Genomic DNA, 115,343 nt, shown 5'->3' on the forward strand with positions numbered 1-115,343 from the left:
TCTTTTTGCAAAAGCTGTTTAACCCAAAAACTTATATCTAAGGGATCTCCCATTCTACCCAACGGAATATTTTGCGTTAGTTCTTCTCTTTCACTTACTGTTAATTGTTGATTCATTTTGGTTTCAATAGCTCCTGGCAGAACCGCATTTACTGTTATTCCTAAACTCGCAACTTCCTTACTATATGCTTTAACAAAGGATACTTGAGCCCCTTTAGTTGTACTATAAAATACTTCCATTGCACTTCCATATTCCGCATAGACTGAGCTGATAAAAACAATTCTACCTTGTGAGGACTTAGAAAGTTTTTCCTGTAAGAGCTGTATTAATCTAACCGGGGTCTTCACATGGACTTTCCACATATCATCCATAGCTTGAGACGAAAGTTGATCTAAGAGATTGTAGTCTGTGTATCCATTTGCAAAAACTACTCCATCCAACGAGAATATCCCCTCTACGAAAAAACCGATTTTATCCTCTTCAGTCATATCCAACTGGTAACCAAAAAACTCCTGATCTGTATACGCCTCACTAAATTCTCTGACGAGTCGATCGACCCTGTTCATTTGGGTGTTAGCGTGGAGATATAATGACCAACCATCCTCAGCTAATAATTTGGCAATAGAAGCCCCGATATCTCCACTTGCTCCCATAATCAATACATGTTTCATTTGATCTCCTCTTTCAATAGTACAAAAATCAGTACAAAAACTGCTACTCTTTTCCGGTTAATTTCATTGAATACAGGAATGCCTGATCGTCTTTTTATTACCATAAATCCTATTTGATTTTCCAATTAGATAATGGAGACTAGCTTGTTCTTATCTGTAAATACTTCATTATAAAGATAGAATTCTCAAACATTCAATTAGATAAACAAATGTTTAACTTCTGAAAAACGACTTCCTGCTTACTCTATAATTGAAAGAAATACACGGAAACTACATTGATTTAGCATAACAGTAAAAAACCTTGACATTAAAAGCATACTATTGGTTCTCTTGTACTCTTGATCTTTATAACCGATTTTACTTCTTACTTATTTTGAGTATGCTTCAGTCAAATCTTTTTACATGAAGTCAATATTGGTGAAAAGATCATCTAATGGACCTCCATCCTTAAAAAGACACCCTGAAGCTCACTCTGCTATTCAATTCACTTAATTTTAAGATAGTACTACAGCCTGACCATCTTTTTCTTCGGAACTAAGCATCTTTTTTTCAATTTCATACTTACGAATTCCTATAGATTTTAAACACTGATCTATATTACTACATGATAACCACAAACAAAGAATTATTCCACAAAAAAAGCTGGGAAAGCCCAGCTTTTTTTTAAATAGTTATTTTGATTTAATATATGTTTTACCATTTGCTGCAGGTCCTCTTGATTTACCAATTACAAATACTAAAGCTAAGATTGTAATGATATAAGGAGCAACTTGCAACCATACTGAAGGAATATCTTGGATCACTGGAATATAATTACCTGTTACAGCTAAACTTTGTGCAAATCCAAAGAATATCGCTGCTCCCATAGCTCCTAAAGGATTCCATTTACCAAAGATCATAGCTGCCATTGAAATAAACCCTTGACCAGCTATAGTAGAAGCGGAGAAGTTACTTGCGATCGCTTGAGCTTGAATTGCTCCACCCATACCTCCCAAGAAACCTGAAAGTAAAACACCAGCATATTTCATTAAGTAAACATTAATTCCTAATGTATCAGCTGCTTGCGGATGTTCTCCAACGGAACGTAAACGTAATCCGAATTTAGTTTTGAATAATAGGAACCAACATAAAATAGCAATTCCGATACCTACGAAAGCAGGCAGGGATGTATTTGTAAATAAAATTGGCCCAATGAAAGGAATATCTGAAAGTACAGGGAATGTGAAGAAACCAAACCGTGCTTTTATAAAATCTGTTTGTCTAGCACCATAAATAATATTTGTCAAAAATACGGCTAAAGCTGGTGCCATTAAATTAATAACCGTTCCCGATATGATATGATCTGCACGCCAGTGCACTGTTGCTACAGCATGGAAAAAAGAAAATACAAATCCAATTGCTCCACCGACCAACATTCCTATCCAAGGGGTTAGAGATCCGAAAGTATCCGCCATTGCAAGGTTAAATACGACTGAAGAAAAAGCACCCATCACCATAATTCCTTCTAACCCCACATTGACAATCCCACTTCGCTCAGAGAAAGTACCTCCCAAGGCTGTTAGTATCAAAGGAGCAGAATAGATTAAAGCTGATGCGATAACATTTTGTAAAACAGCAGTTACATTCATTCTTTATCCTCCTTCTTATCTGCTTTTTCCGTTCCGGATAAAGACTCTGGTGTTCCACTCGCTTTATCAGAATCATGTTTTTCTATAGGTCCAGCAGTTTTCTTTTTATTTCTTTCAAGGAAAAAGCGAATGACATAATTTGCTCCTACAAAGAAAATTATAAAGGCAATTACTATATCAACTACTTCACTTGGTACACCTACTGCTAAAGGCATACTTGAACCACCAATTTTTAAAGCACCAAATAATAAAGCAGCAAATATGATCCCAATAGGATTACTCAAGCCGAGTAATGCAACAGCCAATCCATCAAAACCTAGGGTAGGGACGGCACCTTGAACAAATACATTTTGGAAATTACCCAAACCTTCCATTGCTCCACCAAGTCCTGCCAACGCTCCACTTAATAACATGGAAACAATGATTGTTCGTTTTGTGCTCATTCCTGCATATTTGGAAGCCATCGGGTTTAATCCAACAGCCCGAATTTCATAGCCCGTTGTTGTTTTCTTAATTAATACCCAAACAAGAAATGCCATTATTAAAGAAATAAATATTCCCGCGTGCAATGTTGAATTATTAGTTAAATCAGTCAGCCATTCCATCCTTAAGCTAGCAGCCTCAGGAATTCTTGGAGTTGAATCATTTGAATCTGTCATTACATTTCTAATTAAATAATTAACAGTATATAGCGATGTATGATTAAGCATGATTGTAACAATAACTTCACTTACTCCAAAAAACGCACGTAAGAAACCTGCAATACCTGCCCATAAAGCACCCGCTAGAACACCTGCTAAAATACTGAGCGGCAATAAAATTGGACTAGGCAGACTAGGAAAAGATATAGCAAACCAAACTGATCCCGTCCAACCAAGTAACGCTTGTCCAGCAACTCCGATATTAAAGAACCCCGCAATGTTCGCTAAAGCAAAGCCTAAAGCTGTCATTATTAACGGAGCAGTTTGTCTCAATGTTTCCCCGATATAGAATGGAGTCCCAAAAGCCCCTTTGAACATTGCACTATACCCTTCAATCGGATTGAAGTTAAATACGAGCATAATAATTGCGCCTATGAGAAATCCCATTAAAACAGACAGAATCGGGACGAGTAAATTATTTAAAGTTTGTCTTTTATCATTCATGAATTGTTTCCTCCTCTGCTGTTGGATTTTCGACAGAAGCTCTCGCTTTTTCTAAGGAAGATCCTGCCATTAGCAAACCTAATTCTTCTTCTGATGTTTCTTCAGGTTTAACGATAGCAGCAATTTTTCCTTCATACATAACAGCAATTCTATCTGAAACATTCATAACTTCGTCCAATTCAAAACTTACTAATAATACCGCACGATCATTATCCCTTTGTTCAATCAAACGTGAATGAATATACTCGATTGCTCCTACATCTAATCCTCTAGTAGGTTGTGCAGCAATCAGTAAAGAAGGATTTCTATCCACTTCTCTTGCGATAATCGCTTTTTGCTGATTACCTCCGGAAAGTGAAGCGATTGGTTCAGAAACAGATTGTAGCCGGACATCAAACTCTTCAGCCAATTTTTCAGCATAACTACGCATTTTACCCTGATTCAGAAAACCATTCTTACTTAATGGCTCTTTGTAATAGGTCTGCAAAGCCATGTTTTCTTCCACAGACATAGGTAAGACTAATCCTACTCTATGACGATCTTCAGGTATATGTCCCAATCCAGATTCTGTAATTTTTCGCGGTACATTATTTTGAATTTCCTTACCTTGTAATGTTATCTTTCCACTTTCCACTTTTGTCATTCCTGAAATAGCCTGAATTAATTCCGATTGCCCATTGCCATCAATTCCCGCAATTCCCAAAACTTCTCCAGCATGAACTTCTAGTGAAAGTCCTTTTACTTTTTCAATCCCTCGAGAGTCTTTAACTGTGATATTATCTACCGAAAGAATTGTTTCTTTTGGTTCGGAGGGTACTTTATCTACTTTAAATGAAACAGAACGGCCGACCATCATATTTGCAAGCTCTTGTTGACTTGTTTCCTTGACGTTTACTGTATCTATACTTTTCCCTCTCCGTATAACCGTACATCTATCTGCAACTCGCTTAATTTCATCCAGTTTGTGGGTAATAATAATAATAGATTTTCCTTCTTTTGTTAATGAGCGCATAATTTTAATTAGTTCGTCAATTTCTTGAGGAGTCAAAACTGCTGTTGGTTCATCTAAAATTAAAATTTCTGCTCCACGATAGATTACTTTTAAAATTTCCGCACGTTGTTGCATTCCTACTGTAATATCCTCAACTCGAGCAGAAGGATCAACTATCAATCCATAGCGATCTGAGAGTTCTTTAATTTCTTTCCGCGCTGATTTTTGATCTAAAAAACCTGATTTTGTTTTTTCACTACCTAAAATAATGTTTTCCGTAACAGTGAAATCATCTACCAGCATAAAGTGCTGATGCACCATGCCTATTCCTAAAAGATTAGCAGCGTTAGGTGAGTCAATCGTCGCTTTCTCACCGTTGACCAGTATATCACCAGATGTTGGTTCGAGTAATCCAGATAAGATATTCATCAAAGTCGATTTCCCTGCTCCATTTTCGCCTAGAAGAGCGTGGATTTCTCCTTTTTTAACACTTAAATTAATATTGTCATTCGCTTTAAAATTACCGAATTGTTTAGTAATTCCACGCATCTCAATAACATTTTCAATTTGTGACACTGTCCCTTCACTCCCTTACTTCTTCTATAAAATAATACTTTCTCATTATACACAATAAATAGGCTTTCATACAGTTAAATAAAACAATTGTTTATATTTTTTAACCGCTTTCTTAATTTTATAGATATCACGCAAAAAAATCAACCATAAAAAAAAAAAGATCGGAGATATGATCTCCGATCTTGGAAACTTCTCAAAAAACTTAAAGTAGTTTTATTGAGGTGCTTCAGGTACTTCAATTTCTCCGTCTATAATTTGTTGTCTATATTCTTCAACGCTAGCCCAAGCTTCATCAGACAAGTTTCCTTGAACTAAGTCAACTCCGTCATCAGCTAAACCAAAGTTACTTATTTCGCCACCAGGGAAGTTACCTTCCATTGATTGGTTAGCAAGGTCTTGAACAGCTTGACCTACGCCTTTGATTGTTGAAGTCAAAGTTAGGTTTCCATCACTATAGTTACCTTCTTCTGATTGGTCACGGTCAACACCGATAACCCATAGGTCATTGTCAGATCCAGCATTCATGCGGTCAATTGCTTCAGAGAATACACCGTTTCCTGTGTCTCCAGATGCGTGATAAATTATGTCAGCCCCATTACTGAACATACCTGCTGCAATTTGTTTACCTGTAGCAGCATCTCCAAACGATCCTGCGTATTGAACATCGACTGTAATATCTTCATTTACTGCTTCAACACCAGCAACGAATCCTGCTTCAAAGCGGTCAATAACAGCACTTTCTTGTCCTCCAACAAAACCTACATAATCAGTTTGAGTTGTTTCAGCAGCTGCTACACCAGCCAAGAATGCTGCTTCATGATCTTTAAACAAAACAGATGCTACATTATCTTCTTCGATAACTTCATCGATGATAACAAAATGTTGATCAGGATTTTGAGTAGCTACGTCAGCCATTGCTGGTTGAAGTTTGTATCCAATTCCATAAATCAAGTCAAAATCAGATTGTAAAGCTGTGTTTAAGTTTGTAACAAATTGAGAATCATCATCTGATTGAATATATGTATATCCATCAGAACCTTCTTCAAGTCCGTGTTCTTCTCCCCATGCTTCCATACCTTCCCAAGCTGATTGGTTAAATGATTTGTCATCGACTCCGCCGATATCAGTAACCATAACTACTGAGAATTCACCATTTGCAGAACTTTCTTCAGTAGTATCTTCTGTTGTTTCAGAAGTATCTGTTGTGTCCACTGTTTCTTCTGCGTCTTCTCCACCACATGCTGCAAGAACAAATGTTGAAGCAAATCCTAAAGCAATTAAACTTCTAAGATTTCTTTTCTTCACTATAAAAACCCCCGTATTATGTTGTAGTATGAAATAGAAGTCATTTCCTACTCCATCCTCATGGAATATGTTACCATTTTTTCCGAACAAAGGAAAGTCTATTTACGATAATTGAAACCGTTTTTCATAAAAATTGTTTGGAAGTTAATCGTTTTCTAATCATTTTCACCATCTGGCTTAGAAATATTTACTACTCTAGGCTTGCTTCCCTCAGAAGGACCTACTATACCACGCATTTCCATTTCATCGATCATACGAGCTGCTCGATTGTATCCAATTCGAAAACGACGCTGAAGCAAAGAAATACTCGCTGTCTGCATATCTACGATTAATTCAACTGCATCATCAAACAATTCATCTTCTGCTTCACCCTGTGCAGTTTTAGGCTCTTCTTTTGGAATCATTTCTTCCACATAATTAGCTTCTTGTTGGTTCTTGACAAAGTTGACGACAGCTTCAACTTCATTATCTGAAATAAATGCTCCCTGGACCCGAGTCGGTTTGTTTTGACCCATAGGTTGAAAAAGCATATCCCCTTTCCCTAGTAATTTTTCAGCCCCATTTGCATCTAAAATCGTCCTTGAATCAGTACCACTTGAAACAGCAAAAGCTATTCTTGATGGAACGTTTGCCTTTATGATTCCAGTAATAACATCCACACTTGGTCTTTGAGTAGCTAAAATCATATGTATTCCAGCTGCTCTTGCCATTTGGGCTAAGCGAATAATAGCATCTTCTACCTCATTACTTGCAACCATCATCAAATCAGCCAGCTCATCAACAATCACAACGATAAATGGGAGTTCAGGCAGAATTTCCTCAGCCTCCTCATTCTTATGTTTGATAAATTTATTGTATCCCTCCATGTTTCTTGTTCCACTAGCTGCAAACAGTTCATACCGTCTTTCCATTTCTTGAACAACCTTTTGCAAGGCTTGAGCTGCTTTTTTAGGATTGGTTACAACTGGGGTCAACAAATGAGGAATCCCATTATAGACATTCAGTTCTACCATTTTGGGATCGATCATCATCAATTTAACTTCATTCGGTTTTGCCTTCATAAGCAAACTAGTAATTACCCCATTGATACAAACTGATTTACCACTACCTGTTGCACCAGCGACAAGTAGATGGGGCATTTTGGATAGATCTGCCATAGAAATTTGCCCTGATATATCTCTCCCAAGCGGTACTTCTAACATTTTTTCTTTATTTTTCGTTTGACTTTCAATCACATCTTTAAAAGAAACTAAACTGACTTCACTATTAGGAACTTCGATACCAATCATCGCTTTCCCAGGAATAGGTGCCTCCATTCGGATATCCTTGGCTGCTAAGGCCAATGCGATATCGTCTGTTAGTCCTACGATCTTGCTCACCTTTACGCCCGTAGCAGGCTGAATTTCATACTTTGTAACAGCCGGACCAAGATTAGCTTTGGTGACAGTAGCATCGACTCCGAAACTTTGAAATGTTTCTTCTAATTTCTCTACATTTTTTTGAATAAGGGAATATTCTTGGGACTGATCCGTCGGTTCTATTCTATCCAATAGCGTAACTGGCGGTAATGCATAGTCCTCATTTTCAACTTCTCCATTAATCTCAAAATCAACATTAGAATCCTCTGCTTCATTATTTTTCACTTCTGAAGATTCTTGATAGCTATTAATTTTTAGTTGGCTGGGTTCGATTGTTGCTTGCTTCACGGATTCTTTTTCAACAAACTGTTTTTTGTCAGATATGCCCTCATTATTTGACTGTTGTTTGTTCTTATCATCTTGCACTACTTTTACTTTTTTGCGACTTTTTCTTTCAGAAAATGATAGAGCTGCTCTCATTTTCTCTGCAAAAATCTTTCCTGTTTTTTTCGAAAAATCAAAAAAATGTTTAGATGTTTGTTTGTATGGTAATTCGAACAATAAAATAATACCACTAGAAAACAATAGAAGTGTAATGAGAAAAGTTCCTATGTGAGAAAACAAAAAATAGCTCACACCATACATAAGAGCACCAATCATTCCTCCACCTAAAGATTGTGTTAACGTATTTCCTAAAAAGTCTGCTAAAAAAAATCTCCAAGTAGCTACGATTACATTTAGCTGCGGATTAATTACAGGTCCAAAAAGTCGTGCATGTAGAAAAACAAGTAAGCTGATAAATAGTAAGCTAACTGCAAAAACTTTGTTTTTTGATAGTGTAGGGCTCTTCCCTTTGAACAAAAAAGCAATTCCAAAAACAATTCCCAGTATACTTAATACCATATATGCTTCACCTGCAACTAAACGATACATATTAGCAGCTAGTCGACCAACAAATCCCCATCTAGTTAAAGAAAAGAAACTAATAACTGTCAGAAGCAAACCGAGTACTTCGAAGGGAATCATCCTATTCTTTTTTCTAGGTCTTCCTCGTTTCTTTTTCTGGGCCATACTTTCTCCTCATTTCTAATTTATATTCTTGTTTATTATACACAAAATCACTTTGGATAGTAACAGGGTTGGTATTTTTGATTTATATAAAAGACGTGATAAACTATAAGTATAACTTTACAATTCGAAAGGGAGTTTTTTTGATGGCCTCATTATTTGATAAATTTATGAAGAAACAAAACACCAAAAACTCTGATCATTCATCAACTTCTACTATAGAATATCTAAACGAACCACCCTCTGATTCACAAGAGGTCAGTATAGAAGTTCGAATATTCGGTCGTGTTCAAGGGGTCGGATTTCGTTACACAACAAAACAACTTGCTGATGAGTTGGGAGTCGTTGGACGAGTGAGAAATGAAAATGACGGTTCTGTGTATGTCCAAGGATCAGCAAAAAAAAATATTATAGACAAATTCATTACAGAACTAAGCAATTCTCCCTCTCCGAGTGGCAGAGTAGAACATCTGGAAGTGAAGTACATCAAAGAACAAGACATTAAAGATAAAGATGATTTTAGGATAACTAATTGAAAAAAAATATTTTATACTGTATAGTTTACAATAGTATTTTAATTTCACTATTACAAACTAACATAAAGGACAGTGTAGAATGAAAAAACGTACAAAAAAATTACTGTTATCCACCTCTTTACTTAGTCTCATGCTCTTTTTATCAGGATGTATGCGTTTTGACGATTCAGGAGATCCAACAGGATTTGTTTATGATAATTTAGTAGTTCCCACCCAAGAAGTTATTATTTGGTTGGCAGATTCACTCGGTGGAAGTTTCGGTCTAGCGATCATTGTAATTACCATCGTTGTCCGACTAACTATTTTACCTCTAGGTCTAAGTCAGCAAAAGAAAACAACAACTCAACAAGTTAAAATGGGTTCTGTAAAACATATCACCGATGAAATACAGGCTGAGATGAAGGCCGCACAGACCCCAGAAGAAAAGCAAGAATTACAAAAGGAACTTATGCAAGTTTATTCAGAAAATAATATTAATCCAATGGGCGGGATAGGTTGTTTACCATTGCTCATTCAATTACCAATTTTTACTGCTATGTTTCAAGCAATCAACTTATCGCAAGAAATAGCTCAATCTACCTTTTTTGGAATTTCACTGGGTGAGAGGAGTATTCTACTAGCTGTATTAGCAGGTGCTGTTTATTATCTCCAATCGCGTGTTATGATGGCAGGAATGTCTGAAGAACAGAAACAACAATCAAAAACAATGATGTTATTAAGTCCTGTTATGATTTTGTTTTTCTCTTTGACTGGACCAGCCGGATTATCTCTTTACTGGTTAGCAGGCGGAATCGTTGCAATAATTCAGTCTTATATAACTAATAATTACTACAAACCCAAAATTGAAGCTGATATCAGAGAAAAACAAGGGGATACCACCCAAGTAACCCGAAAGAAATCTGAAAGTTTACCAAAAAGAAAAGATGTTACGCCCCCAAGAAATAAAAGAAATGCAAAATCGACTTTTGAAACTAAAGATAACTCAAAAGGTAGAAATGCAGGTAAACAACAAAAAAATAAATAACCAAAAAAGCAGCTAAGGGAATCCCTTAGCTGCTTTTTCATTCGGCTTTGTTGGTGGTCTTTTTATCGCTATCCCCTTCGGTTATAGGAAGTATAATACGAAAAACTGAGCCATAATTTAATACGCTTTCTGCCCAAATCTTCCCACCGTAACCTTGTATAAGTTCTTTTGCAATAGATAAACCTAGCCCATTTCCACCTTTATGTCGACTTCTTGCTTTATCAATTCTATAAAAACGATTAAAGATTTTTTCAGTATCTTCTTCAGACATTCCTTCACCAAAATCTTGAATCGCAATTTGAGCCGTCGTTCCTTCGGTTGCAATAGATACATGAACTTCTTTTCGATCTCTAGAGTATTTCACAGCATTATCCAACAGAATTATCAATATTTGCTCTAAATGATTTCTATAAATCGATACATTTATTTCTTTTTCGGTTGCGTCGTCTAAATTAAAAATAAAATCTTCATGAATCATTCTAAAATTATTTACAGTTTGCATGATCACTTCTCTAAGTGGGGTGCTCTCATTTTTATAATGAATTTCAACCTGTTCTGCTCGAGAGAGATCTAACATTTCCTGTACTAATTTTTTCATTCTGCCAATTTCTTGTAAGGATGCTTCTAAAGATTCTTCCAGCACTTCCGGATCATCTTTTCCCCATCTATTCAATAATTTTAAATGACCTTCTACAACAGCAACAGGTGTGCGTAATTCGTGAGAGACGTCCTCAACGAATAATTTTTGGTTTTCAATATTTCTTTGCATTCGATCTAGCATATCATTATAAGCGTTTGCCAGCTCTGTCAACTCGTCATTGCCGCCACCCACATCGATTCGTTCTTCTGATTGAGGATCTTTACGAATAACGTTAATAGCTGCAGTCATCTTTCTAATCGGATTTAAAAAATTTAGTGCAAGCAAAAAACCGAAAATCCCACTGAAGACTAAAGCAATAATACCCGTAACAACAATGGCAAATAAAACACGATCGGTTAATTCGTGAAAAGCAACCAATTCATCAATGATCTGTACATTCCCAATTTTTTCATTATTCATAGAGGAATAAACTGGTGTTGAGGCAGACAAAATAGTCCTTCGATTTAACTGTAAGGTTTCAATTTCAAATTGTTCTGTGATGATCCTTGTTCTATCACTTGGAACAGACTCATAGACCAAACGATTTTGATCATTGTAAACCCGTATCACAATTCCCTCACTATTGATTCTTGAAAAAAGAGACTCTTGATACGGTACATTTTCTCCTATCGGTAGGTTCCCTTGTCCTAATGATGGATTTACTGAATCCTCCTCATTATCCGGAGTAGGATTAATAGCAGATAAAATATCCTCTTCTGTGAGTGGTCCAGAAAAAATAATTAGCCTTTCAGATACAGTCGCAGTCATCTCTTGAAGATTTTCTCTTTCATTTTCTAACATCATTCGTTCAAATCCGAAATATAAAATAGAAGAAAACAAAGTGTACGCTAAAAAAATTGCTACCGCTGTCCCGATCGTCCATTTCCATTTTAAAGAAATTCTTCTAGTAGACTTTTTTTTATCATCTATTTTAGAAAAAAATGTGTTCACTGTCTCATCACGTATCCTGTTCCTCTAACTGTTTGAATATAACTTTCTTCACCTGGAACATCAATTTTATTTCTCAAATAGCGTATATAAACATCTACCACATTTGTCTCGACTTCCGTTTCGTAGCCCCATACTTTATTCAAGAGGACTTCTCTTGAAAGAACGATATTCACATTTTCCATTAGTTCAACTAGCAATTCATATTCGCGTTTTGTTAATTCAATCACTGTTTCATCTCTTCTAACAATACGATTTTCCTTTTCCACAATTAAGTTCTTAAAGGTAACAGTCGTTTGTTTACGCGAACTTTCTTCATTTTCAATTGTGATACGTCTTAGCAATGCTCGCATACGTGCTAGTAATTCTTCGATTGCAAATGGCTTAACAATGTAATCATCTGCTCCATGATCTAATCCTGAAACTCTATCGATAACAGAATCTCTTGCAGTCATCATGATGATCGGAACTGTACTCACTTGTCTAACCCTACGACAAACATCAATCCCATTTAATTCTGGCAACATTAGGTCAAGTAGGATCACATCCCACTCTTCAGATTCATCTAAAGCCGCTTCCAACCCTGTTCGTCCATTGAATCGAACAGCCGTTTCAAATCCTTCATGTTTCAACTCTAATTCAACAAACCGAGCTAAATTTTTTTCGTCTTCAATAATTAAGACTTTTCCCATTGATGACACCTACCTTATACATTTTAGAATACGAATACTTTCTCATATAGTTAGCATTAGTTTACCATAGTTTTTTAAATATAAGAATGGACTCTTCTTTTTTTTGATTAATTGTTTAAGCACAAAGACAAACTAGCGTAAATAAATAGAAATGGCAGTCTAGACTGCCATTTCTAAAAAAATATATTCAACGTAAAGAATTAATCAGTTTTTATTTGACCATCATTTCCGTACCAATCAAAGTGATAAGATCCTTCTTTATCTGTTCTTTCATAGGTATGTGCTCCGAAATAATCTCTTTGTGCTTGGATTATATTTGCTGGTAAACGTGCGGTTCTGTATGAATCATAATATGCGATAGCAGAAGAAAATGCTGGAACTGGAACACCAGATTTTACAGCTATACCTACTAAATCTCTTATCGAATCTTGATAATTCTTAGTAATGTCTATAAAGTAATCATCCAGTAAAAGATTCTTTATTTCTGGAGAACGATCATATGCATCGGTGATTTTTTGTAGGAAACGTGCACGTATTATACAACCCGCTCTAAATATTTTGGCAATTTCACCATACTTTAGATCCCAATTGTATTCTTCACTTGCTGTTCTCATTTGAGCAAATCCTTGAGCGTAACTCGTTATTTTACTAAAATATAAAGCCTGGCGAATTTGTTCGATCAAGACTTTTTTATCCCCATCAATTTTATATTCAGCAGGTTTTGGAAGAACTTTACTTGCTTCAACTCGTTCTTCTTTCATTGCTGAAATATAACGTGCGAATACAGATTCTGTGATTATTGGTAACGGTATTCCCAAATCTAATGCACTTTGAGATGTCCACTTACCAGTGCCTTTATTCCCTGCTCGGTCCAAAATAATTTCAACCATTGGCTTTCCTGTTTCGGAATCAACCTTGGTCAATGCATCTGCGGTTATTTCGATAAGGAAACTATCAAGTTCTCCGGTATTCCATTCTTTGAATACTTCAGCAGTTTCATCAATAGATAAACCGACCACTTCACGAAGCAAATGATAGGCTTCAGCAATTAATTGCATGTCTCCGTATTCTATTCCATTATGCACCATTTTCACATAATGTCCTGCTCCATTTGGTCCAATATAGGCGACACACGACTCTCCATCACTAGGAGCTTTTGCTGCAATTTTTTCTAAAATAGGAGCCACTAAGTCATAAGCTTCTTTTTGTCCACCAGGCATGATTGCTGGTCCTTTTAATGCACCTTCTTCTCCACCCGAAACACCTGTGCCGATGAAGTTGATTCCTGACTCAGCTAGTTCTTCACTTCTTCTCATAGTATCTTTAAAGAAAGTATTTCCTCCATCAATCAATAAATCACCTTTTTCTAAAAAAGGTAGTAATTGTTGAATTACTGCATCAGTACCTTTACCTGCCTGCACCATCAACATAATTTTTCTTGGTTTTTCTAACGATTCAACAAGTTCTTCTAAACTGTAAGTAGGGACTAAATTTTTGTCTGGATTTTCATTCATTACATCTTCTGTTTTCGATGTCGTACGATTGTAAATTGAAACAGAATATCCTCTGCTTTCAATATTCAAAGCTAAGTTACGCCCCATAACAGCCATTCCGACTACACCTATCTGTTGTTTGCTCATTAAAGAATTTCCTCCTCTATTTTTTATTGCTTATTCAGACTTCCTTATCATTTTACCAAAAAAACCTTGTTTTAGGAAACGCATCCTTTTATTCATCAGTTGTTCCAAAGTGTAAAAATATCCCGTTTTATTGAAAGCTAGCTAAAACATTTGATAGTCAACGGAATATAGTGTAAACTACTTAAAGGAAATCAAATGGGCAGGTGAAAAAAATGGAAAACAAACACAATCAAAAAAAGAAAAAAAAGACTATGTCTAAAGTTTTTGTCTGGATAATGGTTATAATGATGACAAGCTCTATTTTTGCCTCATTACTCAGTATACTTCCTGCTTTATAAACAAAATAATAAAAAAATTTTTGTGAACCCTGGATCCGTAATTATTTACGTATCCAGGGTTCTTTATTTTTTTATTTTATTCTTTTTGCTTCATTTTTCAATTCTCGGGCTGTTTCCATAGTTAACTTAGTTATTTTCGTTCCTGCTAGCATTCTTGCTATTTCTTCTATAGCTTCTTTTTCTATTAATTCATTTACATGCGTAATAGTTCTGTTTTTGCTTTCTTCTTTTTCAATCAAAAGATGCTGATCGGCCATAGCAGCAACCTGTGGAAGATGAGTAATACAAAGAACTTGTGAATGGGAAGCAACAGAATATATTTTATTCGCAATTGCTTGAGCAACTCTTCCACTCACCCCAGTATCCACTTCATCAAAAATAATACTCGTAACTCCTTGCGATTTTGAAAATATTGTTTTCAGTGCCAAAATCATTCGAGAAAGCTCTCCGCCTGATGCGGTTTTATTTAAAGGTTTTAACGGCTCTCCAGGATTGGTAGAAACATAAAATTCCACAAAGTCCAACCCTTTTATGGTAGCATTTTTCTCGTTTAATTCGTTTACATCCTGTTTGAATTTCACTTCAAAGACAACTTTTTCCATATATAATTCTTTTAATTGTTCTTGAATTGATTTTTTTAACCTTTTTGCGATTTTTCTTCTCTCAGATGATAGCTCCTTGCCACTTTCTATCACTTTTTTGGTAGCTAGGGCTAATTTCTTCGATAAGTCATCCATTCCTTCTTCTCTATTACGAAGCTTTTCTAGTTCCAACTGTGCTTCCCTAGCATAACTGTTTATCTCAATAATAGAATTGCCATATTTTCTTTTCAGCTGGTGAACGACTTCTAGTCTTTCTTCAATTTCGTTCAATCGTTCTTCATCATACGCCAATGAATCCAATGCATGATATAAATCACTAGCTGCCTCTTGCAATTGATAAAAACTAGTTGAGACTAATTCTGCTATTCTTTTGTATTCTACATTCATTTCTTCTATAGACTGTAATGATTGCATAGCTTGCCCAATTGCATCCAAGCCATTTGTTTCATTTCCTTGGATAGCATCATAACTTGAAGAAAGAGATTCCATAATTTTTTGGTAGTTGGCCAAACGGGTTCGCTCTTCTTTTAGTTCTTCTTCCTCATTATCATTTACCAATGAAGCCGCTTCAATTTCTTCTAATTGAAAGGATAGCATATCAATTCGTTGAGCTGCTTCTTGTTCATTATATTGCCATTCATTTAACTGTTTGTTTAAAGAATGATATTCATTGTAATAAGATTGATATTCTTTTTTTAGTCGGACAAGTGCATGTGATCCAAATTGATCTAGTAGTTTTAAATGTTTTTCAACATGCATCAATTCCTGATGCTCATGCTGACTGTGAATATCGATCAGGGATTCTCCAATCTTTCTTAATGTAGAGATTGTTACAATACTCCCATTGACTCGACATACATTTCTACCATTTGCATAGATTTCTCTTTGAATCATTATGACACTTTCATCGTATTCGATACTTTCTTGTAGTAATATTTTTTTTAATTCATCATTTTTTTCAGAACTAAATATACCCTCTAAAGAACATTTTTTTTCGCCAAAACGAACAAATTCACTAGATCCTCTTCCGCCTGCTAATAAACCGACCGCATCAATAATAATTGATTTCCCTGCCCCGGTTTCACCTGTAAGGACAGTCATCCCTTTTTTGAAAGATAATTCTAATGTTTCAATAATGGCAAAATTTTTGATAATCAATTCTTGGAGCACGTATCAAATCCCCCTTTGCCAATTATATAAAGGCAATTATTCTTCTTTGCATGTATAAAGCCTCTTCTTCGCCTTTACAGATAATCAATACAGTATCATCGCCGGAAATCGTACCAAACACTTCTTCATAATCTGCTGAATCAATGATTGCTCCCAATGCAAAAGCATTTCCAGGTTGTGTTTTGATCAGAACAAATTCTTTTTGAGTATCAATTGAAATAAAAGCATCTCTTAGCAGTCTTTCTAATTTACGTGCAGTATCGTAATTCATTTCTGGCGGGAGATTATATCTGTAACCACCTGACTTAGAAGGAACTTTTATCAATTGCAATTCTTTTATATCTCTTGATATCGTAGCTTGAGTGACCTCAATCCCTTTTTCCATTAGAATTCTCACTAGATCTTCTTGTTTTTCAATTATTTGTTCCTGAACGAGTTCTCTGATTAAGCTGTGCCGGTCTCTTTTATTCATTTACAACCCCTCCTAAAGAAGCATAAATATACATATCTTTTCTTTAGTATACTGCACAAAATTGTATAAAAAAAGAATTATAGCTTATTATTTTACACTTTGAGCAGATTTTACTGTTGCTTCAATATTAACTGATTCAGATATCTCCCCTATTGTTTCTTTGGATAATATCAAGTGCATTAAAAATTCCTTGTTTCCTTTTCCACCACTTATTGGAGAAACAGTCAAATCCATCACATCATAACCTTCATGGGTTGCAAATTGAATTATATTTTCTAAAACTTCTTTATGGACATCACGATCCGTAACAATACCTTTATCTCCAACTTTTTCTCTGTTTGCTTCAAATTGAGGTTTTACAAGTGCAATTACATGTCCGTTCCGTTCCAATATCTTAGAGAGAACAGGAAGGATTTTTTTTAGAGAAATAAATGAAACATCGATCGTTGCTACACTAGGTTTTCCGTATATAAAATCGTTTGCCGTAGAATTCCTGAAATTTGTTTGTTCCATTACTATTACTTTAGGATTATTTCTTAACTTCCAATCCAATTGGTTCGTTCCAACATCTAATGCATAGCTCAATTTTGCTCCATATTGTAAAGCTGCATCAGTAAATCCCCCAGTTGAAGAACCAATATCGAGAACAATTTTATTTTTTACTGTGAAATCGAATATTTCTAGAGCTTTTTCTAACTTATAGCCTCCACGGCTAACATATTTCTTGTGTATTCCTTTTACGTATAAATCTGTATTCACTGGAAAATAGTCTCCAGCTTTGTCAACACGGATTTCTTTCGATGTAAAAACTTTTCCAGTCATTATATAAGCTTGAGCTTTTTCAATTGTTTCTGCATACCCTTGTTCCACTAATAATTTGTCTGCTCGCTCTTTTTTCATTTATTCTACCTGCCTATCTCTAAATCATTTATAAAAGACAAAATCCCTTTGGAATTAAAAAATAGGTTGTTTTTATTTAGATACATAGAAAGTTCCTGCACAAGTATTTTGGCATCATTCATTTGATTTGCATATGATTTATACGCATTCTCTATTCCCAATAGACTTGGATAAGTGTTTTTTTCTCTCTTAATATCCGAACCAGCTGGTTTGCCTAATGTCTCTGTTGTTTCCACACGATCTAGGATATCATCTCTTATTTGATAAGCTAACCCTATTTTATCTGCAATTTCGCCTAGTATAGTTATGACCTTTTTATCTTGTTTGGTCAAAATCCCAGCTGCTTGTAAAGCAAACCTCAATAATGCTCCAGTTTTTCTCAAATGGATCGATTCCAACTCCAACAACGTAATATTTTTATGCTCTGCTTCCATATCTGATTGCTGGCCCCCAATCATGCCATTATGACCAGCCGCTTGAGCTAATAAAGTAATGAGCTCAATTTTAATTTTTGATTCATTTTGCGAATTCTTTCCAATTATTTCAAATGCTTTTGTCAACAATGCATCACCAGCAAGAATTGCCGTTGATTCGTCAAACACTTTATGATTGGTGGGTTTCCCCCGTCTCAAATCATCATCATCCATTGCTGGTAAATCATCGTGAATCAAAGAATAGGTATGCACTAATTCTAAAGCTATTGCAGAAGGATAACCATCTGCAATTGAGCCACCAAAAGACTGGAGGGTCAATAAAAGCAATAAAGGTCGGAGCCTCTTTCCACCTGCTTCAAGAGAATAGCGCATAGAGGCTTCTAAAGTGGCTTGGTTTCCGAAGTCGGCTGTGAGTTCGTTCATCATTTTAATTTCGAATTTTTTGAGTTCCTGATTTGCAAAATATTCAAAAGCCATTTTATTCTCCTTGTAAATCTTTAGTTTCTAATTCATTTTCGAAAATTATTTCTTCTCCGTTTTCATCTACAATCTTTGTGAGAGTTTCTTCTGCGTCTTGTAATGTTTTCTTTAGTTTTTTACTTAAGGTAATGCCTTTTTTAAAGCTATCTAACGCTTCTTCTAAAGGAATATCTCCCCTTTCTAAGTTGTCAACGATCCCCTCTAGTTCATTTAATGAATCTTCAAATTTCTTCTCTTTTTTAGTCATTTCTCTTCCCTCTTTCAACTTTTGTAACTTGAGTTCCAACTTTTCCATTGAGTAAGTGGATAGCTACAGAATCTCCCTGTTCGACATCTTCGACAGATCGAACTACCTTCTGATCTTTTGTTACATAACTATAACCACGAGACATTATTTTTAATGGAGAAAGATGATCTAATGATTGAATAGTATAATTTGTTCGGTTATTTTTTTCTTTTAAATAATTTCTCATAAAATATATTAATTGTCTGTTTTTTTCATTGATATTTTCTCTATTTATTTCAATATTGTTTTTGGGACTGCTATTTTTTAAACGCAATTGTAGCAAAGCTAACGATTGATTATTACTATTTAATTTTTCTCCAATCAATTGAACTGCTTTGTCCACTAATTGATCAATATTTTGATTATAAGTTTCATATAAACGTTCGGGCTGTTTAAAAATGTAAGATTTTCTGATCGTTCTTAATCTTTCCTTTAGTCTTTCTATTTTATTGAAATAAGCTTTCCCTGCACGCAATTCTAACTGTTTGATCTTTAAAATTTCTTCATTCAGAATAGGAACAGCCAGTTCTGCTGCCGCTGTTGGAGTGGCAGCTCTAATATCAGCAGCTAAATCCGCTAAGGTCGTGTCCGTTTCATGACCAACAGACGATATTACTGGAATATCTACTTGGGCTATTGCACGTGCAACTATTTCTTCATTAAAAGGAAATAGATCTTCAAAAGAACCCCCACCCCTTGCTATTATAAGGGTATCGAACGAATTAGTCTCTGCTACTGAAATCACATTTTTTGCAATCGATTTTGCAGCTTTTTCACCTTGAACATACGTAGGATAAATAACTAACTGAACAATGGGGTATCTCCTTTTTACAGTAGTAATGATGTCTCTTATAACAGCCCCACTTGGACTAGTTATTATAGCAATTCGCTTTGGATGGTATGGTAAAGGTTTTTTTGGTAGAGAAAACAATCCTTCTTTTTGCAACTTGTTTTTTGTTTCTTCATAAGCTTGAAATAATTGGCCAATACCATCTGGTTCCATATGTTCAATATAAATTTGATAGTTCCCAGTTTTTTCATACACGGAGATCCTTCCAATTACTAGAACTTTCATGCCTTCTTCTGGAGTAAACCGCATTTTTTTAAATGCGGTTTGAAACATAACTGCTGAAATTTTAGCTTTTTCATCTTTCAAACTAAAATATTGATGGCTGTTTGGTCTATTTCTCTTAAAATTGGAAATTTCCCCAGTTAAGTAAACTCTTTCCAAGTAAGGATCTTTATCAAATTTGTACCGTATATATTGGCTCAATGCTGTTACGGTCAAATAAGTCGGCTGCATTCATGCACATCCTTTCTACACTGATTAGTTTAGCATAATTAATAGATTTTCGTACATGTCATTTTGTTTACCATTATTATTTATTTCATATCAACTACTATATAAAAAAGGACTGAATGGTATCAGCCCTTTTTCACGAAAAAAATATCAAGATTCAATACTAGTTTCTAATATTCTTTTTTTTCTGATTCAGCAATTGAAGAAAGAACACCGTTAATAAACTTACTCGATTTTTCATCACTATATAACTTTGCTAGTTCAATTGCTTCATTCATCGCAACATTGTCAGGAACATCTTCACTCATTAATAATTCATAAGTAGCTAAACGTATTAACTGTAAATCTGTCCTAGGCAACCGAGTGATTGACCAATGTTCTAAATGTTTTGAAATAATAGCATCCAAATCAACTTGTCTGTCAAGTACTCCTTGAACCAATTGATTTAAGTAATCTGGTATATCAATATCTTCAACTTCCGTTTCTTCACTATTCAATGCATATTCAATGGCTTCTTCTATGCTTAGGTCTCCATGCGAAGAAATCTGAAACAATGCTTGTAGTGCTTTCTCTCTTATAAATCTTCTTGATACTTTCACTTTATTCATCCTCATCGTCTTCAAGATTTAATAAATCTTGTAAATCTAACTTGTCAGGAACTATGCCAGCAATGTGAATATTCACTTCAGACAAGTCTATATCAGTCATATAGTAAACCTGTTCTTTTATTTTTTGTTGAATTTCCATTGCTACTTCTGGTACATTCACACCATATTTGAAATAAGTATAGACATCGATCACTAACCCATTTTCTGTCGAGGAAAGATGAACACCTTTTTTATGGCTTTTTTTTCCGAATAATTCTGTGACACCAGTAGCTATTCTTCCTTGCATTGCATAAACTCCATCTACTTCATTAACTGCAATTCCTGAAATCACCTCAAGAACTTCTGGAGCCACTTCAATTTCTCCATAAGGATTTTGATGCTCTGAATAATTTTTCAATTTATCTTCGGCCATTTTAATTCCTCCTTATAACCCAATTCACTCATGAAATTAAGCTCTCGATACATAAGAGCGGTCTTCTGTATTAACAATCAGCATGTCATCTTTATTTACAAAGAAAGGGACGTTAACTACAGCTCCAGTTTCTAGAACGGCTGGTTTGGTTCCCCCAGATGATGTATCTCCTCGTATACCTGGCTCTGTTTCTGCAACTTTCAATTCAACCGTATTGGGTAAATCCACACCTAACATTTCGGAATCGTACATGATAATTTGAACTTCCATATTTTCCTTCATGAACAATAATTCGTCTTGAATTTGTTCACCCGGTATTTCAATTTGTTCATAGTTATCTGTGTCCATAAATACATGCGAACCGCCATCAGCATATAAATACTGCATACGTCGGTTATTTATTTGAGCTTTTGCTACTTTTTCACCAGCTCGGAATGTTTTTTCTTGAACCGCGCCAGTACGTAAATTTTTCAACTTTGAACGAACAAAGGCCGCTCCTTTACCTGGTTTCACATGTTGGAAATCTACTACTTTCCATAAATTCCCATCTACTTCAATAGTCAGTCCCTTTTTAAAATCATTTACTGATATCATTATTTGTCCCCCTTCGAACCTCTTCAATATTAGTCTACCATTTTTTTTTAAAAAAATCTGTTAGTAAAATTTTTTTCTTCTTACAGAATGATTAATTCTTTGGATAAGGTCATCAGGTTTTGATTCCCTGATTCAGTAATAAGTAAATCATCTTCGATTCTTACTCCGCCTAAACCAGGTATATAAATTCCCGGTTCATCGGTGATTACATTTCCGGGAACAAATTTTTTGTCACTTTTAGAAGAAACAGCCGGACCTTCATGCACTTCCAAGCCTATTCCATGACCTGTCGAATGTCCGAAATGTTCACCGTAACCCTCTTCACTTATATAGCCTCTTGATACTGCATCCAATTCTGCTCCAGTCATTCCTGGTTTGGCCGCTTCCAAGACTTTCAACTGTGCCTTACGGACAATAGCATAAATCTTCTTCAATTCTTCTCCCGGATCACCTAAGGCAAATGTTCTTGTCATATCCGATACATATCCTTTATAGTAACAACCAAAATCAATTGTTATCATTTCGCCCTTCTGAACACGTTTTTCGCTAGCTACTCCATGAGGCATGGCTGAACGAACACCACTAGCAACAATCGTATCAAACGATACGCCAGTTGCCCCTTGTTTACGCATATAAAAATCCAATTCATTGGCGATCTCAATCTCAGTCATCCCAGGTTTTATGAAATCTAAAATATATTCGTAGGCGGCTTCGGTAATTTCTATAGCTCTCTTAATTAGTTCTATTTCTTTTGGTTCTTTTATTTCCCGAAAATCCTCGATCAAGCCAGATGCTGAAATCAATTCACTATCAACAAGATCTTCTAGATTATCATAAGTAGATACTGTCACATGTTTTTCTTCAAATCCTAATTTTTCAATGGATTCTTTTTCACAAATATTGGCAACCTCGGCAAGTATATCTCCTTTATTTTCAATAATCGAAAAATTTTTAGCTTGTTCGCCAGCTTGCTCTGTGTACCGGAAATCAGTTACAAAATAAGCGGTATCTTTTGTTATCACACTCAATCCTGTTGTTCCTGTGAAATTTGATACATAACGTAAATTATACGGACTTGTAACGAGTATGGCATCTAATTTTCTTTCAACTAATTTTTCTTGAATTTTTTTTACACGTGACATTTTTCCACCCCTATACCTAATTTTCACTTATACAAAATCTCTTCACTTTATTATAACAAAGTACTTATGAAAAGAAAATGAAAGGAAGACAAACTACCATTTTATTCAATGAAAAAGAAGTGGGCTATTTTTAAAAATAATAAAAAACCAAGGGAAATATACTATCCTTGGTTGGTAAAATTATGCACTCTAATGACTTTTAGTTTGTTCGTACGTTTAGCACTATTATTTCTATTGATTTAAGCCTATACCTTCATTAAATTGATAGGTTTCACCTGAGTCTAATACTGCTGTGTAACAGAATATGTTCCTTTTCCCATCTTTAAAGACTTCTACTTCTCCTTCTTCAAATGTAAAAATTATGTCTTTCCAATCATCGGAAGAATCCCCTTTATTAATTTCAACCCGGGATAAATTGATCATAGTTTTTAGCGTATAGGATTCTATTATCATATTTTGTGTGACCTGCTGATTTTTATAGTTATAGGTTCCAGCCAAAACTAACTGAATAACGACAAACAGAAGAAGCAAAACTGAAATGAGAATACTTCCTTTGTCCTCATTCATCGATCATTTCCTGCATTGTATAAGAATAAAGGAGTGCCGTGTACGAATTTTGATCTGCTAATTTCACCCTCAAAAACATATTACTGTTCTCTTGATAAAAACGGCATTCCTTCACATTCATTAAATAAGGTTCATGACCTCCATTTTCAACTTTCCTAATCATTTGCTGACCACCATTGCGATAGTATTCTAAAACGAATTTCTTGTCGGGATAAATGAAAACTATTTTACTAGACTGGCATTCAACCGATATTGGAGACTCAATGATATTTTCTACCTGATTTAAAAATATATGCCATTCATTTTGACTCGTCTGAAACAGGTTGTTTTCTATAACTTCCACTTGCTTCATTCCTAAACTTAATAAATGAACTGTGCTTAAAAGGATGAACAGAGAAAGAAGAATTTCTAAATAACTGAATCCTTTTTCATCATTCGAAAGTACTGTATAAAATTTTGATTTCTTCTTCAACTTCTCCCTCCTGGTTTATCAGCCTGATAGTTGAATCACTTTTTGTGACCTCGTAATCTCTATCATTTATTTCTCTTTTTAATTTTGATATCGGTTGATTATTTAACAATGTAACATCATACATCATTCGGGCTTTTTCAATTATCTCTTTGTTTTCAAATAAATTCGTAACAAAAAAAGTCAAAAACGACAAAAACGTCGTACTGATCACCAGCACTATAAGTAAGCCAATATAACTTTCAATCAATAAAAATCCTTTATCGTTCAAATTTTTCAATAGTGTATTTCCCACTTCCCATTTGGAATTTTATCAGTATAGTTTTAGTAGGCGATGTTATTTTGATTGCTTTTATTGTACTTAAAATCCCTGTTTTAGGTTTGATACGATAGGTCACCGAACTACTGATCAGATTCATGTTGGAAGGTAAGATAAGGTCACCCTCTAAAATATGTTCCGACTGTGTAGGGACACGAAAAGCAATCGTGTCACTATCGGGAAGAGTTACCATTGTAGTAAATTCATCATAAAAAATAGCATATTGTTGAATACTATGGTACTGGGTTTCCCACTTACTCAAAAATTGATTGATTTCTGTCTGTTCCCTAATTTGAGGAATTATCATGATCGGGAACAAAACCATCCCGGAAACAACCATCATAACCAGGATGGTTTCAAGTAAAGTAAACCCTCTCTCATTCAAATTCAATATTCTATTCAATTTTCTTGGTAACTTTACCATTGATAAGTACAAACGACTCCTGAGCTTTTTCTACCTGCTGAGAAGTCAAATAATCATCCGTTAGTGAATTGAAATCAGTGGGAGAGATATTTTTGTTGTCTAATTTATATAATTCAACTTGATTTTGTAGCACAATTTGTAAGGCTTCATCACTGACGCTCGTTGAATGTTCCCCATATTTTCCTATATTGGGTATTACTAGCAACAATAAGGATGAGATCACCAGTAACACAATGATCATTTCCACCAAAGTAAAACCTTTATTATTTTTTAGAAAGTTTTTATTTTTCATTATGATCTCCTTTATATTTGGTTAACAAATGTAAACATTGGCATTAATATTATCAAATAAATCGTAATAATAATTGCCCCAATTATTATTAGTAAAATAGGTTGGAGTAAACCTATCAGTTTCATTATCCGTTCATTCAGTTCTTCTACACATTTTTTTGCATGTAATTCCATTGTTAATGCTAATTGTCCAGTCACTTCACCTCGCTGAATCACATTAGAAAAATCTTTAACAAAAAATGGCACAGTGTCAAATGTTTGTAACAATGATTTGCCTCTCAATAATTCTTGTTCCATTTGGGCTCCTACTTCTTTAAATAGTGCAATAGAGTGATCAGCTTGCATTATTTGTACCATCTCAAAAAAAGTAAATCCATTTTTTAAAAGTCCACTCCATTCTTTTTCAAACAAGGCTGTGTAATGAAGCTTAGTAAGTTTACTGATTCCGGGTAAAACAGAAAGTAATTTCACCTTTTCAATAGCAGTCAATTTTACAAACTGCTTTTTGGACAGATAGAAGATGACAATTCCCGATAATGAACCGGTAATAAATAGAGGAATCGTGTAATCAATTAAGAAAAAAATTAATGAGACAAGTAAAGTTGTATTCATTGATCGAATATCTATAATCATTTCTAAGTTTGGAAGCATCATTGTTTTTAAACTTAAAAATATAAGAAATAAGAGTACGAGTAAAAAAGAAGGATAACGCAATAGCTCTTTTATTTGTTTTGCATTTCTTTCATACTCTTTAATTTGATTACCACAAGACAGTAAAGTTTCATGGAAATTACCATGCAAAAACGAAAATGATATTTGGATAATGATCCCATTTGAAAAACCTAATTCCTTTAATAATGAGTCAAATCGTTCGCCCTTTTCTAATCCTTCACATAAATAATCCATCCAATTATTTCGCTTTTCAGAAACAGACTGAACGATACTCATACTTTCCTTCAAAGAGAACCCCTCTTTAATTAAGCTCCCTACAGTTATTAAAAATTGCCCTTGTTCTTTTTGAGAGATTCTCTTATGGGATTGCATATTTTGTGTACGTGTCTTCTGAAATATATCCATAAACATATGCCTTCCTTAATATCTGATTAAATTGTGAATGTATAGGTGCAGTTATTTTGTCTTCACTACCGACTTTTTTAAATGAGTTATTGAGTTTTTTACCCGTTTGTACTTCAAATAGGATTGCCCGCTTATTAAAAAGAGGAATATGATTGCAAATCACTTGGCATTCCTCCTTACATAATTCGCAATACCTTGGAACTAATTTCTGGAAAACTATCCCTGTTAAAGTTTGTCTTAGTAGGTTTTCAGAAACACCTAATTCCATCATTCTAGTGATTACACCAGCCGTGTTTTTGGCGTGTACACTGGCCAAAACTAAATGACCAGTTAACGCTGCTCGTACAGCTATATTAGCTGTCTCTTCATCACGAATTTCACCAATGATAATGATGTCTGGATGATGTCTCAAGCATTGTTTCAGCAACACTTCATAGGTAATACCAATTCGCCGATTTACCTGTGTCTGTAGAAATAACGGCTCGTTGATTTCAACGGGATCTTCGACAGTAATGACTTGAAGATTCTCTTTTTCTAATTTCCCCTTCACTAAGTGATACATTATAGATGTTTTTCCTGAGTCAACTGGCCCAGAAAATAGTATCAGACCGCTTTTATAATTAACAAGTTTTTCTATTTTTTTAAGATGATCTTTAAAAAAAATACTGTATTCATTTTCCCCATATGCTTGTTTTTCAATTAATCGAATAACAAGACTTTCTTCCGTTCTGAAATTTGAGAGAATTGAAAATCTTAAAGAAACTTCTTTTTCAGACAACAAAAAACTTGTTGCCCCGCTTTGCGGCTTCCGGTGTTCTCCCATGTCCATGTTTGAGAGATATTTAAAATAAGAAATGAGTTTTTTACCTTCGTGTAAATCTAAGTAAAAATTTTGAATCAGTTTTCCGTTTTGTCTGAAATAAATAGAGTAGTGATTGTTCTCAGGCAAAATATGAATATCACCTGTACCGCTTTTGTTCGCCAGTAGCAACATATGTTCTGCAAAAAATTCCGCTTCCAAACTTTCACCCCCTTTTTGTTGTTAGTAATAAATAAGTAAAAAGAAGGTGATAAATTTTCAAAAAAAAAAAAAAAAAAATAAACCGTTCCCGGTTTATTTTAAATAGATTTATTTTTTTAAAACGTATGCTACATTTCTCCATTATGGAAAACTTCGCTCACATCATCATCATCTTCCAGAGCATCGATCATCCCTAGAAATTGTTCTCTTTTATTTTCAGGGACAGGAACAGTCATAGTTGGAAGCATCGTAACTTCAGCCTCTGCTAGTGTATAGCCTTCATTCTTCAAATATTCTTTGACTGTTTGGAAATCAGCAGGATCACAGTAAATTTCAAAAACTTCGTCAGCTGTTTCCAATTCTTCTGCTCCGCTTTCCAATACGGCCATCATCATCATGTCCTCATCTACTTCCAAATTCTCCCGTTCAATCGCTATATATCCTTTGCGATTAAACATGTAGCTTACGGATCCTTTTTCGCCCAATGAGCCACCATTGCGACTAAAGGCAACATGCATATTGGTACTTGTTCGATTCAAATTGTCTGTCAGTCCGTGGACAAGGACTGCTAGTCCACTCGGCCCATATCCCTCATAAATAACTTCATCATAATTAGCTCCATCACCCGAATCAGTAGCACGCTTGATTGCTCTATCAATATTATCATTGGGCATATTACTTGCCTTTGCCTTATCTACTGCTAATCTCAACTGTGCATTTGTATCGGGATCTGGACCTCCATCCTTTGCAGCTTTGTATATTTCTTTAGACAATTTCTGGAAAATTTTACCTCTTTTTGCATCTTGTGCATTTTTACGGCCTTGAATGTTCTTCCATTTTGAATGTCCAGCCAAAATAACCCCTTCTTTCATTCAGAGTAAAAATCTTTTTAAATTATACCAAAAAAATGAATAAATAAAAACATCTCTATATTTTTTATTTTTTTGTTGCTAACCACCCAATTATAACACCAGTCAACGCCCCAAAACCATCTAATATAATATCTTCTAATAATGGTGTCCTCTGTGGAGTCAACATTTGATGAAACTCATCAAATGAAGCGTAGCCTACAGCAAGCAATATAGAAAGTAACATAGCTAAGGGTAAACTACTTGTCTTATTTCTCAATCCTAAAAACCACAAAAGGCCCAGAAGGAAATATGAGGTAAAGTGCACACCTTTTCTCAGAATAAATTCAATAAATGAACTATATCCCAACGCTTCTATACTGATTAAATTCCCAGCATAATGAAATTCTATATTTTTTAAAATACTTAACAATGGCTGACCCGCTAACAGATTGTCCAATGTCGAAGTAATATTTTGTTCTCCATACGTCATAGATGAACTTTGAAAAAGTATAATCATAACTGCAAAAGCTAAAAGGATATAAATATTATCAAATTGCGATTTTTTTCTTTTCATTTTTGTTACTCCCTCACATCTTTTATTACATACTTCACCATTTTACCATAGAATAAAAATAGACGTTTTACAGATATGAGTAAACAGTGGCTTTTTTTTATAGATAAGAGTAATATTATTTTATATTGATTTACATTTAAATAATATAAAATGGTTAATTCTTCACTGTCTTGTCAAAAGGCAATGTTCTTAATCAATTTGGTTTTATTAAATAAAGGAGGAATAAATTTGTATAGTCAAAATTGGGATTTAGATTCACTGTTTCCAGGGATCCATTCAACAGAATTAGAAAATAGGTTCAATCAAATTGAATCAAATTTAGCTATTATAAAAAGTAAGATTACTTCTTGGAATTTCGAGGATGATGCCTTAGAATTTCAACGTTTCCAAGAAATCATTCACTACTACGAAAATCTTTCGGTTTCTATAGAACAGGTCGGCACTTATCTTAACGGTGTAATCTCTGCAGATGTACAGAATCAGGACGCCAAAATGAAATTTGGTAAACTATCGGACTTCGGAAGTCAATTTGATACTGTTGACACCTTGTTATCTAAAAAGATCAGTATGTTATCCGATATTGAATGGAGCAAGATATTAGAAGTAACCCCTGTTGCCAAACGTTCATTCGTTCTGTCTGAAAAAAGAGACCTCGCAAGAGATTTTTTAAGTGAAGAGGAAGAAACAATAATCAATGCTCTTTCAGTAGATGGAATTCACGGATGGTCTCAACATTATGATTCGATTGTGTCACATATTAAAATCCCCTATACAGATGATAAGGGAATGACGACGGAGCTTTCAGTTGGTCAGGCACAAAATAAAATGTACGGTCATCCAGATCCTTTTGTACGTCAGGATTTATTTGAAAAATGGGAAAGTGGCTGGGGTACATATGCTGATTTGTTTTCAGATACTCTAAATCATCTTGCTGGTTTTAGGCTAGCCGATTATAAACTCCATAATAATGATAATATTTTAAAGAAGCCACTTGAATATAATCGCATGAGTGAAGAAACGTTAGATACCATGTGGAGTACTATTTCGGAAAATAAAAAGCCATTTATAAACTATCTTGAACGTAAAGCAGCTCTAATGGACAAAGAAAAACTCGGTTGGCAGGATATTGAATCCCCGGTACTAATTGGAGACTCCAAAGCTAGAGAGTTTTCCTTTGATGATGGTGCAGCTTTTATAATCGAACATTTCGAAAAATTCAGTCCTAAAATGGCTAGCTTTGCTCAAAATGCCTTCGAGAATAATTGGATAGAGGCAGAAGATCGTTCTGGGAAAGCTCCCGGTGGATACTGTTCGAGTGTTCCCGAACATAAAGAATCTAGAATTTTCATGACCTATTCTAATTCTTCTGGAGAAGTTGCTACTTTGGCTCACGAACTTGGCCATGCATTTCATAGTCATGTCTTGTTTGATTTACCTGTTTTAAACCAGCAATATGCTATGAACGTAGCGGAAACTGCAAGTACATTTGCGGAATTAATCATAGCTGATGCTACAGTGAAAAATGCAACCGATCCAAAAGAAAAAATTACATTATTAGATAACAAAATCCAGAATGCTCTTGCTATGTTTTTAAATATTCATGCCCGTTTCATTTTTGAGAAACGTTTTTATGAAGAACGAAAAAATGGCATGATATCTTCTGAAAGATTAAATGAATTTATGATAGATGCACAAAAAGAAGCTTTTGGAGATAGTCTTTCTAGCTATCATCCTTCATTTTGGGCTAGTAAATTGCATTTTTATATTTCAGGTATCTCTTTTTACAATTTCCCTTACACTTTTGGGTTTCTTTTCAGTCTTGGAATTTATGCTTATTCTCTCAAAAAAGAACAAAATTTTGAAGACGACTATATCGCTTTATTAAGAGATACAGGTACAATGACGACGGAAAAATTAGCTCAAAAACATTTAGGAGTCGATTTAACAGAAAAATCATTCTGGGAAAACGGAATAGCCATCTTAGAAAAAGATGTAGAACTCTTTTTGGAATTGACAGAAGAACATATTTAATTTCTATAGAACAGCAACACAAAAGGCACTTCTATAATAAAGTAGAAGTGCCTTTTGTATTGCTGTTCAACGAGAGAATAATCCATGTAATTCATTCTTTGTTATCGGGAACATAAACAGTGATATGTTTTGGTAAAATTTCTAAATCCAATGGGAGTGAATCACCTTCATCTCCATCCACATTAGCTTTAACATCCATTGAGTCATCTTTAAGTATTATCGTTCCTTTTTTAAATTTTCTATAAAAAACATTTTCATCATTTGGAGCTTCCCCTGCAAATATTTTTGGAATTAGAGAGAGTTTATCTGCGATTTCATTTCCTTTTAAGGCTAGAATGTGCATATATCCATCATCAACTTTTGCTTCTGGAATCATTGTTTGGAAACCAGCCACAGAATTGGTAAGCGCGACCAGAACAAGTAATGATTCCAGTTCAACTATTTCTCCGTCACAATTAATTTCAAATGAATAAACCTTTTTATCCGCAACAGCTTTTACTCCTTCTAGCAGATAAGCCATGGGTCCTAATTTAGTTTTTTTCTCTATTGGAACTTCATGTACTGCTTCTGGAATTGAGCCTATGGCAACTATATCAATGAAATAATGATCATTTATTCGACCCATATCAATTTCTTTCTTTTTCATATGAGTGAGTTGCTTAATAGCTTCTTTGGGATCCATAGAGATTCCGAGGACTCTGCCCAAATCATTAACAGTTCCTAATGGAATAAACCCGAAATCTGGCCGGTTGCTTTCTGTTGCTAACCCACTCATGCATTCATTAACTGTTCCGTCTCCCCCTAATGCAAATACTGCATCAAATTGACATTGTGCAGCATTTCTTGCAAATCGTTCAGCGTCTCCACCTTTTTCAGTCCACTTCAGTTCTACTTCGTCAAACATTTCCAATAATTTTTTATTAACATCCTCTGCGAATTCTTTTCCTTCCTCTTTCCCTGAAGAAGGATTAACGATCAGCATTACTTTACTCATTATCTCACTCTTTTCTAATAGGTTATTATTTCTATTTTAATGAATCTAAAAACTGATTTCCACATATACGGCTCAAAAAGAAAAAGAGTATTCCCTTTTGAAAAGAGAATACTCTTTATTTACAATTCGTCACTCAATAGCGTCCGTATCCTACTAATTTAGGACCCCAATAACTTGAATTCACTCTTGTATAAGCTACTCCAGTACTTGACTGAGAACCAATAAATTGACCCCCGCCAGTATAAATCCCCACATGTGTCACAGATCTTCCATTCCCGGAAAAGAATACTAAATCTCCAGGTTGAGGACTAGAAACCTTAGTGGCACTTGCGTATTGTCCAGCTGCAGAACGAGGTAAACTCTTACCAACTTTATTAAATACGTAAGATGTAAATCCAGAACAGTCAAATCCATTAGTAGTAGATCCACCATAGTAATATCCAACACCTAAAACAGAGTTTGCAATAGACTGCACATTTGAACCACTCACAGTTGGTTTTGGAGCGGCTGGTTTAGCAGCAACCTTTTGTACAGACTGAGTGTTCTCTGAGCTTGTTTGAGCAATAATATTTTGACTAGCTTCCGCAGCTACTTCTCTAGCAGCTACAACTTGAGCTCTTTCAGCTTCAGCTTCTTCTTTTAACGTTAAATAATATTCTTTCTCTGATTCAATAGTCGCTCTTTGAGAAGCTAATTCGGCAACCACTGATTCTTTCATCAACTGTTGTTCTTTCAATTCGGCGCTTAAACTTTCTAATTCTCCAGATGCATCGTTTTGCTCATTGATCTTCAATTCTGTTTCTTCTTTTTTTAAAACTACTGATTCTTTATCCATTTTTTGTTCTTCAACCAAATCTTTATTTGCGCTCACAATGTTTTCCACAACATTTAGACGACCTAGAATATCAGTTAATGAATCTGAGTTAACTATGAACTCAATATAATTTGTTGGATCCCCACTAACTTGAATCGAACGGAATTGATTTTCAATTTTATCATTACGTGCCGCAATATTCTCTTCTAAAACAGCAATTTCTTTTTCAAGATTTTGTTTCTCTAATTGAGATTCTTCGATTGACTTTAGTAATTTTTGTATTTTACTTTGATTATCACTTATTTTATTTTCCAAGGTAACTAATTCAGCTCGTATTTGTTGTTGTTCAGCATCAACCTTTGACAACTGACCACCCAACTCATTTATACGGTCATCGTATGTATTTGCAGAAACCGTCTCATCTCCTATTAAAAATGCGCCAGTCAGCATAGTACCTACTAAAGTCTTTACAAGAAATTTATTCAATGAATTTCCCTCCGTTTAAATAAAATTATGTTTTTATGTATAAAATTGACTTGTTTACTCACTTATTTTTATATCCATAAGAAGTATACCACTCCTCAAGGTGAGAGAAGTTTCAGTTTTGTTACAAGTTCATTTCATTTCAAACTCATTTTTATACATTGATTGAACTTGCTCAAACATTCAAGTAGTGCACTTATACTATCTTATTGTTATAATATATAGTAATTAGAATATCATTTAGGGGGATTTTTAAAATGGAAGATTATAGAGTATTGCTTTATTACAAATATGTGCACATAGAAGATCCTGAACAGTTTAAAGATGATCATTTAAAGTTCTGTAAAGAACTGGGACTTAAAGGAAGAATATTAGTATCTGCAGAAGGATTGAATGGTACAGTTTCAGGTACCGTTAAGCAAACAGACGCCTACATGGAAAAAATTCATGCTGATTCTCGTTTTGAAGACATGCTCTTCAAAATAGATAAAGCTGATGATCATGCTTTCAAGAAGATGCATGTTAGATATAGACCTGAAATAGTTAGCTTACAATTAGGTGACGAAAACCATGATGCTTCTGAACTAACAGGTGAGTTTTTAGAACCACAAGATTTCAAAAATGCTTTGTTAGATGAAAATACAATTGTTTTAGATGCCCGGAATGACTATGAGTATGATTTAGGTCATTTCAGAGGAGCAGTAAGACCTGAAATACGTAATTTCAGAGAATTACCTCAATGGATCAAGGACAATAAAGAAAATTTTTTGGACAAAAAAGTGTTAACCTACTGTACCGGTGGTATTCGTTGTGAGAAATTAACTGGTTGGTTAATGAAGGAAGGTATCGATGTGGCCCAGCTACATGGTGGCATTCATCAATACGGCGCCGACCCAGAAGTTCAAGGAGAATATTGGGATGGATCGATGTATGTTTTTGATGAGCGAATCAGTGTCCCAATCAACAAAAAGGAACCGGTCATAGTCGGAAAAGATTGGTTTGATGGTTCCCCTTGTGAACGTTATGTAAATTGTGGGAATCCTTACTGTAATCGTCAAATGTTGTGTTCATCAAAAAATGAACATGCCTATTTAAGAGGCTGTTCACACGACTGTCGTGTGCATCCAGACAATCGTTATGTCAAAGAACATGATTTGAGTATAGCAGAGGTTGCAAAACGCTTAGATATGATTGGAGAGTCTCTCCCTACATCTTCTCAAAAATAAAGGTCCTATTATTTATAATCACTCATTATGGATCTGTGTCTCCCCATTTACAGAACAGGCACAAGAAACAACTCTATTGTGCCTATTCATTCTTTTATACATTTTGATTGAACTGTATTGTCCTTATTTTCATTAATAATAAATACTTTTTTTGTCATCCAAAATTGTAGTAATTATTAAATGAGAATGCTTTTTGACAGATCTCTAAAAAAATTGCTATGTGAATACTCTTTTTGATATAATAATCCAAGCATAAGTTACTCTGTCAGATACTAAAAATGAGGTGAACACTTTGAAAGGCTCGAACAATAAATCGAACCATTCGTTTATTGATAAAATTAAAGAGACGGATACCTTTAAAAAAGTCGCGAATTCGCTTAATGAACTAAATAAACATTCAGAAAGTAGTTCGACTACTCCAAATGATCCACAGGATGAAGTTGATTATCATTTTACCAATGACACTGCTTCTCCTTCTTCTGAAAAATCTACCAGTAGTGACGAATCCCTGCTAGATTCGTCCTCTTCTTCAGAAGCCTATAAATCTACAAAAAACGGTTCAGATGAAGATTCAACAGATAAACCAATGGATGAAGAAGATAATCGAAATATAAAAGATGAGGACACACAAGGCGCAAAAGAAAATGAAAAATCTTCAAATAAGGGATTCTTTTATTATTTTGATTTAGTATTTTTGATTACCAAACGGGTTATCATTGCTCTTTTTATTCTTTTAATTATTGGGGGAGCTTTAGTAGCTGGAACAGGCCTTGGATATTTTGTTTCGCTTGTTTCCGGAAGAGATGTCCCAGAACACGCTGAGATGGTACAATCCGTTCACAATATATCTTCAAAATCAACAATGTACTATGCTGGCGGGGAGGAAATCACCGAACTTAGAGCGGACTTAAAACGAACACCTATTGAACTAGAAGATATATCGCCTCAAGTCTTAAACGCCGTAATTGCTACGGAGGATGAATACTTTTACGAACATATTGGAATTGTACCTAAGGCTATCATACGTGCTCTCTTTCAAGAATTTACGAGCTCTCCTTTATCATCTGGGGGTTCCACTTTGACACAGCAGTTAATCAAACAACAAATTTTAACGAATGAGGTTTCATTTGAAAGAAAAGCAAATGAAATCATGTTATCTATGCGCTTGGAAAAAGCAATGGAAAAAGAAGAAATTTTAGAATCCTACTTGAATGTTTCGCCCTTTGGGAGAAATAATCGTGGCGAAAACATTGCTGGTGTCCAAGAAGCAGCTGAAGGAATTTTTGGTGTGAATGCTTCTGAATTAAGTTTGCCACAAGCTGCTTTTGTTGCCGGACTTCCTAAAAGTCCCATTGCTTATTCTCCTTACACGCAGACAGGAGAAATAAAAGAAAATTTTGAATTGGGTATTGATCGTCAACAAGAAGTCCTCTATCGAATGTTCCGCGAGGACTATATTTCACAGGCTGAATATAATGAAGCAATAGATTATGACATAACACAAGATTTCATTCAAAGACAGCGGTCTGAAGAAAAAACACTCACCTATCTCTATGATAAGGTTGAAGAACAATCGAGAGAAATAATTTCACGTTATCTTTATGAAAAAGAAGGATACACAGCTGAAGAAATCGCTGCCGATGATCAGCTATCGAGCAAGTTCTATAAAGAAGCAGATCGTGAAATGCGTATGAATGGTTACAATATTCATACAACGGTAGATAATGGTATTCAAGTAGCCTTCGATGAAATTATTGCAACCCATGGAGAAGAACTGGGGTTTGATCGTTCCTATACCTATGTAGACGAAGAAAGTGGAGAAACTCTAGAATCTGAAATATATCCAATACAGAATGGTAGTACATTAATTGATAACAAAACCGGTCGTATCATTGCCTTTGTAGGCGGACGTGATTATGAAAGCTCTCAATTCAACATGGCTATGGATGCGAGAAACCAACCTGGTTCGGTTATCAAACCATTGCTCATTTATGGTCCCGCTTTAGACAATGGCTTAATCACACCAGCCACAATCATCCCAGATACTTCTTATTCAGTTCCAAACTGGGATCCCAACGTTGGTGGGTTTGTGGACAAAGAAATAACCAACTATGGAACAACCACAAATCGTTGGATGACTGCTCGAGAAGCTTTGACAAAGTCACAAAACTTACCTGCCATCAGAATTCACATGAATAATCGAGAAAAAATCGATCCACTGTCTTATCTACGAAAAGCCGGCATTTCACAAGAGGCCGCTTTAGATAACGAAATTGAAAATGCTTCTTTTGGTCTTGGTGGATTTCAGACTGGTCCAACTGTTTTAGAATTGACTAGCGCATTTGCTAGTATTGCAAATAATGGAAAACATGTAGAACCTTTCCTGATTTCTAAGATTGAACATTTAAATGGAGAAATAATATTTGAACATGAACAAAATGAAGATACTGTTTTTAAACCTGAAACAGCTTTCCTACTTCAAGATATTTTACGCGATGTAAATGATACTGGAACAGGTCGTGGAACAGAGGAGCAATTAAACTTTTCTGCTGATTTCATTGCCAAAACGGGAACCACGAACAAATACAATGATATCTGGTATGTCGCGAGTACTCCTGAAGTTACTTTAGGTTCCTGGATTGGTTACGATACTACTCAATTAGATGTCGAATATGATTATGGCATTCATCCAAGTACTCGAAATCGTACGTTTTGGTCTCGTCTGATGAATGCAGCATACGAAAATAATTCAACTTTAATTGGTGCAGATAAAAGCTTTCAACCTCCAACGGGTATCACTGAAGAAAGTGTTCTCATTAAAACCGGTATGAAGCCAGGTGAAGTCAAAATACCTGGCGGTGCAACTGTAACTATTGGTGGCGATACATTTACAGAATATTTTAGTAAAGAATATGTACCGGGTACCACAACCTATGATTTCCCAATAGAGGCTTCAGATGCAGAATTAAAAAAATTCTGGAGTTCCTACGTACAAAGAATCAGAGATGAACAGGAAGCGGAACGTCGAGCTGAAGAAGCTGCACAGAAAGCTCAAGAGGATGCTGAACAAGATGCGAGTGATGAAGCTGAACAACAAGAAACTGGTTCTTCAGAATCGACAAAGTCTGATACATCCAGTGACTCCGCTAAATCAACAGAACCTGACGAATCCAATAGTTCCTCGAGTTCTACTACAAGTGAAGAATCATCAACAGAGTCAGATGATGATTAATAAAAGTAATAAAAAAGAAGCGAACGCCAGTAAACTGGCGTTCGCTTCTTTTTTATTTCCTAATCAATCTTCTTCTTTAGTTGTTCCTCTTTTAGCAATTTGATACGGCAATATAATTGTTTTTTCATCAATTTCTTCTTTATTCATTAATTTGGTTAGCAATCGCATTGCCACCGCCCCTATATCATAAAGAGGTTGTACAATTGTGCTCAACTGAGGTCGTACCATTTCAGTGATCTTAGAATTATTTGCTGTAATAATCGCAAAGTCCTCCGGAATCTTTAATCCATCGTCTTGAGCAGCATTTAAAATTCCAGCTGCTAATTCATCATCTGAAACAAATACAGCAGTCGCGTTTGCTTCTTTAATTGTTTTGTAAACTTTCCCACCAACTTTATGAGTATACTTACTTTCAATCAATAAGCTTGGATCATATTCAAGTTTGGCATTTTTCAATGCTTGTTTATATCCTTCTAAACGATGCTCACCATTAATCGGCTCACTCAAAGGTCCCGAGACAAACGCTATTCTTGTATGTCCTTCTGCTATCAATTCCGACACACTTTCTTCAGTAGCAGATTTATAATCTATATTTACGCTTCCCACTTGTTCATCAGGATCTACTGTTCCCGCTAACACTATAGGTGTTTTTGCACGTGAGAATTCAGCTCTTAATTCATCTGTAATTGTGTGTCCCATATAAATCAATCCATCAACTTGTTTCGCCAACAAAGTATTTAACACTTGAACTTCTTTTTGTTCATTTTCATCAGAATTCGCCAAAATAATATTGTATTTGTACATTGTAGCGATATCATCAATTCCTCGAGCTAAAGAAGAAAAATATAAATTCGTTACATCTGGAATGATTACACCAACTGTAGTTGTCTTTTTGCTTGCTAAACCTCTAGCTACGGCATTGGGTCTATAGTCCAATCTGTCTATAACATCTAATACTTTTTTTCGAGTTGTCGGCTTGACGTTCGGGTTACCGTTAACTACACGTGAAACTGTAGCCATCGAAACTCCCGCTTCTCTTGCTACATCATATATTGTGATTGTATGATTATCCATTTTTTGTCTCCTTTTTTTAAAAAAAATTTGTAACACCAATTTATCAGACTTCCACCCACAATGCAAGCGTTTTATTTTATTTTCATGAAAATTTCATTGGTTGATAAAACCGTAGTCCCTATATATTCTAATTATTTTTTGGTAAACTAGAATCACTTATACTATTTAGAAAGAAGGATATTTATGAAGCAATCACTTAAACTTTTTCAAAAAAGTCTTACAGAACAAGGATTGGATTTCACTTTTATTAATAATCCTGAAAATATTGCTTACTTAACAGATTACCAAAGCGAGCCTCATGAGCGAATAGTAGCTTTGCTTGTTTTCCCAGAGAGCGATCCTATTCTTTTTGTGCCAGAATTAGAAAGAACTGAAGTTGACGCTCTAAACTGGCCATACGGATTACTATCTTACCAAGACCATCAAAACCCTTGGGAAATTATATTTTCTGCTGTTGGTTCCGTTTGTGCCAATCACTCTGTAACTGAATTTGGAATTGAAACAGATCATTTAATTGTAGACCGTTATTTTTCATTAACAAAACAATATCCACAAACTACTACCTACAACATTTCACCAATTTTAACCAATCAAAAAGTGATCAAAACTGATCAAGAAATCAAACTTATGAAACAGGCTGGCAATTATGCTGATAAGGCTCTTGAAATAGGTATCGATTCTCTTAGATTAGGGATTACTGAAGCAGAAGTCGTAGCTGAAATAGAATACCAACTAAAAAAGCTAGGGATTTCACAAATGAGTTTTTCAACAGAAGTACTCTTTGGGGATCATGCCGCTAGCCCCCACGGTATTCCAGGTGGGCGTGCTCTAAAGAAAAATGAATTTGTACTAATGGACTTAGGAGTTGTATTCGAAGGTTATACAAGCGACATCACAAGAACTGTGTTCTTTGGTGAACCATCTCCAGAAGAAAAAGATTTGTACAGAATAGTACTAAATGCTCAAGAAAATGCTTTAGCCAATTGCACTCCTGGTGTGACTGCCTCTTCATTAGACTTTTATGCGCGCTCAATTATCACTCAATCAGGTCTCGGTGAATACTTTAATCATCGATTGGGACATGGAATCGGTATGTCTGTCCATGAATTCCCAAACATTATGACTGGAAATGACTATGAACTGAAAGAGGGAATGTGCTTTTCAATTGAACCTGGTATCTATATACCCGATAAAGTAGGAATAAGAATAGAAGACTGTCTTTATTTGACAAAGTCAGGCCATGAAACTTTTACGAATTTCCAAAAGGATCCTCTTCTATTAATAAGTATAAAATAACGCGCCTACCCATAATAGTAAAACACCTCCAAATTTAATTTGAAGGTGTTTTACTGTATTCTTCGTTATTTTTCCTCTGAGTAAAAAGGATTGTTTTTGTTTTCTTCCTTGGGTAATTTATGCTTTTTTTCTTCCACATCAACTGATAACTCATCAGTTTCAGCTGAAGCCTGATCCATTGTACGATTTTCTAAATCTTCTTTTAAAGATTCAGCACTGTAAGTAGTATCCGTTGTATAAGGATCTTGTTTTTCTGGTTTGTTAAAATCTTCTTTTGCTTGATTGATTTCAGACTTAATACCTTCTAAATCTTCTTTAGCATATTGAGTGGCTTCTTTGACTTTATCTTTCATTAAATCTACTTTTTCGGAAGCAGTTTTTTTATATTCTTCACTTGTTTTTTGTGCATTTTCTTTTAATTCATAACTTTTTTCTTTAGCTATATCTATATAATCTTTAGCTGAATCTTTGGCTAATTCTGTTTGGTGAGAAATATCCCCACGTAATTCTTTACCCGATTTTGGAGTAAACAGCAATACTGTAACGCCTGCTAAAACAGCACCAATTATTGTTCCTAAAAAAAATCCTTCTTCTCTTTTTCCCATAAATAAATCTCTCCCTTTTTATTACTAAGCTTTATTTTTTCTTCTTTTGTTCATGCGAATTGCACTATCTCCAACTTTTCTCACTACGCCACCTTGTACTCCTCTTTTTGAAACAGTTGTTAAAGAACGAGTTAAGTTTCGAGTAGAATTGTTTAAGTCAGATACAGTCACTCCTAAATCACCTACTGCTTTAAATAATGGATCTGTTAATACTAATTTTCCATTCACATCATCTAATGTAGTATTGGATTTATTTAACAAGCCCTCGACTTCTACCAATAAATGGTCTGCATCTTTTGTAATCGTACTAATGCTCTTGTTTGCCTCTTCTATTGTAGTATTTAATTCTCCAACTATTTTAGCAACCTTGAAGATTACGAAAACAAGACCTACCACTAAAACAGCAAATGCAACAGCTGCAATAAGTGCAGCAATTTCTCCACCCGTCATATCTAGTCCACTTCCTTTTCTAAATTCTTTATTTCACTATTCACTTTATGAATAATGCATTTCTTCTCTGTATTTATAGGATACCATTCAGCTTCATTCAAAATCAAACAATACGTATACAGTAACAAAATCTATTTTAAAGATTTTCTAATCGTGTTAAACTTGATTTTGTAGAATCAATTACAAAAGAGGGGTTTATATGGACACTACCGGAGATAGCTCTGCCACCACTGATGTGGTTAACGAAGTTGCCGAACAAACAAATATTTTCTTAGACTATTTTAAAAATATTAATTGGAATGAAGTAAGTATTAATCTTATAGGAATGTTTATTCAATTAATGTTAGCGTTAATTCTTTTTGGTATTGTACGAAAAATAGGTACCAAGCTTATCAATCTTAGCTTCAAGAAACACTTCCTTCAAAAATCGTATTTACCCAATCGTTACCAGACAATTCATAATGTTACGATGAATGTTTTCAATGCTCTATTGAGTTTTTTATTAGTTTATTCTGTTTTATCTATTTTTGGGGTCCCCGTGGGAACACTCTTAGCGGGTGCCGGAGTGATCGGTTTGGCCCTTTCTCTGGGAGCACAAGGATTCGTAAGTGATATTGTAAATGGCTTAATGATACTTTTAGAAAGACAACTTGACATAGGCGATTATGTAGTCATCGGGGATATTTCGGGAACAGTAATGGACGTCAATCTCAAAACAACTAAGTTAAAGGATTTTGATGGGACGGTTCATTACATTCCAAATAGAGAAATTACAATTATCTCTAATAAATCTCGTGAAGATATGCGTGTATTAATTCAAATTCGTTTATTTCCAAAAACTGATTTTGAAAAAATCAGAAATATTATGGAAACTGTTCATGAAAATCTTCTACCGTTATACTCACAGATCACTGAAAAACCATCTGGCATTTCTTTTGTCTCTTTGGATAATGGACAAGTTGCCGCACAGGTCATCATGTACGTGAAAAATGGAGAACAATGGACTATTAAAAATGATTTCTTTGAAGAGTATGTAGAAGCTATTACTCAAGCAGGCATTAAATTACCCGCCAATACATTAGAGATAACTACCGATAATTAATAAAAAAGATAGCACCTAATCTGTCTATATAGCCTTTATAATGAAACAAGTAGTATTTCATTTTTAAAGATTATTGGATAATTCGATTAGTTTGCTATCTTTTTTTTATATAGTACCATGCGATTGTTTTTCTGTTACTCTTTCTTCTCTAGACAACACTTCATATTTTTTCTCGAACTCATGTGCAATCCGATTTGTTCCTTTTAATATACCACTCCGAGTAATGATCCCTTGAAAAATACCCTCTTTATTTACTATAGAAACAAAGGCATTACTTACAACATGGTGCAATATATCTTCTAATTCATACGGTTCTCTGAGTGAGGCAATTTCTGTATCCATGATGTCTCGAACTTCGATTTCATTCAATTTTTCAAAGTGAATATCCTTGATGCCCGTTACTGCTCGGATAATAGCAGGCATAGAAATTAGTCCCTTTAGTTGTGACTGATTATCTAAAACGGGTATAACTGAAAATCCTACATTTGTTAAAACTAATAAAGCATGATCTAGCTTATTATCCTCTCTTACATGAGCAACTTGATTTACAGGTACAAGTAAATCATCCTGATTTTCAACTAGCATTTCTGCTATTTTTAAACCAATCAATACATTCCCTCCTTGTTCGTACTTTATATATTTTATCGGATAGAAGAAGTAAATTATATATTATTTTAATAAAAATTAGTGTTTATTCATTTTTCATAGACAAAGGTGCTCGATAATTGTGGGATTGGATCATGGTTATTGTCAAAATATGTTACTTTTCCCTGATTATTTAACACTTCAAGAATGCAATATGTTTTACTTCGTATTTCGCCTCTCGGTTGAGAAATACTACCAGGATTGATCATGATCTTATTATCTATTATATCTACTCTAGGTATATGCGTATGACCATAAAGAATGATCGTTGCTTTTTCTTTATTTGCTTCTTCGATTACTCTGTCAAAAGTTAATTTAATTTGGTGCATATGACCATGAGTCATAAATATCTTGTTATTTTCTATCGTTTCAGAATAAGTGAGTGGAAAATTTCCTGGAAAATCCATATTTCCTTCTACTGTTACCATTTTTTCCCATATAGGATGATTCTCACTCAGTTCGGAATCTCCACAATGAAAAAAACCATCCACTTCAGTACTATAAATGGAAAGTAGCTCTTCTAAAGGATATACATCTAGATGGCTATCGCTTACAATTACAATTTTCATTATTTAGAACTCTCCTTCAAGTAAACTCTCTATATTTCCCCATTTTTTTTCCATATTTTCAATTGCTTTAGCGCGATGGCTATATTTATTCTTTTCATTTTTAGGAAGTTCTGCCATAGATTTGTTTAGATTCGGTACGAAAAAGAGAGAGTCGTATCCGAACCCATTCTCTCCCCTCGGTACAGGTAAAATGATTCCCTCTACTTTACCTTCCACTATCAAACTTTTTTTTTGAGGGATAGCCAGGGCCAATGCACAGTGAAAATGAGCAGTACGCTCATCAAATGGAATTCCTGCTAACTCTGATAGTAACTTTGCATTATTGGCTGCATCATTTTTTTCTTCTCCAGCAAAACGTGCTGAAAACACACCTGGTTGACCATCAAGAGCATCCACTACCAAACCAGAATCATCAGCTAAAACTGGAATATTCAGCGCTTTGGATAATGTTTCTGCCTTTAATAAAGCATTATCTTCAAAAGTAAATCCAGTTTCTTCGACTTCAGGAAAATCCGGATAATCTTTTAATGTTTTGATTTTTATTCCTTTGGATTCAAATAGAGGTCGAAATTCATTTGCCTTACCTTCATTTGTGGTAGCTATCAAAAGTTCCCTATCAGTTGTTTCATTCATTTTCCTTTGACTCCTCGCCTTTTATTGATCCTAAAATTACTTTCTCCACATTTATATCATGTAAATTTAACCATTCTTCCGCGATACTCTTGAAAGAATCTAAATTCCCCGTAGTTAATAGTTTGATTTGATTCTGGTTAAGATTACTTGTACTTTCTAAACTCATTTGATCAAGCACCTTTTTAACGTCGCTAATGGTTTCTTTTCCAGAGTCAACTAGTTTGACATGACTTCCTAAAGCAACTTGAATAAACGGTTTTAACAAAGGATAATGTGTGCAACCTAATATTAACGTGTCTATATTTTTAGACTCTAACGGAGCCAACACTTTGGTTACAATTTTTTTTGCTTTATCTGTTTTATATTCATTATTCTCTACCAAAGTTACAAACTCCGGACAAGAAAGATTACTTATATTTAAATCATCTCTTTCTGCTTTTAGCATAAAAGGATACAGACCACTATCAATTGTTCCTTTAGTCCCGATTACTCCTATATTTTTGTTTTTTGTTTTTTCTATTGCAGCTAAACTTCCCGGTTTGATCACTCCAATAACTGGAATAGGTAATTTTTTTTTCAGTATATCTAAAGCTGCTGCAGTTGCGGTATTACAAGCAACTATCAATAGTTTGATTCCTTTATTCATTAAATAATCTGCCATTTCGACTGTATACTTTATCACTTCATTTTTATCCCTATTTCCATATGGACACCGTGCATTGTCTCCTAAATAGTAAAAACTTTCCTGAGGAAGTTGTTTGATAGCCTCTTTTAAAACTGTTAAGCCACCTACACCTGAATCAATAATCCCAATAGGTAAATTATTCATTGTATATTGGTTAATAATAACAACTTATCAACCATTCACATCCTTTCTTCATCATCTTTACTGTTCAGTTATTTAATTTTTCTCTAGTTATTCCTTGCCTTTTTTTGTATAATAAAAAGCAGTAAGAAATTGAGGTGATTTAATTACATGGACAACTCCACTCAAGAGGAAAAAACCTCACAACAGAATACCCCAATCGATGCATTGATTTTGTTAAGAGATAACGTTCTTCCAAATTTATTTGGAGAAGATGTTGATGCTATTCTTTATTGGGCTGGCAAAGAAATCGCACGACAATTCCCTTTAAAAAACAAAGAAGATATTCACTATTTTTTTCATCAATATGGACTTGGTGAGCTACACTTTGTGCGGTCTAAGAATAACAGGAATGAGCTCAAACTAACAGGTTCTATAATATCAGCCCGCTTAAAAAATCCTAAAGCAAATTTTTCTTTTGAAGCAGGGATTTTAGCTCAACAGCTCGAGTTATTGCAAGATGTTCCTACAGAATCTTCATACAACATCCAGCCAAAAGAGGACATCGTTCTGTTTACAATTAAAAGCGATTAATTTAATCTTCTACAGAATTTGAGACTACTCGTTTAGTCTCTTTTTCTTTTGTAAAAATTCCTCTACCCATTTATTAAACAGAGCCGGTTGCTCCAACATCAATAAATGAGTAGCATCTTTCATTATCTTCAGTTGACTATTAGGAAACATTTGTTTTGTTTTCAGAGTATGCTCTAACGTTATCACATTTTTTTCTCCAATTACAAATAAAGTTTCTTTATCAGAATCGTTCAGTTTGTCTTCCCAGTCTAATTCTTTTAACATCAAATCAGTTATGTTCGCTTTTTTTCTCATTTTCGAAGAGAAACAGCCTGCTATTTTTTGAATAGTATAGAGAGCTTTTGTCCCAATCAGAACGGTTTTTTTCATTCCCTCCGGATTGGTATTTCCACCTAAAAGAATTAATTTCCTTACATATTGTGGGTAAAAACTTGCTATATACAGTGCAATATTTGCTCCATCACTAAATCCCAAAAAGGCTGCTTCTTTTTCATTAAAAAAATCAATGATTCTAACCACATCATTCGCCAAAAGTGGAAAAGATAATTTTTCATTCCCATAATCCGAATGCCCATGTCCACGAGTATCGACTACTAGCAGATGGTACATACGTTTAAAGTAAGCAATTTGATGCCGAAAAATGGTCCCTTCCTCTCCGTTACCATGTAGCATGACTAATAAGGGCTTTGCAGAGTCTCCATATTCACGGACAAACAAGTAATCTTCACCTGAACGAATATTATATATTTTTGATTCCATTGGTTTCCTCTTCTTTTATAAATTTAAATGCATGTTCAACGGCCATTACAGCACTTCTAGATAACATCCCCATAGAGTTGTTTCCATACTGAATTCCTCCGACCAGCTGCCCGTGTGCTTTTAACGTATTAAGAACCCCGTACTTTGAAGAATAGACACTTTGTGACGGCCATTCGACCTCTATTCCTCCGTACATTTGTTTTTCTACTATTCTTTTATTCAATAAACTAAAGAGGAAAGGATCCTGCAATTTTGCTTTTTCTACATCCGTTTCTGGACCCGTAGCATTTACAATATATTCCACATGCAACTGTTCGGTTGGAAGATTGATTTCAAAGCTATTACCTATATAATTTATTGACTGAATGTTTTTATGAAGAATAATAGATTCATCAGCACATAATTCTAATATTTTTTTCGCTGTCTTCTGGGGCATCGGGCTTCTAAATTTATGCCATTTTCCTCCATACATTCTTAAAAATGTATTTCTGTCATCGTTTGTTAGCGAATCCCAAATAAGCGGAAGAATATCATCTAGTTGATGAATTATCCCTTGAAATATACCAAGTTCATTTAAAAAACGAAAATCCATTTCTATCCCTTTAGGAGTCCCTCCTCCCAGATTTTGCCAAATTTCCCTGACATCTATACCGTTCGATTCTCCCTCTAACATCAACCATTCAATATACTGATTCAATGGTATGAAATCACCATAAGAATCAATATAGTTTGAAATGTTTTCTTTGTTTAAATAGTGTAATTTGCTAAAAACAATATTTCCTCTGACACTTGTAAAAGCACCATCTAAAGAAATAAAATGTATTTGGATATCTTTGTTTGTTTTGGATACATATAACATAATATCAAGAGCTGTTAAACCAGTCCCCACAATAGCCAGGCGGTTAACATCCTTTCCTAATAAAGGGAAAAGTCTACTTTCTACTGGATAAGGTTGATGAATATATTCCGTTTTTCCTTTTAATCCATACGGATCTTTATAAGGAAAATGCCCTGTGCACAAGTGAATAGCATTTACTTTGTATGAATCATTTTTACAGCTGACCTTATATTCATTCTCCCCTATTATCGTTAAGTCGGAAACTTTTTTTGGAACAAACGTTATATTCCCTTTTTGGATCAGTTTGTTTAAATAATCTCTTAGGTATTGTCCATATATTGTTCGTGGAATATGATGACCTGAAGCATCCTGGATTTCTAGTGTCTCATCTAACCAGTCGACAAACCCAAGTGGATTTATAGGATCCATAGACATTGTTGCGCTCGTTTGATTGAGTAGCAAACTTTTATCATCCTTTTGATAAGGTAGTCCTGTTCCCAAATTCTCCTCATCAAAAACGATGATCTCTAGGTCTTCATGTTCTTGTGCGCAAATATATTCTCTCAAAACACTTAGTCCGCTCACACCTAATCCAATTATAGCAACCTTTTTTTCCACATCATTTCCACCCTTCATTCTCTCCTGTTCATTTTACCAAATAAATGCTCCTGGGGGAACTACCTCTATGTAAGAAGTATGTTAGAGCAGTATGCGATTTCCCAGTACATTCTTTCCCCTGACTCAGTAAAGAGTATTGTTTCTAAGCCTTCCTATGTAGGTACTGGCATTATTAGTTGCGCATGTCATTTTTTATATTTTTCTTTTGATTTATCTATGCACAGAATAGAATAATAACAAAATAGAGTGTTCTTCAATTTCTTCGAAGAACTTCATGATTTCATACAATAAAAAAAAGAGAAAAACAGCACCTTTCAGCTGTTTTTCTCTCCTATTTTCTATTTTTGATATTTTGCTAAAATGGATTGAATTTGTTCTTTACCATGATAACCAATCAATTTTTCAACTACTTCTCCATCTTTTTTTACGAGTAATGTAGGAATACTCATAATTCCAAAATGACTTGGCACTTCAGGATTTGCGTCTACATCTAGTTTATAATAAGAAACATTTCCTTCAGACTCTTCACTCAATTCATCAATTACCGGTGATTGCATACGACAAGGGCCACACCACTCTGCCCAAAAATCGGTTAAACTTAAACCTGAACTCGTTTCTTTTTCAAAAGTTGAATCTGTTAGTACTTGTACCATAAAAAATTCCTCCTTGTAATATCCTCTTATATTTAGTAAGTTTCTTTATCAACATTTAGTATAGCAAACCTTTAAATGAGAATCTAGCAATTCAAACTCAAGATTTAAAAGTAACTATTGTAGCACCTGCTCCGCCTTGATTAGGAGGCGCAATTTCATAACTTTTTACAGAACGATGTTTCTTCAAATAATTATGAATGACCTTTCGTAAAACACCCGTTCCTACACCATGAATAATGGTGACAGTTGGATAATTAGCTAGTAGAGCACTATCTAAATAGCGATCAACCAATTGGATAGCGTCTTCTGCTCTTTCACCACGAACATCTACTTCATTTTTTACAGAGGCACGGTTAGAACGAGTGGAAACTGCTCTCTGAGGAACTTCCCTGTCCTCAACAGTCAATTCCAAATCAATTTCATTTAATTTCATTTTTAGCATGCCCATTTGAACGATCCATTCGTTCTTACCCGACTGTTCAATCAACACTCCTTTTTGATCAAAGGACAGAACATTGACAGTGTCCCCTTTTTTTAATTTTTTCTTTCGTTTTGCTTTTTTCAAGACTTTATTTTGAGCTAGCTCTTTTTCCTCTTCAGATTTCAATTGTGTTAATGCTGAACGAGCAGCTATAAACTCATGTTCTTTCACTGCTGTTTCTCCAATTTGCATCTGTTTGTTTCGCAAATCTTTGATTATTTTTTCAGCTTGTACTTGCGCTTCTTCAATTTTTTTATTTGCTTTCTTTTCAGCATTCCCCATTAATTCTTCACGTTCAGACCAAAATTCTTTTACAGCTGTTTTTAAATCTTCGTATAACTGCATAGCCTCATCTAAATAATTTCTAAATTCTTGATATTCCAATTCTGTCATCTTGCGCCGACTTTCTAAGTCTTGAATCATCTGGTCCACACTTTGACTGTCGCCACTCATCAATTCTTTCGCCGTATCGATAACCGTTTTATCCAGTCCTAGGCGTTGGGCAATTTCAAAAGCATTACTTCGACCAGGAACTCCAATGAGTAAACGATAAGTCGGACTTAATGTTTCAACATTGAATTCCATACTGGCATTAATTGTTTGCGGACGATTGTATCCATAGGCTTTCAGTTCTGGATAGTGAGAAGTTACCATAACATAACTCCCGATAGCTCCAATTTTATCTAATAGTGCGATAGCCAAAGCTGCACCTTCTTGTGGATCTGTTCCTGCGCCTAATTCATCCAGTAAAATCAAACTCTCATTGTCCATTTTATCAAGTATAGAAACGATATTAGTCATATGCGAAGAAAAAGTACTCAGACTTTGTTCAATCGATTGTTCATCCCCAATATCTGCAAAAATTTGAGTAAAAATCCCTATTTCGCTTTTTTCTTCTGCCGGGATTTGCAAACCCGCCTGTCCCATTAATTGTAGCAAGCCAAGTGTTTTCAGAGCAACAGTTTTCCCACCAGTATTGGGACCGGTAATGATCATGGTTTTATACTCTTTCCCAATCAAAATATCATTTTCGACAACTTCATCTTTAGGTATCAGTGGATGTCTCGCTTTGAAAAGTGAAACATGATTTTTGGAATGAATAGTCGGGCGACTAGAATTTGTGTCTGCTGCAAACTTCGCTTTTGCGTTCACTGCATCTAATTGCGCTAACAGCTCAATCAATTGGATGATTTCTTGACTATATGGAGCTATTTTTCCAGAAATTTCAATTAGTATACGCTCGATTTCATGGCGCTCTTCAATTTGTAATTGGCGGAGTTTATTGTTTAGATCCACAACACTTTTTGGTTCAATAAATAATGTCTGACCGGTAGAACTTTGATCATGGATAACTCCGCCAAAATATCCTTTGTTTTCTTGTTTTACTGGGATCACGTACCGATCATTTCGCATTGTGATCAATGCATCGCTTAAATACTTCGCAGATTTACCACGAATGATACTCTCCAGTTTCTCTTTGACACGTTGTTCCCCTTGTTTTATGCCCGTTCGGATTCCCATTAGCTTTGAACTTGCATCATCGACTATGTGTCCATCAGGATCAACGACTTGTTGAATCTCTTTTTCTAATACCTTGAGAACTTTAATTTCATCCGCCCAATCGTATAAACTGTTTAGTTCTATTTCCATTTCACGCATACCATCAAAGAATTTCTTCAACTCTCTAGCAATACTTAATACTCTACCAATTTCTGCTATTTCCACTCCATTTAAAGAAGCATTCATCTCTAATCGTTTAATGTGTGGACGAATATTGGCAAATTGCGCTATTGGGATCCCACCTTTTAAGCGTAGTATTTTCCTGCCGTCTTCTGTTTCATTTTGTAACTGACTCACTTTCTCAGTGGTCACTTGAGGTTCCAGTGATTGAATAAGTGTTTTCCCCATTAGAGAAACAGTATATGTTGCTATTTTTTGAATAACTTTTTCGTATTCCATTGTTTTCTTTATTTTTTCGTTCATTCTGTTAATTTTCCATCCTTTCTGGGAAGACTCTTTCATTACCCTTTCTCTGACAGTACCGAAGAAAAAAAATCGTTTCATTGAACTCTCATGAAACGATTTTTCTTTAAAATTAAGTGCGTGAATTTACCCACCAATTATATACTTGTTCAGATAACTGCGGAGTTTCTTGGACGATAAATCGAGCTAGCGTACTTGATTCAAAAGTGTTTTGAACAATATCTAGCGGAAGCATTGAACCTAAAAACAGAAACAGGAAAATCCCAATATAATTAACAACGAAGCCAAGCACTGCTCCACCAACTTGATTAATTTGTTTCAAAATGGGGATCTCAGTAACAAAATTCAAAAGCCCCCCAATGATCCTTGTCGCAAACCAGCCGATCAATAGTATGATAAGGAAGGCCATACCGTTATAAAATGCCTGGTCTAAACCAAAAATTAGGGATTGATCAAAAAAGACGAATTCATAATTCATCGGTGCAGTCGGATAGGGAATCATCATTTCTAGCGGTTCACTTAATTGATTATAATAGTTAACTGCTAGATAAAATGATATTGTGTACCCAATTGTTAAAACTAATTGCAGAATCAATCCTCTTTGCAAAGCACTATATGTTCCAATAAATAAAATCAAAATTATTGCTAGAGTCAAAATCATACTGTCACCTTCTCTTTAGTCGTATTTTTTACTGTTCATTTTTTAGTTGGTTTAGTTTTTCTTGCATTTCATTTAGTTCCTTATGCATTTGGAGTTGATCGGAAACCGCATTGATAGCCATAAGCATTGCTTTTTTTTCTCCATCTAATTGAACAGATAATTCAGTCAATTGCTTTAGCTGTTCATTGACCGTTTCGACCACCACTTGCATATGTTCTTCTGAATGAGGCCCTATTATGGTATAGGTTTCACCCTCTATTACTGCCTTGAAACGTCTTTTCTGGTGAGTCATCCTCGTTCCTCCTATACAGTATTCTTCTCATTTTACCATGAAAAACGAATGTTTTCATTAATTTAAGAAGGATAATCTATGGATTTCAAAATCTATCAGAAACATGAAAAAGAGAGCAAGCTTTTCTCTTACTCTCTTCCCATATATAAAAATCCCCATTTTACCTGATTTCTACATTCAATTGTTCTATTAGTTGTTCCTTAACTCTATCAAAATCGTTGTTTACATCTTCTTCTACTAACGTGCTTTGTGGATTTAAATAATCTAGGGTATAAGCCAAAGATTTTTTCCCTTTTGGAATTGAGCTTCCTTGGTATAGGTCAAATAATCTTACGTTTGCTAACCAATCTCCTCCGGCCTTATTAATTACCTTTTCAATTTGTGCATGCGTTATAGATTCGTCGACAAGTAACGCAATATCTCTCGAAGTTCCTGGATATTTTGGAATTATATCAAATACGTTTTCCTGTTTTTTGGCTTTTACTAAAGCATCTAAATTTAATTCAAAGACAAAGGTTTCAGAAAGATCATGCTCTCTTTCTTTTATAGGATGAACCCTACCGATCAATCCAATAATGTCGTTGTTCATTGTCAATCGTGCAGTTTGACCCGGATGCAGTGTTTGAATAGTCTCTTCTAGTTCAAATTCTATAGAATCACTGATCCCAATGCTTTCTAATAATTTTTCGATAATTCCTTTAATAGTATAATAATCAACTTCAGGATCATGCGTGATCCAGTTTTTTGCTACTAGACTACCTGTGACTGCTCCAGCCAGATGCTTTTCTTGTCTAGGAAGTTCTTTTTCTCCTTTAATAAAAATATTTCCAATTTCATAAAAGGCTACTTCTGTATTTCTTCTTGATAGATTGTATTGTAATGTTTCAAGTAATCCGGTGATCAAATTCATTCTTAGTGTTTGTCTTTCTTCACTCATTGGCCATTGAACAGAGACTGCTTCTCCTTTTATCCAAGTGAACTCTTTTGCTTTCGCAGGAGTCGTCAATGCATACGTAATGGCTTGTGAGAATCCTTGTTCTTCCATAAATGTTTGTGTACGTCGAACCATCTTTTGTCCTTGGGATAACTCTCCGGGTATGGATTCACCTGAAGGTAGTGTTGATGGAATATTGTTGTACCCATAGATCCGTGCAACTTCTTCAAGTAAATCTGCCGGAATGGTAATATCCCATCGTCTAGAAGGAACAGAAATTGTGAGTGTTTCTTCTTTTTTTTCATATGGAAAGGCAAGCTTATCCATTACATGTTCAACTTCTTTGATAGTCAAATCAGTGCCTAAAGACCGATTGATTCTTGAAAGAGAAATTGCAACAGAGTTTTCTTTTGCAATACGATTATCAACAGCAGCAACCCCTGTAACAATATCGCCATTTCCCAAATCAGCAATCAAATGAGCAGCTTTATTCAGAGCTTCGATGCTTGTTCCTTCGTTAATACCTTTTTCAAAACGAGAACTGGATTCACTTCTTAAATTTAGTTTTTGAGCAGTTTTTCGAATGAGAGACGGATTAAATAATGCACTTTCTAATGCAACGGTGGTTGTTTTTCTTGTAATATGTGAGTCAAATCCTCCCATGACACCAGCTAATGCAATCGGCTTTTCTCCATTAGTGATAACTAAATCTTGGGTGGTCAGCGTTCTTTCTACTTCATCCAACGTCACCATTTTTTCAGATTGTTGTGCTCGTCTAACTTTTAAAGTTTTCGCATCGATTTTATCGTAATCAAATGCATGCAAAGGTTGTCCATATTCTAGCATGATATAATTTGTGACATCTACTACTAAATCAAGTGGACGAATTCCTGCTAACATCAATTTGTTTTGTAACCAAATTGGGCTTTCATTAACGGTAAGATTCTCTATGACTCGCATACTGTAAAAAGGCACATCTTCATCTGCTTCAACAGAAACGGACACGAAATCTTCGATCAAGGAATCTGTTTCTTCTACTGAAACTTCTTTAAACTGTGGTTTTTTATCCAAAATCGCTCCTACTTCGTAAGCTACACCGCGCATGCTTAGTGCATCCGCGCGGTTAGGCGTAATAGCTAAGTCTAAAATAGAATCCTCTAGGCCTAGATATTCAGAAACATTCACACCGATTCTCACATCTTCCGGAAAAACGTAGATACCTTTAGCATATTTTTTTGGAATGACATTTTCTGAAAAGCCCACTTCTTGTAAGGAACAAATCATACCGTTTGACTCTATTCCTTTGATCTTACTTTCTTTAATTTTTATACCATTGGCTAATTGAGCTTCTGGAAGAGCTACGATTACTTTTTGACCTACGGCTACATTGGGAGCACCACAAACTATAGAGGAAGGTTCGTTCTTTCCAATATTTACATAAGTATGCTTCAGGTGATCTGATCCTTCAACTTCATCAGCCTCTATCACTTCACCAACGACGATATTCTGTGCATTTTTTGCTATTTTAATAATATCTTCGGTTTCTATTCCAGTTAAAGTTATCTTGTCAGCTAATTTCTCTGGATTTGTTTCGCTTAAGTCTATATATTCATTTAACCATCCATAGGATACTCTCATGTCTATTATCTCCTAACCTTAAATTGTTCAAGAAAACGCAAATCATTTTGATAGAAATGACGTATATCATCTATCCCATATTTTAACATCGCAATTCTATCTGGTCCCATTCCAAAAGCAAATCCACTATATTCTGTTGAGTCGATTCCTGACATTTCTAACACGTTTGGATGAACGATCCCTGCACCCAAAATTTCAATCCAGCCTGTTTGTTTGCAGACACTGCATCCTTTTCCTCCACACCTAAAGCAGCTTACATCTACTTCAACTGAAGGTTCAGTGAACGGAAAGTAACTGGGGCGAAGACGTATCTCTCTTTCTTCTCCAAACATCTTTTTCGCAAAAATTTCTAAAGTGCCTTTCAAATCAGACATCGAAATATTTTTATCTACTACAAGCCCTTCGATTTGATGGAATTGATGGGAATGTGTCGCGTCATCGTTATCTCTCCGATAGACTTTTCCTGGACTAATCATTTTGAGTGGGCCTTTGGAGAAATCATGTGTATCCATCGTACGCGCTTGTACAGGAGAAGTGTGTGTACGCATCAACGTTTCTTCTGTAATGTAAAAAGTATCTTGCATATCTCTTGCAGGGTGATCCTTAGGTAAATTCATACGTTCGAAATTATAACTATCTGCTTCAACCTCTGGCCCTTCAACAACTTGATAACCCATTCCTATAAAGAGATCTTCTAACTCTTCCATGATTTGAGTAATAACATGTGCATAACCCCTAGGAATATTTTTTCCAGGAAGTGTAATATCAATTTTCTCTTGAGTAATTTTTTCTTTCATTTTTTTCATTTCTAGCTTTTCTTTCGTTTCTTCTAATTGAACAGTGAGTTTATCCCGTACATCATTTGCTAAGCTTCCCACGATAGGTCTTTGTGAAGCATCAAGATTTCTCATCCCTTTTAACACTTGTGTCAATTTACCTTTCTTACCTAAATATTCTATTCGAATTGCATCTAAAACATTTAATTCTGTTGCATTTTTGATTGATTCAAAAGCCTGTTGTTCAAGACCTTTTAATTCTTCTTGCATGCTCATGTCATTCTCTCCTTTTTGACTATAAATCAACAATTTATTGCATAAAAAAAAGACCTTCCCTAAAAGGGACGAGGTCTTTTCGCGGTACCACCCTTGTTCAGATAATCTCTATCTGCACTCTAGCTTAACGGCGCTTACCGTTCTCTCTTTAAACATATGTATTCAGAGAGACAACTAAGAAGTGAATTCATCCGATTTCAATGCAAAGTGTTCGCAGCAAGCACACTTTTTCTCTGTCCATCAAGTACCGGATTACTTTTTTCTATTATAGTTTTTGAATTTTATCATTAAATTCTAGTTTAATTATCGCAAGGTGAAAAGTCAAGTTTATTTTAGTCTCACTCTAGGGTGATCCATTTGTCGGACCAGTGTTGGACAGCTTCCATGACTGGTTTCAAAGCCTTTCCTTTTTCAGTTAGACAATATCCCACTCTACAAGTATTTTCTTCTCCTAAAGCGCGCATCACGATTTCTTCATTCTCTAATTCTTTTAGTCTTTCCACTAAAACACGATCGCTCACTTCAGGAATACTAGCTGCTATGTCCTTGAATCGGTGAGGTCCATTTAACAACACATCGATAATCAGCCCATTCCATTTTTTTCCTAAAATAGTAAATGTATGTTCAAATTTAGGACAAATTTGACTGCAATTGGAATTACTCACCTGTTTGTTTATATCTAGCATTACGCTCACCTCTTTCGCAACATATTATACCATAATCATTATTAAAAGTAAGTAAATATATGAAATGTAGATTTTTAGACAAAATTTTCAGACGATCTATTTCTCTGGACCAAGATAACAATCCGTTTGTATTAAAAAGATTTCATCTATTAAAAGGCGGAACAGCTATTAAGGGACCCACATTAAGAACCCGAAAATTCCGTTTATTCAGTCGTTTGATGACAAAAACGATTCGTCCTAGATAATTATAGAAACGTCTTTTAATTGCTCACGGGATTAATTTTTCCCACGTAAGATAGAATCCTTGTTTTAGCTATATTTTTGATTGGGCTGGAGACTTCGTGAATAGCACAATATTTATCCACCATTGTCACGATAAAACTTTCTTTATATTTTGGTAATCCACACTTCGTGGTTAAAAACATATGCTTTAATATGATATCTTTTTCAATATCATTCAATAATGTAATCTTTTCAGCATTATTCACTGCGATTTTGGGATGAACATAATTATGTGATCCTTGTTTCATTTCAGCGATTTCTGCTCTGCCTTCATGAAAGAAGTCATGTAATAAACCTGCGCGTGCGACTGCTTTCGTATCTAAATCGAAACGCTTAGCAATGCGATAACTTACATACGAAACGAATAATGAATGGGTAAGTCTTGTCGTGAAATGGTGATGTGTAATTTCACCCAATTTTATTAAATCACTATTTTCTAGCAAATCTTCAATTAAAGCAATATATTCTGTATCTGTATTCCAAAAGGATTCTACGAATTGCATGCTCTCTCTCCTTTTACAAAAATCATTTTTACAATAGCCTCCGAAGAACAACAAATTATACCCTACACCTTAACAATACCGTCGTAAAGATAGCCTGGGGATTTTTTGTCAAAAGATGGTTAATATACTTTATAGACTTATTCCGATTTCCATCGAAACTAATTAGTTTTCAATAAGAGAATACATCAAAATCCCTGCTGCAACAGCTACATTAAGCGATTCAGCTTCGCCATGAATGGGAATATACAGATTTTGATCAGTCAGTTTGAGAATTTCTTCTTGCATCCCATTTCCTTCATTTCCCAGAATGAGCGCAAATTCATCTCTTGAAGATACTTGTTTAAAAGGGGTAGCATATTGATCTAGAGCCGTTCCAAAAACAACAATATTTTTTGATTGAAATAATTTGATCCACTCACTCAAATCACCTGAGAATATTGGCATATGAAAATGGCTCCCTTGTGCAGAACGCAAGGTCTTATCATTGTATAAATCGACTGTTCCTTCTCCTAAAACCACACCAGCAAATCCAGCTGCATCTGCAGTTCGTATCATGGTCCCAACATTCCCTGGATCTTGTACACTATCTAAAAACAGAAATGGACCCTCGACCTTATTATCGAATTGCATTTCTTCTATTTCAACTACTGCAAATATCCCCTGTGAATTTTCTGTTTTACTGATTTCTTCACTCACTTCTCTAGAAATCGTGAAAATTTTGTCAGCCTTACCAATCAAGTCATTGTCAACTTCGCAGCTTTCTTCCATGATGAGTTCAGTTATTGAACCATAGCGCTTAATCGCTTCATCGATCAGATGAAACCCCTCGATGATGTATTTCTGCTCTTTTTTCCTGCCTCTTTTTGTGAACAATTTCTTCCATTGCTTGACCCTGTCATTTTTAGTCGATTGAATGTACATTTTCTTCTCCTTAAAAACATTTTGTGGGTTCATTTTATACCAAAAACCGCCCTGATTAAAGGGCGGTTTTTGTCACTATTACATTCCGATATAAGGACCAGGATTCACAGTACCACCATTTTTATATAATTCAAAGTGTAAATGTATGCCCGTTGAAGATCCGGTAGTTCCCATAATTCCAAGTTGTTGACCTTGGGAGACACGCTGACCAGGAGACACCGCTAAACTACCTGAACGCATATGAGCGTACAATGTTTGATAACCATTTCCATGATCTATTTTAACATAATTACCCCAACCGCTATTAAAAGTTGCAGTTACTACAGTACCAGCTTTTGAAGCTACGATCGGACCACCGCCAGCAATATCTAAACCTGCGTGTAGTTTACTGATACCAGAAATCGGGTGGATACGATATCCATAGCTAGATGTTTTATACCCTCTAGCAGGACGAATAAACCCTGTAGAAGAACTTGTATTTGATGAGCTAGATGAACTTGAAGAATTTGATGAACTTGAAACTTGAGCTCTTTCGGCTGCTGCTTTTTCTGCTGCTGCTTGTTTTGCTCTTTGCTCAGCCACTATACGTTCTTCTTCTTTTTGCATTTTTGAAGTCAATGTACTTGTTTGTTGCGCAACTGCTTGTTGTTCTTGCACGAAACTCGCTTTTTCCTTTTCAGTCATCTCGTACATCTCAGCTACTTGAACAATTTTATCATCCAGTTCTGCTTTTTGAGCAACTAAATTGTTTCTATCCACTTCCATAGCTACTTTGATTTCTTCGATTGCTGTTTTTTCTTCTTGAACAACACGTTCGTTTTCTTCTAATTGTGCTTTGTCTTCCTCTTGTGCTATAACAATGTCTTTATTAGCAGAAACTAATTGGTTGATAACGCCAACTCTGCCAATTAAATCAGATAAACTTTCAGCAGATAAAACCATATCGATCATATTTGAATTGCTACCTTGCGTTTGAACTGCTCGAGCCTGTGTTTTTAATTTTTCTTCACGTTGAGCAATTTGTTCTTTTAATTGTTCAATTTTAACTTGTAATTTTTCGATTTTTTCGATTGTTTTATCTAATTTCTCTTGTTGCTCGGCTAATTTAACAACTAGCTCATCAATATTTTTTTGCAAAGTAGCTACTTCGCCTTTTAATGTTTCTTTCTCATCTTCTAAAGTATTGAGGGTCTTGTTTTTTTCTTGAATTGTTCCTTGTAAGTCACTTGAACGATTCAATAATTCTTTTTTTTGCTGTTCCATTTCTTGTAAACTTTCAGCTTGGACTGTTTCACCATTGAAAGTATTCATCCCTGTGAACAACATCATTGAAAGTAACCCTATAGTAAATTTCTTTTTCAAAATAATCCTCCTGTAGCAGCTTGTTTTTTTATTTTTTTATAGCTAAAATTTCGCCTAAAAAAAGGATACCATGGATACCTATTCAAACAAATGTTAATCCTATTACATTCTGCTTGTTATTTTGTTACACAACTGTTATAAAGAATCGTTGTTATTTAAATATGTAACCGCTCCAAGTCTTGCTATTCACCAATTTCTCGTAGTTAAAACTATGTTTAAAAATCTTTTGTTATCTAAAAAAATATGTCTAAAAATTGACAAACCCATTGAACAGCTGATTCAACTACTTCACTATCCCTATAAATAAGAGACTGAAACCTAAAGTCTCAGTCTCTTACTACTCACACTAACTTCTTTCTGAAATGGTTTCAAAAAAAGTGTTTCCAGAGTATCTAACGATTTACAGATGAAATATATAGAGCTATTTCACAAAAACATATTCCAGTTTATTTAATTTTAAATTTACTTATTAGATCATCCAATTGGTCTGATAAATTGACTAATGAATTTGCATTTTTAGAAATATTTTCTACTGAACTGGCTATTTGTTGAGAAGAAGCAGCTGTTTGTTCAACTCCCGCAGCGGATTCTTCTGCTACGGCAGCAATGTCATCCACAGCACTATTCATTTCTCGGGTTTCTTTTGCCACATTTTTCAATTCGCTGCTCATATTTCCTATTCCCTGAGAAATACCTTGTACAGAATTAAGAATTGATTCAAAAGTCTTTTTAGTCGAAACAATTTGCGTAGTCCCTTTTTCTACTTCTTCATACCCTTCTTCTAAGGAAGTAGTGACTCCTTTTGATTCTGTTTGAATCGTTCCAACAAATTCGGTAATGTCTGTGACAGCTTCAGATACTTGCTCAGCTAATTTTCTAACTTCATTTGCAACAACTGCAAAGCCTTTACCCTGTTCTCCAGCACGCGCAGCTTCTATGGCCGCATTGAGTGCCAACAAGTTAGTCTGGTTGGCAATATCTTTTATCACTTCTACTAATTTTGAAATCTCTTGTGTTTGATTATCTAGCATAGACATTTTGTTGACAGCTTGTTTGACGATCTTATCGATATGCTCCATTTGGGTAGTAGAAGATCCCATTAATTCATCCCCTTTTCGAGCGAGAGAAAGAACGGATTCTGATGCTTGATAAACCTGTGCACTGTCTTTATTTGTACTTTCTACCACTTGGGTAAAACTATCCATTGAGGTTGCTAATTCAGTGGCCGTTTGAGCTTGTGATTCAGAACCAGATGCGAGTTCTTGCATCGTAGCTGCAATTTGAATTATTTCACTCTCCATCATATCCGAAGATTGATTTAAAGTCTGACTTTGATTCAATGTGTCCTGTGAAATTGAATTCAGTTGATTCATCATATTCGTCAATCGGTCATTCATTGAATTTGTTGCACGAACCAGTTTCCCTATTTCATCAGACCGTTCAATCAAAAGTGGCTGCGAATTCAATTCACCCAAAGAAATTTCATGCATTCTGTCTGTCACTTCTTTTAGAGGACGACTAATATTCCGAGAAGTAATTAATGCAATGACAACCCCACTTATAAGCGCAATGCCTGCAAGAATAGAACTGAATATAACTACACTTTTCCCCAAACGGATCACTTCTTGGGCGTGGTTGTTGACGTCTGTTTCAATCTCATTTGCTATTAGACCAAATCCATCTATAAGTGTCAAACTTAATGGGAAAATCTGATCTTCCATCAACGTTTCTGCTTGCTCCACTTCACCTATTTCAATTAAATCAATTAATTCATTTGTTGCCATTCCCCAGGAGATTTTTTCATTGATCAATTGTTCTAAACTTTCGGATTGAATTATTTCGATTCCTTTATTTTCTATCGCAATACTTTCTTCAATACCTGCATTAAACTCATCTAAATAACTTGGATTTAATGTGGTTAAATAACTTTGGATAAGGCTCGTTCTTTCTGCCATATTGGTAGCTAAGCTTTGGCTAACGATCAGCGCTTGCTGATCTTCGTAAACAACTTCTTCTGTGCTTGTGTTTATCCTCATTATTGAAGTAATATTGATTAATAACATTACCATGACTAGACCTACCAATGATAAAAATGCAATGAGTAATCTCATGCGTATACTTTTCAATTTCATAAACCTTTATCTTCTCCTTTTTTATCGACTCCTTTCCTTATCGACAAAACTTTTTTTTATTTAATACTCCTAATTATAATAATTTTGTTATACTAAAAAAAACTAAAGGAGAATCTGATGAACTTTCATAGTATAGAAAAGCACAGTCTATGTATTGAAAAAAACGAGTTTTACGAATTATATTTGAATGAAAAATTTTCGTTCATGTATGATTACAACGCAATGTATCTTCTTTTCCAACCTGTTTTAGAAGAATTTCTGCTTATTGAGAATATTCAGTTCGAGTTTCATAAAGATATAGATTTTAATTATATGAAATTTTATTGGCCCGCTAACACTCCTTTTACCCCTGAAATAATGAATTACTTTAATGAAAACAATTACGGGATTGAAATGCTTGAACTGTATACTGTATTTCCCGAAAAATTCAAAATAACCAAAAAAAATTCTGCAGTGAGAATCGAATGGGTAACCGATTTCTCTCTTCCAGATTATAAAAAAATAAACTTTCAGCAAGATCTTCACGAAGGAGTAGACTTTGCAGAAAAGAAACAAGCAGTCTATGATATCAATTTTCACGACTCATCTATTTATCAAATAATAGCTTATCTTGACAATATTCCTGTTGGGGGAACGGATATCATTGAAAAAGATAAAACTATTGAAATTGATAACTTGTTTGTCTGCAAAGAATACAGAAAGCAAGGGATTGGGAGTGAAATTCAACAATTCATTATGAAGCATGCTAAAGATAAACAGATTCTTTTGTTAGCGGATGGAGAAGAAACGGCCCGAAATATGTACCGAAAACAAAATTATCAATATGAGGGCTATCGCTTGGCAGCACAAAAAGAATTCAACAAAAATCTAGGAGTGGAATAATGGAAGAAATCAGAAAATTATCACCGACAGACAAATACCATTATGCAAAAATGGAAACAGATTTACCTACGGATTATATGTTAATGAGCTTCGAAAGAATCAGTTCTGATCCAAATACTCTCTATGGACTATTTTTAGATGATAAACTCGTTTGCATCGGTGGCTATACTCTTTTCGGTACTGCTCAAATCATGCTGGGGAGATTAAGAACGGATAAAAATTATAGAAGAAAAAAATTGGCATTCAAATTAATGCGCTTTATTTTGAATGAAATACGATCCATTCCTGAAATCAGTTGGATCGGTGGCTATACAGAGGTGACAAACATAGCCTCAAGAAATTTACAAAAACAGTTAGGTTTAGTACCTATGGTAAATTTATATCATACGAATCTTCCTTCTGTGCCGACTTCTTTCCTATCTATGGATCCTAAGTGGATAGAAATCAAGATATATAAAGAAAAGCTTAATTGGTTGAAAGAGGCATACATTGAGCCTATGAATATAATTCCCTATGAATGTTATTATCCATTACCTAGTAGCCTTGAATTGTTTACTGAGCAGCAAATAGAAAATTGGACGTTTTATCGAAATGCTAGTGAAAGCAGACTTTTGATACTTAAACCCGATTATAAAGGAAAGCATTATGTCCATATTCTCTACCCTTACGATGACTTAATGGGCCAAAAAGGATTATGGAATACTATAGATGATTACTACCATCAATATGTTAAGCAAACAGCGATCAAACCCTCTCTTTGGCTAGATATCGATGCACGGAACATGAACGACTCACTTTTTGAAGACCACCTTGCTAGCAGCACAGAGTGGGTCCTTTCTGGCAGCTATTCAAAATAAAAACGTAGAGAAGAGGCTGGGACAAATGTCCCAGCCTCTTCTCATGCTCACGAACACAACTGTTTAAACCGTGCTTTAAAAAGTAGGCGCCACAAAGACTACATGATGCTGTAGCCGTTATGGAATTATCAGCTTACAAATATAGGCTGCCGGAGAGTACTTCGATAGTCTAGGACTATCTTTCGTGTATCCGTTTCCTTTGCTCTATACGAATCTGAGTGTTTTTCGTACCGCTCTATTTTTTTATACAATTCCCATATAATATTGAACAGTAATTGAAACGATCACTACCAATGTTGAGATAATGAATCCATGGATCATCGGATTGAAACCTGCTGTTTTCATCTTGGATAAATCTGTTTTCAAACCAATTGCAGCTAGGGCAGCAACCATAAAGAAACGACTAAACATTTTTAAATTCAATGCAATTTGAGAATTGATCACTCCCACACTATTCAGTAGTGCCATACCGATAAATAAGACAATAAACCAAGGAAACAAGCCTACTGTACGAGCGACAAGCGAGGTCTTCTCATTAGTGCTTTCCATTTTGTTCTTGCTCCGTGCAATAACTGAAAATATTAATACAGTAGGAATGATCGTAAGTGTCCGTGTAAGTTTTACCATCGTAGCAAAATCACCCGCTGCTTCGGAAAAAGCGTAACCTGCTGCAACCACACTTGAAGTATCATTTACTGCGGTACCGGCCCATAAACCATATGAAATATCTGTCAACTGCAAAGCTCTTCCCATAATGGGAAAGAGGATGATCATGACCATATCAAATAAGAAAGTAGAAGAAATTGCGTACGCAATATCATGATCTTCTGCTTCAATAACGGGAGCCATTGCAGCAATAGCTGAACCTCCACAGATTCCTGTTCCGGCTGAAATCATACTCGATAATTTCCAATCTAGCTTTAATGCCTTGCCAATAAAGTAGCCTCCACCAAAACAAGTCAACAGTGTGAAAAACATAACACTTAAAGACATTCTTCCTACTGTTAATATCGTTTGTATATTTAAAGAAGCTCCCAATAAAATAATGGCAAATTTCAAAACTTTTTTAGATGTGAATTGGATGCCCGTTGCAAAGGTTGGTGCAACTCCTACTGTTGTTCGCAAAAATATTCCCATAAATAATGCGATAACAGAAGCCCCTATGATATGAATGGGTAAGTAAAATTCAATCAGTTGTGCTAGACTAGCTATCCCAAATGCTATTATCAAGCCTGGATAAATGTCATTTGCTTTTTCTTTGGTAAACACTCGGTTTATTCCCTTCTATACTCTGTTTAGTTATTCTCTTAATCGAGGATACCAGCAACTACTTAAAAAGGCTCCCACACTATTGATTTATTTGGAATTTTTACTGCTTAAGTAATCTTTGACTAACTTCTTCGATTTAATCTTCTACATTTAATTGAGTTAAAATTGCCTGTAATTCCGTCCATTCTTCTTCTGTTAAAGTTATCCCTTTTCCCATTTTCTCATGAGTTGGATCCCAACTTCGAATATCAATTTTGGGTTCGCGACCGTTCCAACTTACTCGATTAACTTCTTTAGTCCAGCCTTTTTCATTGCGGGACAATTCTCCGAGAGCTTCTTTTATTTCAAATTCAATAGTTGCCACTTTCCTCATCCTTTCACTCTACGATTGTATTGTTAACTGATTTCAAATTTTGACCAAAATTTCTTCTTATAATAAAGTGTAAGTCCACCACCTATTAAAATTGGAAGAGCAAGTACACCGATCGCAAGCATAGTACCCCATGTCCCCGTTAAAGAACTGAGCACTGTTATCCCGGCAGTGGATGCTCCACCTACGATCATCACAACAAACATAGATATTACGCGTCCGAATGCCCCACTGCCTCGGTTAAATAACTCTGTAATAGTTTGCCAGTCTAACTCTAGTAACCGGTAATCACGAACAAAGTAAACCAAACTTATACAATACATTCCTAAAAGCAAGCCACTAATAAATAATCCCGCAAACAATAGTGGAGTATGTGTGAAGAAAAAAATAACGATGGATAATAGCAAGGGCAAAATAAGTTCTAGTCCATACGCGAACCAAAATTTAAAGCGTAAATAACTTTTCATTGAAAATGGAAGAGACTTCATATAGGTGAAATTTTCTCTATCTAATGAAATAATAACTGAAACGATAGAGAGAGCATTTACTGTAAACAGGGCGAAGACAAAACCTGCCCAAAAGAAAGACTTCCAATAGTACAATGGTAGTCCCTCAAAACTCAATCCATTTATGATTTGAGGTGCCAAAAATATGATTGGAAAAATAACCGTGGAACTAATTTGCTGGGTAATTAACGTCGCATTTTGTACTAACCCAAAGTTATACTTTAACAACGTTTTTTCAAGTGAGCGAGATTTGACCTCCTGTACTCCTGATTTATAAGCACTACGTTTTACAGCAGTAGTCTGTTCATTTAATTGATCGTTAAAAAATGTTGGAATGATCACTTTAAACAGCAGCACTACTAAAAATAATAATAGGATCAGACCCAAACTTAATTCAAGCAACGCCTGTTTATCAAATGGGTCAACTAATAAAGTATGAAAATTGACGAAAAAAGGGACGGATTTTGAATCCGGAAGCAGTTCACCAGGTAAACTAGCCGCTGTATTTCGATTGGAGATTATAAAAATCGCACCAAACATTCCGATACTAGAAATGGTATAAAAGATTGTTTGAAACAATTCTTTATTTCGTTTAAACAAAGGAAGTTGCGATAAATAATGGATAAGTACAACCAAAAGCAAAAAAAGCAAACTCAAAATGAAAATAAAAAAGATAAGTGCTTGCAAAACAACCCCAATGAACAATCTATTGGCTTGAATGCCAACTATTAAAAATATTCCCAAAATAGGGATCAAAAAAGGTAAAAGAGTCAGCATCAATACAGAAAATTTTGCGACGAACCACTCACTTTGCCTGAATGGTAAGGGCAAGTAGTTTATTAGATCTTTTGATTGGTAGAACAAGTTATAAACACTGTTCATTCCCTGTAAGAAAGTTAACAGTACAAATAAAAAAAGGTTTGTTGATGTAAGTCCAGGATACTGTGTAAAATTTAAACCAGAAAATAAGAACAGTGAACCAAATAAAAACAAGAATACTGCAAACAAAATTACATTTTGCAGTAAGACACTCTTGTAAATTTCTGTAGTTTTTTCTCCTTTTCCCTCTTTTTTCCTCTTTTTTTGTACTATTTGAGGATTCGAATAAATCAAATTTACTTTAATTAATTCTAATGTTGGAGTCCATCTCATTGATGCTCTCCTCCTTCACTGCTCCCTTGGGATTTCACATTATCTTGCGCATCCCGACCGGCCATTTTTAAATAAATGCTTTCTAAAGATTGATTTTCATTTAGTGATTTCAGTTCCTCAATCGTCCCATCATATAACAATTCACCTTTTTTGAGAATGGCGATATGATTGCACAACTGTTGGGCTATTTCCAATGCATGAGTTGAAAACAGTACGATATTTCCTTCCTCTGCATGGCGTTTCATCATTTCTTTTAAATCAAACGCTGCTTGTGGGTCTAAGCCGGTTAAAGGTTCATCCAATACCCAAATATCCGGATCAGATAAAAGCGCACCAATGACGAACGTCTTTTGTCGCATTCCATGAGAAAAAGACTGAATAGTACTATGCTTATGTTCTTGCATATCGAAGAGTTTCATTAAGTAGTGTAAATTTTTTTGATATAGATCCTCTTTTAATTCGTATGCTGAGGCTAACAATGACCAATATTCTGTCGCAGTTAATTTTAAAAACATATCTGGGGAGTCAGGAACATAGCCAATTCTTTTCTTTATAGCCATTCGATTTTCATGTAATGGATTCCCATCAATCAAAATCTCTCCAGAATTTGGTTCAATGATACTCACTAAGGATTTGATGGCGGTAGATTTCCCTGCCCCATTGTGCCCAATCAAGCCAAATATTTCTCCCGGTTTTATTTGAAAAGAAACATCCTTTAAAGCTTCTGTTTTGCCGTACGATTTTGAAACGTGTTTAAATTCAATCATATATGTAAACTCCTTTAGTTATTTATAAAAACATCAACCACAGGCCAAGCATTGCTACCACAAGTAAAGCAACAGTCAATATAGACACTCCAACGATATTGGTTTTAAATGGTCTAGCTTCACCCTCCCTAATCATACTATCTTTTCTTAAATCATCATAGACATTTTTATATCCGATCCAGGCATAGACAAAAGTACTCATTCCAATAAAAATAAGCATTCCTCCTATTAACAAAGCAATATTTCCTTCAGCTGAATCATGAAGAATTTTGCCGATCGTGAGCCCTGCCGTAGAAATAGAAAATCCAGTCCTGATCCAGGCACTATAGGTTCTTTCAGCTGCTTGAAAAGTTCGATTTTCAGCTAACTGTGTCCTTTTTTTGGCGAGTTGATTTCGCTGTGTAGTCATTTCATTATTCTTATTCTCAGCCTCATCCTTCTGACTTGTCATATGTTACACCCCATTTATCCATACTTTAGCATAATGAGAATTTGAATACTACCGTGGTTACAGTGAAAAGCCGGTTTTTATTTTCACATCCTTGATGCTGTTTCTATATAGTTTTCTTCTTTATCTAGCTCCTAATCACAGAATATGATACAGTATCACTAGACAATTACTAGAAAAGAGGAAAATTAAATGGTGCAATACGATGTTCTTGTCGTAGGAGGCGGAACAAGTGGAATGATGGCAGCCATTTCCGCAGCCGAAAATGGTGCGAAAAAGATCGCTTTAGTCGAAAAAAATAAAATTCTTGGTCGTAAACTGCTGGTCACCGGTGGTGGACGTTGCAATGTAACAAACAATCGCGATAAGGAAGAAATCATCGCACATATACCAGGAAACGGACGCTTTTTATATAGCGCCTTTTACCAATACGATAATTATGATATTATGAATTTCTTTCGTTCACATGGAATCGCCTTAAAAGAAGAGGATCACGGTCGTATGTTTCCAACAACGGATAAATCTCGGACGATCGTCAATGCTTTAAGTGCTATTTTAGAAAAAAACAATGTCGCATTATATACAGACGCACCCGTTGAAAATATTTTAATTGAAGATAACGCCGCTGTCGGAGTCCTTTTGAAAAATGGACAAGAATTACATGCAGACAGAGTTATTCTTTCAACAGGTGGAAGAGCGATGCCGCGGACTGGTTCAACAGGAGATGGTTATAAGTGGGCAAAAAAAGCTGGACATACATTATCCCCCCTCTATCCAACAGAAGTTCCGATCGAATCAAATGAAGAGTTCATTCAAAACCGTACTCTACAGGGATTGTCCCTGAGAGATGTTCGTCTAAGTGTCTTGAATAAAAAAGGGAAAGAAGTAATTGCGCATCAGATGGATATGATTTTTACCCATTTTGGTATCTCAGGTCCAGCAGTTTTACGCTGTTCCATGTTTGTTCATACAACGATGAAAAAAGACAATACGGATACTGTAACTATGCGCTTGGATGCAGTACCTGATCAGAACAAACAGGAACTCGAGCAAAGTATTCGAAGTTCAATGAAATCTGACGGAGAAAAAAGTATCAAGAATGCCTTGAAGCAACTTGTTCCTGAACGCTATCTGCTTTTTGGATTAAATAAAAATCAATTAAGTGAAGATATGCCTTTAAAACAACTCACTCAGAATCAGATTCAAGCTTTAGTCCACTATTTAAAAGATTTTCAGTTCCAGGCAAATGGGACATTGCCAATTGAAAAAGCTTTCGTAACAGGTGGCGGTGTAAACACTAAAGAAGTTAACCCCAAAACGATGGAAAGCAAAAAAACAAATCACCTGTATTTCACCGGTGAAATACTCGACTATAATGGCTACACCGGAGGCTATAACATTACTGGTGCTTTCATAACGGGAAGAATCGCAGGAATGCACGCAGCAGAAAGTCTTTTAAATAAAGCATGAGATATAAATATAAATCAGTTTAACAAAAAAAGTTTCTTTGCATCTACTCTGCAAAGAAACTTTTTTTAGAATTTACGAAAACGAGCAGTTCTCTTATCTACCAGTTCATTTGTCGTTAAGGATTTCAAGTCTTTTAATTTTAGGGTGATCTGCTGCTTCAGGTCGGCTAAAAATTCTTCTCTCGGGATCCATTCATTCTCTTTTTTCTCCGGAATAACTTTTTCAATAATATTTTCAGCTAACAAATCATCGGCTGTGAGTTTCATTACTTCCGCAGCTTCACCTGCGCGAGTAGAATCTTTCCATAATATCGATGCAAAGCCTTCGGGCGAAAGAATAGAGTACATTGCATGTTCGAACATCCAAACCTCGTTAGCTACTGCTAAGGCTAAAGCTCCCCCACTTCCACCCTCTCCTACAATAATAGAAAGAATAGGGACAGATAATTGACTCATTTCAAGTAAGTTGCGCGCAATGGCTTCTCCTTGTCCCCGTTCTTCTGCCTCCACACCACAATAGGCACCCGCAGTATTAACAAGTAAAAGAACGGGCCGATTAAACTTTTCCGCCTGCTTCATTAATCTCAAAGATTTTCGATAGCCTTCTGGGTGTGGGGAGCCGAAATTTCGAAAAATATTTTCTTCAATATTTTTTCCTTTTTGATTTCCGATGATTGTTACAGACATTTCAGCGATTTTCCCAATTCCTCCAACGATTGCTTTATCATCCTTATAGTTACGATCACCATGTAATTCAACAAACCCGCTGCACAACTCTTGAATGATTTCTACTGTGCTTAGTCTGTCAATTTCACGAGCAAGTTTAACATGTTCCATTGCCTGCGTCATTGTTAGCCTCCTTTCTTGATTTTAACCTTGTACGTGTAAATCTAATAACAAAGCTAGACTATTTTTTAGCTCTTTACGTGGAACGATCTTGTCAATAAAACCATGTGCCAAGACATCTTCAGCCAACTGGAAGTTTTTCGGTAATTTTTCTTTGATTGTTTGTTCAATCACTCGTCTACCAGCAAACCCGACCAGTGCTTGAGGTTCTGACAAAATGATATCTCCTAGCATTGCGAAACTTGCTGTGACCCCACCCGTTGTTGGGTCGGTCAAAACAGTTATATACAATAAGCCCGCTCTGGAATGTTCACCCACAGCAGCACTCGTTTTTGCCATTTGCATCAAAGAATAAATACCTTCCTGCATTCGAGCACCACCGGAAGCAGTGAAAAGGATGACTGGCAATTGTTTCTTCGTTGCTTCTTCAAAGAGATGCGTAATTTTCTCGCCAACGGCTTGACCCATGCTTCCCATAATAAAATGCGAATCCATTACACCCAAAGCTGTATCGAATCCTTCTATTTGCGCTTTTCCCGTTACAATGGCAGAGTCTAACCCCGTTTTCTTTTTGGCTTGGGCTATTTTTTCTTCATAATCCGGAAAATTCAAAGGATTAGTTGAGGTGATTTCTTTATTCCATTCTTCGAAAGAATCTTTATCTGCGATAAGGTTCAAACGTTCCTGTGCAGTGATGCGAAAAGCATAGCCGCATTTGGGACATTCCCTTTCTGCACCTAAGTCTTTAGTATAAATCGCTTGTTTACAACTGGGGCATTTTTGAAACATTCCATCTGGAACTTGCGGAATGTGGTCGTCGACTGCCGTTTCTATAGGGAGAGAGATATACGGTCTTCTTTTCTTTTTAAATAAACGCACGATCTATCCCTCCATCTATTCTTCATCTTTTGCTACTAACCATTTTTCAATAAATTCGTCTTCTAAATAGGTAGTATAATAGTCACCTGATCTAAAATTCAAGTCATCTAGTAAATCCATTTGGAAATCTTGATTCGTTTGTATTCCTTCAATGACCATCTCGCCCAGTGCTCGTTTCATCTTTGCGATTGCCTCTTCTCTATTCTTTCCATGGGTGATCACCTTCGCGACCATCGCATCGTAGTAAGGTGGGATTTCGCTTTCAGCAAAAAGAGCACTATCTACTCTGAGTCCTAATCCACCAGAAGGCAAAAGTAAATAAGAAATCTTCCCAGGAGAGGGAGCAAAGTTAACTAATGGGTTTTCAGCATTGATTCGGCACTCTATTGCATGTCCGTTAAAAATGATTTCTGATTGTCGCACAGAGAGTGGTTCACCAGAAGCTATGCGTAATTGTTCTTTTACGATATCGATCCCGGTGACCATTTCCGTAATGGGGTGTTCCACTTGGATGCGTGTATTCATTTCCATGAAGTAAAAATCCCCTGATTGATCCACTAGAAATTCGACGGTACCAGCGTTCTTGTACCCTACATATTCACCTGCTCGAACAGCAGCATCTCCAATAGCTTTTCTTTGGGATTCACTTAGCAGAACAGCTGGTGATTCCTCGATAACTTTTTGATGATGACGTTGCATTGAGCAGTCTCTTTCGCCGAGATGAATAACGTTCCCAAAGTGATCCGCTAGTAACTGAACTTCTATGTGCTTGGCTGGTTTGATGATTTTCTCCATATACATGCGACCATCCCCAAAAGCTGCTTGTGCTTCTGATTGGGCACTATGAAAAGCTGGCATTAATTCAGTTTCGTTTTGAACTACGCGCATTCCTTTTCCTCCACCACCTGCTGCTGCTTTAAGCATCAAAGGATAGCTTATTTCGCTTGCATTTTTCACCACATCCGTTTCGTCCTCTAAAAAACCTTCGCTTCCAGGAACGACTGGGACATTAGCAGCTTTCATCAATTTTCTTGCATGGGCTTTGTTACCCATTTGATCGATCGTTTCTTTATCTGGTCCAATAAAAGTAATATTCATTTCTTCACACATCGAGGCAAATGTACTATTTTCTGACAAAAAGCCAAATCCTGGATGAATAGCTTGCGCTTGTGTCAGAACAGCTGCGCTCAGGATATTTTGCATATTGAGATAGGAGTCGATAGCTTTAGATGGACCAATACAAATCGCTTCATCTGCTAACTGTGTATGCATAGCTTCTTGATCCGCCGTAGAATAGACGGCAACCGTTTGTATTCCTAACTCTCTGCAAGCTCGTATGATCCGAACAGCAATTTCTCCTCTATTGGCAATCAAGATTTTTTTAAACATTATTTTACCTTCCTATAATAAATGTCATTTCAGCTTCGCAGACCTTTTTCCCATCAACGTAAGCCACTCCTTTACCGATCCCTGCATATTCTTTTAATTTTACGATGTCGACTTTTAAAATCAACTGATCTCCTGGAACCACTTTTTTACGGAATTTTACTTTATTTAATCCGCCAAGATAAGCCGTTTGATTTTGAAAATTATCCATTTTTAACAAAGGAATGGATCCTGCTTGAGCTAAAGCTTCAACGATGTATACTCCTGGAAGAACGGGTTCCCCGGGGAAATGTCCTTGAAATATTTCTTCATTAATGGTGACGTTTTTTACTGCAGTCACATGTTCACCTGGAATCAATTCTGTTACCTTGTCAATAAAATAAATTGGATAGCGGTTGGGAATGAGTTCTTGAATTTCCTTTACATTTAAAGTTGTCATTTTATTGCTCCTCACTAATTTCAAATAATGGTTGACCAAATTCAACAATATCTCCATCTTTAACAAAAATGGATGAAAGTATTCCTGATCGATCACTTTTGATTTCATTCATGATTTTCATTGCCTCAACAATACAGACTGTTTCTCCTACAGCAACGGCATCACCGATTTGTTTAAATGGGCCCTTGTCAGGTGCAGGAGATAAATAGGCCATCCCTACAATGGGCGCTTCTATTACATAGCCTGTTGGGCTAGTATTTTCCGCAGTTGGAGTCTGTTGAGAAGTTGTTTTTTCCTTCTCCGCTTTAGTTGTTTCTTGAGCTGCTTCATTTGAAGTTGCTTTGTTTGTTTCTTTTGATTCAGTTTTGTTTTCGCTGATTTTTTCTGATTCAGAATGTTTATTTTTACTTAAATAAAGAGATATCTCTTCATCTTGCAAAGAAAATTCTCTTAATGAAGAGTGATCGATCAAGTCTATAATTTCTTTTAGTTGCTGAAACTCCATTTAGGCACCTTCCCATCTTTTGAAACACGTCACTGCATTATGTCCTCCGAACCCTAACGAATTGTTTAATGCATAGTTGATTTGCTTCTTGCGTGCACTAGCCGGGATATAGTCCAAGTCACACAACTCATCGGATTCTGTTAAGCCTATTGTTGGAGGAAGAACACCTTCACTTAAAGCTTTCACACAAATGATCGCTTCTATCGCTCCAGCTGCTCCCAACAAATGACCTGTCATACTTTTAGTGCTGGAGACAGGTGTGGAGTAAGCGACTTTTTCGCCTAAACCTAATTTGATTGCACTAGTCTCAGCTGAATCATTTGCAGGGGTACTCGTTCCATGAGCATTGATATAGCCTACTTCTTCTGGTTTGATCCCTGCCTCTTTTAATGAAGAGCGGATTGCTCGAGCAGCTCCTTCCCCATCAGGACTAGGAGCAGTCATATGGAAACTATCCGCTGTTGCACCGTAACCGACTATTTCTCCTAATATTGGCGCGTTTCTATCCAATGCATGTTGCAGATTTTCTAGAACGATTACTCCTGCTCCCTCTCCCATTACAAAGCCGCTCCTGTTTTTATCAAATGGAATCGAAGCTGAATCTGGATTTTGTGAATTAGAGAGGGCATTTAAAGCTGCGAAACCTGAAATACCAATTTCATTCACGCTTGCTTCTGCTCCGCCTGCATACATGACATCTGCATACCCATGTTTGATTTGTCTAAAAGCCTCTCCAATTGAATTATTTCCCGAAGCACAGGCGGTTACCAAAGATAGATTTGGACCTTTCGCACCGGTTGCTATAGAAATATTACCAGCTACCATATTACCGATTGCCATCGGAACAAAAAATGGAGCGACTCTATCTAACCCTTTTTCATGCATTTTTATAATTTGCTTTTGCATGGTTTCCAAACCACCAATACCTGATCCTACAATGACCCCAATTCTTTCTGGATCTACGTCAGCTGTATCCAATTGACTTTGTTTCATTGCTTCTAGAGAAGCAGCTACACCATATTGAGAAAAAGCGTCCATTCGCTTAGCTAATTTTCTATCCATAAAATCACTTGCTTTAAAATCTTTTACTTCTGCTGCTACATGAATATCGATTGCTTCTCCATCAAATTTGGTTAACGGGCCAATTCCATTTTCCCCTTTCGCGATCCCTTTCCAGAATTCGTCTACCGAATTTCCTAGTGGGGAAATTGTTCCCATTCCTGTTATGACTACGCGCGTAACCTGTGTATTATCCATTCATTACCATTCCCCCGTCTATTGTAAGTACTTGTCCAGTGATATACGATTGTTGACTCAAAAACCAGACCGCCTCTGCAATTTCTTCTGCCTCTCCAAATCGTTTCAATGGAATCTGTTTTATGGCTTCTTTCTTGATGCTCTCGTTTAGTTTTTCTGTCATCTCGGATGCAATAAAACCGGGAGCTATTGCATTCACAGTGATTCCTCTGGAGGCTAATTCTTTGGCTGCGGATTTTGTCAATCCTATGACGCCCGCTTTGCTGGCTGCGTAATTTGCTTGTCCAACATTACCAACTAAACCGACTACACTCGCAATATTTATAATTGTCCCACTTTTTTGCTTCAACATTATTTTAGAAGCTATTTTCATCGTATTAAAAGTTCCTTTTAAGTTGACCGCAATTGTTTCATCAAATTCTTCAGATGTCATCCGTAACAATAAATTGTCTCTAGTTATTCCGGCATTATTCACCAATACATCAACTTTTTTGAATTTTTCCTTTGCCTGTATTATTAGTGATTCTGCTTCATTGGAATATTGAACGTCACCGGTAATTGGTAAAACAGTTGCACCTAATTTAGTTAACTCTTCAATAAGAACTGTTGAAATAGAAGACCTTCCATTTATTACTAAATTAGCACCTTTGGAAGCAAACATTTTTGCGATGGCGTAACCTATTCCCCGAGTGCTTCCGGTAATGATCACCGTCAACGGTTCTTTATTTGTCATCTCTGTTAAATTCCTCTCTGTATTCCTTCAACACCGTTAGTGTTTTCTGCAAGGATTTTTCATCATCTACATGTGTAATTACAACAGACCGATTGATTTTTTTGATGAATCGACTAAGCGTTTTTCCAGGTCCAATTTCTACAAAACAATCGACACCATCAGAAATCATTTTTTCAATCATTTCTTCAAAACGAACAGGTGATTGAACTTGTTCTACCAAGGTTTCTTTGATTTCTTCAATGGTTTCATAACTCTTAGCATGTGTATTTGCATAAACCGGAATAGCAGGTTTTTGAAGCTTTTCATTTTGTAAAAGTTTCTCTATTTTTTTACTGGCCGGTTCTAATAAAGCCGTATGAAAGGGTCCAGAAACTTGTAGCTGAATACAGCGGACTCTCTTTTCTTTACTTAATTCTTCACTAGCTAGACGAACCCCATCTACCGTACCGGCAATAACTATTTGTCCAGGCATATTATAATTCGCTGGAGCAACATAAGCCTGATTGGAAATATCTTTGCAGACTGATTCCACTTTCTCTTTTTCGGCACCTAATACCGCACTCATTGCCCCACCTGACGGATAAGCTTCTGTCATTGCTTTTCCTCTTTCGTGAACAAATGGGATCACTTGATCAAATCTGAACACATCAGCCGAAGTTAAGGCCGTATATTCACCTAAACTTAATCCCGCCACTACCTCCGGATGAAATCCATTATCGCGAAGCAAGCGATCTATCCCAAAAGATAAAGCTAGGATCGCTGGCTGAGTATAGGGTGTCCAATTTAATTTTTCCTCATTTTGATAGAGTTGAACGAAATCAAGATTTAATAGCGAAGAAGCTTTATCAATTACTTTTTTTACTTGTGGATAAGTATCGTACAGCTCCAAACCCATACCAGAGTATTGAGATCCTTGTCCACTATAGATAAATGCAACTGTCATTTTATCGCTCCATTTCTTTCCTCTTTACTTTTTGCGTACAAGAAAAGACCCAAAAACAGCGAAGACGCACTTCTTTCAGTTTTTAGATCTGTTCTTGTACCCTCATATCCTACTCATTTAGGCGTTTGGCATGCAGGGTAACGACTTCTTTGTACTCTGTCATTAATTCTTGGATAATATCGTGACAGCTTTGTTCTTCATGAACTAACCCGGCACTTTGTCCAGACATGAAAGAGCCGCGATCCTTATCTCCTTCAACAACTGCTCTTCTAAGAGCACCTTTACCGATAGCCTCTAGGCGGGTAACATCTGGCGTTGAATCGCTCGTAATTTCTTTTTCCACTTTTAAGTATTCACGAGTTAATTTGTTTCTTAATACACGGACAGGATGACCTGTTATCTGACCTGTAACCACAGTATCGATATCTTTTGCTTTAATAATGGCTTGTTTAAAATTGTCATGTGCAATGCTTTCATGCGCAACAACAAATCGAGTACCGAGTTGAACAGCATCGGCTCCAAGCATCAAAGCTGCAGCCATCCCTCTACCATCTGCGATTCCACCAGCGGCGATTACCGGTATGGATACTGCATCAACCACTTGAGGAACAAGATTGATCGTTGTTGTTTTTCCAATATGTCCTCCCGCTTCCATTCCTTCACAAATCAAAGCGTCGGCTCCCTCTTTTTCCATTCGTTTAGCTAATGCTACAGAAGCCACTACCGGGATCACGACGACTCCCGCTTCTTTAAATTTTTTCATGTACTTCCCGGGACTTCCTGCACCAGTAGTCACAACCTTTATTCCTTCTTCACAAATTACATCGACTACTTCATCGACATACTGTGAAAGTAGTAATACATTTACTCCAAAAGGTTTGTCCGTGAGTTCCTTTGTTTCACGAATGGTTTTTCTAACTGTTTCTCCTGGCTCATGACCTGATCCAAGCATTCCTAATCCACCCGCATTGCTGACAGCGCTGGCCAAGCTAGGGGTTGCTACCCAGGACATGGCTCCTTGAATAATAGGATAATCTATTCCTATAATCTCAGTTAATTCATTTTTCATAGGAGCTCCCTTCCAATACTTATTTTGCTTCTAGTTGTGTGTTCACAGTGTTAACAATATCTTGAACTGTATTTAAGCCTTCATCAAACTCAATTTTTATATCAAATTCATCTTCAATATCATTGATGATTTGGAACAAGTCTAAGCTGTCTGCTTCTAATTCTTCACGGAAATTCGTTTTTAATTGCACTTCTTCAGTTTCTTTGTCTAATTGGTCAACAATAATTTCTTGGATTTTTTCAAAAGTAGTCATGGATAATTCCTCCGTATTTTTTATTTTTTTATATCGTTATTACAAGTGAACCCCAAGTCAATCCTCCACCAAAACCAGATAGTAGTAATTTTTGACCAGATTCAAGTTGAATCGTTTGATTTTCTACTAACTCGGCAAGCAATAATGGAATACTTGCAGCTGAGGTGTTTCCATATTCAGCTATATTACTTGGGAATTTAGTTGAATCAAGTGCTAATTTTTTTGATACTTGTTTGATCAATCGTTCGTTTGCTTGGTGCAATAAAAAATAATCGATATCTTTTAATTCTAAGTTGGCTTTTTTAGTTACTGTCCGAATACTATTTGGGACCTCTTTTACAACAAAATTATAAATATCTCTGCCATCCATCGTCAGAGGGCTTCTTCTCCATTTATCATTCCCTGTTTTAGCATCGTTGACTATTTTCCCACTTACTAAAGCATTCCCCTTTTTCCCATCAGCATGAATATCTTCAGCTAATAATGAAGATTCTATTGACGATTTCACTATTACTCCGCCAGCCCCATCACCGAACAATACCGCAGTTGATCGATCAGACCAATCAATTGTCTGAGACATTGTTTCAGCACCTATAACTAATCCATACTCAACAGATTCTGCCTGCAGCATTTTTTCAGCTATGGAAAGCGCGTAGACAAATCCCGAACAAGCGGCACTCACATCAAAAGCCATAACAGAATTTGCACCTATTTCTGATTGAACTATTGCAGCGACACTTGGAGAATGACTATCCGGTGTCATGGTTGCAACTATAATAAAATCGATTTCTGTAGCTTTGATTTGACTATTATTCAAAATGTTTTGCGCAGCTTTTACGGCTAATGATGAAGTAGTGTCATCCGTGGTGATATGTCTCTTTTTTATGCCTGTTCGGCTGACGATCCAGTCGTTTGAGGTATCCATTATTTTTTCAAGATCTTGATTTGTTAAGACATTTTCGGGAACATACTTTCCAATAGCTTGTATTTTCATTTTTTATCCTTCTTTTTTAGCTGTTGCTTAGTTACTTCAAGAAACTGGTATAAATTCCGTAACCCTTTCGTCAACATCTGCGCTTCTTCAGGATCCATTTCATCAATAGTCTCTTTGACCATATCTCTGTGAAATTTATCATGGACTCTATACAGCAAGCGTCCTTTATTTGTTAAACCCAGTTTAACAACTCTACGATCGTCTTCACTTCGTACACGTTCAACATACCCTTTTTTTACCAAATGATTTACAGAAACGGTTAATGTTCCTACTGTAATACCGAGTTTTCTTGATACTTCAGTTGTTGTATGTTCTTTATACATCCCAATCGCTTCAATCGTATGCATTTCTTTGATAGACAAGTCTGAAAATTCTCCATCTCTAAGCGATTCTGCTTCAATTGCAAGGACGTCATTAAAAATAGTAACGAGATACTGGTTAATTTCTCGAACAAGCGGATCCACATCAACTCCTCCTTAAATAATACTTTGATTATCAAATTGTTTGACAATCAAAATAATAACCCTTTTATCTTTTTCTGTCAAGGAATTTCTAAAAAAAAGAAGGGAGTGGAACAAAAAACGTTCAGACCCGAATCACTGGAGCGGATACTCGAAAGATAGTCGTAGACTATCGAAGAGTGTTCGTGAAGTGGATGTCGGGTCTGTTTTTTGGAGCTCGTTTTAGAAAGGAATGTTTGGAAAATGATTAGAGGCTGGGACTTTTGTCCCAGCCTCTTCCATCATTCTTATTTGAGTATATTATCCTTTCAGGTCTCTTCGCTGATATTGTAGTAAAGAAACTACATAAAGCAAGAGAGAAAGACCCACCAAAATAGCTAAATAGCTATAAGATATTTCTTCCACCGGAACCTTCGGGATATTACCATATGGTGAAAGTGCTAGCAACCAATCATCGAATTGCAGTAGACTTCCTAAATAAACTACTATAAAAGAAAATGACAAATACATCCAAATCGAATTTAAAATATTCGGCTTAAACGCAATAATTAAAGTCGCAAGCCCGAGCATAACTGTCATAGCTGGCAAATATACAAAACCTGATAAGATAAGTGTATCCAAGCCAAGTGGGTCGGTAGAGAGTCCCACACTCGCTATCCATAATCCTATAATCGAAAAGAATATGGACAAAACTGCAACAATGATCGCTAAGCTTAAATAACTTAAAAAGAGTTTTGTTCGGTTAATATTATGCGTTAAAATCCATTCATTCCGTCCAATTTTCTCCTCTTTGTATAAGCGATTCATTATCATTATAGGGGGAATGGATCCTATGATCGCAATGACAGACATTAAAATCCCTAAGAATTGTTCAACGAGAGAAAATTCAGGATCCGGCGTCAGTAATTCTTTTAAAAGGTCATTCGATTCAAAAAATGTTTCTAATTCTCCGAGTACTGATCCGTAAGTAACACCCAAAATAAACAATCCAATTAACCAAGAAAAAATAGTTACCCGTTGCAATCGAAAAATAAAAACCAAAGGATGATGCAATAAAGAAGAGGCTTCTATCCTTCCTTTTCTTTCAGGTAGGAATCCATCCTGCATATCTCTTTTAGCATGTAGCCAAAAAGAAATAAATAAGAATAGGAGACTGATAATTGCGATTAGTAAGATAGGTAGCCATTTATTTTCCACATATGTTTCTGTTCTTGTGACCCAACCTAGTGGTGACAATAGTGAAAGCCACTCAGCTGTAACATCTCCGATAGCACGCAAGAGATAGAAGAATCCCAAAGTAAAGAAAGAAAGACCTAATGTACCACGAGACGAAGGCGAAATTTGTGCAAAGACGGCTGTTAAACAGGCAAATAAAAATCCGGTTGCACCCAATGTTACACCATACAATAGAGAACCATTCCAGTCCATACTTTCAATATTTAATATCCCTATGCTCCCACTAGTCAATAGTGCGAGGGCACTATTCAACCCAAAAGCAAGTAATAAAGAGGTGAATAAGTACGTATTTCTCTCAACTGGCAATGATTGAATGATTTCCAATCGATTTTCCTCTTCTTCTAAACGGGTCAATCGATTGATCATCAAAATATTCATAATGGCTACTGTAATAGCAGTAAAAAGTAACATTTCATGACTGAACATCGCTCCAAAAGTATAATCCTCAATTGCCACGCTTGGACCCAACATTGCTGTCATTGCTGGATTATCCATCGTTTGAGCTATCCCTTGTCTTTCTGCTTCGCTGGAATATAACCCTGTAAATGCGGCGGCAACTGCCACGGTTACGCCCACGATCGACCCAATCCAAATAATCATTTTCACCCATTCACGTTTAAAGATAAAACGAGTAAGAATAGATGTTTGTTTCGAAAATAGCTTACCCATCCAAATCCCCTCCATCATCTTGGTAATGGCGCATAAATAAATCTTCTAATGTAGGCGGATGACTTTCAATTTTTTCGACATCGAAACCTGAAACTCTGGTAATAAACGAATTCCATTTATCAGAATCAATTAAAAATATCCACTCATCATTTTCTTTTTTGACGTCATGAACGCCTATCCACTCTGAAAGATCATTAATTTCTTTGCGGGTACTTAAACGAACGGTTGAACGGGTCAGATGACGCATGTCTGATAATGTTCCTGATTCGATTACTCTACCTTCACGAATAATACAAACCTTATCACAAAGACTTTCCACTTCAGATAAAATATGGCTTGAGAGTAACACGCTCTTCCCATTACGTTTTAATTCATGAACACTTTCTTGGAAAACTTTTTCCATTAATGGATCTAGTCCGGAAGTTGGTTCATCAAAAATATATAAATCTGCATCACTTGAAAATGCAGCAATTAAAGCAACTTTTTGCTTATTCCCTTTTGAATAGTTTTTACACTTTTTACTCGGATCAAAGTCGAACCGTTTCATCATTGCTTCCTTTTTTGTGGATGGGTAGGCACCTTGCATTTTTAAGAAGAAATCAATAACCTCTCCACCGGTTAAATTATCCCACAAATTGATATCCCCTGGCACATAAGCTATTCTCTTATGAATTGCTATGGCTTCGTCCCATACATCCTTCCCAAATATTTTTGCTTCTCCTGATGTTGCTTGAATCATTCCTAATAAGATTCGCAGTGTCGTTGTTTTCCCTGCTCCATTTGGACCTATAAATCCAAAAACCTCTCCCTCTTCTACATTAAATGAAACTGCATCTAATGCTGTAAACTTCCCGAATTTCTTTGAAATATCCGCTAATTCAATCACACTCATCTTTATCGCTCCTCTAGTTTGATTTATAAAATAGTTTTTTTAAACTATCTAAGAACTCATGAAATTTTTCCCACTGTTTCTCATAATCATCTGGTCCGTTTTTCCTATAATCGATTTCATCATATAGCTCTTTTTGATACCCTTCCATTAACCAATGAATCATTTTCATTTGTTCAGTCATTTCTATATCATCTCTAAACAGATTTTCATCTAAATTTTTATAGAGTTTTAGATATCCTTCTTGAGTAACTTTTTGAATTTTTTCTTTTATTTCTGTAGGATACGTTTCTTCATTGCCCAAGTATATCGAAGCAAAAAACAAGAAAACTTCTGGATGGATACGGTAAGCTACCAACTTATTTTCAACTATTTGCTTATATTTCTCGATAAAATCTGTTTCTTCTTCATCGATTTTTTCAACAAATTCTTTGGATAAAAATTGTATTCCATATTCAATTAGGTAAAGATACAATGCTTTTTTGTTCTTAAAATAATAGTATAATGTCCCCTTACTAATATCTGCTAGCTCTACAATCTTATTAGTGGAGGCCTTCTTATACCCTTCTTTGGAAAATTCACTAAATCCAGCATTCAATATTCTTCTTTTTTTCTCTATAGCTAACTTTTCAAACGACTCATTCATTCTCACACCTCCAAACTGACCAGTTTGGTCAGTTTTATTTTACCCCTTTTGACCGCACTGGTCAACTAATACTATGCAAAAAAAACATTCCGAATTCAGAATGTTTTTTTTAAATTTAATAAAAATAAAGTGATTGAATCAAATAATCTTTCGCTTGTTTTTCAGCTAATTTAAGTAACTGATTCTTTACCGTTCTAAGTTTCCCTTCATTATTTCGGTATTTCGTTAAATTTCTTTCAAATGCCCGTTTTTCACTTTCTATTGCTCCATCATTCAAATAACCCCATACATGTTGAGCAGCATTCACTGCATTTCCCTCAAACGTAATTGTATCCATAGCCTCTTCGATCAATTGATAAAACTGGATCACCGGATACTCATTTTTGTTTTTCAACAATTGGCGAATAGCCTGATAGTTTTCCGGACTTTTCTCTAAAACTGCATACTTGTAGCGTGCCCATTCCTTTTCTAACCTTGCTATATTTTTGTCAATTGAAAGTGCATTATTGATTTTTATAGTCGAAATATTTTTATCTTTCACCTCTAACATTATATCGATCGAGGTATCCGGCAGAGTGCGATAAAAATCTAAAAAAGGTCCTATATAAATTGTTTTAGTGTGTGCTCCGATTCGTTTACTCGATGCTTGTTGAGAATAATGAACTTTTTGTTTTCCATCCATTTCCCTCCAAGTATTATTAACTTCTTTGATCCAATAAGCTTCCGTTTTAGGATCCCCTTGATGATTAGCTGTATGATGCAAATTATCAAACACTACGGGAATGGAGCAAGCTTCAGCAATACCCAAGACGTCCTCCACTGTGTACAGTCGATCATCATTTTCAATGATCAATCGATTTTTTATTGGCTGGTCCAACTTTCGAAATGTCTGAATGAAACGCTTGATTGCTTCTTCTTTATTCCCATATACTCCTCCGATGTGCACTACAATTTTATGAGTAAAATCGATTTCCATACACTCCATAATTTTATTATGATAACGTAAATCTTCAATAGCTCTTTCTACAACATCAGAGTGAGGCGAATTTAAAACTGTATACTGACCTGGATGAAAAGATACACGCAAATCGTTATTTTTAATTTTTTTACCGATACGCCTGAAGTCTTCTCCATAAATTTCTCCCCAGTTGAGAGTGTTCACGGGGCTTGAACCAAAAGGTATCAGATCAGAACTGATACGATATAGCCGAATGTTTTGTTTACTATTATAGTCGATCATATTTTCCAAAGCGTTCAAATTATGTTGAATCACCTCTTTTAGTCTTTCTTCTGTTGCATTTTTCTTCGTAACACTTTTCAAATCGGTATTTGGAATACCAACTGTTAAACATGCATAGCCAATACTCATTATGATCCTCCTTGAAACTATATTATTTTTAGTATAACAAAATTCCAAAGCTCGACCCCTTATAATACAAATTTTAATTTTATAAGCACATGTTTTGGATATACCATATTTTCTAATTATTTGTTATACTTTTAGTAGTTTATTTTTTAGCCACCTACATTATTGTGCTATTTAGTCTAGGAATGGGGAGAATTTTTTCGTAAAGATAACGATTGTTATTCATTAAGGGGACATCCTATGGAAAATGTATCATCAATTAAAAAAAGCTTTTTCTCGTGGTTAACTATGTTAATTTTGTTTGCTTTCGGGCAGCATTTTTATTTTCAAAATTATTTATTTAGTTCCATTTTGTTTCTCTTAACTGGATCAAGTTACATTCCATACAAGTTGCTGACAAGACAATTAAACACTGTTGAAGATATCCTGTTTGATTACCGTAAAAACAAACAGGCCTTGTTGGTTAAAGAAAAGGAGTTACAAACATTATTTGACAATAATCATGCCTACCTCTGGACTATCGACTTAAACCAACAAACTTTTATTGCTTCCAGTGGGTTTGAAAGTATTTTCGGGTACGGAAGAGATATGTTTTTAAAAAATTACGAGTTATGGTTGGAACGAACTTACCCAGAAGATTATCCTATTGCACTAAATCATTACTTACAATTAAAGAAAGGTCATTCTTCCAATCAAACATGGCGCTTTATTCATAAAAATGGATCTATTCGCTGGATCGATGCTTGGGGAAAACCTATTTTCAACTCCAGCAACGAAGTAACACAACTAACTGGTGTAGCTTATGATATAACTGATCGAAAAAAGTTAGAAAAACAGTTGAAGTATCAAGCTGATCACGATTTTTTAACTGGATTAGCCAATCGCAAATATTTGTATTCATCATTAAACAAAAAAATAAATTTTCCCGATACTCCATTTGCTTTATTTTTTATTGATATCGATCGGTTTAAGTTTATTAATGATAGTTTTGGACATACTGCAGGAGACCAGATTTTAATAGATGTTGCTGACCGGATTCAAACTGTACTTTCTTCAAATGATTTAGCCGCCCGTGTCGGGGGCGATGAATTTATACTCGTAGTGAATCATCTCACTACTGATGAATTAACTGAAACAATACAAACCATATCAGACTTATTTAACGATCCATTCGATTTAGAAAAAGAATCTCGCTATGTAACTGCTAGTATAGGAATAAGTTTGTTTCCTTATCATGATACATCAATTGAAAGTTTAATCAGACAAGCTGATCATGCTATGTATCAAGCGAAAAAAACAGGAGTCTCGCTTGGTGTCATCGCACAATATCAAACTGTGGAAATGAAAGACAGGGATCACATAATCGAAAAAGATATTCAATACGCTATCAAGGAAAAACAGTTTCATCTCTACTTTCAACCTATCGTAAATTTAAAAACAAACGAGATAAGTGGGTTGGAAGCTTTGATTAGATGGGAACATCCTGATTTTGGGATCATCTCTCCTCAATCTTTTATTCCACAAGCGGAGAAACAGGGACTGATCTATTCAATCGGAATGTGGGTATTGGAAGAATCTTTTTGTTTGTTTTCCCCGCATTCATTTAATGATCTGCATCTTTCAGTCAACATTAGTCCAATTCAGTTAACCAACGAAAAATTTTTAGTAGATTTAGATGATCTTCTAAATAAGTATGACATTATTCCCAGTAAAATAATTTTTGAAATAACTGAAGGTTTTATGGAAAATCCAAATGAAGCAAAAAAAATTCTCGCAGCTATCAGAGAAAAAGGAATTCAAATAGCCATTGATGATTTTGGAACAGGTTATTCTTCACTGAGTGTTCTAAGCAACATTCCTTTTGATATCTTGAAAATGGATTTATTATTTGTGAAAAATATGATCAGAAATCAAGCTACTCAACAACTCGTTAAAAGTATTATGCAGCTCGCACATACTCAAAATGCAAAAGTGATAGCGGAGGGAATTGAATCATCCGAGCAAGCAGATTTTCTACTAGATATTAACTGTTTGTATGGACAAGGGTATCTCTATGGCAAACCCTTACCATTAAAATATTGGAAAGAAAAACTTCATTTATAATCGTACTAAAAAAAGCTACTCTCTATTAGCAAGTATACTAATGGAGAGTAGCTCTCATTTTTTATCATAACCTATACATCTCAAGAATAACCCTCTAAGGACTTCACAGTGCTTTTGTAGCGGTACATATCGATATCAGCTTGATTGTATAACTCATCAAACGTTAAGCCTAAATCCGTTAACGTTGCACCGATCGATATGGAAACTTCTATTCTATCTTCCTTATGCATTAATGGTTGGTTTACTATTTGAGAAAGACTTTTAGAAATTTCACGTAGCTGATTTTCATCAGGAACATTCGGTATAAAGAGCAAAAATTCATCTCCACCTACTCTGCCAATTGCACCATTCGAAGAAACAAACTGGTGCATCCGTTCGACTGATTTTTTTAAAACAATATCTCCAAATATATGACCAAAAGTGTCATTTATGTATTTAAAATTATTAAAATCAATAACAATTAATGCATGAGATTGTTTGGATGACCACAATTTGCGTCTAACAATTTGTTCAATGCTTTTTTTATTATACACTCCAGTCAACGAATCTCTTTTGGATTCATAGCGGTGAACTTGGTATTGATCCACAAAACGATACACAAGCAAGAAAATCACTGTAATCAAAGCAAAATAATAAGCTTGTTCTCTAACAAACAATGAATAACCTTGTGACCATCCCTTTTCTGGATAGATACCTATCTCCCATTCTTCATTAGGTAACTTAACTGTTTGATACAATGCATTTTTATTGAATATATCTGTGTTTCCCCATAAAAAGTCATCTGTCCCGCTTATATCTTCAACCCTTAACGCTAGTAAAAAACCATTTTCCTCTGAATTTAAGTGACTTTTTAAAATTAATTCTTCGAAATCAACTGTGACGGTTATAAAACCCCAAAATTTACCATTTTCCAAAAAAATGGGTTTCCGATTGAATATTTTCAATCCACCTTGTTTTGATTCGACTGGTCCTTGAGCTACTGCTGTTTTTAATTTAATTGCCTTATCTATACTTTTTGAACGATTTGGATCATTGATCGTATCATGACCTATAGCTGATTCATTTCCTTCTAATGGCCAAACATCGGAAACTATCCCTTGAGGAGCAAGTGAAACGTTATCAATTATATTATTTTGTTGCAATATAGTTTCTGCAAAATCCCCCATCTCATTTATAGGGATACTATCATGAGTTTTTAAGTAAACTTCAAAAAAATCTGTATAGTACAAACTCGTGTTGAGTAATATTTGTATATTTTCAGTAACAGTATTTAATTCTTGCAGAGCTGCCAATTTATTGCTTTGTCTTCTGTGTGCCAAATGCTCTTGCTGAATCGTAAAAGCTGGCCAGATCAATAAAAAAGCAGCCACCAAAGCGACCGTTAAAGAAAGTAATTTTTTTTTCATTTATCTATCATTCCTTTGAAGGCATTATCAAATACACAGATAGTATAGCATAAAGCCAATTTGTAACCTACTATTTAGTTATATTCATACAGTTAGCTGAGATTCTACAAAAAAACTATCTTTTAGGAGATACCTAAAAGATAGTCACAATTTATTTAGCTTTTTCTTGCAAGGATTCGAAAGTGGACTCGCCTTGCGATAGAGCTTGACGAAGCACATAAGAAAAATCAATTAAACGGTCTTTATAAGTGATGGGCACATCAATTGATTCTTTAATTCTATCTTTCACTGTTTCTAAGTTTTGCCTATTTTGAACATTGTATAAAAATATGGTAAATTCATTTAATCCGATTCTCGCCAAACGATCATTGGGTCTTAAAACTGTATCGATCTGTTTAGCAGTTTGTTTCAAAATAACTTCGCCAGCTTCTTTGCCATAATGATTTTGGATATCTTTTAAGTTATTAAATTCAACAATGACAACGCCATGTTTTTTATTTGCAGATTTCAAGTCGCCTTTAACATAGAACTCCATCGAAGTTTTTGTTAATAAACCAGTTAGAGGATCACGATCAAAAGCTTCTTTTTTTACTAAGTACTGATAGCTAACAACATAAACTAAACTACCTAAGAAAAGAAGTAATAAAAATACATAATAAACTAACATTTGTTCAAAAAAGAAAATAGGCACAGCTAGTAAACTAATCACAAGTAAAGTAATGAGAATAGCAAGGGAGCGATTCCTTTGCATAAATTAACCTCCTATCGGAATTATAGTTCTATAGTATAGTCTTAATTATAGCATCTATATTCATAAAAAAATTTTTATTAGGTCTAGATATTCATTGATTCAAAAAGCTGACAAAAGTTTGTCACATTTAAAAATTTCGTACTGTTTGATCTGCCCAACGAAGTGATTCCAAATACCACGTAGCCAAATTTTTATCATTTATTTTTAAATCTTGCGCCAATCTTTGCGCTTTACTCCATTCCGCTTCTTCATAAGCCCGAATGATTTTTAAAACTCTAGCCAAGTCGCCTTTTTTTGAAATCAAACTATCTTTTACATCTTCACTAATTGAAACATTTTCTAAAGCACTTTCCATTGATTGATCTAACAATGCATCTACAACACTAAAAAGACACATTAAAGAAATTTCATGCTGACGTTGGTATAACGGCCCATTTTTTGCGAGTAGTTCGCCAAACTTTGATCTAACCAATGATAAGCGTAGAAGTTCAATGGGTTTATTTGTTTTGAATTCCTGCATAAAGAGCACATGTACCCATCTTTCAAATTCATTCAATCCCATTCTTACTAAAGCAGATTGAATTGTTTTTAATCTTTCTTTCGCATGTGTAATTTCTTTGATTCTCATCAATCGATAGGCAATATTGACATCGTGTGAAATAATTTCTGCTAGTTTTCTAAAAGAAGGTTCCTCTTTTTTTAATTCTTGGAAAATCATTTGAAAAATAATTTTTGGTGTCTTTTCCATTTTCATCCCCGCAATGATTTGAGGGCGTTGGAAAAAGAATCCTTGAAATAAGTGAAACCCCATTTCTTTAGCTAGCAAAAACTCTTCTTCCGATTCTACTTTTTCTGCCAGTAAAATATGATGATGTGCTAAATCATTTTTCACTTCCTTCTTCAATGTCAACAATGAAGTTTGTCGGATGTCATACTTGATAATGTTAGCATATTTTTTTAAAGGAGCAGTAATTCCTTTATTATCAAAATCATCTAAAGCAATTGTATATCCTTTTTGCCGTAGTTCTTTTATTCGCTGAATAATGCGAGGATCCGGATCAACGTTCTCAAGTACTTCTATTACTAGTACATCCGGTTTAACTAATTCAATTGTTTTTGATAGCAAAAAATCATAATCAAAATTCACAAATGCTTTTTGTTTACCTACTATATTCTCTATTCCCAGTTCAAATAGACCCCCTAATACAGTCGCAGTAGAAGCTTGAGGAGATATACAATCGTATGTAGAAGTTGTACTAGAGGATCGAAAAAGTAATTCATATCCATAAATTTTTTTAGTTTTATTAAAAATAGGTTGTCTTGCTATATACAAAAAAGCACCTTCTTCACTTTTTTTGTCTCTAATTAATAAGATAACATACATTATTCTATTTTAATTAAATTTTTTGAAATTTTTAAATGAAAGGATCAATAGAAAAGGAGCCAGAACAAAATGTTCTGGCTCCTTTTCATTTTTCCCTTTAAAAAATACAGTAAAAAAAGAAAATCCTTTAGCCAACAATCTATTTTTTGCTTATTTCTTTGAACTGAAACACTCGCTATCTGCCAGACTAAGCTTAATTATAGGTAATCAACCCGAGAATTTCTTCTTTCGTTTTCAGATACTTCTCATCCATCTCTATTCGATGTGTATCAGATTGAAAAGCAGTATAAGTGTAATCCACATTAATTTCTTTCAAAATTGTTCCTGGTTGCTTTGACATCACAACTACTTTTGTTCCCAAAGCTAAAGCTTCGTCTACATCGTGAGTGATCATCAAAACAGTGTTTTTATTCTCTTTCCAAAGAGTTCGAATGAGTCCTTGCATGTTTAGCCGTGTTAGAGCATCTAGAGCACCTAAAGGTTCATCCATTAGTACCATTTCCGGTTCGTTTGCTAATACTCTTGCAAGTGCTACTCTTTGCTTCATCCCTCCAGATAAATCAAAAACATTTTTATCTCCTTCGGAAGATAAATCGATTTGTCTCAAAAAGTTTTCCGTTTTTTCTTTTATCTCCTTGCTATCTAACCCTCTCATTTTAGGCCCAAAAGCAACATTTTCTTCTACAGATAGCCACGGATATAATGTAGGTGATTGAAAAACAACACCCTTATGCCAATCTGGTCCTTTTATTGGTTTACCTTGAAAAAATGCTTTCCCTTTTGTTGGAAACTGGTATCCAGCAATGATTTCTAATAAAGTGCTTTTCCCACATCCAGAAGGACCAAGTACACAAATAAACTCTCCTTTATTAACAGTTAAATTGATTTTATCCAATGCAACTGTCCTTTGACTGCCTTCTCCATATTCCATTGAAACATCTTCTATTTTTACGAGTTGTGAATTTTCAGCCATTATGATCCTTACCTTTCCAAAACCATTTCAATGTAACGAGGATTTATAAATTCATCATACGCTGCTTGCTCTGGAGAAGCTGAAATGGAACCTTGATCTTCTAAAAAGTCTCCGGTTTCTTTCATTACTTTTGAAAAATCCCCTGATTGCTCACTTGTGCCTAAATATTCTTTAGCTATTTCTTCTTCTGGTGACAGCCATATCGATCCTGCCATTTGTGAAAGAGCTTCATCAGCTGTGATTTCTAACGTCTTCGAAACTGTCATTGCAGCTTCTGCCGCATCATTTCTGTATACATCTCCACCGACTATTGTTGCTTCAATAAAATCAGCTACTATTTCAGGATTGAATTCAGAGAATTCTTTACGTGCTAATAAGACATTTGCAGTTTTATGTCCCATTTCTGCCACTTCAGCAGAAGAGATGATCATTTCTCCATCTTCTAATAGCTTACCAAGAGAAGGTTGCCATGTATAAGCAGCATCTATGTCTCCTCTTTCCCAAGCTGCTACAATATCCATTGTTTGCATGTCCAATAGTTCTACATCTTCAGCAATACCTGCATTATCTAATGCCTGCAACAGGCTATAATGGGAAGTAGATGCAAAGGTTGTAGCTATCTTTTTTCCTTTTAAATCAGAAACCGTTTCAATTCCAGATTCTTTTCTTACGGCAAGACCTTCTATTTCGCCTAGTATTTCATGTAACCAAATCAATTCAACCTCGATACCATTAGCTAATGCAATAATACCGTTTGTGTTCCCCATCGATGCGAAATCAATACTTCCTGATGTGAGTGCTTTATTTGCATCCACACCGGAATCAAATACGATAAAATTGGTTTCGATCCCTTTTTCATCAAAGTACTCTTCGTAAATTCCTGAAGATAAAGCTACCATTTCATCATTTGGAACGCGTAAATATCCTATAGTGATTTCACTTGGTTTATTCGCCTCTGTTTCACTCTCTTGGGAACAACCAACTAAGGTAAAAGCTGCAAGAACAGTGGTCATTACTAAACTTTTTCGTAATTTATTTCTTTTAAATATCATTATTCTTTTCCTTTCCAAAATATTAATTTTCTTTCCAGATAAATAAACATTCCATCCATTGCAATACCGGTCAATCCCATCAGAATTATACCGACAAACATGACATCTGACTTCAAATATCTTGAAGCATCGATGACCATCCATCCTATTCCTGAAGTTGCCGCGGTCATTTCAGCCGCTACCAAAGTGGTGTATGCAAATCCACTTGCTGTTCTTACACCAGTAAAAATATCTGGCATAGCGGCAGGCAAAACAATTTTTAAAAAAATATTTTTTTGTGAAGCTCCTAAAGATTTTGCACTTAAAATATAATCTCTATTAATACTACTCACGGCTGCCACACACGCAATATATATAGGGGCAAATGCCGCTAGAAATAGTAAGGTGATTTTAGATCCGTCTTCGATTCCCATCCATAATATCAATAGGGCATAATAAGCTAATGGGGGGATCGGTCTGTAAAACTGAACTATAGAATCAATAATGGCTCTAAATTTTGCAAAAAATCCACTTAACAATCCTAAAGGAATCGCTGTAATCATGGCTAAAAATATTGAACCAAACAGCCTCTTGAAACTGTCCCCAAGATGTTGCCATAAACTTATTTGATTATATCCTTCTCTCACGATCCGAATAAATGCTGACCAAACTTGTTGAGGTGAAGGCAATATAGTAGAAGAAAAATTTTCAAATCGTGTCGCGAGGATCCATACAAGTAATATGACTAGCCATGTTCCTATCGTTAAAGCTCGCTCAAAGTTACTGCGCTTATTCTGTCGTTTCATTTTGTCCTCCATTATAAAAAATTCTCCAATTAAATAAAGAGAAAAAGAAGAAAAACTCTAATAGAATTTTTCTTCTTACTATTTTTTTAAGCAAAGTTATAATCTGTAACAATTGGGTCTCTATCGAGTTGAATGTCATTGAAATATTCATATTCACTGATCCCCAAGAAGGATCCATCGATGTTATACCCATTAGGATAACCTAATTGATTCAATGCGCGAACCATGTTATAACTGCGTTGACCAGAACGGCAGTGAACATAAAATGGTTTATCTTTCGGAAATTCATTTAAACGATTACGGAATTGACTTAGTGGAATATTGATAGACCCTTTAACGTGACTAAGTTCGTATTCATCTTCTTCACGAGCATCAATGATTGTTGCTCCGTTTTCTACTAACTCTCTAACTTTGGTTACGGGTACTTTATTAAATTCCCCATTTAATACATTTAATCCTACTAAAACAGCATGGTTAACGACATCTTTTGCTGTAGAAAAATGAGGAGAATAGCTTAACTCAAGTTCTTTTAGTTGTTCTAAGTTTCCGTGCAACATAATAGCTGTAGCTATCACATCGATACGTTTGTCCACATTGCCTTTTCCGACTGCTTGTGCTCCTAATATTTGACCAGAAGGTACTGCGAATATTAATTTAAAGAACAAGTTTTCAGCATCCGGCATAATAGAAACTTTGTCTTTTGGTATAACATATGCAAAATCATATTCGATTCCTGCATTTTGTAACTGTTTTTCGTTTAAACCAGTGCTGGCTATATTCATATCGAACATTTTCAAACTTGAAGATCCTATCACACCGGTATTCAAATATGTTCTTCCATATACATGATCTGCTGCAGCACGAGCTTGTCTCTGAGCAGGACCAGCCAGTGTTAACATCATTTTTTTACCTGTAATGAAACAGGTGCTTTCAATTGCATCACCAACAGCATAGATAGACGGGTCGGTTGTTTGATAATGATGATTTACTTTGATTGCTCCGGTCTTACCTAATTCTAATCCCGCATCAACAGCTAATGTAGTTTCAGGTCGTACTCCAATAGCCATCACTACAGCCTGAGCCTTCACTTCTTTTCCTGAATGAAGAACTACTCGATCAGAACTAATTTCTGTAACAGCATCTTCTAAAATTAAGTCTATGCCATTTTTTACAATCTCTCTATTTACTATTTGAACCATATCATAATCCATCGGAGCCATTACCTGATTCTGAGCTTCAATTAGCGTTACTGAAAACCCAGCTTTTTTTAGATTTTCGGCTACTTCTAATCCAATGTAACCTCCACCAACAACTACAACATCTTTCACATCATTTGATTTTGTATAATTTGTTAATTCTTCTACGTCTGGAACAGTTTTCATAACGAAGACATGAGAACTATTAATCCCTTTTATGCTTTGTGGTAAAATTGCTTTTGCTCCAGGAGACAAGAAAAGAACGTCATAAGCTTCTGCATAGGTATCTCCAGTTTGATGGTTCTTCACTTCAACTGTTTTTTCTTCGCGATTTATATGCATTACTTCGTTATGCACTCGTGCATCGATATTGTATTGTGTTTCAAACCCATCAGGATTCATCAGGACTAAATCTTGTGATTCTTCAATATCTCCACTTATGTGAAATGGAATACAACAGTTTGAAAATGATACATAAGGACCTTTTTCAAACATAACAATCTCTGCCTGCTCGTCCAATCGTCTTACACGTGCGGCTACTGATGCTCCACCAGCAACTCCACCAACAATCAATACTTTTTTACTCATTATACTATTTCCTCCTATTATTTAATTTATTTCCTTATTCTATGTGGTAATATACATACTTTTCCTGCGAACATTTTCATTCCAACAATACCACCTAATGTCATTGCCATTAGAAAGAACCAACCAGAAATGGAAAAACTAGATATTGAAGCATACATTGCCCCTATATTACATCCTAATCCGAAACGCGATCCAAAACCTAACATTAAACCTCCAAGTGCGAAATAACCTGCATCTTTTTTGTTGAAACTAAAGTCAAATGAGAATCTCTTCGCTAGCAAGAAAGAAATGGTACATCCGAAGAAAAGCCCAATATTTCGTATAGTCCCTCCATCCGTCAATAATCCTGCTTGCACTTTTTCAATATGCGATCCAAAATACTCAACTGGTAAATGGATACCCAAGTTTTCGTATATTGCAACATTCCACGTTAACAAAGCTGTTGAGACACCCCAGTTTTTATTCGTAGTCACTAAAACAAACAATGCTCCAAAAGCTAGTACCAAAGCCCCAACAACAAAGCTCCATCTCTGAATAAAAAATTTGTGATATGTTTCATAGCTAAAGAACGGAGCTTCTACATCAGAACTGAGTGGTTTCTCAAATTCTTCATAATCTCCTTTGGGGTCCATATAAGTTCCTTCTAATTTACGTTTGTTCTCGTATTTGACAATTATCCAGTACAATAATCCCAACAAACTTCCAACAAATAACAATGAGCCAAAATATCCCAGTACTTGTGGGAGATGGAGTTGAATACCGATTTTTCCTATAGCTGTGCCATCCACTATTTGTCTCATAAAGTGACCGGGTGCAGTGCCAAATACAAAAAAGATAAAGGCAATCAAAGCTCTTCCAGAACCTTCTCCAAAATCAGCTAATGTCCCCGAGCCACAACCTCCTGCCAACATCATACCTATACCGAATATGAAGCCGCCTATGATCGTTGCAATATTAGTAAAGTAAACATTCGTTGTTCCAGGAATAAAAGATGCCCCTTCGGCAGCTAGATAAGCTGGAACTGCCCCGTTTTGAGCAGCTTGCCACTGAATACCCATGGTAACTAAAGCTGTTACGAATAATAATACAAGTATTGCTTTGGATAAGCTCCCTTCTCCTCTCATATAAATCCGTTTAATCCCTCCAGCAAAACCAAATCTAGCTCGCGTCAGTGTATACCCTAAAATTAGTCCCGCAAATAAATATAACGGGAGTTTAACGGACAAAGAATTTAAATATCCACCAAATAACCCCATTGCAATAATCAATCCTGATCCTATAATTGGCTGAAAATAAGAACTAGCTTTGCTTTTTACTGCAGTACTCGATTGTGCCATACTCTTCCTCCAGACCTTTAATGAAAACATCCTATGATAATAAGTGAGCAATAAATATTTTTAACTAGTGAATGTTTTCACTAGTTAATATGTAGTTTTCTCTACAAACTTTATCATACTAAGTTAACACATCATTGTAAAGCGCCTATTTGGAATGGATACATAACAAAAATGAATAATCAAAGACAGCAACGTTTGGTAGCTACTGTCTTTAGAAAAACAGTAAATAAATCACAATAACAGATAAAAAGATTGTGATTTTATGCATAATGTATTCGCCAAGTTGTCGGTAAAAGCTTAAACTGGTATAGTTATGAGAATAAAAGCATTAATGGAAAGAAATTGAGGTGGTTTTTTGTTAGATTATCGTTATATAACCTTTTTGATGGTTGCCAAAGAATTAAACTATACTAAAGCAGCAAAAAAATTAGCACTCAGTCAACCCGCTGTTTCAAAACATATTCACTACATTGAAAATCATTTAAATACTAAACTTGTAAATTATCAGGACAGAAAATTGTCTTTAACAAAAAAAGGTGAATATTTAAAAATAAAAATTGAAGAAATACAGAATGAAATCGAGAGTATAAAAGTCGATTTAATCGATGATAAATCAGCTTGTAATTTACGGTTAGGAGCCAGTCGAACGATCGGGGAATTCTATATTCCAACTTATACTCAACTATTAAACATTCCGGATATTAAAATCGACTTGATCGTCGATAATACTACTCAATTATTAAATCTTCTTGAGGATGAAAAAATAGACTATGCTTTCATTTCGGGTCCGATAGATGCATCTAAGTATCATACACGTCCTTTTTACAACGATAAAATTGTTTTAGTCTGTTCACCTAAACATCCTTTAGCAAATCGAACAGTTGAATTGGAAGAATTGTTTTCTGAAAATTTATTGGCTCGTGAAATGGGTTCGGGGGTATGTGACAGTGTTGAGCACTATTTACTTCAACAGGGTGTTAGCTGCGATCAGTTTCACCAAACTACCAGAATAGGAAACATAGCCTTGCTAAAAACATATATTGCTAATAATGAAGGAATTGGATTCCTTTATGCCATTTCAGTTGTAGAAGAACTTCAAAATGAATCGCTCGCAACAATTTCTATTGAAAATTTTTCCCCTTATCAAGATTTCTTCTTAGTTTGTAATAAAAAGAAGCAGAAAGAAAAAGATATCGAAAAACTAATCCATTTATTTACAAAAAATTTAAATACCACTGTTTGATCCTATACTTTGAAACGAAGTGAAGCATATTCTTTTTTATCTATCTTTATTCTCGTTATAATAAGTTGAGTACTCGGAAAGGGTGGGATTTTTTATGTTAAAAACAATTATCTTGATCTTATTAGTGTTATGGCTGTTAGGTTTTGTCTTCGAAATACTTGGTGGTTTGGTGCATATACTTTTGATTGTAGCATTGGGATTATTTATTTATAATCAACTAAAAAAGAGGGACACATAAAAAGAAGCAGACAAAATTGTCTGCTTCTTTTTTGTCCAAAATTTTTCGACTTCTCCTTTTTAATTCTGTATCATCAGTTTTCTATCAACGCTATGAAAGAATAGTAATATATCTAGAAAGTCCCATGAAATAGCGTCAAACTGATTGTCAGTATGATGCTATTTTTAATGATCACTTTTTTTGTTTCTCTAGTGTTCTAAAACAGGTTGCCAACTTCTGGGAATCTTTTTGAGCATCACTTGTTTCATTCTGAATTTTATTTACTTTTTGAAAGAATACTATGCTAAAATTTATGTATAAGTAAATTATTATTAAAAGGAGCAACTTAAATGATTTGTCCAAACTGCGCTATTTCTGGTCAACGACTGATTTTTTCGCTTCCTGATTCTGTTCTGAATATTTTTAGAGAAGGAAATACTTCTTTAATGAATCACTATAAAATATTAGACGCTAGTGTGGAAACAAATGAAGTAGGAGGGAAAGAACTTGTTGATTTCCTTGAAGCAATGAATCTCGAAGAAAACGTATCTTTTCAAATCAACAATGAAAGCTGGAAACCGATACATAAATTTTCAGATTATGTAAACGCAAACTGGGTAGATGACTTAATAAAAAATCGTCAAGTAAACATGCATTTCCAACCAATCATAACTAAAGACGGTAATATTTATGGTTACGAAATGCTTGCTCGTTTTTTTAATGGAGAAGGTAAAACACTTTATCCTAACATTGTCTTTCCAGCAGCTAAATTGCGCGGGCGAACTTTTGCTCTTGATCGTGTGTGTCGCATCGAAGCAGTTAAAAAAGTTAAACATTTAGTTCATGAAGAGAAAGTGTTTATAAATTTTCTTCCCACTGCGATTTATTCACCCGAATATTGTTTAAGAACTACGACGCTTGTTGCTAATCAATTAGGAATAGACAGTCAACGGTTTGTTTTTGAGGTCGTTGAAACTGAAAAAATAGAAGATGTGGATCATCTAAAGAGTATTCTTCTCTATTATAAGCAAAATGGTTTCTCTTTTGCTCTCGATGATGTGGGGAGTGGATACAATACACTCGATTTATTAGCTGATTTAGAGCCTCCCTATATGAAACTCGACATGACTTACGTTCAAGGTGTTACTAACGATAAAGAAAAACAAGCTGTAGCCCTATCATTCTTGAAAAAAGCAAAGGAGCTAGGCTCTCTCACTCTTGCAGAAGGGATTGAAACTCCGGAAGACTTTTTATGGTTTAAGGATACAGGCTATGATTTATTCCAAGGATATTATTTTGGTAAACCAGCACCCTTCCCATTAAATCAGACAACAGTAAACATACCGAAATAGTTTTAAAAAGCTCATCACAAACCATGCTGTGAATGAGCTTTTTACTTATCCTTAAATCAACTATTAGGGAGTTTATGCTTCAATTGTTTTTAAGACTCGAGCAGGATTACCCCCAACTACAGAATTTTGGGGAACATCTTTGACAACAACAGCTCCGGAGGCAATAACAGCGTTGTCCCCTATCGTGATCCCTGGATTAATAACTGCATTCCCACCTATCCAAACATTATCCCCAAAACGAACGGGCTTGCCATATTCTCTTCCAGAATTTCTTACAGTTGGATCTAAAGGATGAGTAGCAGTATAAATAGCTACATTTGGGCCCAACATGCAGTTATCTCCAAATCTCACTTCACAAACATCTAAAATAACTAAATTATAATTTGAGTAAAAATTCTCTCCAATATGAATGTTGTAACCATAATCAAATCGAATGGTTGGCTCCATGTAAAAAGTTTCTCCTGTGGATCCTAACATTTCTTTTAAAAGTGCTTGTCTCTTGTCTTTTTCCGACTCGTTAGAATCATTGAACTGTTTCACTTTCTCTCGCACCCTATTCCTTTCAGTACTTAATATCAAGTTTGAAGGATCATACATTTCTCCGGCTAACATCATTTCTTTTTCGGTTGGCATATTTTTAGCTCCTTATTATCTATTTTAACAAGCTTCTCTGTAATCATACTTTAATCTCCTTTTTTACTCAAATACACTTAAAAATATATTTGAGTAATTTTATTCTCATTTCTAATGAGTTATACTATAGTTACCGTTGTGTCTAAGAAGGAGCATTTTTATGTTTGATCAATTAATTGACTTTTATCTGCAACACGCAAAACCAACTAAGCATACACAAAGAAATCAATTAGGGATTTTTTCTGGAATAATAGGCTTATTCTCGAACCTAACCTTATTTTTGATAAAATTTTATGCAGGATTCGTTTCAGGAAGTGTTTCCATTATTACTGATTCAGTAAATAATCTTGCTGATAGTGGTTCATCTCTGCTTACTCTTATAGGATTTTCGGTTGCAGGAAAACCTCCCGACAAGAAACACCCTTATGGTCATGAGCGCTTTGAATATATTATTGGATTATTCATTTCATTTATCATATTATTCGTGGGGATCGAATTTCTGACCACATCTTTCAAAAAAATTCTTTCTCCTAGTCCTTTAAGTCCTTCTTTTTTTATAATTGTTTTACTAATTCTCTCTATTTTTATTAAATGGACCCAAGGAAGATTATATGGCCATGTAGCAAAGCGAACTCACTCACAGACCATTCAGGCTGCTAGTCAAGATAGCCTGAATGATGTACTGATCACGTTCACCGTTCTCCTTTCTTTTAGTGTAGAGTGGTTATTTGGGTGGCAAATAGATGGATATGTAGGTTTTATAATCGCTCTTTACATCCTCTATTCAGGGATAGTATTAATCAAAGAGTCCATTGATGACTTATTAGGTACTGCACCTCATCCAGAAGAAATCAATAATCTGATCCATATTTTGGATCAATATGAATCGATTGTCGGCTACCATGATTTATTGATCCACTACTATGGACCAAACAAACGATTTGCTACTGTTCATATCGAAATTGATGATAGTTGGAACTTAGTAAAAGCACATGAAATAATCGATTCTATTGAAAAAATTACAAAAGAAGAATTAAGCATCAATCTCGTTTGTCATATTGACCCTATAGCTATCCGAAGTAAGGAACAAACCGATATTTATCGTCAAATCAAAAAGATCCTCCATTCTTATTCTCTTTCCTTTTCTTTTCATGATTTTCGTGTAGAAGAACATGCTGGAGAATCACTCATTCGTTTTGATGCGGTTGTTCCAGACAATCTGGAAATGTCCGACGACGATCTCTACGATGCAATCGTCGCAGATATACATCTGAAAGTCGGATTTTATTCTGTTGAAATCGATTTTGATCATTTGTACTTTTTGAAATAATGGTGAATGGGAGGATAAAATTATGGATGCTCGAATTCAAGTCTTGAACGAAAATGAATTACAGGACAACCGTTACGTTGTTTATTGGATGCAAAGTTCACAACGAACCGAATATAATCATGCTCTAGAATACGCAATAGTTGAAGCAAACAAGCTTTCAAAGCCTTTGCTCGTTTGTTTTGGATTGACGGCTGAATTTCCTGAAGCAAACACAAGACATTACACATTTATGCTTGAGGGACTCAAAGAAGTACAAGCGAATTTAGTAGAAAGAGAAATTCAGTTTGTTCTGCGAGCCATTTCCCCAGAGAAAGCAGCAATAGAAATAGCTCAACTGGCTGCGGTAATGATTGTAGACCGCGGATATTTGCGAATTGAAAGAGATTGGCGGAAAGAAGTTGCTAACAGTATCGAGTGTCCGCTGATCCAAGTTGAAACAAATGTGATCGTCCCTGTCGAATCGGCATCACCCAAGGAAGAATATGCTGCTCGAACGATCCGCAAGAAAATTCAAGTTCAACTGGATACTTTCACTTCATCTCTAGAGGAAAACAAAATCCAGCACTTTTCTTTAAATGAAGATTTACCCTTTTCTACCCTGGTCCCTATTGACATCCCGATACTATTAGACCATCTGCAGGTGGATGGTACGGTTCCAGCTGTGGATGGCTTCAAGGGTGGTACTGGTGAAGCAAAAAAACGATTGGCAGATTTTATTGAGCGGAAACTTCCTTTTTTTAATGATGATAGAAACAAACCTGGCTATGATGTTGTTTCTGATATGAGTCCCTATTTGCACTTTGGTCAAATTTCTCCACTCTATATTTTTCACCAGTTGCAGGCTGCTTCCCCTTCCGAAAATAAGGAATCTTATATTGAAGAGTTGGTTATCCGAAGAGAATTGAGCATGAATTTTGTTTTTTATAATGAAAAATACGATCAATATGTTGGCCTTCCTGATTGGGCAAAAGAGACGTTGGCGGATCATGAAAGTGATGAACGTAAATTTCTTTACACCCTTAAAGAACTTGAAAAAGCTGGTACTCATGATCCATACTGGAATGCTGCCCAGAATGAAATGGTTTTGACAGGAAAAATGCATGGATATATGCGCATGTATTGGGGGAAAAAGATCATTGAATGGAGTCAAAACTCAAAAGAAGCATTTGCTCGGTCTCTCTACTTAAATAATAAATATAATTTAGATGGAAGAGATCCCAATAGTTTCACAGGGATTGCCTGGTGTTTTGGAAAACATGATCACGGATGGAAAGAACGAGAGATTTTCGGAAAAGTTCGCTACATGAATGCAAAAGGTCTGGAAAGAAAATTTGACATGCAAAAATATGTAGATAAAATAAACGGGCTCCTATAAAAAAGCTACAGAAGTTAGGATGATCACACTCTTATTTCTGTAACTTTTGAGTTTAAAAATTTCTAACAGTTTGATCTGCCCACCAAATAGATTCTAAATAGCTAGTAGCCATATAATTAGTGAGCATATTTAATTCACGAGACAATTTATCAACCTGAGGCCAATCTGCTTTTTCGTAAGCTTGAATCATTTTAATAAACGAAGCTAAATTGCCTTTCTTACCGATCAGCGCGTCCTTGATATCATCGCTAATTGACACATTCTCTAATGCTGTTTCCATGTCCGTATCCAATAGCGCATCAAGAATACTGAATAAACACATTAAGGATATTTCATGTTGTCTATCGATAAAAGAGCTGTTTTTAGCTAACAATTCACCAAACTTTGAACGAATCAAGGAAAGTCTGAGCAGTTCTAGCGGTTTATTGCTCGAAAAGTCCTGAATCATCAGCAAATAGACCCAGTGCTCCAATTCGTTTAATCCCATTCTGACTATTGCCGTACGAACTGTTTTTAACCGTTCTTTTTTTGATGTAATGTGGTCGATTCTCATGATTCGGTATGCAATATTGATGTCGTTTGAAATGATTTCAGCCAACTTTGTAAAAGAAGCTTCATCTTTCTTCATTTCAACAAGGAGCATTTGATAGATAATTTTGGGTGTCTTTTTTATGGCCATTCCAGCTATCATCTGTGGTTTTTGAAAAAAATAGCCTTGGAATAAATGAAAACCCAATTTTTTGGCTAGCAAAAACTCTTTTTCGGTTTCAACCTTTTCTGCCAATAATATTTTGTGTTGTTTTAGGTGTGCCTTGACTTGGCTTTCAATTTCATTTAGGGGAGTTGCCAGTATATCATACTTTATGATGTCCACATCTTTCTCCACTTTTGCTGAATGATTCATTATTTGATAGTCGTCTAAAGCTATTTTATATCCCTTTTCTTTCAATTCTATTACGCGCGCAGAAACAGCTTCATCAATTTTAACGGTTTCAAGTATTTCAACAACTAAACGTTCTGGTCGGATAAGTTCTAATGAGGAAGATTTGAGCATTTCTGAATCAAAATTCACAAAAGCTTTCGAATCGCCTGCAATATTATCCATTCCCCACTCAAACAATCCACTCAACACACTAGCAGTAGAAGCTTTTGAAGAAGTCCCGTCATACCCTTTTGATTGCTTCGTTGAACGAAACAGTAATTCATACCCATAAATATTTCGTTGTTTATTAAATATCGGTTGTCTTGCTATATACATATTCTGCCTCTTTTCAAGCTTGGTTTCCCACAAATTATTTTAGCTATTTATTCTGTTTACTCCTGTTTTTTTCCTTATACATCCGTTGATCAGCAATATTCATTAACTGACTCAACGTTTTTCCATCTTCTGGAAAGAGAGCCATTCCAATACTCGCTTTTGTTATAGCAGAGTATTTTGAATTTAAACGATAAGCTTCATGATCAATAGATTGCAATCTTATTTTAATCTCTTCAGCTTCTTGAAAGGATTTAATTTTAGGAATAAGTACTAAGAACTCATCTCCTCCATATCTTGAAACCCAATCTTCTTCACGAATCATTTTACGTAAACGTTGTGCATAGAGTCTTAACAGTCTATCTCCCATTTGATGCCCATGCTGATCATTTATTTCTTTGAAGTTATTTAAATCGATCACAAATAGGCCGGATTTTCTACTAACATCTTTCTTATTTTGAACATGGTCGAGAAAAACTTCTTCGAACTTCACTCGGTTGGGCAAACCAGTCAGCTGATCGTAAAATGCCAATTGATGTAATTTTTTTTCCAGTCCTAATTTTTGACTTGCTTCTTCCAAATGGTAGGAAAGGACATCACTTAAAACAACTTGGAATGCTCCGTATTCACTCTTTTCCTGTTCGTGGAAAGAAAGGAGAAACCCCTTCACTTCCATCTCATATTTAAGCGGCAAATATTCTATTCTTTCAATTGAATATTTGCCAGTGGGGTCCCCTTTTACTTTCTTATAATACGGTTTATTCACTTTGAAATTGGATTTGTTTCTTATGCTTTCCCATTGACTTGTAACATATTTTTCCATTTGATTTTCTTTCAATCTCTCCTCTTGAGAGTAAAAATAATCTTGCGGTTCTCCTTCTTCTATTTCTACGTGCAAATAAACGAACGATGCCCCAGAGAACTTTGTCCATTTTGAGAGCAATTCCATTGTGAGCGATTCTGTTTCGCTTATCTGCTTATTCAGAATTACATGTGCTAAGTCGCTGTTCAATTGCAATATATTTACGTTATGGTTATAGTCGATTCCTCTTTTTTTTAATATATATTGGATATAGACTGCCAAGCTCGAAAAAATCATCAATAACAAGATCCGACTTATGTGATCAACTGATTGAATTGTATACTGCATTTCTGGGTATTTCATCCCAAAATAAATAAATATTCCAAGCGACGTAAATGCAATGAATAATAAACGATTTAAGTTGCTAAATAGAATTGTGAACAATATCATGATGAGGGGGATCCCCATACCTGCTACTTGTGCGAAGGACATTTGAAAATACAACAAAATAAATACTATGGTGCATGCCATAAGTATGGTTATTATCCACTCTTTTACTGGTATAGAAAAATGAGAAATACTCATAAAATACAAAAGATGTCCAACGATGAACAGGGTCGCTCCTGGGCGTATTGCTATATAAAATGAATGTCCCGTAACAAAGTATTCGATTGCATACACTAAATAAGCCATATAAATTAATCCTAGGCTCAAATACAAATAGCCCCTATCTTTCGCCTCCTCATTCATTAAACCAAAAGAAGTAGAAAGAATGGACTTCATTTTGCTTCTTTTTTCGTATTTAAATAATATATAGGCTGTTAAAACAAAAGGAATACCTAATAAGATGGGCGCTACAGTAGCATAAAACACAAAGTATACTTCACCCAATAGAATCCTTGAAAGTAAAAAGAAAGTATTGGCTATAAAAAACCAGCCGACGTTTCGCTGTATGAGTCTCCTAACTTGAGATCCGTCTTTTACAATTACTTTTTTTGCTAGCATTGAATAAATGAATAAGCTATAAATAATAGAATATAGACCCAATATACTTTGATTTTCAAAAGTTGAAAATTGAGATAATAACCCAAATTGGTCAATCGGCATATTCACACTTGAGTTATTTAAGAAGATGACCCCATAAAATATCAACAGCAGAACCATCGGAAAATAGTTCATGAACAGCCACATTTTATTTTTGTTTTGCATTAGTTGCAATATAAAATGAGTAGTAAGCGGATAAACCACTATTTCAGAAATTTCCGTCATGAAACAACTTATTGGGAGTAAATCTAGTGATTCTGCACTAAAAAATAGAGATAAATTAAACATCCATAGACTAAAAATCAAAGAAATCAGCAAAAATAATTGCAACAAATGAGATTTTCGATTCAAATGATATAAAATGATTCCTGTAAAATAGAAAAAGATCAATAAAAAAAATAGAAGAAGCGATAAAGTTAGTGGACGTTCCATTACACCCTCCCTTTCGTGAATCAAATGAATAAATTAACTAAAGTATACCTTAAACTAGTTCAAAATTTCTGTTACATATGAAACACTTCTTAATATTTTTTTATAGTTGTCGATAGTATAAATATACCCTTGCGAGGAGACGATCAAATGAATGAGTTGCTTTCTTTAGTAGAGAAGAGTTTTTTAACTACATTTCTTACACAAGAAGAAATTCACAGAGCGATAAAGTCAAATCTGATTCAATTAAAAATATTCAATCGTAATACTCGGATGTTTCATGCAGAAGAGTCTCTCGAACATGCCACTTTTATCTTAGAAGGACAAGCGGAAGCTACTTTACATAATATAAATGGGGATGTTCTTTACCAGCATTTTTATTTAAAGAACGAGATCATAGAACCAAATCTACTTTTTGGACCAAATCCCATTATATCTGTTCCAATTTATGCTTCCAAGAAAACATATCTTGCGGTGGTGGATAAAGCGATTGCTTTTCAATTCATTATTCATCATCCCAAAGCTTGCGAACAATTTTTAACTCAAATCAACACACAATATTCAATGTTGAATCGTCATTTATTTCTAGATCACTCCTTGAGTATTCGCGAAAAATTATTCTTTTATTTTGATAAAGAACGGATAGAACAGCAAAATGATTGTATCCTTTTACCCTTCACAAAAAAAGATCTCGCAAATAAATTAATGATTCAAAGAAGCTCCCTACATAGAGAATTAAAAAACATGGTGGAAGATAAATTGATAACTGTTATTGGGAAAGAAATCATCTTACATTTTGAACCTTTACATTAATGCGAAAGTATTACATAAAATGAGATGGAACTATTCGTCCACCTCTTAGCGTAGTACTTTTTAGAAAAGACTATATTATTTTCAAAAAACAAACCTGAATCCTGCTCTTAAACCCGTCTGATTATACGAACCAGTAAATTTGTTTTTTGTTCCATCAATTCTTTCAATTTCAATAGTAAAGACCGGATACTCCTCTTTTTCAGCCTGTTCATTAGAAACTTTTTCCAAGCTTTCTTCTGCAACAGTCCATATTTTTTCTAGCAAATCATCAACTTATTCAACATCAGAAAGAATCATTTTTATTTCTATCTCTTTATGTGTAGTTCTCTCGAAGTTTAATTGTTTTGAAGAACGAATAATTTCTAGTTTTTCTGTCTTAAACTGGTTCTCCTCTTTTCTATACCCTTGGGAAAACATTCTATGGGAGCAGATTTTTCTTCTATCAAATAGGATCGGATATCTAACAATTTTAAAAGGTGATTCCAGTTTGGGGGATATGAATTATTTCCTGACCATTTTAGACCTCTCATTCCCTGGAAACGTACGACTAAATCCTACTGTGTATCGTCCATAATAAGAGAATCGCTATACTGTTCTTTCCAATTCTGAATTCTAATCTCATTCCATTTTTTTATAATACAGTGCGTTTCTTCCTCTATATAATAAGTCACAACAGTCTCTTCAAAGGATGGGTATATGTCTTAGTAGCTTTCCCATCTTTTATTTCTATCGAATACGCACAGTAACCTTCAAACAAATCTCCTATTTAAAAACAAATATCTCTAACTTGACATTCACTCTGTTTGCTTTCCACATCTTGCAGAACTTCTAGCCATCCAGCTACATTCTTATCTTTTAGCCCAAGATAAGAATCAGAATTAGTTTCTGAATCAGCGGGATGCTTTTCTTTTTTCTGAGAATCATTGGAGTGAATTATGAATTCATCTGGATTTTCTTGCTGCTTAAATTTCATTATGTATTTTTTCAAAAGACTAAATTCTGATTTAGTCAAAGATTCACCAATTGAAATTGCATTGTGTGTAGTTTCTTCAAATGAAGCTGCCTCAAAAAATGCTCCTAGTGTTTGTGGTATCGTTTCTTGGCACATAGGGGCCGCAGAATAACTATCCGGAATATCCTTCAATACAAAATCAAGATCATATTTTTTTCATATGAGAAGAAATATCACTTTTACACGTTCCACGTCGGGCCAAACAGATAGCTTGCGCAACTGCTTCCGCTCCTTTTTTACCCTTCGTCATGATTGTGTGTGATCTGTGTTACGGTTCTTGAAAATTCGATTCCTTCAACTAGGGAGCGAGCACAATCTCCTATCAGACTGATATGCATTGCTTCTCCATTTCCAAAACTATTATATGGTTCCGGTTTATTTGAAAAAATCCATTGACCAAAAAACTCTCCATAACCGGTATCCGGATATGACCTCCCTGGTATTTGCATCCATTCAACCACCTTGCTTTCAATGTGTTCCAAATAATCATCATTTACATCTATTTTACAAATTGACAATTTCAACATTTCTTCTGTTTCCATAATAGCTTTTGCAATTGCAAAGATCATTACTGTATCATCCGTAAAAAAGCATTCTGGTGTAACTAATTCAAATTCTTTCTTACGGTAGTTTGTATATTCAAATCGCGAACCGACAATGTCACCAATTATCACTCCAATCACATTTCGAACCTTCATTCGATAAATCTAAAATAAAAAGATCAATTGTCTAAAGGAAATACCGTATCGTGGAATCCGTTGAGGCTATTTACTTTTGAGCCAGTTTACTAGTGATGGCTTCCATTATTTTAAATGTACAAACTAAAGGGTAATTTCGATCACGATTATCCAATTCTACCTATTGTTTCACTTACTCTTTTTACTTATTGAAAATGAACTCACACTCTAAATATTGGTAACAATCCATAATTTTAAGCGAGTATTATATCTGTATTTCAACACCAAAAATTTTACGTTTTTATATCATTTATTCACCCCACCGGTTGCTCAGATACAATAGATAGCATTGCTACTTTTTCCTATTCTTAAAAAATGCCTTAATCAACTATCCCAACTGTTCGTTTAACGTCTTGAAGAAATATTATCCCATTACCTGGTTTATCCAGATTTAGTTTTTGACGAATCGACTCTATTGTTTGTTCAACAATTTCTTCTTTAACCAAAATCAACACTGTCTCTTTTTCGGGTTCAACTTCCATATTAAACAACCGTATTGTTTCGTTAACACCTGATCCTCGTGCATTGATGATTGTACCTCCTTTAGCACCTACTGCATTAGCTGCTTCCACTACATCTTCTGCATTTCCTTTATTAACAATAGCTACTATTAACTGATACATTGACTCCCTCCTACTTTCTTCTGAATTTTTTTGCCTTTTCATTCTGGATCCTATTACCTGTTCAATAGAAGTAGAAAAAATTATCCCTCGATTGGGTTTATCCAGTTTGAATTTCTTCTGTAATTCAGGCATAACTTTGGTAACTGTTACTGAAGTTGCACCTAGTAGAACTATCTCCTTTTTTTCTTCATAAATCGAAAAAAAGTTAAGACGTTCATCACTTACTGTACCTTTTCCATAAATTACCGTTCCGCCTGGGATTCCTAATTTTTTTGCATGTTGTAAAACTTTGCTTCCCATTCTATTATTAACGATAATATAAAGCAGTTCAAAACAGCTTGATTGTTTCTCACTTCCCAATTTCTTTCTCCTCCTTGTGCTCTAATTTAATTTTATACGTCCACCCTAATAATTGTAAGGTTATAATCGGAGCCATCGCTACCATAGCAATCATTCCAAAACCGTCAATTATCACGTTGGCCCCTTCATATGCATTGGCGGCTCCCTGTATGAATGCCAATATAAAAGTAGCTGTCATTGGACCGGTTGCTACTCCTCCAGCATCAAATGCCATACCTACGAATAGCTTTGGTACAATAAACATCAATCCTAGACTGATTATATAGCCCGGCAACAGAAAGTGCCATAGTTGAATAGATGGAACTAAAATGCGAATTACGGACAACATAACAGCCACTCCTCCTCCTAAAGCTAAAGGAATGAGGACAACTTTTCGTTTTACGTAACCGGTTGTCACTTCTTCAATTTGCTGAGTTAAAACGTAAACAGCTGGCTCAGCTAGGATAGTCACTACACCAAGTAAAAATGAAATACTGATTATATACATCTTATTATCATGTTTGACCAAATTGGTCCCAATATAAGTACCCACATCCATAAATCCAGCATTGATTCCAACTAAAAAAATGATTAATCCAAGAAATGTAAAAATGAATCCGGTGAATATTTGGCGAAATTTCCTTTTCTTTAGATGAAAAGCAAATATGTTAAATAATAGGAAAATAATGAACAAGGGTAATATGGTCTGGATACTTTCTAAAAAGTAGACTGGAAAAATATTGACGAAAGGATAAAATATCTCATTTGAAGAAGATACTCGTGCAATTTCCCCACTACTTAAATCATCAGCATTTGAAATCCTATCTAAAATCAAAACGGCTATAATAGATCCGGTGGAAGCAATTGCTACTAAGCCAAAACTATCTTTCTCAGAAGCCTTACTGTCTTTTTTTAATTTAGATATCCCTGCCGATAAGGATAATATGAAGGGCACAGCTAGAATTCCGGTTGTTGATCCTGAAGCATCGAAGGAAATGGCTAGCATTTCTCGAGAAGAAAATAAAGCCAGCCCAAAAATCAATAAATAAATACTCAACAAGACTTTGTACAAAGGGATATTGTAGAAAATTCTGAAAAAACCCAGAGCAAGCATAATAGCAAGGCCTATAGATACATACAATACTAAGTTAAACGAACTTATTTCTCCAACAGTGACAGCTTCCACTTGATTTGCTAAAACAAGCAATCCCGGTTCAGCAATTGACGTAAAAAATCCAAGGATCGCTCCAATGATTAAAACGATGATAAGTTTATTCGTTTTAGCTAAAGTTGAACCGGTCAGACTTCCTAATGGTGATATACTTAAATCAACTCCCAATAAAAAGAAAGTCAGTCCTATGACTACAAAAAAAGACCCCAAAAGAAATCGGATCAAAATAGATGTTTCTATTGGTATCATAGTAAAATGAACAAGAAAGACTACTGCAGGAATAGGTAATACTGAAAAGAATACCTCTTTAAATTTTCCAATGATATCATTCAATAATTTCCTTCCTTCCACTTAATGATTTGCTCTTTGTTAAGCATGCAATTCAATTATACCATATGTTTATAGATGTTGATCGAACGCGTTTTTTAAACTTGTTCTTTTCCCAATGCTAAAAATTGTTTTCTTGGAGTTCAAAATACGAATAGTGTGTGGATTGAAAAATTATAATTCTATTTATCGATTTAAGTAGATCATCTCTTTGATTTCCACAAAGTATATATTTCTTTGATCACTGTTTAAAAACTTGTGCTACTCAATAATTTTTAGAATGTCACCTTAAAAGATTATCCATTATTCCTATTGATTTTACTAACTAATGGAAAAGTTTTTATAAAGGACCCATCCGATTTTTTGCGTTGATATAGCAGACCATCCTCCAAGCTGACAGCCCCCAAAAATAAGCTAAAGAGATTCAGCTATCCTTACATGTTGTTTATCTTCTCTCACCTATATCTGACAGCAAATTTTTCAATGGGTACTGCAGTCAATTTTGTATCATTAACTACTTGCTGTACATTCTCCAAAAGGCTATATTTTTCAGCAGTATATTCACTTTCTGGAGGTCGGTTCATTTCGAAAAAAACTAGATAGAAAATAAAAATGCCTACGAAACTAACGCCTAATAAGGATACAATTTCCTCCACTACTCATTACGTCATATCTAAAATGCTTCCCAAATTTTCAAACCCCACTCAAGCTCTCTTTAGCAACTGATAAGAAGATCAACAAAAGGATAGATCATTATTCTGTTAAACTATTATTTGGATATTCTTTTATTATATAGTCTACATTTTCTTGTATAAACTCCTTTATTATTTTTTCATCTACTTGATCAATACTTTTAATATAAACACAAGCAACCCCACTCTTGACTTTACCCAACTTGTTCAATAGTTTTTCTCTCGTATCTGGATCCGTAGAAAGATAGAGGCTAAACTGGTTTTTCCGCGGAGAAAATCCTGTGATCATCGCGTCTCCTTCGTGACCAGAAGCATATTTGTAATGGTACGTCCCATAACCGATAATATTTTCTCCCCACATTCTTGGTTCAAGTCCTGTCGCTTCGTTAAAAATGGATACAAGCTTTTTTGTCTCTTCTCTTTTTTTCTCATCTTCAATCGAATCAATAAAATTGCTGACATCTTTATCTGTTTCTTTTGTTTTTAATTTATACATAATTTCGCTCCTTTACATATTCTATCTTAATAAACTATAAACTACCCCGGAAGTTAATAACCCAGCTAAGGGGATACCTAATTTAAACGAAAGATGTTTTGTTTTATGTCTAAAAGCATACATGCTTACCCATGCTCCAACTCCACCTAAAGCAAAAGCAGATAAAAAGAGTGTTTTTTCAGAAATTCTTCTTTTATTCTTTTTAGCTTTTTCTTTATCCAAAAAGAAGAGTACAAATGAAATGCTGTTTAATAATCCTATTGCTAACAAAGTAAATTGTTCTGTCATAGTCAATTCTATCAAAAATAACACTCCTCATTAGTTGTAAAAAAGACTAAAAGCTATACGCATAGTTTAGTTAGCCTCTCTTTCATAACATTTTCTTAATATATTTGTTTAAACAGGTGTATAAGTCTCTCTTAGTTCTATTTTTAATGGATCATTAATTTCTAAATAATTCCTCATAGATTGTACAGCGTGGATCGCTAATTCTTTTCTGTTTCTACCGTATTTTTTCTCTACGCCTTGGTAGGTTATAAATACAGCAGAGTATACTTTGCCGACATCCACTTTTTTATTTCCTACAAACATTGCTTGAACACGATGACCAGCCGGATTTTCAATTTTGATATAAGCTTTGAATCCCAAAGCTCTTTTGACAAATCCTCCCATTTGATTATACGGATTTGAAGAAAATGACCTTTCGAGATTCTCTTCTATCATCTCAATTAACTCTTTTCCAGTAATTTCAACTGTCAGTAATGGTGGATCCATCGGGACAATATTATACAAATCATTTAAGGATACATTTCCTGGCTCAATGGGAGCCCCGTAACGCCATCCATTGGAGAAAGCAAGTTCTGCTCCAGAGGAAGCTAACATGGACTCTAGCAAAAAATTATCCATAGTTGATTCGAGCATAGTCGCACGGTTAAGAGCAGTATCAGTCTTTCCTACTATTACTTCAAGTTTTTCTTTAAACGGGCTCAAGACTTTTTGGATGATTTGTTCCATTTCATCGTCAGGTTTTATCTCTGAACTCACTTCAATTAATTCATGTTCATGATCAACAATTTTTCCATCCATTATTTCTAACTTTAATTTGCCTAAAAACGATCCATGGCATCCTGATTGAATGACCACTGTATTTCCTTGTTTTATCGGCCGTGCTATACGGTTGTGTGTATGTCCACTAAGGCATACATCAATTCCTTCAACTTCAGAAAGTAACTTCATATCTTGAGGGAAACCTAAATGAGAAAGTAATACAATGATATCTACATTTTTATCACTTCTCAATGAACGAATAATTTCAGGTAATTCTTCTTTCCCTAAAGTAAAATAAGTTCCTTCACTGAAATGAGGGGGCATCGTTTTATCAACAATGTTTGAAGCTATTCCAATTATGCCCACTCTTAAATCACCGACAATTTTAACCACAGTAGAGGGGAAGAGCAATTCATCAGTATCCTTATTATAAACGTTGTTTGCCAGAAGAGGAAAATTCAATTTTTCAGATGTTTCAATTAATTTTTTTGGCCCATATCCAAATTCCCAATGCATAGCCATTGCATCTATACCTAATGCATTCACAATCGGCACCACAGCCTGCCCTTCTGTTTCAAAAGCTGGACGGGTACCATTTAACGTATCTCCATTATCTAAAAAAAGTAATCGCTCATTTGATTCTTGTCTTATTTCTTTTACTAAAGTTGCAATTCTTGCATACCCTCCTGCTTTACGATAAGTAAATTGATCTTGTTCCCAAAACCATTCAGAATGCAAATCAAAATATGCATGGCTATCATTCATTTGTAGAATAGTCATTTTTTTGCTTTCTTTCTCCATTTCTAGTTCCTCCTTCTATGATCCTTTATGCTCCACTGACTCGCTATCTCTTTTTCAACTACTTCGATTATAACAATGTGAAAATCAAGAACCTAATTTTTACTCTTGTGAATATTAAATAAAGTCATTGCCTCATGAAGACAATGACTTTATTTCTAACAATCAATTTCATTTTCTATACTCTAAAATATCACCTGGTTGGCAATCTAATGCTTTACATATTTCTTCCAAGGTTGAAAAACGGATGGCTTTTGCTTTCCCATTTTTCAATATAGAAATATTAGCCATAGTTATCCCTACTCTTTGAGATAATTCGGTAACAGTCATCTTTCTTTTTGCTAACATAACATCTAAATTAACAATTATTGCCATTATTACACCTCAAATCGTTAAGTCGTTTTCTTTTTTTATCACTAATGCATTCGTTAATAGTTTTTCTAAAACAGTTGTAAATATTGCAATAACCAATGGTGAGAACACAAACATTCCTCCAACTAATATCACTCCTGGTGCATCATCTACTTCACCAATAACAAAAAATAGTGGCATGCTTATTAGGTATAATATACTAATGCTTGCAGCAAATTTTTTTATTATTTTTAACGAATTTACGGAGTGTTCTGAGAAGGCTTGATTTTTATCTATATAATTTAATAATTGCTTAGTGTGATAGAGCGCACCAAAAAAGGGTATAAAGGTGACAGTCATGATAGTCATTAATGCATATAAAACAATAGCCATTTGAGTGCTCCCCCTACCTGCTTCTTCAAATAAGACTGAAAACACTAGAAGTGCGAACAGCGAAATAATCAACCCCACTAAGAATAGAGATATTTTCAAAAAAAGTGTTTCTTTTTTCATTTTTTACACCTCTCATTTATTTCTTTATGTATAAATAATACTATTCTATTTATTGATAAACAATAAATAAATTGTAAATTTTAAAAAAATTTAACCTTTGCTTCATTTTCTAGAGAGTAAGGAGTTATAATAATTGACCACTACTCAAATGACTTCACATGGTTACTTTACTATTTACCAATCCAATCGTTCTCCCCTATTATTTAGGTTATTTCGCAGGTTTGAGCAATAGTGAATCTTCCTTTTTATGTGGTAAATTTTTTCCCTTTTTTCTGTTGTTATTTATTCTTTAATTTTGAAAAAACGAAAATAGATTTAAAATAATAGTATCCCTTATTTCTAAGAAATCTGGTTCACTCTTTTGCTACACTATACTACTATTTAACATTGACAGCCCTAATCCTCTCATTGCATAAGAATAAATCGAACTGATTTTTTCTGAAGATCCAAAAGACTCGTATCCATCGGAGGAGGCCCATATTAATGAATCAAAAGGAACGCAAAATGTTAATTCAGTATATTTTATTAGCGTATAGTTTTTCTTGGTTATGTTGGGTAATTGTGTTTTTCTTTGGCTATGAAAATTTTACATTTTTGGACATGACTACTATGGAGTTTGCAAATTGGGCTTTGTTTCTCCCCCTTTTTTTAGACTTGGAGCTATATGCGCTATTTGGTATTTTTCTTATGTCCTTTTCTTGTATTATACTAACGGTTTATTTTTTACACTCTTTTCTTTGATCGGCTTTTCTTTATCCATTATTGGTCAAACCTTTATTTTTTCATGGTTATATTTAAAGACGAGAAGTATATTTCTAATGATCCTATTTCATGCCTAGTTAAATACGACAACAACAGTTGTACTTGGAGACATTACAATAGGTAACCCTGTTATGGGAAAACTGTTCACGCTTTAGTCACTTGGGGAATTATTTTCCTTCTGGTCAAATTTGCTCCCATACAAACTATAGAAAAAAGATAATATACAGAGATACAAAGGACTCACATCTGCCTTTCAAGGGTACGTATAGATCTTTATACCAGTAAAAATAATAATTTATCAATTTTATGTTTTGTTTGTTCTATCATTTAACATATTTTCATAGCTATCTGAAATCTGAAATTTGAAATTGGGGCATAAAAAATTAGTCAATGAACACAAAAATGTTTATTGACTTGTGTTTTGGATAATATATATAAAAAGCAGAATGGAATAATTATCCATTCTGCTTTTTATTACTATTTTTTATTACGACAACCCAATTTTTATCATATTTTGATTATTCTTCAAATTGGGAGGAATCCAGATTCATCCTGTTCATTGTTTCCTCGTATGAGGTTTTCATCCGATTAAGGTAATCCTCTGACAAGCTAGAATCATCTAAATGTGCTTCAATCGGCAAAATACGGTAAGTATATGCTGACTGCCCTTCTTCTCTATTACGGTACACCCATGTTGGGACTAAGTCGATACTTTTTAGCTTCGTCTCGCCTGTTTTTTCGCTTTTTTGAATGTCCATATTAATAATTACTCCATCTTCTGTAGCTTCAAAACCAGCGCCTAGCGATTCACGCCTTTGATTTGATACAAAATTCCCCAATGAATAAGCAACAAACGATTTATTGCCGTCTACTTCTAAAAATTCAGTAGGTTGAATTACATGAGGATGACTTCCTAAAATAATATCTACTCCTTCACGTGTTAACAATTCAGCATAAGAAGTTTGCAATTCATTGGGTTCTTTAGCGTATTCATTGCCCCAATGGATATAAGTCATTATTATATCTGGGTCATGACTATTTGCTTCTTCAATATCTGCTAATATTTGTTCTTCGCTAAGAAGATTGATCATTGAACTTAGTTCCTCAGAAGTATATTGTGCTTCCATTCCATTTACATGTTCGGTATATCCTAAAATAGCAACCTTTATTCCCTCAACATCTTTTATTTGAATACGTGATTCAGGATCATCTTCA

112 protein-coding genes and 1 other annotated feature (2 of these 113 only partly in view) are annotated in these 115,343 nt (G+C 35.1%); of the genes, 19 read left to right on the top strand and 93 right to left on the bottom strand.

Annotated features, from left to right (window positions below; all coding sequences use genetic code 11):
- The 6 genes from ymfI to H626_RS0101425 form a co-directional block, all read right to left on the bottom strand.
- Positions 1 to 671 carry the 5' portion of an elongation factor P 5-aminopentanone reductase gene (gene ymfI, locus H626_RS0101400; RefSeq protein ID WP_027107743.1) on the bottom strand. It extends 55 nt beyond the left edge of the window, so the window shows 671 of its 726 coding nt (coding positions 1–671); its start codon is at positions 669 to 671; its stop codon lies beyond the left edge, outside the window.
- 671 nt (positions 672 to 1,342) lie between these two features.
- Positions 1,343 to 2,299 carry an ABC transporter permease gene (locus H626_RS0101405; RefSeq protein ID WP_027107744.1) on the bottom strand — a complete coding sequence of 319 codons (957 nt, stop codon included), beginning with the start codon at positions 2,297 to 2,299 and terminating at the stop codon, positions 1,343 to 1,345.
- A complete protein-coding gene (locus H626_RS10345; protein WP_051237698.1) occupies positions 2,296 to 3,444 on the bottom strand; it encodes an ABC transporter permease in 1,149 nt (382 codons plus the stop codon). The genes H626_RS0101405 and H626_RS10345 overlap by 4 nt, the downstream gene beginning before the upstream one ends.
- Positions 3,437 to 5,011, bottom strand: a complete 1,575-nt coding sequence (locus H626_RS0101415) for an ABC transporter ATP-binding protein (RefSeq protein WP_027107745.1) — start codon at positions 5,009 to 5,011, stop codon at positions 3,437 to 3,439. The genes H626_RS10345 and H626_RS0101415 overlap by 8 nt, the downstream gene beginning before the upstream one ends.
- A gap of 213 nt (positions 5,012 to 5,224) precedes the next feature.
- Entirely contained in the window at positions 5,225 to 6,316 is a 1,092-nt protein-coding gene (locus H626_RS0101420) for a BMP family lipoprotein (RefSeq protein WP_027107746.1), read from the bottom strand.
- A 155-nt stretch (positions 6,317 to 6,471) separates the two neighbouring features.
- Positions 6,472 to 8,745 carry a DNA translocase FtsK gene (locus H626_RS0101425; protein WP_027107747.1) on the bottom strand — a complete coding sequence of 758 codons (2,274 nt, stop codon included), beginning with the start codon at positions 8,743 to 8,745 and terminating at the stop codon, positions 6,472 to 6,474.
- Positions 8,746 to 8,888: 143 nt separating this feature from the next.
- Between H626_RS0101425 and H626_RS0101430 the strand changes: the two genes are divergently transcribed.
- Together H626_RS0101430 and yidC are read left to right on the top strand one after the other, a co-directional pair.
- Positions 8,889 to 9,278, top strand: a complete 390-nt coding sequence (locus H626_RS0101430) for an acylphosphatase (RefSeq protein ID WP_051237699.1) — start codon at positions 8,889 to 8,891, stop codon at positions 9,276 to 9,278.
- A gap of 79 nt (positions 9,279 to 9,357) precedes the next feature.
- Positions 9,358 to 10,302 carry a membrane protein insertase YidC gene (gene yidC, locus H626_RS0101435; RefSeq protein ID WP_027107749.1) on the top strand — a complete coding sequence of 315 codons (945 nt, stop codon included), beginning with the start codon at positions 9,358 to 9,360 and terminating at the stop codon, positions 10,300 to 10,302.
- 37 nt (positions 10,303 to 10,339) lie between these two features.
- On the opposite strand, the gene H626_RS10350 is transcribed toward yidC, so the two are convergent.
- The 22 genes from H626_RS10350 to H626_RS0101550 form a co-directional block, all read right to left on the bottom strand.
- Positions 10,340 to 11,893, bottom strand: a complete 1,554-nt coding sequence (locus H626_RS10350; protein WP_245570050.1) for a HAMP domain-containing sensor histidine kinase — start codon at positions 11,891 to 11,893, stop codon at positions 10,340 to 10,342.
- Positions 11,890 to 12,582, bottom strand: coding sequence for a response regulator transcription factor (locus H626_RS0101445; RefSeq protein WP_027107750.1), 693 nt, complete (start codon positions 12,580 to 12,582; stop codon positions 11,890 to 11,892). The genes H626_RS10350 and H626_RS0101445 overlap by 4 nt, the downstream gene beginning before the upstream one ends.
- A gap of 200 nt (positions 12,583 to 12,782) precedes the next feature.
- Positions 12,783 to 14,222 carry an NADP-dependent phosphogluconate dehydrogenase gene (gene gndA / locus H626_RS0101450; protein ID WP_027107751.1) on the bottom strand — a complete coding sequence of 480 codons (1,440 nt, stop codon included), beginning with the start codon at positions 14,220 to 14,222 and terminating at the stop codon, positions 12,783 to 12,785.
- Between the two features lie 409 nt (positions 14,223 to 14,631).
- On the bottom strand, positions 14,632 to 16,332 hold the full coding sequence (recN, locus tag H626_RS0101460) for a DNA repair protein RecN (RefSeq protein WP_027107752.1): 1,701 nt from the start codon (positions 16,330 to 16,332) through the stop codon (positions 14,632 to 14,634).
- A gap of 22 nt (positions 16,333 to 16,354) precedes the next feature.
- A complete protein-coding gene (gene argR / locus H626_RS0101465) occupies positions 16,355 to 16,804 on the bottom strand; it encodes an arginine repressor (RefSeq protein WP_027107753.1) in 450 nt (149 codons plus the stop codon).
- 87 nt (positions 16,805 to 16,891) lie between these two features.
- Positions 16,892 to 17,704, bottom strand: coding sequence for a TlyA family RNA methyltransferase (locus tag H626_RS0101470; RefSeq protein ID WP_027107754.1), 813 nt, complete (start codon positions 17,702 to 17,704; stop codon positions 16,892 to 16,894).
- A gap of 5 nt (positions 17,705 to 17,709) precedes the next feature.
- A complete protein-coding gene (locus tag H626_RS0101475; RefSeq protein ID WP_027107755.1) occupies positions 17,710 to 18,615 on the bottom strand; it encodes a polyprenyl synthetase family protein in 906 nt (301 codons plus the stop codon).
- A 1-nt stretch (position 18,616) separates the two neighbouring features.
- On the bottom strand, positions 18,617 to 18,865 hold the full coding sequence (locus H626_RS0101480) for an exodeoxyribonuclease VII small subunit (protein ID WP_027107756.1): 249 nt from the start codon (positions 18,863 to 18,865) through the stop codon (positions 18,617 to 18,619).
- The gene (gene xseA / locus H626_RS0101485) at positions 18,858 to 20,207 is read right to left on the bottom strand and encodes an exodeoxyribonuclease VII large subunit (RefSeq protein WP_027107757.1); all 1,350 of its coding nucleotides are present in this window, start codon (positions 20,205 to 20,207) and stop codon (positions 18,858 to 18,860) included. The genes H626_RS0101480 and xseA overlap by 8 nt, the downstream gene beginning before the upstream one ends.
- A gap of 167 nt (positions 20,208 to 20,374) precedes the next feature.
- Positions 20,375 to 20,812, bottom strand: coding sequence for a transcription antitermination factor NusB (gene nusB, locus H626_RS0101490; protein ID WP_027107758.1), 438 nt, complete (start codon positions 20,810 to 20,812; stop codon positions 20,375 to 20,377).
- The gene (locus H626_RS0101495) at positions 20,805 to 21,224 is read right to left on the bottom strand and encodes an Asp23/Gls24 family envelope stress response protein (RefSeq protein WP_027107759.1); all 420 of its coding nucleotides are present in this window, start codon (positions 21,222 to 21,224) and stop codon (positions 20,805 to 20,807) included. The genes nusB and H626_RS0101495 overlap by 8 nt, the downstream gene beginning before the upstream one ends.
- A gap of 36 nt (positions 21,225 to 21,260) precedes the next feature.
- The gene (efp, locus tag H626_RS0101500; RefSeq protein WP_027107760.1) at positions 21,261 to 21,818 is read right to left on the bottom strand and encodes an elongation factor P; all 558 of its coding nucleotides are present in this window, start codon (positions 21,816 to 21,818) and stop codon (positions 21,261 to 21,263) included.
- 80 nt (positions 21,819 to 21,898) lie between these two features.
- Positions 21,899 to 22,960, bottom strand: coding sequence for a M24 family metallopeptidase (locus H626_RS0101505; protein ID WP_027107761.1), 1,062 nt, complete (start codon positions 22,958 to 22,960; stop codon positions 21,899 to 21,901).
- 231 nt (positions 22,961 to 23,191) lie between these two features.
- Complete coding sequence (locus tag H626_RS0101510) at positions 23,192 to 23,527, bottom strand: hypothetical protein (RefSeq protein ID WP_027107762.1); 336 nt, start codon at positions 23,525 to 23,527, stop codon at positions 23,192 to 23,194.
- Entirely contained in the window at positions 23,520 to 23,999 is a 480-nt protein-coding gene (gene comGF / locus H626_RS0101515; RefSeq protein ID WP_027107763.1) for a competence type IV pilus minor pilin ComGF, read from the bottom strand. Before comGF ends, H626_RS0101510 begins: the two co-directional genes overlap by 8 nt.
- Complete coding sequence (locus H626_RS0101520) at positions 23,959 to 24,276, bottom strand: hypothetical protein (protein ID WP_027107764.1); 318 nt, start codon at positions 24,274 to 24,276, stop codon at positions 23,959 to 23,961. The genes comGF and H626_RS0101520 overlap by 41 nt, the downstream gene beginning before the upstream one ends.
- Positions 24,257 to 24,700: a competence type IV pilus minor pilin ComGD gene (gene comGD, locus H626_RS0101525; RefSeq protein ID WP_169449757.1), complete on the bottom strand. Its 444-nt coding sequence runs from the start codon at positions 24,698 to 24,700 to the stop codon at positions 24,257 to 24,259. Before comGD ends, H626_RS0101520 begins: the two co-directional genes overlap by 20 nt.
- A 10-nt stretch (positions 24,701 to 24,710) precedes the next feature.
- On the bottom strand, positions 24,711 to 25,031 hold the full coding sequence (gene comGC / locus H626_RS0101530) for a competence type IV pilus major pilin ComGC (protein ID WP_027107766.1): 321 nt from the start codon (positions 25,029 to 25,031) through the stop codon (positions 24,711 to 24,713).
- An 11-nt stretch (positions 25,032 to 25,042) separates the two neighbouring features.
- Entirely contained in the window at positions 25,043 to 26,107 is a 1,065-nt protein-coding gene (comGB, locus tag H626_RS0101535; RefSeq protein ID WP_027107767.1) for a competence type IV pilus assembly protein ComGB, read from the bottom strand.
- Entirely contained in the window at positions 26,061 to 27,128 is a 1,068-nt protein-coding gene (comGA, locus tag H626_RS0101540; protein ID WP_027107768.1) for a competence type IV pilus ATPase ComGA, read from the bottom strand. The genes comGB and comGA overlap by 47 nt, the downstream gene beginning before the upstream one ends.
- 128 nt (positions 27,129 to 27,256) lie before the next feature.
- Positions 27,257 to 27,982: a YebC/PmpR family DNA-binding transcriptional regulator gene (locus H626_RS0101545; protein WP_027107769.1), complete on the bottom strand. Its 726-nt coding sequence runs from the start codon at positions 27,980 to 27,982 to the stop codon at positions 27,257 to 27,259.
- An 82-nt stretch (positions 27,983 to 28,064) separates the two neighbouring features.
- Entirely contained in the window at positions 28,065 to 28,553 is a 489-nt protein-coding gene (locus H626_RS0101550; protein WP_027107770.1) for a VanZ family protein, read from the bottom strand.
- Between the two features lie 183 nt (positions 28,554 to 28,736).
- Here H626_RS0101550 and H626_RS0101555 point away from each other — a divergent pair, with 183 nt between their 5' ends.
- Positions 28,737 to 30,584 carry a M3 family oligoendopeptidase gene (locus H626_RS0101555; RefSeq protein WP_051237700.1) on the top strand — a complete coding sequence of 616 codons (1,848 nt, stop codon included), beginning with the start codon at positions 28,737 to 28,739 and terminating at the stop codon, positions 30,582 to 30,584.
- Between the two features lie 91 nt (positions 30,585 to 30,675).
- Here the strand turns inward: H626_RS0101555 and H626_RS0101560 are convergent, their stop codons facing one another.
- Together H626_RS0101560 and H626_RS0101565 are read right to left on the bottom strand one after the other, a co-directional pair.
- Positions 30,676 to 31,578 carry a diacylglycerol/lipid kinase family protein gene (locus H626_RS0101560; protein WP_027107772.1) on the bottom strand — a complete coding sequence of 301 codons (903 nt, stop codon included), beginning with the start codon at positions 31,576 to 31,578 and terminating at the stop codon, positions 30,676 to 30,678.
- A gap of 133 nt (positions 31,579 to 31,711) precedes the next feature.
- Entirely contained in the window at positions 31,712 to 32,878 is a 1,167-nt protein-coding gene (locus tag H626_RS0101565; protein WP_027107773.1) for a C40 family peptidase, read from the bottom strand.
- Positions 32,879 to 33,132: 254 nt separating this feature from the next.
- Between H626_RS0101565 and trhO the strand changes: the two genes are divergently transcribed.
- Positions 33,133 to 34,101 (top strand): oxygen-dependent tRNA uridine(34) hydroxylase TrhO, encoded by a 969-nt coding sequence (gene trhO / locus H626_RS0101570; RefSeq protein ID WP_027107774.1) that lies wholly within the window; start codon positions 33,133 to 33,135, stop codon positions 34,099 to 34,101.
- Positions 34,102 to 34,393: 292 nt separating this feature from the next.
- Complete coding sequence (locus tag H626_RS10355; protein ID WP_051237701.1) at positions 34,394 to 37,333, top strand: transglycosylase domain-containing protein; 2,940 nt, start codon at positions 34,394 to 34,396, stop codon at positions 37,331 to 37,333.
- Positions 37,334 to 37,396: 63 nt separating this feature from the next.
- On the opposite strand, the gene ccpA is transcribed toward H626_RS10355, so the two are convergent.
- A complete protein-coding gene (gene ccpA / locus H626_RS0101580) occupies positions 37,397 to 38,407 on the bottom strand; it encodes a catabolite control protein A (RefSeq protein WP_027107775.1) in 1,011 nt (336 codons plus the stop codon).
- A 183-nt stretch (positions 38,408 to 38,590) separates the two neighbouring features.
- Here ccpA and H626_RS0101585 point away from each other — a divergent pair, with 183 nt between their 5' ends.
- Entirely contained in the window at positions 38,591 to 39,703 is a 1,113-nt protein-coding gene (locus tag H626_RS0101585; protein WP_027107776.1) for a M24 family metallopeptidase, read from the top strand.
- Between the two features lie 65 nt (positions 39,704 to 39,768).
- Here H626_RS0101585 and H626_RS11140 read toward each other — a convergent pair whose 3' ends face one another.
- Complete coding sequence (locus H626_RS11140) at positions 39,769 to 40,308, bottom strand: YtxH domain-containing protein (protein WP_051237702.1); 540 nt, start codon at positions 40,306 to 40,308, stop codon at positions 39,769 to 39,771.
- Between the two features lie 24 nt (positions 40,309 to 40,332).
- On the bottom strand, positions 40,333 to 40,758 hold the full coding sequence (locus H626_RS0101595; protein ID WP_027107777.1) for a DUF948 domain-containing protein: 426 nt from the start codon (positions 40,756 to 40,758) through the stop codon (positions 40,333 to 40,335).
- 199 nt (positions 40,759 to 40,957) lie between these two features.
- Between H626_RS0101595 and H626_RS0101600 the strand changes: the two genes are divergently transcribed.
- A complete protein-coding gene (locus H626_RS0101600) occupies positions 40,958 to 41,860 on the top strand; it encodes a mechanosensitive ion channel family protein (RefSeq protein WP_027107778.1) in 903 nt (300 codons plus the stop codon).
- Positions 41,861 to 41,965: 105 nt separating this feature from the next.
- Here H626_RS0101600 and cbpB read toward each other — a convergent pair whose 3' ends face one another.
- The 4 genes from cbpB to racE form a co-directional block, all read right to left on the bottom strand.
- Positions 41,966 to 42,469: a cyclic-di-AMP-binding protein CbpB gene (cbpB, locus tag H626_RS0101605; protein WP_027107779.1), complete on the bottom strand. Its 504-nt coding sequence runs from the start codon at positions 42,467 to 42,469 to the stop codon at positions 41,966 to 41,968.
- Between the two features lie 86 nt (positions 42,470 to 42,555).
- A complete protein-coding gene (locus H626_RS0101610) occupies positions 42,556 to 43,074 on the bottom strand; it encodes a YfcE family phosphodiesterase (RefSeq protein WP_027107780.1) in 519 nt (172 codons plus the stop codon).
- Between the two features lie 3 nt (positions 43,075 to 43,077).
- Complete coding sequence (locus tag H626_RS10365) at positions 43,078 to 43,707, bottom strand: XTP/dITP diphosphatase (RefSeq protein ID WP_035618164.1); 630 nt, start codon at positions 43,705 to 43,707, stop codon at positions 43,078 to 43,080.
- Positions 43,700 to 44,536 carry a glutamate racemase gene (racE, locus tag H626_RS10370; protein WP_035618167.1) on the bottom strand — a complete coding sequence of 279 codons (837 nt, stop codon included), beginning with the start codon at positions 44,534 to 44,536 and terminating at the stop codon, positions 43,700 to 43,702. Before racE ends, H626_RS10365 begins: the two co-directional genes overlap by 8 nt.
- A 147-nt stretch (positions 44,537 to 44,683) precedes the next feature.
- Here racE and H626_RS10375 point away from each other — a divergent pair, with 147 nt between their 5' ends.
- Complete coding sequence (locus H626_RS10375) at positions 44,684 to 45,106, top strand: DUF2507 domain-containing protein (RefSeq protein WP_051237703.1); 423 nt, start codon at positions 44,684 to 44,686, stop codon at positions 45,104 to 45,106.
- A 24-nt stretch (positions 45,107 to 45,130) separates the two neighbouring features.
- On the opposite strand, the gene H626_RS0101630 is transcribed toward H626_RS10375, so the two are convergent.
- The 13 genes from H626_RS0101630 to H626_RS0101690 form a co-directional block, all read right to left on the bottom strand.
- Entirely contained in the window at positions 45,131 to 45,865 is a 735-nt protein-coding gene (locus H626_RS0101630) for an alpha/beta fold hydrolase (RefSeq protein WP_027107781.1), read from the bottom strand.
- Complete coding sequence (locus H626_RS0101635) at positions 45,846 to 47,321, bottom strand: FAD/NAD(P)-binding protein (protein WP_169449759.1); 1,476 nt, start codon at positions 47,319 to 47,321, stop codon at positions 45,846 to 45,848. Before H626_RS0101635 ends, H626_RS0101630 begins: the two co-directional genes overlap by 20 nt.
- Positions 47,322 to 47,659: 338 nt before the next feature.
- Positions 47,660 to 47,974: a thioredoxin gene (gene trxA, locus H626_RS0101640; protein WP_027107783.1), complete on the bottom strand. Its 315-nt coding sequence runs from the start codon at positions 47,972 to 47,974 to the stop codon at positions 47,660 to 47,662.
- A gap of 97 nt (positions 47,975 to 48,071) precedes the next feature.
- Positions 48,072 to 50,438 (bottom strand): endonuclease MutS2, encoded by a 2,367-nt coding sequence (locus tag H626_RS0101645; RefSeq protein WP_027107784.1) that lies wholly within the window; start codon positions 50,436 to 50,438, stop codon positions 48,072 to 48,074.
- Positions 50,439 to 50,550: 112 nt separating this feature from the next.
- Entirely contained in the window at positions 50,551 to 51,099 is a 549-nt protein-coding gene (locus tag H626_RS0101650; RefSeq protein WP_211221926.1) for a CvpA family protein, read from the bottom strand.
- A 28-nt stretch (positions 51,100 to 51,127) separates the two neighbouring features.
- Positions 51,128 to 51,391: a cell division protein ZapA gene (gene zapA / locus H626_RS10380; protein WP_035618170.1), complete on the bottom strand. Its 264-nt coding sequence runs from the start codon at positions 51,389 to 51,391 to the stop codon at positions 51,128 to 51,130.
- A 160-nt stretch (positions 51,392 to 51,551) separates the two neighbouring features.
- Positions 51,552 to 53,963 carry a phenylalanine--tRNA ligase subunit beta gene (pheT, locus tag H626_RS0101660; RefSeq protein WP_027107786.1) on the bottom strand — a complete coding sequence of 804 codons (2,412 nt, stop codon included), beginning with the start codon at positions 53,961 to 53,963 and terminating at the stop codon, positions 51,552 to 51,554.
- Between the two features lie 5 nt (positions 53,964 to 53,968).
- A complete protein-coding gene (gene pheS / locus H626_RS0101665) occupies positions 53,969 to 55,015 on the bottom strand; it encodes a phenylalanine--tRNA ligase subunit alpha (RefSeq protein WP_027107787.1) in 1,047 nt (348 codons plus the stop codon).
- A gap of 61 nt (positions 55,016 to 55,076) precedes the next feature.
- Positions 55,077 to 55,293: a binding site (T-box leader), on the bottom strand.
- 60 nt (positions 55,294 to 55,353) lie between these two features.
- Positions 55,354 to 55,701, bottom strand: coding sequence for a winged helix-turn-helix transcriptional regulator (locus H626_RS0101670; RefSeq protein ID WP_051237704.1), 348 nt, complete (start codon positions 55,699 to 55,701; stop codon positions 55,354 to 55,356).
- A 260-nt stretch (positions 55,702 to 55,961) separates the two neighbouring features.
- Positions 55,962 to 56,486: an HD domain-containing protein gene (locus H626_RS0101675; protein ID WP_027107789.1), complete on the bottom strand. Its 525-nt coding sequence runs from the start codon at positions 56,484 to 56,486 to the stop codon at positions 55,962 to 55,964.
- Between the two features lie 162 nt (positions 56,487 to 56,648).
- Positions 56,649 to 57,407, bottom strand: coding sequence for a TrmH family RNA methyltransferase (locus H626_RS0101680; RefSeq protein WP_027107790.1), 759 nt, complete (start codon positions 57,405 to 57,407; stop codon positions 56,649 to 56,651).
- Between the two features lie 78 nt (positions 57,408 to 57,485).
- Entirely contained in the window at positions 57,486 to 58,769 is a 1,284-nt protein-coding gene (locus tag H626_RS0101685) for a murein hydrolase activator EnvC family protein (RefSeq protein ID WP_027107791.1), read from the bottom strand.
- A gap of 446 nt (positions 58,770 to 59,215) precedes the next feature.
- On the bottom strand, positions 59,216 to 60,901 hold the full coding sequence (locus H626_RS0101690; protein WP_027107792.1) for a methyl-accepting chemotaxis protein: 1,686 nt from the start codon (positions 60,899 to 60,901) through the stop codon (positions 59,216 to 59,218).
- Between the two features lie 117 nt (positions 60,902 to 61,018).
- Here H626_RS0101690 and H626_RS10385 point away from each other — a divergent pair, with 117 nt between their 5' ends.
- Positions 61,019 to 61,783, top strand: a complete 765-nt coding sequence (locus tag H626_RS10385) for a GNAT family N-acetyltransferase (protein ID WP_051237705.1) — start codon at positions 61,019 to 61,021, stop codon at positions 61,781 to 61,783.
- The gene (locus H626_RS10390) at positions 61,783 to 62,640 is read left to right on the top strand and encodes a GNAT family N-acetyltransferase (RefSeq protein WP_051237706.1); all 858 of its coding nucleotides are present in this window, start codon (positions 61,783 to 61,785) and stop codon (positions 62,638 to 62,640) included. Before H626_RS10385 ends, H626_RS10390 begins: the two co-directional genes overlap by 1 nt.
- 243 nt (positions 62,641 to 62,883) lie before the next feature.
- Here the strand turns inward: H626_RS10390 and H626_RS0101705 are convergent, their stop codons facing one another.
- The 5 genes from H626_RS0101705 to H626_RS0101725 form a co-directional block, all read right to left on the bottom strand.
- A complete protein-coding gene (locus tag H626_RS0101705; RefSeq protein ID WP_027107793.1) occupies positions 62,884 to 63,909 on the bottom strand; it encodes a YeiH family protein in 1,026 nt (341 codons plus the stop codon).
- 136 nt (positions 63,910 to 64,045) lie between these two features.
- Entirely contained in the window at positions 64,046 to 64,273 is a 228-nt protein-coding gene (locus H626_RS0101710; protein WP_027107794.1) for a YdbC family protein, read from the bottom strand.
- Between the two features lie 32 nt (positions 64,274 to 64,305).
- A complete protein-coding gene (locus tag H626_RS0101715; protein ID WP_027107795.1) occupies positions 64,306 to 65,937 on the bottom strand; it encodes a hypothetical protein in 1,632 nt (543 codons plus the stop codon).
- Positions 65,934 to 66,704: an ABC transporter ATP-binding protein gene (locus H626_RS0101720; RefSeq protein ID WP_027107796.1), complete on the bottom strand. Its 771-nt coding sequence runs from the start codon at positions 66,702 to 66,704 to the stop codon at positions 65,934 to 65,936. The genes H626_RS0101715 and H626_RS0101720 overlap by 4 nt, the downstream gene beginning before the upstream one ends.
- Positions 66,705 to 66,726: 22 nt before the next feature.
- Positions 66,727 to 67,155, bottom strand: a complete 429-nt coding sequence (locus H626_RS0101725) for a YidH family protein (protein ID WP_027107797.1) — start codon at positions 67,153 to 67,155, stop codon at positions 66,727 to 66,729.
- 189 nt (positions 67,156 to 67,344) lie between these two features.
- Here H626_RS0101725 and H626_RS0101730 point away from each other — a divergent pair, with 189 nt between their 5' ends.
- Positions 67,345 to 68,622, top strand: coding sequence for a BaiN/RdsA family NAD(P)/FAD-dependent oxidoreductase (locus H626_RS0101730; RefSeq protein ID WP_027107798.1), 1,278 nt, complete (start codon positions 67,345 to 67,347; stop codon positions 68,620 to 68,622).
- Positions 68,623 to 68,687: 65 nt separating this feature from the next.
- Here H626_RS0101730 and H626_RS0101735 read toward each other — a convergent pair whose 3' ends face one another.
- From H626_RS0101735 to uvsE, 16 genes are all read right to left on the bottom strand, one after another.
- On the bottom strand, positions 68,688 to 69,470 hold the full coding sequence (locus H626_RS0101735) for an acetyl-CoA carboxylase carboxyltransferase subunit alpha (RefSeq protein ID WP_027107799.1): 783 nt from the start codon (positions 69,468 to 69,470) through the stop codon (positions 68,688 to 68,690).
- Between the two features lie 21 nt (positions 69,471 to 69,491).
- A complete protein-coding gene (gene accD, locus H626_RS0101740) occupies positions 69,492 to 70,346 on the bottom strand; it encodes an acetyl-CoA carboxylase, carboxyltransferase subunit beta (RefSeq protein WP_027107800.1) in 855 nt (284 codons plus the stop codon).
- 15 nt (positions 70,347 to 70,361) lie between these two features.
- On the bottom strand, positions 70,362 to 71,735 hold the full coding sequence (locus H626_RS0101745) for an acetyl-CoA carboxylase biotin carboxylase subunit (protein ID WP_027107801.1): 1,374 nt from the start codon (positions 71,733 to 71,735) through the stop codon (positions 70,362 to 70,364).
- 4 nt (positions 71,736 to 71,739) lie between these two features.
- Positions 71,740 to 72,171 carry a 3-hydroxyacyl-ACP dehydratase FabZ gene (gene fabZ / locus H626_RS0101750; protein ID WP_027107802.1) on the bottom strand — a complete coding sequence of 144 codons (432 nt, stop codon included), beginning with the start codon at positions 72,169 to 72,171 and terminating at the stop codon, positions 71,740 to 71,742.
- A 1-nt stretch (position 72,172) separates the two neighbouring features.
- Positions 72,173 to 72,676: an acetyl-CoA carboxylase biotin carboxyl carrier protein gene (gene accB, locus H626_RS0101755; protein WP_027107803.1), complete on the bottom strand. Its 504-nt coding sequence runs from the start codon at positions 72,674 to 72,676 to the stop codon at positions 72,173 to 72,175.
- The gene (gene fabF / locus H626_RS0101760; RefSeq protein ID WP_027107804.1) at positions 72,677 to 73,933 is read right to left on the bottom strand and encodes a beta-ketoacyl-ACP synthase II; all 1,257 of its coding nucleotides are present in this window, start codon (positions 73,931 to 73,933) and stop codon (positions 72,677 to 72,679) included.
- Positions 73,926 to 74,666 carry a 3-oxoacyl-[acyl-carrier-protein] reductase gene (gene fabG / locus H626_RS0101765; RefSeq protein ID WP_027107805.1) on the bottom strand — a complete coding sequence of 247 codons (741 nt, stop codon included), beginning with the start codon at positions 74,664 to 74,666 and terminating at the stop codon, positions 73,926 to 73,928. Before fabG ends, fabF begins: the two co-directional genes overlap by 8 nt.
- A complete protein-coding gene (gene fabD / locus H626_RS10395; protein WP_035618174.1) occupies positions 74,656 to 75,609 on the bottom strand; it encodes an ACP S-malonyltransferase in 954 nt (317 codons plus the stop codon). Before fabD ends, fabG begins: the two co-directional genes overlap by 11 nt.
- A 109-nt stretch (positions 75,610 to 75,718) precedes the next feature.
- Entirely contained in the window at positions 75,719 to 76,678 is a 960-nt protein-coding gene (gene fabK / locus H626_RS0101775) for an enoyl-[acyl-carrier-protein] reductase FabK (protein WP_027107806.1), read from the bottom strand.
- 19 nt (positions 76,679 to 76,697) lie between these two features.
- Positions 76,698 to 76,931: an acyl carrier protein gene (locus tag H626_RS0101780; RefSeq protein ID WP_027107807.1), complete on the bottom strand. Its 234-nt coding sequence runs from the start codon at positions 76,929 to 76,931 to the stop codon at positions 76,698 to 76,700.
- Between the two features lie 28 nt (positions 76,932 to 76,959).
- On the bottom strand, positions 76,960 to 77,925 hold the full coding sequence (locus tag H626_RS0101785; protein WP_027107808.1) for a beta-ketoacyl-ACP synthase III: 966 nt from the start codon (positions 77,923 to 77,925) through the stop codon (positions 76,960 to 76,962).
- Positions 77,922 to 78,389 carry a fatty acid biosynthesis transcriptional regulator FabT gene (fabT, locus tag H626_RS0101790; RefSeq protein ID WP_027107809.1) on the bottom strand — a complete coding sequence of 156 codons (468 nt, stop codon included), beginning with the start codon at positions 78,387 to 78,389 and terminating at the stop codon, positions 77,922 to 77,924. The genes H626_RS0101785 and fabT overlap by 4 nt, the downstream gene beginning before the upstream one ends.
- Positions 78,390 to 78,686: 297 nt before the next feature.
- The gene (locus H626_RS0101795; RefSeq protein ID WP_027107810.1) at positions 78,687 to 80,291 is read right to left on the bottom strand and encodes an ABC transporter permease; all 1,605 of its coding nucleotides are present in this window, start codon (positions 80,289 to 80,291) and stop codon (positions 78,687 to 78,689) included.
- The gene (locus H626_RS0101800; RefSeq protein ID WP_027107811.1) at positions 80,284 to 81,183 is read right to left on the bottom strand and encodes an ABC transporter ATP-binding protein; all 900 of its coding nucleotides are present in this window, start codon (positions 81,181 to 81,183) and stop codon (positions 80,284 to 80,286) included. Before H626_RS0101800 ends, H626_RS0101795 begins: the two co-directional genes overlap by 8 nt.
- Positions 81,184 to 81,196: 13 nt before the next feature.
- Positions 81,197 to 81,826, bottom strand: a complete 630-nt coding sequence (locus H626_RS0101805) for a TetR/AcrR family transcriptional regulator (RefSeq protein WP_027107812.1) — start codon at positions 81,824 to 81,826, stop codon at positions 81,197 to 81,199.
- A 115-nt stretch (positions 81,827 to 81,941) separates the two neighbouring features.
- Positions 81,942 to 83,195, bottom strand: coding sequence for a UV DNA damage repair endonuclease UvsE (gene uvsE, locus H626_RS0101810; protein ID WP_027107813.1), 1,254 nt, complete (start codon positions 83,193 to 83,195; stop codon positions 81,942 to 81,944).
- A 237-nt stretch (positions 83,196 to 83,432) separates the two neighbouring features.
- On the opposite strand from uvsE, the gene H626_RS0101815 reads away from it, so the two are divergent.
- Entirely contained in the window at positions 83,433 to 85,295 is a 1,863-nt protein-coding gene (locus H626_RS0101815; protein ID WP_027107814.1) for a putative bifunctional diguanylate cyclase/phosphodiesterase, read from the top strand.
- 80 nt (positions 85,296 to 85,375) lie between these two features.
- Here the strand turns inward: H626_RS0101815 and H626_RS0101820 are convergent, their stop codons facing one another.
- From H626_RS0101820 to H626_RS10400, 8 genes are all read right to left on the bottom strand, one after another.
- On the bottom strand, positions 85,376 to 86,701 hold the full coding sequence (locus H626_RS0101820; protein WP_027107815.1) for a diguanylate cyclase domain-containing protein: 1,326 nt from the start codon (positions 86,699 to 86,701) through the stop codon (positions 85,376 to 85,378).
- A gap of 151 nt (positions 86,702 to 86,852) precedes the next feature.
- Positions 86,853 to 87,452: a diguanylate cyclase domain-containing protein gene (locus tag H626_RS0101825; protein ID WP_027107816.1), complete on the bottom strand. Its 600-nt coding sequence runs from the start codon at positions 87,450 to 87,452 to the stop codon at positions 86,853 to 86,855.
- A gap of 127 nt (positions 87,453 to 87,579) precedes the next feature.
- Positions 87,580 to 88,785 (bottom strand): EAL and HDOD domain-containing protein, encoded by a 1,206-nt coding sequence (locus tag H626_RS0101830; RefSeq protein WP_169449761.1) that lies wholly within the window; start codon positions 88,783 to 88,785, stop codon positions 87,580 to 87,582.
- A gap of 244 nt (positions 88,786 to 89,029) precedes the next feature.
- Positions 89,030 to 89,809: an ABC transporter ATP-binding protein gene (locus tag H626_RS0101835; RefSeq protein WP_035618177.1), complete on the bottom strand. Its 780-nt coding sequence runs from the start codon at positions 89,807 to 89,809 to the stop codon at positions 89,030 to 89,032.
- Between the two features lie 8 nt (positions 89,810 to 89,817).
- Positions 89,818 to 90,861, bottom strand: coding sequence for a taurine ABC transporter substrate-binding protein (locus H626_RS0101840; protein WP_027107819.1), 1,044 nt, complete (start codon positions 90,859 to 90,861; stop codon positions 89,818 to 89,820).
- Complete coding sequence (locus H626_RS0101845; RefSeq protein WP_027107820.1) at positions 90,861 to 91,646, bottom strand: ABC transporter permease; 786 nt, start codon at positions 91,644 to 91,646, stop codon at positions 90,861 to 90,863. Before H626_RS0101845 ends, H626_RS0101840 begins: the two co-directional genes overlap by 1 nt.
- An 86-nt stretch (positions 91,647 to 91,732) precedes the next feature.
- Positions 91,733 to 93,430 (bottom strand): FAD-dependent oxidoreductase, encoded by a 1,698-nt coding sequence (locus H626_RS0101850; protein WP_027107821.1) that lies wholly within the window; start codon positions 93,428 to 93,430, stop codon positions 91,733 to 91,735.
- A gap of 26 nt (positions 93,431 to 93,456) precedes the next feature.
- Entirely contained in the window at positions 93,457 to 94,767 is a 1,311-nt protein-coding gene (locus tag H626_RS10400) for a YeeE/YedE family protein (RefSeq protein ID WP_051237707.1), read from the bottom strand.
- A gap of 355 nt (positions 94,768 to 95,122) precedes the next feature.
- On the opposite strand from H626_RS10400, the gene H626_RS0101860 reads away from it, so the two are divergent.
- From H626_RS0101860 to H626_RS0101870, 3 genes are all read left to right on the top strand, one after another.
- Positions 95,123 to 96,010: a LysR substrate-binding domain-containing protein gene (locus H626_RS0101860; RefSeq protein WP_027107822.1), complete on the top strand. Its 888-nt coding sequence runs from the start codon at positions 95,123 to 95,125 to the stop codon at positions 96,008 to 96,010.
- Positions 96,011 to 96,104: 94 nt separating this feature from the next.
- On the top strand, positions 96,105 to 96,248 hold the full coding sequence (locus H626_RS11730; RefSeq protein WP_156883199.1) for a lmo0937 family membrane protein: 144 nt from the start codon (positions 96,105 to 96,107) through the stop codon (positions 96,246 to 96,248).
- A 329-nt stretch (positions 96,249 to 96,577) separates the two neighbouring features.
- On the top strand, positions 96,578 to 97,579 hold the full coding sequence (locus H626_RS0101870; RefSeq protein WP_027107823.1) for an EAL domain-containing protein: 1,002 nt from the start codon (positions 96,578 to 96,580) through the stop codon (positions 97,577 to 97,579).
- 72 nt (positions 97,580 to 97,651) lie between these two features.
- On the opposite strand, the gene H626_RS0101875 is transcribed toward H626_RS0101870, so the two are convergent.
- Positions 97,652 to 98,212 carry a sugar O-acetyltransferase gene (locus H626_RS0101875; RefSeq protein WP_027107824.1) on the bottom strand — a complete coding sequence of 187 codons (561 nt, stop codon included), beginning with the start codon at positions 98,210 to 98,212 and terminating at the stop codon, positions 97,652 to 97,654.
- A gap of 160 nt (positions 98,213 to 98,372) precedes the next feature.
- Here H626_RS0101875 and H626_RS0101880 point away from each other — a divergent pair, with 160 nt between their 5' ends.
- Together H626_RS0101880 and H626_RS0101885 are read left to right on the top strand one after the other, a co-directional pair.
- Entirely contained in the window at positions 98,373 to 99,542 is a 1,170-nt protein-coding gene (locus tag H626_RS0101880) for a cation diffusion facilitator family transporter (protein ID WP_035618181.1), read from the top strand.
- Positions 99,543 to 99,564: 22 nt separating this feature from the next.
- Positions 99,565 to 100,917: a deoxyribodipyrimidine photo-lyase gene (locus tag H626_RS0101885; protein WP_027107826.1), complete on the top strand. Its 1,353-nt coding sequence runs from the start codon at positions 99,565 to 99,567 to the stop codon at positions 100,915 to 100,917.
- Between the two features lie 52 nt (positions 100,918 to 100,969).
- Here H626_RS0101885 and H626_RS0101890 read toward each other — a convergent pair whose 3' ends face one another.
- On the bottom strand, positions 100,970 to 102,175 hold the full coding sequence (locus tag H626_RS0101890) for an EAL and HDOD domain-containing protein (protein WP_027107827.1): 1,206 nt from the start codon (positions 102,173 to 102,175) through the stop codon (positions 100,970 to 100,972).
- Between the two features lie 43 nt (positions 102,176 to 102,218).
- Positions 102,219 to 104,450 (bottom strand): GGDEF domain-containing protein, encoded by a 2,232-nt coding sequence (locus H626_RS0101895; protein ID WP_027107828.1) that lies wholly within the window; start codon positions 104,448 to 104,450, stop codon positions 102,219 to 102,221.
- Positions 104,451 to 104,597: 147 nt separating this feature from the next.
- On the opposite strand from H626_RS0101895, the gene H626_RS0101900 reads away from it, so the two are divergent.
- Positions 104,598 to 105,260, top strand: a complete 663-nt coding sequence (locus tag H626_RS0101900) for a Crp/Fnr family transcriptional regulator (RefSeq protein WP_027107829.1) — start codon at positions 104,598 to 104,600, stop codon at positions 105,258 to 105,260.
- An 81-nt stretch (positions 105,261 to 105,341) separates the two neighbouring features.
- Here H626_RS0101900 and H626_RS0101905 read toward each other — a convergent pair whose 3' ends face one another.
- From H626_RS0101905 to H626_RS0101960, 10 genes are all read right to left on the bottom strand, one after another.
- Positions 105,342 to 105,524 carry a hypothetical protein gene (locus tag H626_RS0101905; protein ID WP_027107830.1) on the bottom strand — a complete coding sequence of 61 codons (183 nt, stop codon included), beginning with the start codon at positions 105,522 to 105,524 and terminating at the stop codon, positions 105,342 to 105,344.
- Between the two features lie 502 nt (positions 105,525 to 106,026).
- Positions 106,027 to 106,404 (bottom strand): hypothetical protein, encoded by a 378-nt coding sequence (locus H626_RS11145; RefSeq protein WP_156883201.1) that lies wholly within the window; start codon positions 106,402 to 106,404, stop codon positions 106,027 to 106,029.
- A gap of 104 nt (positions 106,405 to 106,508) precedes the next feature.
- The gene (locus H626_RS10405; RefSeq protein ID WP_051237709.1) at positions 106,509 to 106,955 is read right to left on the bottom strand and encodes an ADP-ribosylglycohydrolase family protein; all 447 of its coding nucleotides are present in this window, start codon (positions 106,953 to 106,955) and stop codon (positions 106,509 to 106,511) included.
- Between the two features lie 374 nt (positions 106,956 to 107,329).
- Positions 107,330 to 107,992 carry a P-II family nitrogen regulator gene (locus H626_RS0101925; RefSeq protein ID WP_027107831.1) on the bottom strand — a complete coding sequence of 221 codons (663 nt, stop codon included), beginning with the start codon at positions 107,990 to 107,992 and terminating at the stop codon, positions 107,330 to 107,332.
- The gene (locus H626_RS0101930) at positions 107,982 to 109,475 is read right to left on the bottom strand and encodes a DUF1538 domain-containing protein (protein WP_027107832.1); all 1,494 of its coding nucleotides are present in this window, start codon (positions 109,473 to 109,475) and stop codon (positions 107,982 to 107,984) included. The genes H626_RS0101925 and H626_RS0101930 overlap by 11 nt, the downstream gene beginning before the upstream one ends.
- 747 nt (positions 109,476 to 110,222) lie before the next feature.
- Positions 110,223 to 110,657: a DUF1801 domain-containing protein gene (locus H626_RS0101940; RefSeq protein WP_027107834.1), complete on the bottom strand. Its 435-nt coding sequence runs from the start codon at positions 110,655 to 110,657 to the stop codon at positions 110,223 to 110,225.
- Positions 110,658 to 110,678: 21 nt separating this feature from the next.
- Positions 110,679 to 110,960, bottom strand: coding sequence for a DUF1294 domain-containing protein (locus H626_RS0101945; protein WP_245570051.1), 282 nt, complete (start codon positions 110,958 to 110,960; stop codon positions 110,679 to 110,681).
- Positions 110,961 to 111,053: 93 nt separating this feature from the next.
- Positions 111,054 to 112,505, bottom strand: coding sequence for a bifunctional metallophosphatase/5'-nucleotidase (locus H626_RS0101950; protein WP_211221929.1), 1,452 nt, complete (start codon positions 112,503 to 112,505; stop codon positions 111,054 to 111,056).
- 168 nt (positions 112,506 to 112,673) lie between these two features.
- Positions 112,674 to 112,877 carry a helix-turn-helix domain-containing protein gene (locus H626_RS0101955; RefSeq protein ID WP_027107837.1) on the bottom strand — a complete coding sequence of 68 codons (204 nt, stop codon included), beginning with the start codon at positions 112,875 to 112,877 and terminating at the stop codon, positions 112,674 to 112,676.
- Between the two features lie 9 nt (positions 112,878 to 112,886).
- Positions 112,887 to 113,366 (bottom strand): DUF2975 domain-containing protein, encoded by a 480-nt coding sequence (locus tag H626_RS0101960; protein WP_027107838.1) that lies wholly within the window; start codon positions 113,364 to 113,366, stop codon positions 112,887 to 112,889.
- Between the two features lie 483 nt (positions 113,367 to 113,849).
- Here H626_RS0101960 and H626_RS0101965 point away from each other — a divergent pair, with 483 nt between their 5' ends.
- Positions 113,850 to 114,107: a hypothetical protein gene (locus tag H626_RS0101965; RefSeq protein WP_027107839.1), complete on the top strand. Its 258-nt coding sequence runs from the start codon at positions 113,850 to 113,852 to the stop codon at positions 114,105 to 114,107.
- A gap of 539 nt (positions 114,108 to 114,646) precedes the next feature.
- Here the strand turns inward: H626_RS0101965 and H626_RS10410 are convergent.
- Positions 114,647 to 115,343 carry the 3' portion of a CapA family protein gene (locus tag H626_RS10410; protein WP_051237710.1) on the bottom strand. Its footprint extends 587 nt past the window's final position, so 697 of the gene's 1,284 nt are visible here — the last part of the coding sequence; its start codon lies beyond the right edge, outside the window — the gene reads right to left on this strand; the stop codon is at positions 114,647 to 114,649.

This window comes from Lacticigenium naphthae DSM 19658 (assembly GCF_000425865.1).
Taxonomy (GTDB): domain Bacteria; phylum Bacillota; class Bacilli; order Lactobacillales; family Carnobacteriaceae_A; genus Lacticigenium; species Lacticigenium naphthae.

Bases quoted from the DNA above. Each gene is read 5' to 3' on its own strand.
- H626_RS0101405 (WP_027107744.1), bottom strand. From the start codon at position 2,299: ATGAATGTAACTGCTGTTTTACAAAATGTTATCGCATCAGCTTTAATC.
- H626_RS10345 (WP_051237698.1), bottom strand. From the start codon at position 3,444: ATGAATGATAAAAGACAAACTTTAAATAATTTACTCGTCCCGATTCTG.
- H626_RS0101425 (WP_027107747.1), bottom strand. From the start codon at position 8,745: ATGGCCCAGAAAAAGAAACGAGGAAGACCTAGAAAAAAGAATAGGATG.
- H626_RS0101430 (WP_051237699.1), top strand. From the start codon at position 8,889: ATGGCCTCATTATTTGATAAATTTATGAAGAAACAAAACACCAAAAAC.
- yidC (WP_027107749.1), top strand. From the start codon at position 9,358: ATGAAAAAACGTACAAAAAAATTACTGTTATCCACCTCTTTACTTAGT.
- H626_RS0101445 (WP_027107750.1), bottom strand. From the start codon at position 12,582: ATGGGAAAAGTCTTAATTATTGAAGACGAAAAAAATTTAGCTCGGTTT.
- gndA (WP_027107751.1), bottom strand. From the start codon at position 14,222: ATGAGCAAACAACAGATAGGTGTAGTCGGAATGGCTGTTATGGGGCGT.
- argR (WP_027107753.1), bottom strand. From the start codon at position 16,804: ATGAATAAAAGAGACCGGCACAGCTTAATCAGAGAACTCGTTCAGGAA.
- H626_RS0101470 (WP_027107754.1), bottom strand. From the start codon at position 17,704: ATGAAAAAAGAGCGAGCAGACAAATTATTAGTGGAACAAGGGTATGCA.
- H626_RS0101475 (WP_027107755.1), bottom strand. From the start codon at position 18,615: ATGGCTTTTGAATATTTTGCAAATCAGGAACTCAAAAAATTCGAAATT.
- H626_RS0101480 (WP_027107756.1), bottom strand. From the start codon at position 18,865: ATGACTAAAAAAGAGAAGAAATTTGAAGATTCATTAAATGAACTAGAG.
- xseA (WP_027107757.1), bottom strand. From the start codon at position 20,207: ATGCAGCCGACTTATTTGACCGTAACAGCATTGAGCCAATATATACGG.
- nusB (WP_027107758.1), bottom strand. From the start codon at position 20,812: ATGAATAAAGTGAAAGTATCAAGAAGATTTATAAGAGAGAAAGCACTA.
- H626_RS0101495 (WP_027107759.1), bottom strand. From the start codon at position 21,224: ATGGCCGAAGATAAATTGAAAAATTATTCAGAGCATCAAAATCCTTAT.
- efp (WP_027107760.1), bottom strand. From the start codon at position 21,818: ATGATATCAGTAAATGATTTTAAAAAGGGACTGACTATTGAAGTAGAT.
- H626_RS0101505 (WP_027107761.1), bottom strand. From the start codon at position 22,960: ATGTCACGTGTAAAAAAAATTCAAGAAAAATTAGTTGAAAGAAAATTA.
- H626_RS0101510 (WP_027107762.1), bottom strand. From the start codon at position 23,527: ATGAATGAGGACAAAGGAAGTATTCTCATTTCAGTTTTGCTTCTTCTG.
- comGC (WP_027107766.1), bottom strand. From the start codon at position 25,031: ATGAAAAATAAAAACTTTCTAAAAAATAATAAAGGTTTTACTTTGGTG.
- comGB (WP_027107767.1), bottom strand. From the start codon at position 26,107: ATGGATATATTTCAGAAGACACGTACACAAAATATGCAATCCCATAAG.
- H626_RS0101550 (WP_027107770.1), bottom strand. From the start codon at position 28,553: ATGAAAAGAAAAAAATCGCAATTTGATAATATTTATATCCTTTTAGCT.
- H626_RS0101555 (WP_051237700.1), top strand. From the start codon at position 28,737: ATGTTCTTAATCAATTTGGTTTTATTAAATAAAGGAGGAATAAATTTG.
- H626_RS0101560 (WP_027107772.1), bottom strand. From the start codon at position 31,578: ATGAGTAAAGTAATGCTGATCGTTAATCCTTCTTCAGGGAAAGAGGAA.
- trhO (WP_027107774.1), top strand. From the start codon at position 33,133: ATGGAAGATTATAGAGTATTGCTTTATTACAAATATGTGCACATAGAA.
- ccpA (WP_027107775.1), bottom strand. From the start codon at position 38,407: ATGGATAATCATACAATCACAATATATGATGTAGCAAGAGAAGCGGGA.
- H626_RS0101585 (WP_027107776.1), top strand. From the start codon at position 38,591: ATGAAGCAATCACTTAAACTTTTTCAAAAAAGTCTTACAGAACAAGGA.
- H626_RS11140 (WP_051237702.1), bottom strand. From the start codon at position 40,308: ATGGGAAAAAGAGAAGAAGGATTTTTTTTAGGAACAATAATTGGTGCT.
- H626_RS0101595 (WP_027107777.1), bottom strand. From the start codon at position 40,758: ATGACGGGTGGAGAAATTGCTGCACTTATTGCAGCTGTTGCATTTGCT.
- H626_RS0101600 (WP_027107778.1), top strand. From the start codon at position 40,958: ATGGACACTACCGGAGATAGCTCTGCCACCACTGATGTGGTTAACGAA.
- H626_RS0101610 (WP_027107780.1), bottom strand. From the start codon at position 43,074: ATGAAAATTGTAATTGTAAGCGATAGCCATCTAGATGTATATCCTTTA.
- H626_RS10365 (WP_035618164.1), bottom strand. From the start codon at position 43,707: ATGAATGAAACAACTGATAGGGAACTTTTGATAGCTACCACAAATGAA.
- racE (WP_035618167.1), bottom strand. From the start codon at position 44,536: ATGAATAATTTACCTATTGGGATTATTGATTCAGGTGTAGGTGGCTTA.
- H626_RS10375 (WP_051237703.1), top strand. From the start codon at position 44,684: ATGGACAACTCCACTCAAGAGGAAAAAACCTCACAACAGAATACCCCA.
- H626_RS0101630 (WP_027107781.1), bottom strand. From the start codon at position 45,865: ATGGAATCAAAAATATATAATATTCGTTCAGGTGAAGATTACTTGTTT.
- trxA (WP_027107783.1), bottom strand. From the start codon at position 47,974: ATGGTACAAGTACTAACAGATTCAACTTTTGAAAAAGAAACGAGTTCA.
- H626_RS0101645 (WP_027107784.1), bottom strand. From the start codon at position 50,438: ATGAACGAAAAAATAAAGAAAACAATGGAATACGAAAAAGTTATTCAA.
- H626_RS0101650 (WP_211221926.1), bottom strand. From the start codon at position 51,099: ATGATTTTGACTCTAGCAATAATTTTGATTTTATTTATTGGAACATAT.
- zapA (WP_035618170.1), bottom strand. From the start codon at position 51,391: ATGACTCACCAGAAAAGACGTTTCAAGGCAGTAATAGAGGGTGAAACC.
- pheT (WP_027107786.1), bottom strand. From the start codon at position 53,963: ATGAGAGTATCCTATGGATGGTTAAATGAATATATAGACTTAAGCGAA.
- pheS (WP_027107787.1), bottom strand. From the start codon at position 55,015: ATGAGCATGCAAGAAGAATTAAAAGGTCTTGAACAACAGGCTTTTGAA.
- H626_RS0101670 (WP_051237704.1), bottom strand. From the start codon at position 55,701: ATGCTAGATATAAACAAACAGGTGAGTAATTCCAATTGCAGTCAAATT.
- H626_RS0101675 (WP_027107789.1), bottom strand. From the start codon at position 56,486: ATGCAATTCGTAGAATCCTTTTGGAATACAGATACAGAATATATTGCT.
- H626_RS0101680 (WP_027107790.1), bottom strand. From the start codon at position 57,407: ATGTACATTCAATCGACTAAAAATGACAGGGTCAAGCAATGGAAGAAA.
- H626_RS0101690 (WP_027107792.1), bottom strand. From the start codon at position 60,901: ATGAAATTGAAAAGTATACGCATGAGATTACTCATTGCATTTTTATCA.
- H626_RS10385 (WP_051237705.1), top strand. From the start codon at position 61,019: ATGAACTTTCATAGTATAGAAAAGCACAGTCTATGTATTGAAAAAAAC.
- H626_RS10390 (WP_051237706.1), top strand. From the start codon at position 61,783: ATGGAAGAAATCAGAAAATTATCACCGACAGACAAATACCATTATGCA.
- H626_RS0101715 (WP_027107795.1), bottom strand. From the start codon at position 65,937: ATGAGATGGACTCCAACATTAGAATTAATTAAAGTAAATTTGATTTAT.
- H626_RS0101720 (WP_027107796.1), bottom strand. From the start codon at position 66,704: ATGATTGAATTTAAACACGTTTCAAAATCGTACGGCAAAACAGAAGCT.
- H626_RS0101725 (WP_027107797.1), bottom strand. From the start codon at position 67,155: ATGACAAGTCAGAAGGATGAGGCTGAGAATAAGAATAATGAAATGACT.
- H626_RS0101730 (WP_027107798.1), top strand. From the start codon at position 67,345: ATGGTGCAATACGATGTTCTTGTCGTAGGAGGCGGAACAAGTGGAATG.
- H626_RS0101735 (WP_027107799.1), bottom strand. From the start codon at position 69,470: ATGACGCAGGCAATGGAACATGTTAAACTTGCTCGTGAAATTGACAGA.
- H626_RS0101745 (WP_027107801.1), bottom strand. From the start codon at position 71,735: ATGTTTAAAAAAATCTTGATTGCCAATAGAGGAGAAATTGCTGTTCGG.
- fabZ (WP_027107802.1), bottom strand. From the start codon at position 72,171: ATGACAACTTTAAATGTAAAGGAAATTCAAGAACTCATTCCCAACCGC.
- accB (WP_027107803.1), bottom strand. From the start codon at position 72,676: ATGGAGTTTCAGCAACTAAAAGAAATTATAGACTTGATCGATCACTCT.
- fabF (WP_027107804.1), bottom strand. From the start codon at position 73,933: ATGGATAATACACAGGTTACGCGCGTAGTCATAACAGGAATGGGAACA.
- fabG (WP_027107805.1), bottom strand. From the start codon at position 74,666: ATGACAAATAAAGAACCGTTGACGGTGATCATTACCGGAAGCACTCGG.
- fabD (WP_035618174.1), bottom strand. From the start codon at position 75,609: ATGACAGTTGCATTTATCTATAGTGGACAAGGATCTCAATACTCTGGT.
- fabK (WP_027107806.1), bottom strand. From the start codon at position 76,678: ATGAAAAATGAATTAACTGAGATTATAGGAATAGATTATCCTATTATT.
- H626_RS0101780 (WP_027107807.1), bottom strand. From the start codon at position 76,931: ATGACTACTTTTGAAAAAATCCAAGAAATTATTGTTGACCAATTAGAC.
- H626_RS0101785 (WP_027107808.1), bottom strand. From the start codon at position 77,925: ATGAAAATACAAGCTATTGGAAAGTATGTTCCCGAAAATGTCTTAACA.
- H626_RS0101795 (WP_027107810.1), bottom strand. From the start codon at position 80,291: ATGGGTAAGCTATTTTCGAAACAAACATCTATTCTTACTCGTTTTATC.
- H626_RS0101800 (WP_027107811.1), bottom strand. From the start codon at position 81,183: ATGAGTGTGATTGAATTAGCGGATATTTCAAAGAAATTCGGGAAGTTT.
- H626_RS0101805 (WP_027107812.1), bottom strand. From the start codon at position 81,826: ATGAATGAGTCGTTTGAAAAGTTAGCTATAGAGAAAAAAAGAAGAATA.
- uvsE (WP_027107813.1), bottom strand. From the start codon at position 83,195: ATGAGTATTGGCTATGCATGTTTAACAGTTGGTATTCCAAATACCGAT.
- H626_RS0101815 (WP_027107814.1), top strand. From the start codon at position 83,433: ATGGAAAATGTATCATCAATTAAAAAAAGCTTTTTCTCGTGGTTAACT.
- H626_RS0101820 (WP_027107815.1), bottom strand. From the start codon at position 86,701: ATGAAAAAAAAATTACTTTCTTTAACGGTCGCTTTGGTGGCTGCTTTT.
- H626_RS0101825 (WP_027107816.1), bottom strand. From the start codon at position 87,452: ATGCAAAGGAATCGCTCCCTTGCTATTCTCATTACTTTACTTGTGATT.
- H626_RS0101835 (WP_035618177.1), bottom strand. From the start codon at position 89,809: ATGGCTGAAAATTCACAACTCGTAAAAATAGAAGATGTTTCAATGGAA.
- H626_RS0101840 (WP_027107819.1), bottom strand. From the start codon at position 90,861: ATGATATTTAAAAGAAATAAATTACGAAAAAGTTTAGTAATGACCACT.
- H626_RS0101845 (WP_027107820.1), bottom strand. From the start codon at position 91,646: ATGAAACGACAGAATAAGCGCAGTAACTTTGAGCGAGCTTTAACGATA.
- H626_RS0101850 (WP_027107821.1), bottom strand. From the start codon at position 93,430: ATGAGTAAAAAAGTATTGATTGTTGGTGGAGTTGCTGGTGGAGCATCA.
- H626_RS10400 (WP_051237707.1), bottom strand. From the start codon at position 94,767: ATGGCACAATCGAGTACTGCAGTAAAAAGCAAAGCTAGTTCTTATTTT.
- H626_RS11730 (WP_156883199.1), top strand. From the start codon at position 96,105: ATGTTAAAAACAATTATCTTGATCTTATTAGTGTTATGGCTGTTAGGT.
- H626_RS0101870 (WP_027107823.1), top strand. From the start codon at position 96,578: ATGATTTGTCCAAACTGCGCTATTTCTGGTCAACGACTGATTTTTTCG.
- H626_RS0101875 (WP_027107824.1), bottom strand. From the start codon at position 98,212: ATGCCAACCGAAAAAGAAATGATGTTAGCCGGAGAAATGTATGATCCT.
- H626_RS0101880 (WP_035618181.1), top strand. From the start codon at position 98,373: ATGTTTGATCAATTAATTGACTTTTATCTGCAACACGCAAAACCAACT.
- H626_RS0101885 (WP_027107826.1), top strand. From the start codon at position 99,565: ATGGATGCTCGAATTCAAGTCTTGAACGAAAATGAATTACAGGACAAC.
- H626_RS0101890 (WP_027107827.1), bottom strand. From the start codon at position 102,175: ATGTATATAGCAAGACAACCGATATTTAATAAACAACGAAATATTTAT.
- H626_RS0101895 (WP_027107828.1), bottom strand. From the start codon at position 104,450: ATGGAACGTCCACTAACTTTATCGCTTCTTCTATTTTTTTTATTGATC.
- H626_RS0101900 (WP_027107829.1), top strand. From the start codon at position 104,598: ATGAATGAGTTGCTTTCTTTAGTAGAGAAGAGTTTTTTAACTACATTT.
- H626_RS0101940 (WP_027107834.1), bottom strand. From the start codon at position 110,657: ATGTATAAATTAAAAACAAAAGAAACAGATAAAGATGTCAGCAATTTT.
- H626_RS0101950 (WP_211221929.1), bottom strand. From the start codon at position 112,505: ATGGAGAAAGAAAGCAAAAAAATGACTATTCTACAAATGAATGATAGC.
- H626_RS0101955 (WP_027107837.1), bottom strand. From the start codon at position 112,877: ATGGCAATAATTGTTAATTTAGATGTTATGTTAGCAAAAAGAAAGATG.
- H626_RS0101960 (WP_027107838.1), bottom strand. From the start codon at position 113,366: ATGAAAAAAGAAACACTTTTTTTGAAAATATCTCTATTCTTAGTGGGG.
- H626_RS0101965 (WP_027107839.1), top strand. From the start codon at position 113,850: ATGAATCAAAAGGAACGCAAAATGTTAATTCAGTATATTTTATTAGCG.